Source organism: Paraburkholderia sp. GAS448 (assembly GCF_050435685.1).
GTDB lineage: Bacteria > Pseudomonadota > Gammaproteobacteria > Burkholderiales > Burkholderiaceae > Paraburkholderia.
On sequence record NZ_JBNDKT010000009.1, the window covers coordinates 169,929 to 272,326 of the forward strand.

General features: G+C 63.3%; 95 protein-coding genes, 1 tRNA gene, 2 pseudogenes and 1 riboswitch (1 of these 99 only partly in view). Of the genes and pseudogenes, 44 read left to right on the forward strand and 54 right to left on the reverse strand.

The window, feature by feature from the left end:
• Positions 1-199: the 5' end (the start) of a paraquat-inducible protein A gene (locus P3T23_RS18840; RefSeq protein WP_429317663.1), read on the reverse strand. 455 nt of this gene lie to the left of the window's left edge; the window shows 199 of its 654 coding nt (coding positions 1-199); the start codon lies at positions 197-199; its stop codon lies beyond the left edge, outside the window.
• A 7-nt stretch (positions 200-206) separates the two neighbouring features.
• Positions 207-887 carry a paraquat-inducible protein A gene (locus P3T23_RS18845; protein ID WP_429317664.1) on the reverse strand — a complete coding sequence of 227 codons (681 nt, stop codon included), beginning with the start codon at positions 885-887 and terminating at the stop codon, positions 207-209.
• Between the two features lie 422 nt (positions 888-1,309).
• Here P3T23_RS18845 and P3T23_RS18850 point away from each other — a divergent pair, with 422 nt between their 5' ends.
• The 4 genes from P3T23_RS18850 to P3T23_RS18865 all read left to right on the forward strand — a co-directional run bounded on the left by P3T23_RS18850 (position 1,310) and on the right by P3T23_RS18865 (position 4,624).
• On the forward strand, positions 1,310-1,870 hold the full coding sequence (locus P3T23_RS18850) for a cytochrome b (protein WP_429317665.1): 561 nt from the start codon (positions 1,310-1,312) through the stop codon (positions 1,868-1,870).
• A gap of 8 nt (positions 1,871-1,878) precedes the next feature.
• Complete coding sequence (locus P3T23_RS18855) at positions 1,879-2,442, forward strand: YceI family protein (RefSeq protein WP_429317666.1); 564 nt, start codon at positions 1,879-1,881, stop codon at positions 2,440-2,442.
• A 61-nt stretch (positions 2,443-2,503) separates the two neighbouring features.
• Positions 2,504-3,070 (forward strand): YceI family protein, encoded by a 567-nt coding sequence (locus P3T23_RS18860; protein WP_429317750.1) that lies wholly within the window; start codon positions 2,504-2,506, stop codon positions 3,068-3,070.
• Between the two features lie 276 nt (positions 3,071-3,346).
• A complete protein-coding gene (locus P3T23_RS18865) occupies positions 3,347-4,624 on the forward strand; it encodes an MFS transporter (RefSeq protein WP_429317667.1) in 1,278 nt (425 codons plus the stop codon).
• Positions 4,625-4,765: 141 nt separating this feature from the next.
• Here the strand turns inward: P3T23_RS18865 and secF are convergent, their stop codons facing one another.
• From secF to queA, 5 genes are all read right to left on the reverse strand, one after another.
• A complete protein-coding gene (gene secF / locus P3T23_RS18870; RefSeq protein WP_429317668.1) occupies positions 4,766-5,716 on the reverse strand; it encodes a protein translocase subunit SecF in 951 nt (316 codons plus the stop codon).
• 18 nt (positions 5,717-5,734) lie between these two features.
• Positions 5,735-7,777 carry a protein translocase subunit SecD gene (gene secD / locus P3T23_RS18875; protein ID WP_429317669.1) on the reverse strand — a complete coding sequence of 681 codons (2,043 nt, stop codon included), beginning with the start codon at positions 7,775-7,777 and terminating at the stop codon, positions 5,735-5,737.
• A gap of 139 nt (positions 7,778-7,916) precedes the next feature.
• On the reverse strand, positions 7,917-8,240 hold the full coding sequence (gene yajC / locus P3T23_RS18880; protein ID WP_133660919.1) for a preprotein translocase subunit YajC: 324 nt from the start codon (positions 8,238-8,240) through the stop codon (positions 7,917-7,919).
• Between the two features lie 244 nt (positions 8,241-8,484).
• Positions 8,485-9,702, reverse strand: a complete 1,218-nt coding sequence (tgt, locus tag P3T23_RS18885) for a tRNA guanosine(34) transglycosylase Tgt (RefSeq protein ID WP_429317670.1) — start codon at positions 9,700-9,702, stop codon at positions 8,485-8,487.
• 99 nt (positions 9,703-9,801) lie between these two features.
• Complete coding sequence (gene queA / locus P3T23_RS18890; RefSeq protein WP_429317671.1) at positions 9,802-10,851, reverse strand: tRNA preQ1(34) S-adenosylmethionine ribosyltransferase-isomerase QueA; 1,050 nt, start codon at positions 10,849-10,851, stop codon at positions 9,802-9,804.
• 177 nt (positions 10,852-11,028) lie between these two features.
• Here queA and recG point away from each other — a divergent pair, with 177 nt between their 5' ends.
• The 7 genes from recG to ubiA all read left to right on the forward strand — a co-directional run bounded on the left by recG (position 11,029) and on the right by ubiA (position 18,157).
• Positions 11,029-13,260, forward strand: a complete 2,232-nt coding sequence (gene recG / locus P3T23_RS18895; protein WP_429317672.1) for an ATP-dependent DNA helicase RecG — start codon at positions 11,029-11,031, stop codon at positions 13,258-13,260.
• A gap of 147 nt (positions 13,261-13,407) precedes the next feature.
• Positions 13,408-14,367: a hydrogen peroxide-inducible genes activator gene (locus P3T23_RS18900; RefSeq protein WP_429317673.1), complete on the forward strand. Its 960-nt coding sequence runs from the start codon at positions 13,408-13,410 to the stop codon at positions 14,365-14,367.
• 171 nt (positions 14,368-14,538) lie between these two features.
• Positions 14,539-14,667 (forward strand): hypothetical protein, encoded by a 129-nt coding sequence (locus P3T23_RS18905; protein WP_429317674.1) that lies wholly within the window; start codon positions 14,539-14,541, stop codon positions 14,665-14,667.
• Between the two features lie 86 nt (positions 14,668-14,753).
• Entirely contained in the window at positions 14,754-16,211 is a 1,458-nt protein-coding gene (locus P3T23_RS18910; RefSeq protein WP_429317675.1) for a catalase, read from the forward strand.
• A 62-nt stretch (positions 16,212-16,273) separates the two neighbouring features.
• Positions 16,274-16,435, forward strand: coding sequence for a hypothetical protein (locus tag P3T23_RS18915; RefSeq protein WP_429317676.1), 162 nt, complete (start codon positions 16,274-16,276; stop codon positions 16,433-16,435).
• Between the two features lie 137 nt (positions 16,436-16,572).
• Positions 16,573-17,061: a Dps family protein gene (locus P3T23_RS18920; protein ID WP_429317677.1), complete on the forward strand. Its 489-nt coding sequence runs from the start codon at positions 16,573-16,575 to the stop codon at positions 17,059-17,061.
• A gap of 232 nt (positions 17,062-17,293) precedes the next feature.
• Positions 17,294-18,157 carry a 4-hydroxybenzoate octaprenyltransferase gene (gene ubiA, locus P3T23_RS18925; RefSeq protein WP_429317678.1) on the forward strand — a complete coding sequence of 288 codons (864 nt, stop codon included), beginning with the start codon at positions 17,294-17,296 and terminating at the stop codon, positions 18,155-18,157.
• Positions 18,158-18,247: 90 nt separating this feature from the next.
• On the opposite strand, the gene proC is transcribed toward ubiA, so the two are convergent.
• The 6 genes from proC to P3T23_RS18955 form a co-directional block, all read right to left on the reverse strand.
• Positions 18,248-19,063: a pyrroline-5-carboxylate reductase gene (proC, locus tag P3T23_RS18930; RefSeq protein WP_429317679.1), complete on the reverse strand. Its 816-nt coding sequence runs from the start codon at positions 19,061-19,063 to the stop codon at positions 18,248-18,250.
• Between the two features lie 17 nt (positions 19,064-19,080).
• Positions 19,081-19,779 carry a YggS family pyridoxal phosphate-dependent enzyme gene (locus P3T23_RS18935; protein WP_429317751.1) on the reverse strand — a complete coding sequence of 233 codons (699 nt, stop codon included), beginning with the start codon at positions 19,777-19,779 and terminating at the stop codon, positions 19,081-19,083.
• 92 nt (positions 19,780-19,871) lie between these two features.
• Positions 19,872-21,098: a glycolate oxidase subunit GlcF gene (gene glcF / locus P3T23_RS18940; RefSeq protein WP_429317680.1), complete on the reverse strand. Its 1,227-nt coding sequence runs from the start codon at positions 21,096-21,098 to the stop codon at positions 19,872-19,874.
• A gap of 8 nt (positions 21,099-21,106) precedes the next feature.
• Positions 21,107-22,195 (reverse strand): glycolate oxidase subunit GlcE, encoded by a 1,089-nt coding sequence (gene glcE / locus P3T23_RS18945; protein ID WP_429317681.1) that lies wholly within the window; start codon positions 22,193-22,195, stop codon positions 21,107-21,109.
• A gap of 254 nt (positions 22,196-22,449) precedes the next feature.
• A complete protein-coding gene (locus tag P3T23_RS18950) occupies positions 22,450-23,943 on the reverse strand; it encodes an FAD-linked oxidase C-terminal domain-containing protein (protein ID WP_429317682.1) in 1,494 nt (497 codons plus the stop codon).
• A gap of 52 nt (positions 23,944-23,995) precedes the next feature.
• On the reverse strand, positions 23,996-25,411 hold the full coding sequence (locus P3T23_RS18955; RefSeq protein ID WP_429317683.1) for an FAD-linked oxidase C-terminal domain-containing protein: 1,416 nt from the start codon (positions 25,409-25,411) through the stop codon (positions 23,996-23,998).
• A 166-nt stretch (positions 25,412-25,577) separates the two neighbouring features.
• Here P3T23_RS18955 and P3T23_RS18960 point away from each other — a divergent pair, with 166 nt between their 5' ends.
• A complete protein-coding gene (locus tag P3T23_RS18960) occupies positions 25,578-26,132 on the forward strand; it encodes a cob(I)yrinic acid a,c-diamide adenosyltransferase (RefSeq protein WP_429317684.1) in 555 nt (184 codons plus the stop codon).
• A gap of 100 nt (positions 26,133-26,232) precedes the next feature.
• Here the strand turns inward: P3T23_RS18960 and P3T23_RS18965 are convergent, their stop codons facing one another.
• The 6 genes from P3T23_RS18965 to P3T23_RS18990 form a co-directional block, all read right to left on the reverse strand.
• The gene (locus P3T23_RS18965) at positions 26,233-26,565 is read right to left on the reverse strand and encodes a helix-turn-helix domain-containing protein (RefSeq protein WP_429317685.1); all 333 of its coding nucleotides are present in this window, start codon (positions 26,563-26,565) and stop codon (positions 26,233-26,235) included.
• Positions 26,562-26,906, reverse strand: coding sequence for a type II toxin-antitoxin system RelE/ParE family toxin (locus P3T23_RS18970; protein ID WP_429317686.1), 345 nt, complete (start codon positions 26,904-26,906; stop codon positions 26,562-26,564). The genes P3T23_RS18965 and P3T23_RS18970 overlap by 4 nt, the downstream gene beginning before the upstream one ends.
• Positions 26,907-27,085: 179 nt before the next feature.
• The gene (gene aroG, locus P3T23_RS18975; protein WP_429317687.1) at positions 27,086-28,159 is read right to left on the reverse strand and encodes a 3-deoxy-7-phosphoheptulonate synthase AroG; all 1,074 of its coding nucleotides are present in this window, start codon (positions 28,157-28,159) and stop codon (positions 27,086-27,088) included.
• A gap of 431 nt (positions 28,160-28,590) precedes the next feature.
• Positions 28,591-30,057 carry a metalloprotease TldD gene (gene tldD, locus P3T23_RS18980; protein WP_429317688.1) on the reverse strand — a complete coding sequence of 489 codons (1,467 nt, stop codon included), beginning with the start codon at positions 30,055-30,057 and terminating at the stop codon, positions 28,591-28,593.
• 143 nt (positions 30,058-30,200) lie between these two features.
• The gene (locus P3T23_RS18985; protein ID WP_429317689.1) at positions 30,201-31,028 is read right to left on the reverse strand and encodes a carbon-nitrogen hydrolase family protein; all 828 of its coding nucleotides are present in this window, start codon (positions 31,026-31,028) and stop codon (positions 30,201-30,203) included.
• 125 nt (positions 31,029-31,153) lie between these two features.
• On the reverse strand, positions 31,154-35,332 hold the full coding sequence (locus tag P3T23_RS18990) for a YhdP family protein (protein WP_429317690.1): 4,179 nt from the start codon (positions 35,330-35,332) through the stop codon (positions 31,154-31,156).
• A 206-nt stretch (positions 35,333-35,538) separates the two neighbouring features.
• Between P3T23_RS18990 and glnE the strand changes: the two genes are divergently transcribed.
• Positions 35,539-38,331 carry a bifunctional [glutamate--ammonia ligase]-adenylyl-L-tyrosine phosphorylase/[glutamate--ammonia-ligase] adenylyltransferase gene (glnE, locus tag P3T23_RS18995; RefSeq protein WP_429317691.1) on the forward strand — a complete coding sequence of 931 codons (2,793 nt, stop codon included), beginning with the start codon at positions 35,539-35,541 and terminating at the stop codon, positions 38,329-38,331.
• 26 nt (positions 38,332-38,357) lie between these two features.
• On the opposite strand, the gene recN is transcribed toward glnE, so the two are convergent.
• Positions 38,358-40,025 (reverse strand): DNA repair protein RecN, encoded by a 1,668-nt coding sequence (gene recN / locus P3T23_RS19000; RefSeq protein ID WP_429317692.1) that lies wholly within the window; start codon positions 40,023-40,025, stop codon positions 38,358-38,360.
• 131 nt (positions 40,026-40,156) lie between these two features.
• Complete coding sequence (locus P3T23_RS19005) at positions 40,157-41,059, reverse strand: NAD kinase (RefSeq protein ID WP_429317693.1); 903 nt, start codon at positions 41,057-41,059, stop codon at positions 40,157-40,159.
• 230 nt (positions 41,060-41,289) lie between these two features.
• On the opposite strand from P3T23_RS19005, the gene hrcA reads away from it, so the two are divergent.
• The 8 genes from hrcA (at position 41,290) to pabB (ending at position 51,190) form a co-directional block, all read left to right on the forward strand.
• Positions 41,290-42,372 carry a heat-inducible transcriptional repressor HrcA gene (hrcA, locus tag P3T23_RS19010; RefSeq protein WP_429317694.1) on the forward strand — a complete coding sequence of 361 codons (1,083 nt, stop codon included), beginning with the start codon at positions 41,290-41,292 and terminating at the stop codon, positions 42,370-42,372.
• A 156-nt stretch (positions 42,373-42,528) separates the two neighbouring features.
• Positions 42,529-43,602 (forward strand): ferrochelatase, encoded by a 1,074-nt coding sequence (gene hemH, locus P3T23_RS19015; protein WP_429317695.1) that lies wholly within the window; start codon positions 42,529-42,531, stop codon positions 43,600-43,602.
• A gap of 55 nt (positions 43,603-43,657) precedes the next feature.
• Positions 43,658-44,065 (forward strand): RNA-binding S4 domain-containing protein, encoded by a 408-nt coding sequence (locus P3T23_RS19020; RefSeq protein ID WP_429317696.1) that lies wholly within the window; start codon positions 43,658-43,660, stop codon positions 44,063-44,065.
• Positions 44,066-44,548: 483 nt separating this feature from the next.
• On the forward strand, positions 44,549-45,124 hold the full coding sequence (grpE, locus tag P3T23_RS19025; protein WP_429317697.1) for a nucleotide exchange factor GrpE: 576 nt from the start codon (positions 44,549-44,551) through the stop codon (positions 45,122-45,124).
• Positions 45,125-45,173: 49 nt separating this feature from the next.
• Positions 45,174-45,719, forward strand: a complete 546-nt coding sequence (locus tag P3T23_RS19030; RefSeq protein ID WP_429317698.1) for a thioredoxin family protein — start codon at positions 45,174-45,176, stop codon at positions 45,717-45,719.
• 156 nt (positions 45,720-45,875) lie between these two features.
• On the forward strand, positions 45,876-47,831 hold the full coding sequence (gene dnaK, locus P3T23_RS19035) for a molecular chaperone DnaK (protein ID WP_429317699.1): 1,956 nt from the start codon (positions 45,876-45,878) through the stop codon (positions 47,829-47,831).
• Positions 47,832-48,087: 256 nt separating this feature from the next.
• On the forward strand, positions 48,088-49,224 hold the full coding sequence (gene dnaJ / locus P3T23_RS19040) for a molecular chaperone DnaJ (protein ID WP_429317700.1): 1,137 nt from the start codon (positions 48,088-48,090) through the stop codon (positions 49,222-49,224).
• 25 nt (positions 49,225-49,249) lie between these two features.
• Positions 49,250-51,190: an aminodeoxychorismate synthase component I gene (gene pabB, locus P3T23_RS19045; protein WP_429317701.1), complete on the forward strand. Its 1,941-nt coding sequence runs from the start codon at positions 49,250-49,252 to the stop codon at positions 51,188-51,190.
• A gap of 44 nt (positions 51,191-51,234) precedes the next feature.
• Here the strand turns inward: pabB and P3T23_RS19050 are convergent, their stop codons facing one another.
• The 8 genes from P3T23_RS19050 to P3T23_RS19085 all read right to left on the reverse strand — a co-directional run bounded on the left by P3T23_RS19050 (position 51,235) and on the right by P3T23_RS19085 (position 57,812).
• Positions 51,235-51,372 (reverse strand): hypothetical protein, encoded by a 138-nt coding sequence (locus tag P3T23_RS19050; RefSeq protein ID WP_429317702.1) that lies wholly within the window; start codon positions 51,370-51,372, stop codon positions 51,235-51,237.
• Between the two features lie 190 nt (positions 51,373-51,562).
• Positions 51,563-52,378, reverse strand: coding sequence for a 3-methyl-2-oxobutanoate hydroxymethyltransferase (gene panB / locus P3T23_RS19055; protein ID WP_429317703.1), 816 nt, complete (start codon positions 52,376-52,378; stop codon positions 51,563-51,565).
• Positions 52,379-52,410: 32 nt separating this feature from the next.
• Entirely contained in the window at positions 52,411-53,091 is a 681-nt protein-coding gene (locus tag P3T23_RS19060) for a deoxynucleoside kinase (protein WP_429317704.1), read from the reverse strand.
• The gene (gene folK / locus P3T23_RS19065) at positions 53,088-53,636 is read right to left on the reverse strand and encodes a 2-amino-4-hydroxy-6-hydroxymethyldihydropteridine diphosphokinase (protein WP_429317705.1); all 549 of its coding nucleotides are present in this window, start codon (positions 53,634-53,636) and stop codon (positions 53,088-53,090) included. Before folK ends, P3T23_RS19060 begins: the two co-directional genes overlap by 4 nt.
• A 48-nt stretch (positions 53,637-53,684) precedes the next feature.
• Positions 53,685-55,292 (reverse strand): polynucleotide adenylyltransferase PcnB, encoded by a 1,608-nt coding sequence (gene pcnB, locus P3T23_RS19070; protein ID WP_429317706.1) that lies wholly within the window; start codon positions 55,290-55,292, stop codon positions 53,685-53,687.
• Positions 55,289-55,975, reverse strand: coding sequence for an HAD family hydrolase (locus tag P3T23_RS19075; protein WP_429317707.1), 687 nt, complete (start codon positions 55,973-55,975; stop codon positions 55,289-55,291). Before P3T23_RS19075 ends, pcnB begins: the two co-directional genes overlap by 4 nt.
• Positions 55,968-56,720 (reverse strand): DnaA regulatory inactivator Hda, encoded by a 753-nt coding sequence (hda, locus tag P3T23_RS19080; RefSeq protein ID WP_429317708.1) that lies wholly within the window; start codon positions 56,718-56,720, stop codon positions 55,968-55,970. Before hda ends, P3T23_RS19075 begins: the two co-directional genes overlap by 8 nt.
• 18 nt (positions 56,721-56,738) lie before the next feature.
• Positions 56,739-57,812, reverse strand: a complete 1,074-nt coding sequence (locus P3T23_RS19085) for an AI-2E family transporter (RefSeq protein WP_429317709.1) — start codon at positions 57,810-57,812, stop codon at positions 56,739-56,741.
• A gap of 93 nt (positions 57,813-57,905) precedes the next feature.
• On the opposite strand from P3T23_RS19085, the gene purM reads away from it, so the two are divergent.
• Positions 57,906-58,961, forward strand: a complete 1,056-nt coding sequence (gene purM / locus P3T23_RS19090; protein ID WP_429317710.1) for a phosphoribosylformylglycinamidine cyclo-ligase — start codon at positions 57,906-57,908, stop codon at positions 58,959-58,961.
• A 104-nt stretch (positions 58,962-59,065) separates the two neighbouring features.
• Here purM and miaA read toward each other — a convergent pair whose 3' ends face one another.
• Together miaA and mutL are read right to left on the reverse strand one after the other, a co-directional pair.
• Positions 59,066-60,025: a tRNA (adenosine(37)-N6)-dimethylallyltransferase MiaA gene (gene miaA / locus P3T23_RS19095; RefSeq protein WP_429317711.1), complete on the reverse strand. Its 960-nt coding sequence runs from the start codon at positions 60,023-60,025 to the stop codon at positions 59,066-59,068.
• A gap of 46 nt (positions 60,026-60,071) precedes the next feature.
• Positions 60,072-62,096 carry a DNA mismatch repair endonuclease MutL gene (gene mutL, locus P3T23_RS19100; RefSeq protein ID WP_429317712.1) on the reverse strand — a complete coding sequence of 675 codons (2,025 nt, stop codon included), beginning with the start codon at positions 62,094-62,096 and terminating at the stop codon, positions 60,072-60,074.
• 190 nt (positions 62,097-62,286) lie between these two features.
• Here mutL and P3T23_RS19105 point away from each other — a divergent pair, with 190 nt between their 5' ends.
• Positions 62,287-62,973 carry a VTT domain-containing protein gene (locus tag P3T23_RS19105; protein WP_429317713.1) on the forward strand — a complete coding sequence of 229 codons (687 nt, stop codon included), beginning with the start codon at positions 62,287-62,289 and terminating at the stop codon, positions 62,971-62,973.
• A gap of 121 nt (positions 62,974-63,094) precedes the next feature.
• Here P3T23_RS19105 and P3T23_RS19110 read toward each other — a convergent pair whose 3' ends face one another.
• Together P3T23_RS19110 and P3T23_RS19115 are read right to left on the reverse strand one after the other, a co-directional pair.
• Complete coding sequence (locus P3T23_RS19110) at positions 63,095-63,907, reverse strand: mechanosensitive ion channel family protein (protein ID WP_429317714.1); 813 nt, start codon at positions 63,905-63,907, stop codon at positions 63,095-63,097.
• Positions 63,908-64,253: 346 nt separating this feature from the next.
• On the reverse strand, positions 64,254-66,320 hold the full coding sequence (locus P3T23_RS19115; RefSeq protein WP_429317715.1) for a putative bifunctional diguanylate cyclase/phosphodiesterase: 2,067 nt from the start codon (positions 66,318-66,320) through the stop codon (positions 64,254-64,256).
• Positions 66,321-66,461: 141 nt separating this feature from the next.
• Here P3T23_RS19115 and P3T23_RS19120 point away from each other — a divergent pair, with 141 nt between their 5' ends.
• The 4 genes from P3T23_RS19120 to P3T23_RS19135 all read left to right on the forward strand — a co-directional run bounded on the left by P3T23_RS19120 (position 66,462) and on the right by P3T23_RS19135 (position 69,739).
• Positions 66,462-66,638, forward strand: a complete 177-nt coding sequence (locus tag P3T23_RS19120) for a hypothetical protein (RefSeq protein ID WP_429317716.1) — start codon at positions 66,462-66,464, stop codon at positions 66,636-66,638.
• 240 nt (positions 66,639-66,878) lie between these two features.
• Entirely contained in the window at positions 66,879-67,631 is a 753-nt protein-coding gene (locus P3T23_RS19125) for a GntR family transcriptional regulator (RefSeq protein ID WP_429317752.1), read from the forward strand.
• A gap of 84 nt (positions 67,632-67,715) precedes the next feature.
• Entirely contained in the window at positions 67,716-68,768 is a 1,053-nt protein-coding gene (locus P3T23_RS19130) for a Rieske 2Fe-2S domain-containing protein (protein WP_429317717.1), read from the forward strand.
• Positions 68,765-69,739 (forward strand): PDR/VanB family oxidoreductase, encoded by a 975-nt coding sequence (locus P3T23_RS19135; RefSeq protein WP_429317718.1) that lies wholly within the window; start codon positions 68,765-68,767, stop codon positions 69,737-69,739. Before P3T23_RS19130 ends, P3T23_RS19135 begins: the two co-directional genes overlap by 4 nt.
• A gap of 80 nt (positions 69,740-69,819) precedes the next feature.
• On the opposite strand, the gene P3T23_RS19140 is transcribed toward P3T23_RS19135, so the two are convergent.
• The 3 genes from P3T23_RS19140 to P3T23_RS19150 form a co-directional block, all read right to left on the reverse strand.
• Positions 69,820-70,203 carry a BON domain-containing protein gene (locus tag P3T23_RS19140; RefSeq protein WP_429317719.1) on the reverse strand — a complete coding sequence of 128 codons (384 nt, stop codon included), beginning with the start codon at positions 70,201-70,203 and terminating at the stop codon, positions 69,820-69,822.
• A gap of 217 nt (positions 70,204-70,420) precedes the next feature.
• The gene (locus tag P3T23_RS19145) at positions 70,421-71,725 is read right to left on the reverse strand and encodes an MFS transporter (RefSeq protein WP_429317720.1); all 1,305 of its coding nucleotides are present in this window, start codon (positions 71,723-71,725) and stop codon (positions 70,421-70,423) included.
• Positions 71,726-71,799: 74 nt separating this feature from the next.
• Positions 71,800-71,988: a hypothetical protein gene (locus P3T23_RS19150; RefSeq protein ID WP_429317721.1), complete on the reverse strand. Its 189-nt coding sequence runs from the start codon at positions 71,986-71,988 to the stop codon at positions 71,800-71,802.
• Positions 71,989-72,040: 52 nt separating this feature from the next.
• Here P3T23_RS19150 and P3T23_RS19155 point away from each other — a divergent pair, with 52 nt between their 5' ends.
• A complete protein-coding gene (locus P3T23_RS19155) occupies positions 72,041-72,937 on the forward strand; it encodes a LysR substrate-binding domain-containing protein (RefSeq protein ID WP_429317722.1) in 897 nt (298 codons plus the stop codon).
• A 90-nt stretch (positions 72,938-73,027) separates the two neighbouring features.
• The gene (locus P3T23_RS19160; protein WP_429317723.1) at positions 73,028-73,720 is read left to right on the forward strand and encodes an aspartate/glutamate racemase family protein; all 693 of its coding nucleotides are present in this window, start codon (positions 73,028-73,030) and stop codon (positions 73,718-73,720) included.
• 345 nt (positions 73,721-74,065) lie between these two features.
• Here the strand turns inward: P3T23_RS19160 and P3T23_RS19165 are convergent.
• The 9 genes from P3T23_RS19165 to ydfG form a co-directional block, all read right to left on the reverse strand.
• A tRNA-Lys gene (locus P3T23_RS19165) sits at positions 74,066-74,141 on the reverse strand.
• 173 nt (positions 74,142-74,314) lie between these two features.
• Positions 74,315-75,064, reverse strand: a complete 750-nt coding sequence (gene ybgF, locus P3T23_RS19170; RefSeq protein WP_429317753.1) for a tol-pal system protein YbgF — start codon at positions 75,062-75,064, stop codon at positions 74,315-74,317.
• 15 nt (positions 75,065-75,079) lie between these two features.
• Positions 75,080-75,586: a peptidoglycan-associated lipoprotein Pal gene (gene pal / locus P3T23_RS19175; RefSeq protein ID WP_429317724.1), complete on the reverse strand. Its 507-nt coding sequence runs from the start codon at positions 75,584-75,586 to the stop codon at positions 75,080-75,082.
• A gap of 33 nt (positions 75,587-75,619) precedes the next feature.
• On the reverse strand, positions 75,620-76,912 hold the full coding sequence (tolB, locus tag P3T23_RS19180; protein WP_429317725.1) for a Tol-Pal system beta propeller repeat protein TolB: 1,293 nt from the start codon (positions 76,910-76,912) through the stop codon (positions 75,620-75,622).
• Between the two features lie 114 nt (positions 76,913-77,026).
• On the reverse strand, positions 77,027-78,031 hold the full coding sequence (tolA, locus tag P3T23_RS19185; RefSeq protein ID WP_429317726.1) for a cell envelope integrity protein TolA: 1,005 nt from the start codon (positions 78,029-78,031) through the stop codon (positions 77,027-77,029).
• Entirely contained in the window at positions 78,028-78,474 is a 447-nt protein-coding gene (gene tolR / locus P3T23_RS19190) for a protein TolR (RefSeq protein ID WP_429317727.1), read from the reverse strand. Before tolR ends, tolA begins: the two co-directional genes overlap by 4 nt.
• A 10-nt stretch (positions 78,475-78,484) precedes the next feature.
• Positions 78,485-79,162 (reverse strand): protein TolQ, encoded by a 678-nt coding sequence (tolQ, locus tag P3T23_RS19195; RefSeq protein WP_007584943.1) that lies wholly within the window; start codon positions 79,160-79,162, stop codon positions 78,485-78,487.
• A gap of 153 nt (positions 79,163-79,315) precedes the next feature.
• A complete protein-coding gene (ybgC, locus tag P3T23_RS19200; RefSeq protein WP_429317754.1) occupies positions 79,316-79,795 on the reverse strand; it encodes a tol-pal system-associated acyl-CoA thioesterase in 480 nt (159 codons plus the stop codon).
• A 30-nt stretch (positions 79,796-79,825) separates the two neighbouring features.
• On the reverse strand, positions 79,826-80,599 hold the full coding sequence (gene ydfG, locus P3T23_RS19205; protein WP_429317728.1) for a bifunctional NADP-dependent 3-hydroxy acid dehydrogenase/3-hydroxypropionate dehydrogenase YdfG: 774 nt from the start codon (positions 80,597-80,599) through the stop codon (positions 79,826-79,828).
• Between the two features lie 188 nt (positions 80,600-80,787).
• Positions 80,788-80,888: riboswitch (ZMP/ZTP riboswitch) on the forward strand.
• Positions 80,889-81,064: 176 nt separating this feature from the next.
• On the opposite strand from ydfG, the gene glyA reads away from it, so the two are divergent.
• The 7 genes from glyA to P3T23_RS19240 all read left to right on the forward strand — a co-directional run bounded on the left by glyA (position 81,065) and on the right by P3T23_RS19240 (position 85,730).
• Complete coding sequence (gene glyA, locus P3T23_RS19210; RefSeq protein WP_429317729.1) at positions 81,065-82,312, forward strand: serine hydroxymethyltransferase; 1,248 nt, start codon at positions 81,065-81,067, stop codon at positions 82,310-82,312.
• Positions 82,313-82,318: 6 nt separating this feature from the next.
• Complete coding sequence (gene nrdR, locus P3T23_RS19215) at positions 82,319-82,813, forward strand: transcriptional regulator NrdR (RefSeq protein ID WP_133660823.1); 495 nt, start codon at positions 82,319-82,321, stop codon at positions 82,811-82,813.
• A 157-nt stretch (positions 82,814-82,970) separates the two neighbouring features.
• Positions 82,971-83,534, forward strand: coding sequence for a GspH/FimT family protein (locus tag P3T23_RS19220; RefSeq protein WP_429317730.1), 564 nt, complete (start codon positions 82,971-82,973; stop codon positions 83,532-83,534).
• Positions 83,531-83,956, forward strand: coding sequence for a type IV pilus modification PilV family protein (locus tag P3T23_RS19225; protein WP_429317731.1), 426 nt, complete (start codon positions 83,531-83,533; stop codon positions 83,954-83,956). Before P3T23_RS19220 ends, P3T23_RS19225 begins: the two co-directional genes overlap by 4 nt.
• Complete coding sequence (locus P3T23_RS19230; RefSeq protein ID WP_429317732.1) at positions 83,953-84,762, forward strand: PilW family protein; 810 nt, start codon at positions 83,953-83,955, stop codon at positions 84,760-84,762. The genes P3T23_RS19225 and P3T23_RS19230 overlap by 4 nt, the downstream gene beginning before the upstream one ends.
• Entirely contained in the window at positions 84,759-85,289 is a 531-nt protein-coding gene (locus P3T23_RS19235) for a pilus assembly PilX family protein (RefSeq protein ID WP_429317733.1), read from the forward strand. The genes P3T23_RS19230 and P3T23_RS19235 overlap by 4 nt, the downstream gene beginning before the upstream one ends.
• 12 nt (positions 85,290-85,301) lie before the next feature.
• A complete protein-coding gene (locus tag P3T23_RS19240) occupies positions 85,302-85,730 on the forward strand; it encodes a type IV pilin protein (protein WP_429317734.1) in 429 nt (142 codons plus the stop codon).
• A 109-nt stretch (positions 85,731-85,839) separates the two neighbouring features.
• Here the strand turns inward: P3T23_RS19240 and P3T23_RS19245 are convergent, their stop codons facing one another.
• From P3T23_RS19245 to P3T23_RS19255, 3 genes are all read right to left on the reverse strand, one after another.
• Positions 85,840-86,316, reverse strand: a complete 477-nt coding sequence (locus tag P3T23_RS19245) for a DUF3318 domain-containing protein (protein ID WP_429317735.1) — start codon at positions 86,314-86,316, stop codon at positions 85,840-85,842.
• A gap of 64 nt (positions 86,317-86,380) precedes the next feature.
• Positions 86,381-86,767 carry a phage holin family protein gene (locus P3T23_RS19250; RefSeq protein ID WP_429317736.1) on the reverse strand — a complete coding sequence of 129 codons (387 nt, stop codon included), beginning with the start codon at positions 86,765-86,767 and terminating at the stop codon, positions 86,381-86,383.
• Between the two features lie 130 nt (positions 86,768-86,897).
• Entirely contained in the window at positions 86,898-87,200 is a 303-nt protein-coding gene (locus P3T23_RS19255; RefSeq protein ID WP_008919742.1) for a DUF883 family protein, read from the reverse strand.
• A gap of 343 nt (positions 87,201-87,543) precedes the next feature.
• On the opposite strand from P3T23_RS19255, the gene P3T23_RS19260 reads away from it, so the two are divergent.
• Positions 87,544-88,182 carry a peroxiredoxin gene (locus P3T23_RS19260; RefSeq protein WP_429317737.1) on the forward strand — a complete coding sequence of 213 codons (639 nt, stop codon included), beginning with the start codon at positions 87,544-87,546 and terminating at the stop codon, positions 88,180-88,182.
• Between the two features lie 118 nt (positions 88,183-88,300).
• Here the strand turns inward: P3T23_RS19260 and P3T23_RS19265 are convergent, their stop codons facing one another.
• A complete protein-coding gene (locus P3T23_RS19265) occupies positions 88,301-89,491 on the reverse strand; it encodes an acyl-CoA dehydrogenase (RefSeq protein ID WP_429317738.1) in 1,191 nt (396 codons plus the stop codon).
• A 93-nt stretch (positions 89,492-89,584) separates the two neighbouring features.
• On the opposite strand from P3T23_RS19265, the gene P3T23_RS19270 reads away from it, so the two are divergent.
• Positions 89,585-90,370, forward strand: coding sequence for an IclR family transcriptional regulator (locus P3T23_RS19270; protein ID WP_429317755.1), 786 nt, complete (start codon positions 89,585-89,587; stop codon positions 90,368-90,370).
• 128 nt (positions 90,371-90,498) lie between these two features.
• Here P3T23_RS19270 and P3T23_RS19275 read toward each other — a convergent pair whose 3' ends face one another.
• Entirely contained in the window at positions 90,499-91,317 is an 819-nt protein-coding gene (locus P3T23_RS19275) for an EAL domain-containing protein (protein ID WP_429317739.1), read from the reverse strand.
• Between the two features lie 266 nt (positions 91,318-91,583).
• Between P3T23_RS19275 and P3T23_RS19280 the strand changes: the two genes are divergently transcribed.
• The 3 genes from P3T23_RS19280 to fahA are packed head-to-tail and all read left to right on the forward strand — an operon-like array spanning position 91,584 to position 95,583.
• Positions 91,584-92,960, forward strand: coding sequence for an MFS transporter (locus P3T23_RS19280; protein ID WP_429317740.1), 1,377 nt, complete (start codon positions 91,584-91,586; stop codon positions 92,958-92,960).
• Positions 92,957-94,282 (forward strand): homogentisate 1,2-dioxygenase, encoded by a 1,326-nt coding sequence (gene hmgA, locus P3T23_RS19285; RefSeq protein WP_429317741.1) that lies wholly within the window; start codon positions 92,957-92,959, stop codon positions 94,280-94,282. Before P3T23_RS19280 ends, hmgA begins: the two co-directional genes overlap by 4 nt.
• Positions 94,279-95,583 carry a fumarylacetoacetase gene (gene fahA / locus P3T23_RS19290; protein ID WP_429317742.1) on the forward strand — a complete coding sequence of 435 codons (1,305 nt, stop codon included), beginning with the start codon at positions 94,279-94,281 and terminating at the stop codon, positions 95,581-95,583. Before hmgA ends, fahA begins: the two co-directional genes overlap by 4 nt.
• A gap of 76 nt (positions 95,584-95,659) precedes the next feature.
• Here the strand turns inward: fahA and P3T23_RS19295 are convergent, their stop codons facing one another.
• Positions 95,660-96,841, reverse strand: a complete 1,182-nt coding sequence (locus tag P3T23_RS19295; RefSeq protein WP_429317743.1) for an MFS transporter — start codon at positions 96,839-96,841, stop codon at positions 95,660-95,662.
• Between the two features lie 249 nt (positions 96,842-97,090).
• The gene (locus P3T23_RS19300) at positions 97,091-97,885 is read right to left on the reverse strand and encodes a crotonase/enoyl-CoA hydratase family protein (protein ID WP_429317744.1); all 795 of its coding nucleotides are present in this window, start codon (positions 97,883-97,885) and stop codon (positions 97,091-97,093) included.
• A gap of 169 nt (positions 97,886-98,054) precedes the next feature.
• On the opposite strand from P3T23_RS19300, the gene P3T23_RS19305 reads away from it, so the two are divergent.
• Positions 98,055-98,594 carry a plasmid fertility inhibition factor family protein gene (locus P3T23_RS19305; RefSeq protein WP_429317745.1) on the forward strand — a complete coding sequence of 180 codons (540 nt, stop codon included), beginning with the start codon at positions 98,055-98,057 and terminating at the stop codon, positions 98,592-98,594.
• On the opposite strand, the gene P3T23_RS19310 is transcribed toward P3T23_RS19305, so the two are convergent.
• Positions 98,579-99,418: a 2-hydroxyacid dehydrogenase gene (locus P3T23_RS19310; RefSeq protein WP_429317756.1), complete on the reverse strand. Its 840-nt coding sequence runs from the start codon at positions 99,416-99,418 to the stop codon at positions 98,579-98,581. The two genes, P3T23_RS19305 and P3T23_RS19310, sit on opposite strands and share 16 nt — an antisense overlap.
• Before the next feature lie 125 nt (positions 99,419-99,543).
• Entirely contained in the window at positions 99,544-100,518 is a 975-nt protein-coding gene (locus P3T23_RS19315) for a LysR family transcriptional regulator (protein WP_429317746.1), read from the reverse strand.
• 553 nt (positions 100,519-101,071) lie between these two features.
• Between P3T23_RS19315 and P3T23_RS19320 the strand changes: the two are divergent.
• Positions 101,072-101,527, forward strand: a pseudogene (locus P3T23_RS19320) (aspartate-alanine antiporter); the annotation flags it as partial.
• A pseudogene (locus tag P3T23_RS19325) lies at positions 101,522-101,911 on the forward strand (bifunctional aspartate transaminase/aspartate 4-decarboxylase); the annotation flags it as partial. The pseudogenes P3T23_RS19320 and P3T23_RS19325, both read left to right, overlap by 6 nt.
• Between the last annotated feature and the right edge of the window lie 487 nt (positions 101,912-102,398).

Sequence of the window (102,398 nt, forward strand, 5' to 3'; positions counted from 1 at the left end):
GCAGGTTCGCCGGAATATACAGCAATGCCGCCGCGATCAGCAGCGCCCAGGTGCGCATGAGGCTGTCCGGGTTGCGCCGGTGCAGCACGGCGCCACAACGCTTGCAGTGCTGAGGTTGCGCGGACCCGAGCCAACGCTCGACCCGTCCGCACGCGTGACAGGCGACCAGCCCTGCGCGTTTTGCCGTGATGTATTTCATCGGGCGGTCATCCCTGGCGCGGCTCGGTCGCGCGGGCCGCCGCACGCGCAGCCGAGATCTTCCGGATGCGCCGCAGGCGCTCGCGCGGCAGCGCATCGGCGACGTCCCACAGCGTGCGCGGATCGAAGGTGACGACTACCGCGATCATCAGCGTGAGCGCGCCGAACGCGAATAGCGAGGCTTCGGGAATCACACGCGCGAGGCTCGTCATCTTGACGATCGTGATCAGCGTGCCGAGCATGAATACTTCGATCATGCCCCACGGCCGCACGAACTGGATCGCACGCAGGACGAGATTGAAAGCGGGCGGCACGTAACCGGCGCGCACGGGCACGAGCACATAGAGAAGCGCAAGAAGCTCGACCAGCGGGAACAGGGTGGTGGAGCAGAAGACCATGACCGCGACGATCTCCATCTGCTCGTTCCACAGTGCTACGATCGCGCCGAACAGCGTGGTTTGCGACGTGATGCCGCCCGTTTCGAGCTCGACGATCGGGAATGCCTGCGCGATCAGGAACGTGATCAGCGCGCCGAGCGTCATCGCGACGATGGCGTCGAGTTGCGTCGAAGCGCTCCGGTAGAGCGTCGCCTTGCAGCGCGGGCAGCGCGCGATGGTGCGACGTTCGAGGCGCGGCTTGCGGAATAGCGCATCGCACTCGTGGCACGCAATCAGGTTGTCATGTTCCATGTAGTAGCAAAGGCAAAACAACGTGGACAGGAACGCGCCATGCCGGCTGGCCCGGCGGTCGCACGGGCTGCGGCAGCGCGCCCGAAAGCGGGCGGAGCCTGCGCGGCCGGTGCATGCCCCTCTTGGCGGGGTTCCGCGCAATGTTACCAAACGCGTCATACATTGCGTTTCTGATGTTGTCTACGCCGCCGTGCGACGCCGGCCGGCAAAGGAATCGGACACTTTCCGGCCCCAATTCGTTCCATTCCCGCGACAGTGCGTTGCGAAGGTGTGCCGAGCCAGCCTTTGATGCTTGCGGTAGCATGGCGGCCTTGGCGTATGTCGTGCATTCCGGCGAGCATCTCGCGCGCCAGAATGCCTCGTTTACGCGACCGGAATAACTGCCCCGGCCGCTCCGTTAACCCTGTTTGCGCTGATCCGTCATGGCAACTCGTCCTTCGCTAGCCGGCCCTGATTCGTACTCGCGGACCGCAATCGCGTTTCACTGGCTGATCGCCTTGCTGATCGTCTGCGGGTTTGCGCTTGGCTGGGTGATGACCGACATTCCGGGCTTCACGCCCACCAAGCTGCGTTATTTTTCCTGGCACAAGTGGATTGGCGTTACCGTGTTCGGGCTGGCCGTGCTGCGCATCCTCTGGCGCGCGACCCATGCGGCGCCGCCGCTGCCGCGCGACATGAGCGCCTGGCAACGGGTGGCGGCACAGCTCGTCCACGTGCTGCTCTACGCGCTGATGATCGCGATTCCAGCCTCAGGCTATCTGTACAGTTCGGCGTCCAACATTCCGGTGGTCTATCTTGGACTCGTGCGCCTGCCGATGCTGATCTCGCCCGATCCGCACCTGAAGGCCGTGCTCAAGGTCGTCCACGTGACGCTGAACTATGGGCTTCTCGCGCTGGTCGTGCTGCATGTCGCGGCGGCCATCAAGCATCAATGGGTGGATCGCGACGGCCTGCTGTCGCGCATGATCCCTTTCATCAAATAAGGATAAACATGAAGGTTTCGTTTCACCGCACCGTGCTCGCCGCCTTCACGGCCGTGACGCTGAGCGCCGCAGGCAGCGCGTTCGCCCAGGTGGATCTCGCGAAGAGCACCATCACGGCGACGTCGAAGCAGATGAACGTGCCGGTCGAGGGCAAGTTCAACAAGTTCACCGCGCAGGTCGCGTTCGATCCGGCCAAACCGGCCGAAGGCAATGCGCAGTTCTCGGTCGACGTCGGCAGCTATGACCTCGGCGACGAAAGCTACAACAGCGAAGTGCGCGGCAAGGACTGGTTCGACGCGAAGACGTATCCGAACGCCACGTTCGCATCGAGCGCAATCGCGCCGGCCGGCGGCAACCAGTTCAAGGTGACCGGCAAGCTGACGATCAAGGGCAAGGCGCAGACGGTCGTCGTGCCGGTGACGGTCACGCAGCAGGGCGCCACACAGAGCTTCGACGGCGCACTGCCGATCAAACGCCTGCAGTTCGATATCGGGCTGGGCGAATGGAAAGACACCTCGACCGTCGCCGACGAGGTGGTTATCAAGTTTCACATCGTTGCTGCTCACAAGTAGTCTTTGCGCTCGCGCGCGCAATGTAACCGGATATCCGAAGGAGAATGACTTGAAGAAACATCTGCTCTTCGCCGCAGGCGTACTGGCCTCGACGCTCTCGTTCGGCGCGTTTGCCGCCGATACTTATCAACTCGACCCGAACCACACGTTCCCGAGCTTCGAGGCCGATCACCTCGGCGGCCTGTCGGTGTGGCGCGGCAAGTTCACGAAGACCTCGGGCACGGTCACGCTCGATCGCGCCGCGAAGACGGGCACCGTCGACGTCACGATCGATCCGGCATCGATCCAGACCGGCAACACGAAGCTCGACGATCACCTGAGGTCGGACGCGTTTTTCGACGTCACCAAATTCCCGACGGCGACCTATAAGGGCACCGACATCAAGTTCGACGGCGACAAGCCTGTCGAAGTGGTCGGCACCCTGACGATTCACGGTGTGACGAAACCGGTGAACCTGAAGATCGAATCGTTCAAGTGCATGCAGCATCCGGTATTGAAGCGCGAAGTGTGCGGTGTGGAGGCAAGCACGTCATTCGACCGTTCAGCCTTTGGCATGGAGTTCGGCAAGTCGTACGGCTTCAGCATGGACACGAAGCTTCATATCCAGTCGGAAGGCATCAAGCAGTAAGCTTCCTGACGGTCGCTGTCCCGGGCCTTTCCACGGGCCCTGGAAGCCGCGCCGGCGGGGTGTGCGGGTACTGCCGGGAAAAAAGCCGCTTCGTTCGCTTTGCGACGAAGCGGCTTTTTATTGCGCGCGCGGTGGATCGCGGCGGCGGGCGCGTAATCCTGCCGCTCGCAAATTTATTATTTTTCAGGTACGTAGTGGCGCTATAACCCGACTGGTTGTGCGCGCATCCAGTCGGGCCGCGTGACCATAACTATCCAGCGCGCACCGGAGATCTGAATGAATGCAACGACAGCTGCAAGCGTCGCAGCGGCGCGCCACAGACCGTGGCGTGTCGTGGTCGCCGCGTCGATCGGTAACGCGCTGGAGTGGTTCGATCTTGTGGTCTACGGGTTCTTCGCGGTGTTCATCTCCAGGCTGTTCTTCCCCGCAGGGAACGATACAGTTTCGCTACTGCTCACACTGGGCACGTTTGGCCTGACATTCTTCATGCGCCCGCTCGGGGCAGTCGTGCTCGGCGCTTACGCCGATCGCGCAGGGCGCAAGGCCGCGCTGACGCTCTCGATTCTCCTGATGATGGCCGGCACGCTGATCATCGCGACGTTGCCCACGTACGAGACCATCGGCGTTGCGGCGCCGCTGATCCTCGTCGCGGCACGGCTGATGCAGGGCTTTTCGGCAGGTGGGGAGTTCGGCAGCGCGACGGCGTTCCTCGCCGAGCACGTGCCGGGGCGGCGCGGCTTCTTCGCCAGCTGGCAGATCGCCAGTCAGGGCCTCACCACGCTGCTCGCCGCGCTCTTTGGCTTCGTGTTGACGGGCAAGCTGTCGCCGGAGCAGATGGTCTCGTGGGGCTGGCGCGTGCCGTTCCTGTTTGGTCTGCTGATCGGGCCGGTAGCCTGGTACATCCGCACGAAGCTCGACGAGACGCCCGAATTCCTCGCCGCCGAAACCACCCCGACGCCGGTACGCGATACGTTCGCAAGCCAGAAGGCGCGGCTTCTCATCGCGATGGGCATCGTGGTGCTGGGCACGGTGTCGACCTATCTGGTGCTTTTCATGCCGACCTATGGCGTGAAGCAGTTAGGGTTGCCGCAATCGGTGTCGTTCGCGGCGATCCTGCTGGTGGGCGTGATCCAGCTGGTGTTTGCGCCGGTGGTCGGTCATCTGTCGGACCGGCACGGGCGAACCGGAATCATGCTGGTGTCGGCGGTGCTTCTGCTCGTGCTCATCTATCCGGCCTTCGCCTGGCTCGCCGCTCATCCGACATTTGTTACCTTGATTGTCATGCAGATCGTGTTCGGTTTCCTGATGACCGGATACTTTGGCGCGCTACCCGGCCTTCTGTCCGAGATCTTTCCCGTGCAGACGCGTACGACCGGCATGTCGCTTGCGTATAACATCGCGGTGACGATCTTCGGCGGCTTCGGACCGTTCATCATTACGTGGCTCATTAGCGCAACCGGTACGAAAACGGCTCCGAGCTTCTATGTGATCTTCGCCGCTGTGATCAGTCTGAGCGCATTGATTGCGGCGCGGCGCAAGCTGGGCTTTAAATGATCCGTAGTGAGCGCTAACGTGGGTTGCCGTTGCGGGCGGCAACAGCCATGTTGAGCATGACAGGCGCGGTAAACGACAAAGGCCGGTTCGAAAGAACCGGCCTTTGTCTTTGGTGCTTCTACGTTCAGCGCTCAGTGGATATCAAACCTGTGCGCCTGCGTTCGGGTCACCTGGATCGTGGCGTTCCTTCTTGTCCTTGATCAGGTCTTCGCGCTTCACGCCCAGCCACATCGCGAGCGCCGCCGCAACGAACACCGACGAATAGATGCCGAACAGGATACCGACCGTCAGGGCCAGCGCGAAGTAGTGCAGCGTCGGGCCGCCGAACAGGAACATCGACAGCACCATCATTTGCGTACAGCCGTGCGTGATGATGGTCCGCGACATCGTGCTCGTGATTGCATGGTTGATGACTTCGATCACCGTCATCTTGCGCTCGCGACGGAAGGTTTCGCGAATCCGGTCGAAGATAACGACCGATTCGTTCACGGAATAACCGAGCACTGCGAGCACGGCAGCCAGCACCGACAGCGAGAACTCCCACTGGAAGAACGCGAAGAAGCCGAGAATGATCACCACGTCGTGCAGGTTGGCGATCACGCCCGCGACGGCATATTTCCATTCGAAGCGGAACGACAGGTAGATCACGATGCCGACGACCACGCAGGCGAGCGCGAGCAGACCGTCGGTGGCGAGTTCCTTGCCGACCTGCGGGCCGACGAACTCGACGCGCTGCAACTGCGCCTGCGCGTTTTCGGCTTTCAGCGCGCTCATCACCTGGTCGCTCTGCTGCGCGGACGTAAGCCCGTGCTTGAGCGGCAGGCGGATCAGCACGTCGCGCGAGGTGCCGAAGTTCTGCACCTGAGCGTCGGCGTAACCGAGCTTGCCGAGCGTGTCACGCACCGGTTCGAGCGGTACGGCCGTCGGATACTGCACTTCGATGACCGTGCCGCCCGTGAATTCCACCGACAGATGCAGCCCGCGGTGCACGAGGAAAAACACGGCAGCGATAAACGTCAGGAGCGAGATCGCGTTGAACAGCAACGCGCGCTGCATGAACGGAATGTCTTTGCGGATACGGAAAAATTCCATGATCTTCTTCTCCGGGACTCAGCGGGATGAACCCGGTTTCCTGGGCGCAGTGCCAGGATCGTTGCGGCGGCGTACCACCGGCTTGCCGCTGCGCGCCGGCGCTTTGGCAGCATTGGCCTTCGCTGCGGCGGCGTTGTTGGCGGCGATGGCCCGTGCGGTGTCGGTTGCCGCGTCGTCGTCGGTGAGCGCGGCGGCCGCACCAGCCGGCGTCGGCTTCCACACCTGACCGATGGCCAGCGATTTCAGCTTCTTCTTGCCGCCGTACCACATGTTCACGAGACCGCGCGAGAAGAACACCGCGGAGAACATCGACGTCATGATGCCGATACAGTGCACGACCGCGAAGCCGCGCACCGGGCCCGAGCCGAATGCGAGCAGCGCGAGACCAGCGATCAGCGTCGTCACGTTCGAGTCGAGAATCGTTGCCCAGGCGTGCGCATAGCCGTTCTGGATCGCGAGCTGCGGCGGTGCGCCGTTGCGCAGTTCTTCACGCACACGCTCGTTGATCAGCACGTTCGCGTCGATCGCCATACCGAGCGCGAGTGCGATAGCGGCGATACCCGGCAACGTCAGCGTGGCCTGCAGCATCGACAGGATCGCGATCAGCAGCAACAGGTTGACCGACAGCCCGATCATCGAGATCACACCGAACAGCATGTAGTACGCGATCATGAACACGGCGATCGCCGCAAAGCCCCACACGACCGAATGGAAGCCCTTCTTGATGTTGTCGGCGCCAAGGCTCGGGCCGATCGTGCGTTCCTCGATGATCTCCATCGGCGCTGCGAGCGAACCGGCGCGCAGCAGCAGCGCGAGATCGGCGGCGGCTTGCGGCGTCGGCTGGCCGGTGATCTGGAAGCGGTCACCCAGTTCCGACTGGATCGTCGCGACCGTCAGCACTTCGCCCTTGCCCTTTTCGAACAGCACCATCGCCATCGGCTTGCCGATGTTGTCGCGCGACACGCTGCGCACCGCGCGGCCACCCGCCGAGTCGAGGCGGATGTTGACCGACGGACGCTGGTGTTCGTCGAAGCCGGCGGAGGCGTCGATGATGCGGTCGCCGGTGAAGATCACCTGCTTGCGCAGCAGCACCGGCGTCTGGTTGCCCTGGGTGAAGAGCTCGTCGCCCGGCGGCACCGGATCGTTCGGGTTCGGATGGGTATTCACCGGATCAGCGAGGCGCGCTTCGAGCGTCGCCGTGCGGCCGATGATGTCCTTCGCCTTCGCCGTGTCCTGCACGCCCGGCAGTTCGACCACGATGCGGTCGGAGCCTTGCTGCTGGATCACCGGTTCGGCCACGCCGAGTTCGTTCACGCGGTTATGCAGCGTCGTGATGTTCTGCTTGATCGCGGCTTCCTGAACGGCTTTCTGCACCGCCGGCGTGAACGTGCCGACGACCTGGACACCGCCTTCCGGATTCGGCTGTGTAGCCCACTGGAGTTCGGTGATGCCCGTATTCAGGAGCTTGAGCGCCGCATTGGCCGTGTCCGTATCGGCGAAATTCACTACCACCGACTGGTTGACGCGGTTCACGCCGCCATCGCGGATGTTCTTGTCACGCAGCAAAGTGCGGACGTCAGACGCATCGGAGTCGAGCTTCTTGTTCAGCGCGCCTGCCATGTCCACCTGCAGCAGGAAGTGCACCCCGCCGCGCAGGTCGAGACCGAGGTACATCGGCAATGCGCGAAGCGCGGTGAGCCAGCTGGGCGACGCGCTTTGCAGGTTCAGCGCCACGATGAACTGCGGATCCGTCGGATCGGCGTTCAGCGACTTCTGCAGCAGGTCTTTCACGCGCAGTTGCGTGTCGGTGTCCACCAGACGCACGCGGATGTTCGCGTTGGTCTGGGAATTATCGAACGTGATGGCGGCGGGCTTGATCTGGGCCGACGCCAGCGCGGTTTCGACCTGCGATAGCGTGGTCGAGTCGAGCTTGACCGTGGCCTTGCCGCTCGACACCTGGACCGCCGGCGCTTCACCGAAGAAGTTGGGCAACGTGTACACGAGGCCGATGACGAGCGCCACCAGCATCACGACATATTTCCAGAGGGGGTAACGATTCATGGGATGGGCCCAACGGGAAGGTTGGCTTGGAAGCGATGCGTCCGGCGATGAGCGCGGGAACCGTGGGTATCAGGTCAGTGAAGACTCAGGAAGCCGTTCAGGTTCCAGCGAGGCCGCGCCGGACGCGAGAGAGCAGGCCTTACAGCGACTTGATCGTGCCCTTCGGGAGAATCTGCGTAACCGATGCCTTCTGCACGGTGATTTCCGTGCCTTCGGCGATTTCGACGCCGACATAGGCATCGCTCACCTTGGTCACCTTGCCGACGATGCCGCCGTTGGTGACCACTTCGTCGCCCTTCGCCATGGCGGAGAGCATGTTGCGATGTTCCTTCTGGCGCTTCATTTGCGGGCGGATCATGATGAAGTACAGAACACCGAACATCAGGATCAGCGGCAGGAAGCTCATCAGGCTCGATTCTGCGCCACCGGTGCCTTGCGCGAAGGCGTTGGAAATGAACGACACGTTGGTCTCTCCGTTATAACGATCAAAAAATGCAGCCGGTTATTCTACCACCGGCCCTGGCCGCGACGGCACAGCAAAATGCGCTTTGCGATCAAGCTGTTATTGCGACAGAAATGCGACGAAAAAGGCTTGATCAGGATCACGCGAAAGATAATTGTAATGTTTTGCTGGCCGGAGCAGCGGGATTCCTCAGGATAATCCGCTGGCGCCCGCCATGGGCGGGCTTCGGCGTAATTTTTGGACGTTACGCAGGCGCTTCGACGCCGCGTGCGCGGTTCTCATGGAACTGCTTGCGGAACGTGTCGAACAGGCGTGCTTCGATGGCGTCGCGCATTTCCTGCATCAGTTCGAGGTAGTAGTGCAGGTTGTGGATCGTGTTGAGTTGCGCGCCCAGAATCTCGCCGACCCGGTGCAGGTGGTGCAGATAACCGCGCGTGAAGTTGCGGCAGGTATAGCAACCGCATTGCTCGTCGAGCGGGCGCAGCGAGTTCCTGTGCGTCGCGTTGCGGATCTTGATGTCGCCGAAGCGGGTGAAGAGCCAGCCGTTGCGCGCATTGCGGGTCGGCATCACACAGTCGAACATGTCGATGCCCGCCGCCACGCCCGCCACCAGGTCTTCAGGCGTGCCGACGCCCATCAGGTAGTGCGGCTTGTTCGCCGGCAGCTTTGGGCCGATGTGGTTCAGCACGCGCATCATGTCTTCCTTCGGCTCACCGACCGACAGCCCGCCGATCGCGAAACCGTGGAAGTCGATCTCCGACAGGCCCGCGAGCGATTCGTCGCGCAGGTCTTCGAACATGCCGCCCTGGACGATGCCGAACAGCGCATTCGGATTGCCGAGCCGGTTGAATTCGTCGATGGAGCGTTTCGCCCAGCGCATCGACATGCGCATCGATCCGGCCGCTTCCTCGTACGATGTCGGGACATTGTTCGTCGCGTACGGCGTGCATTCGTCGAACTGCATCACGATGTCCGAGTTCAGCACCTTCTGGATCTGCATCGACACCTCCGGCGACAGGAACAGCTTGTCGCCGTTGATCGGTGATGCGAACGTGACGCCATCCTCGGTGATCTTGCGTAGATCGCCGAGCGAAAAGACCTGAAAGCCGCCCGAATCGGTGAGGATGGGCTTCTTCCACCCCATGAAGCGATGCAGGCCGCCGTGTGCGGCGATGGTGTCGAGTCCCGGACGCAGCCACAGATGGAACGTGTTGCCGAGGATGATCTGCGCGTGGATTTCGTCGAGTTCGCGAGGCTGGATCGCCTTCACGGTGCCGTAGGTGCCCACCGGCATGAAGATCGGCGTTTCGACAACGCCGTGATTGAGCGTCAGACGCCCGCGGCGTGCCTGGCCGTCGGTGGTGAGCAGGTCGAATCTAAGGCCGTTCTCGGGGCCCACGCCCACCTGATTATCGTGGGCGGTGTGCGAATCGTACTGGTTGTGGGTATGACCGTCGGTCATGGATGGCTCCTGTGCCACCGGAAAACAGTCCGGCGCAAATGATGAGCGCCGTCGCGCGAGGCGCGGCGGCGGAGGCGATAGCTTAAAGCGTAAAGCGGGTCACGCGTCGCGGCGCGTCAGCAGCATGGCGTCGCCGTAGCTGAAGAAGCGGTAACGCTCGTCGATCGCGTGCTGGTAAGCGGCGCGGATCGTGTCGATGCCGGCGAACGCGGAGACCAGCATCAGCAGCGTCGACTTCGGCAAATGGAAGTTCGTCACCAGCCGGTCGACGACGCGGAACCGGTAGCCCGGCGTGATGAAAATATCCGTCTCGGCGCTTGTTGCAGCGAGCGGACGGCCGGCGGTTTCGGCGTCGCGCGCGGCGGCTTCGAGCGCGCGCATTGACGTCGTGCCCACCGCGATCACGCGGTTGCCGCGCGAGCGCGTTGCCGCGATCCGGTCGATCAGCGTCTGCGGCAACTGATACCACTCGCTGTGCATCTTGTGCTCGGCGAGGTTGTCGACGCGCACCGGCTGGAACGTGCCTGCACCCACGTGCAGCGTCAGCGTCGCGCGTTCGACACCTCTGGCGTCGAGCTTCGCCAGCAGCGAATCGTCGAAGTGCAGACCGGCAGTCGGTGCGGCCACGGCGCCGGGATTCTGCGCGAACACCGTTTGATAGCGGGTTTCGTCGGTCGCATCCGGATCGTGCTCGATGTAGGGCGGCAGCGGCAGACGGCCGTACTGTTCGATCAGCGTCAGGCAGTCGGCCGGGAAATGCAGCGTGTAGAACGGCTCGACGCGCTCGCCGACGGTGACGTCGAACGCATCGGCGAGGCGCAGCTTCGTACCGGGACCGGGGCTCTTGCTGGCGCGGATCTGTGCGAGCGCCGTGCGCTCGCCCGTCAGCCGTTCGACCAGCACTTCGATTTTGCCGCCACTGGCCTTCTGGCCGAGGAAGCGTGCCTTCAGCACTTTGGTATCGTTGAACACCAGCAGATCGCCGGGCGCGATGCACTCCGGCAGTTCGGCGAAGCGGCGGTCGATGAAGCGCGCGGGCTGCGCCTCGCTGTCCACTTCGAGCAGACGGCTGGCGCTGCGTTCGGGCAACGCGGTTTGCGCGATCAGCTCGGGTGGCAGCGCGAAATCGAAATCGGAAAGCGTGAACATGCGGACTGGCTGTAACAACTCTGGAAACGATGCTGAATTGAACCGGCGCCTGGCGGCGAGCGGCTATGATTGCGGAACGTTGCTGTGCGGACCGCCGACGTTGAACACCCTGTTCCGGCGGCGCGCGGCATCGTTGCGATACCTCTGAAAGCCGATATTGTACTTGCGAAGCGACTCATGCCCCTGTCCGACCGCCGCCTCCTGGCCCATGCCGACGATGCCGACGATCCCGCCGATGCAAGCGCGGAAGTAAGCGCAGAGCCGAAGCGCCGCGCCGCGCGGGGCAAGGCGGCGGCGACTTCGTCACCGGGCGGAGCCGGCGACGCGAAAAAGGCCGCCCCGGCGCTGACCAGAACTGCCGACAGGCTCGCCAAGCTCGGCCTCACCCGCGACATCGATCTCGTGCTGCATCTGCCGATGCGCTACGAAGACGAAACCATGCTGACGCCGGTCGGCGAACTGCTGCCGGGCGGCATGGCGCAGACCGAAGGCGTCGTGTTCGACAACGAGATCGCCTACCGGCCGCGCCGCCAGTTGCTGGTCAAGCTACGGGACGACGCCGGCGACGAACTCGTGCTGCGCTTTCTCAACTTCTACGGCTCGCAGGTCAGGCAGATGGCCGTCGGCCAGCGTCTGCGCGTGCGCGGCGATGTGCGCGGCGGCTTCTTCGGGATGGAAATGGTGCATCCGGCGGTGCGCGTGGTCGTTGAGGACACGCCGCTGCCGCAGGCGCTCACGCCGGTTTATCCCGCCACCGCGGGCGTCACGCAGGCGTATCTGCGCAAGTCGATCGACAACGCGTTGTCGCGCACCGCGCTGCCCGAACTGTTGCCAGAGCCGGTCGCACAGGCTTTTCTTCAGCCGCTCGGACTTCCGCCGCTCGCCGAGGCGGTGCGCACGCTGCATCATCCGGGCGTCGATTCGGACGAGACCGCGCTGGTCGATGGTACGCATCCGGCCTGGCTGCGCATCAAGTTCGAGGAACTGCTCGCGCAGCAGATGTCGCTCAAACGTGCACACGAAGAGCGGCGCATGCGCACAGCGCCTGAAATGCCGCGTCGTGCGCCGACGGATTCCGGCTCGCTCGTCGCGCGCCTGCTCGCCGCGCTGCCGTTTGCGCTGACTGGCGCGCAGCAGCGCGTCTGCGCCGAAATCTCGCAGGATCTGACCCAGCCGCATCCGATGCAGCGTCTGTTGCAAGGCGACGTCGGCAGCGGCAAGACGGTCGTCGCGGCGCTCGCCGCCGCGCAGGCCATCGACTCGGGCTACCAGGCCGCCCTGATGGCGCCCACCGAAATTCTCGCCGAGCAGCACGCGCGCAAGCTGCGTGGCTGGCTCGAACCGCTTGGCGTGAGCGTCGCGTGGCTTGCCGGCAGTCTGAAAACGAAGGAGAAGCGCGCCGCGCTGGAAGCAGCGGCGCTTGGCACCGCCCACCTCGTGATCGGCACGCACGCGATCATCCAGGACGCGGTCGAGTTCGCGCGGCTCGGGCTCGTGATCGTCGACGAACAGCATCGCTTCGGCGTCGAACAGCGGCTCGCGCTGCGTGCGAAGGCACAGAACGCCGCCGATGGCGCGCGCGATTTTCAGCCTCACCAGCTGATGATGTCGGCGACGCCGATTCCGCGCACGCTCGCCATGACCTATTACGCCGATCTCGACGTCTCGACCATCGACGAACTGCCGCCCGGACGCACGCCGATCCTGACGAAACTCGTATCCGACGCGCGCCGTGAAGAGGTCATCGGCCGCGTGCGCGAGGCGGCGCTGACGGGACGTCAGGTGTACTGGGTATGTCCGTTGATCGAGGAAAGCGAAACGCTGCAACTGCAGACTGCCGTCGAAACCTGGGAAACGCTGGTGGCTACGCTCCCTGAACTGAACGTCGGACTGGTGCATGGCCGGCTGGCGCCTGCGGAGAAAGCGGCGGTGATGGAGGCGTTTACGCGCAACGAAGTGCAGTTGCTCGTGGCGACCACGGTGATCGAAGTGGGCGTCGACGTGCCGAACGCATCGCTGATGGTGATCGAGCACGCCGAACGCTTTGGTCTGGCGCAATTGCACCAGTTGCGCGGGCGCGTCGGGCGAGGCAGCGCCGCGTCGGTGTGCGTGCTGCTGTACACCGGACCGTTGTCGCAGACGGCCCGTGCGCGCCTCCAGACGATGCGCGAAACCACCGATGGTTTTGAGATCGCGCGCCGCGACCTCGAAATCCGTGGACCGGGCGAATTCCTCGGGGCGCGGCAGTCGGGCGCCGCCATGCTGCGTTTTGCCGATCTCCAGCAGGACGGCTGGCTGATCGAGCCGGCACGTGAAGCCGCCGCCCAGCTGCTGGCGGAGTATCCGCACGTGGTCACACAACATCTGGCGCGCTGGCTTGGCGCGCGCGAACAGTACCTGAAGGCTTAGGGCCGAGGGGATGGGCCTGGGGGCGTTCGGAGGGCGAGAGCGCGCCACGGCGCTCCGCCCCTCATTCGAGGGCAAACCTGGTTGGCGAATTGGCCCCATAGGTGTATAACAGAAACCTATCGAATCCATCGCGCTGATTGGTCCCCAATGACGCTCACTGAATTGAAATACATCGTCGCGGTTGCCCGCGAGCGGCACTTCGGCCGGGCGGCCGAAGCGTGTTTCGTCAGCCAGCCGACGCTGTCGGTGGCGATCAAGAAGCTCGAGGACGAGCTCAACGTGCAGATTTTCGAGCGCGGTACGAGCGAAGTCAGCGTCACGCCAATCGGCGAGCAGATCGTCACGCAGGCGCAACGCGTGCTGGAACAGACGCTCGCCATCAAGGAAATCGCCAAGCAGGGCAAGGATCCGCTCGTCGGACCGCTGCGCCTCGGCGTGATCTACACGATCGGGCCCTACCTGCTGCCGACGCTCGTCAAGCAGATGATCCGGCGTGTCCCGCAGATGCCCCTGATGCTGCAGGAAAATTACACGCTGAAGCTGATCGAACTGCTGAAGCAGGGCGAAATCGACGTGGCGATCATGGCGCTGCCATTCCCGGAGACGGGACTGATGCTGCGTCCGCTGTACGACGAGCCTTTCGTTGTCGCGCTGCCGTCCGGCCATGCCTGGGAAACGCGTCCCAAGATCGATCCGGACGATCTGAAGCAGGAAACCATGCTGCTGCTGGGCAGCGGGCACTGCTTCCGCGATCACGTGCTCGCCGTGTGCCCTGAGCTGATGCGTTTCTCCCAGAACGCGGACGGCATCCAGAAGACTTTCGAAGGCTCGTCGCTCGAAACGATCCGCCATATGGTGGCGAGCGGCGTGGGCATTACCGTGCTGCCGCGTATGTCGGTGCAGGAAGTCAGGCCGCACGCGGGCGGGGTCGACTCTGGCCTGCTGAGTTATGTGGCTTTCGACGAGCCCGTGCCGGATCGCCGTGTCGTGCTCGCGTGGCGCAAGAGTTTTACCCGGATGCCGGCAATCGACGCCATCTCCGACGCAATCGCCGCCTGCGATCTTTCCGGCGTGAAAAAGCTCGATCTGCCGGTTGCCGTGAACTGATCGCGCCCGGTAGTACTGGCCGCGACGCATCCGCGGCCGGCTTCGCCCCGGCCCTTGCATGACACGGGTGAGTGCTATCAAATAGATTTATTTAATTGAATTATATAAATCGATAGCTATTGCTATAGTTTCCTCCATGGATCGCCCGATCCGACCACGCCGGAGGAAGTCATGAAGCAAGCCGAACCACAGCAATTCCACCAGTCCATTTCGCCACCCGCACAGTCTGCTGCGCGCATCGTCGCGTCGGTGCGCACGGTCGCGTTCGCATTGCTCGTCGACCGCGCGCTCGCGGCCTGATTCCCTGCTCCCGTCGATTTCTGCCGCGACCTCGTCAGCGGCGTTCACCCGATTCTTTTTCAAACATAAAACCGAGGAGTTCAAAGATGTCCGAACGCAAACTCACCACGGCAGCCGGCGCGCCCGTCGCCGACAACCAGAACTCGATGACGGCCGGGGCACGCGGCCCGGTCGCCTTGCAGGACGTGTGGCTGATCGAGAAGCTGGCGCACTTCGACCGCGAGGTGATTCCGGAGCGGCGCGTGCATGCGAAGGGCTCCGGCGCGTTCGGCACCCTCAAGGTTACGCACGACATCACGCGCTATACGAAAGCGAAGGTCTTCGCGGAAGTCGGCAAGGAAACGCCGCTTTTCATGCGCTTTTCGACGGTAGCGGGCGAGCGCGGCGCGGCCGACGCGGAACGCGACGTGCGTGGCTTCTCGATCAAGTTCTACACCGAAGAGGGCAACTGGGACGTGGTCGGCAACAACACGCCGGTGTTCTTTATCCGCGACCCGCTCAAGTTTCCGGACTTCATTCACACGCAGAAGCGCGATCCGTACACGAACATGCGCAGCAATATCGCGGCGTGGGATTTCTGGTCGCGGCATCCGGAGTCGCTGCATCAGGTGACCATCCTGATGAGCGATCGCGGCATCCCGAAGAACTACCGGCAGATGCACGGGTTCGGTTCGCACACGTTCTCGTTCATCAACGCGAACAACGAGCGCTTCTGGGTGAAGTTCCACTTCAAGTCGATGCAGGGCATCGAAAACTACACGGATGCCGAAGCGGCGCAGGTGATCGCGAACGACCGTGAAAGTGCGCAGCGTGATCTCGTCGGCAGTATCGACAGCGGCAACTTTCCGAAATGGCGCTTCTGCATCCAGGTGATGCCGGAGGCGGACGCGGCCACCTACCGCTACAACCCGTTCGACATCACCAAGGTCTGGCCGTACAGCGATTATCCGTTGATCGACGTCGGCGTCATCGAGTTGAACCGCAATGCGCAGAACTACTTTGCGGAGGTCGAGCAGGCTGCGTTCACGCCGGCAAACGTGGTGCCGGGGATTGGCTTCTCGCCCGACCGTCTGTTGCAGGGGCGTCTGTTCTCCTACGGCGACACACAGCGTTACCGCCTTGGCATCAACCATCACCAGATTCCGGTGAATGCGTCGCGCGTGCAGGTCCGGCATTCGTTCCATCGCGACGGCGCGATGCGCACGGACGGGAACCTGGGCGGCACGGTGAACTTTGAGCCGAACCGTTTCGGTGACTTTGCGCAGGACCGCAATGCGGCGGAGCCGCCGCTTGCCGCCGGCGCAGTCGATCGCTACGACCACCGCGAAGACGAGGACTACTACAGCCAGCCGGCCGCGCTGTTTCGCCTCTTCGATGCTGCGCAGCGCGAGCGGTTCTTCGGCAACATCGCGCGGCATATCCATGGTGTGCCGGATCAGATCGTCGCGCGTCAGATCGAGCATTTCCGCAGGATCGATCCGGCGTATGCGGACGGAGTAGTGGCTGCGCTCGTGAAGCTCGATGAAGCGGCGGCAGCGAAGTAATGTACCGGGGCGGGGTGCATCGGCGCCCCGCCGGACGAGGATGGATTCAACGGGGAGCGATCATGATCCAGATGATGTTGAGTATCGGTGGCGAAGGCTTTGCACGGCACACGGGCCACGCACGCACGAGTACGCTCGTCAGGAAAATGTTCGGACTCGCGATCGTCGGCAGCGGTTTTGCCGTGCTTGCCGCGCAAGGCCTGCAGCACCTGTCTGGCGGCTAGCTCGACAGGCACGCGACGGTTTGCCGGTGCCCGCGTCTCACCCGTCTACGCTACACTGACGGGCGTTCCAGCGTTCGCGGATGCATACGCGATCCCGAACCTGCCGACGGTTCGTATCACTCTTAAAAGGAGTCGTCATGGCCAAGAAAGAAGCCGTACAGCATGTCAATATCGGTATCAGCGACAAGGATCGCAAGAAGATCGCGGAAGGGCTGTCGCGCTTGCTCGCTGATACGTACACGCTCTACCTCAAGACCCACAACTTCCACTGGAATGTGACGGGCCCGATGTTCAACACGCTGCACCTGATGTTCGAGACGCAGTACACGGAACTCTCGCTGGCCGTCGACCTGATCGCCGAACGCATCCGCGCGCTGGGTGTGCATGCCCCGGGCAGCTACAAGGAATTCGCGAAGCTGTCGTCGATTCCCGAAGCGGACGGCGTGCCGGCCGCGGAAGAAATGATCCGCCAGCTGGTGGAAGGCCAGGAAGCCGTGGTGCGTACCGCACGCGGGATTTTCCCGTCGACGGAAGCCGCTAACGACGAGCCGACCGCCGATCTGTTGACGCAACGTATGCAGACGCATGAAAAAACTGCGTGGATGCTGCGCTCGATGCTGGCTTGAGTTTGAGGTTTCGCGTTCGCGGCCGGTGGTTGCATTGCCGGTCGCTGCGCTGGGGCATAGCGCCGAATCAAAGCCCTGAGGCGCGAAACAGAACGGCCCGACGGGTTGATTGATGCCCGTCGGGCCGTTTTCATTTCCAGACTGGCGCGAAAGGCGGCGATGCCTGCCGCGCTGCGAGCCGCCGTCATCCGCACTGCTCTAGAATGTCGGCATTGCCTACACCTGCATGCCCATGTTCGCTCGACTTCCGCTCTATCTCCGCCTTGTCCGCATGGACAAGCCGATCGGCAGCCTGTTGCTGCTCTGGCCGACGCTCAATGCGCTGTGGATCGCGTCGGATGGTCGTCCGTCGCTGTCGCTGCTGGTCATTTTCATTGTCGGCACCGTGCTGATGCGTTCGGCCGGCTGCGCGATCAATGATTACGCGGATCGCGATTTCGATCGCTACGTAAAGCGCACCGAAAACCGCCCGATCACGTCGGGCAAGATCAAGGCGTGGGAAGCGGTCGCGCTGGCGGCAGGACTGTCGCTGCTCGCGTTTTTGTTGATCTTGCCGCTCAACGCGCTCACCAGGGAGCTTTCGGTGGCGGCGCTGTTCGTCGCGGGCACGTATCCGTTCACGAAGCGTTTCTTTGCGATTCCACAGGCGTATCTCGGCATCGCATTTGGTTTTGGCATTCCAATGGCGTTTGCCGCGATACAGAACCACGTGCCGATGCTCGCGTGGGTGATGCTGCTCGCCAACGTGTTCTGGTCGGTTGCGTACGACACCGAATACGCAATGGTCGACCGCGACGACGATATCAAGATCGGTATCCGCACATCCGCGCTGACCTTCGGCCGCCTCGACGTGCTCGCCGTGATGCTCTGCTATGCGGCCACGCTCGCTATCTACGTCGGCATCGGCATCGTGCTTGGCTTCGGCGTGCTGTACTGGCTAGGCTGGGCGGCTGCACTGGGATGTGCGATCTACCACTACACGCTGATCCGCAATCGCGAGCGGATGCCGTGTTTCGCCGCTTTCCGCCATAACAACTGGCTTGGCGGCGTGCTCTTCGCGGGCATTGCCGCGCACTACGCGGCCGCCGCTTTCTGACGCCTCGTTGTTGCCTTGTGGCGCGTTCCAGAACCTGAAGAGTGGGCCGGCCTGATCGACGTTGACTCGATCAGGCGGGCCGATTACGGCCTACTGGCGGCCGAACTCGTCGCCCATTTCCCTGGCCCGCGCGTCGGCAGCCAGTGCGCCATGCACGATGGCATCTTTTACGCCCGACGCATCGAATGATGAGAGCGCGGCGGCTGTCGTCCCGCCCTTCGAAGTTACCCGCTCACGCAACACCGCCGGCGGCTCGTCCGACTGCGCGGCGAGTTGCGCAGCGCCGGTGAACGTTGCGACAGCGAGCGCACGGCCTTGCGCCTCGTCCATGCCAAGCTGGCGCGCGGCCTCTTCCAGCGCCTCGATGAAATAGAACACATACGCCGGGCCGCTGCCGGAAATGGCAGTGACGGCGTCGATCTTCGCTTCATCTTCGAACCACACGGTTTCGCTCACTGCGCCGAGCACCTGCGACGCCAGCGCACGGCCCGCTTCATCCACGCCTGCGGTAGCGAACAGACCCGTTGCGCCCATGCCGATCAGCGCGGGCGTATTGGGCATCGTGCGCACGATGCGCGCGTGCCCGTTCAACCAGCGAGACATGTCCTCGACGCGGATGCCCGCAACGATGCTGATGACGAGCTGCGTTGTCGAAAGATACGGTGCGATGCTGTCTGCGACGCTCTTCAGGTTTTGGGGTTTCACGGCCAGCAGGATGGCGTCGAACGACCCCAGTGCGGCGTCTGCCGAAGCGCCGGTGCGAATGCCGAACTGCTGTTCATTGCGCCTGCGTACGTCTTCGTTCGGGTCGATCGCATACAGGTCCGCCGGCGCGACGCCGCGCTTGACCAGTCCCCCGATGAGCGCAGCGGCCATATTGCCGCCGCCGATAAAGGCGATTTTCATGGTGTTCCGTGATGAGTTCAGTTTGAGTAGTCGCGTGCGCCGAAGATCGCTGTGCCGACCCGCACGATAGTGGCGCCTTCGAGTACGGCGGCTTCGAGGTCGCCCGACATGCCCATCGACAACGTGTCGAGTGCAAGTCCGTCCGTGCGCAGCTGGTCGAACAGTTCGCGCAGCCTGCGATGGGGTGCGCGCTGCTCCTCGATGCCGCCGGCCGGTTCCGGAATCGACATCAGCCCGCGCAGGCGCAGCCCTGGCAGCGCAGCAATGGCGCGGGCAAGTGCCGGGGCCTCAGCGGGCGCGACGCCGCTTTTCGATGCTTCGCCGCTGACATTGATCTGCAGGCACACGTTGAGCGGCGGCAGGTCGTGCGGACGCTGTTCCGAAAGACGCTCGGCGATTTTCAGCCGGTCGACCGAATGAACCCAGTCGAAATGCTGTGCAACGGGCTTTGTCTTGTTCGATTGCAGAGGACCGATGAAATGCCATTCGAGCGCGGCGCGCAGGTCGGCAAGCGCTTCGATCTTGGTGATCGACTCCTGTACATAGTTTTCGCCGAATGCGCGCTGACCGGCGGCGTGCGCAGCGCGTACGTCTTCGGCGGGAAACGTCTTCGAGACGGCGAGCAGGGCCACGGAGCGCGGGTCACGGCTGGCGACCCGGGCGGCGAGGGCGATGCGCTGATGCACCGCGTCGAGATTGTGTACGAGATCGGGCATAAAGCAGAAGAACAGACGGCGAGAGCGATGTACCGGATTATACGGACGCCGCTCCGCCATGCCGACCTGGCCGGATGGCCAGGTGGAAAGCGTCACGCGGACAGCATATGCTCGACGAGTTCGATCCAGTGCGTGACAGGTATCGACGTGCCGCTTTGCAGATGCGCGATGCAGCCCACATTCGCCGACACGATTATCTGCGGCTCCACTGCATGCAGCCGTTCGAGCTTCTGGTTGCGTAGCCGGTAGGAGAGCGCCGGCTGCGTCAGCGAGTAGGTGCCCGCCGAGCCGCAGCACAGGTGGCTGTCGGCGGGCAGGCGCACTTCGATGCCTAGTGCGCCCAGCACTTGCTCGACGTTGCCGCGAATCTGCTGGCCGTGTTGCAGCGTGCATGGCGGATGGAACGCAACGGTGTGGATCGCGCGGCGGCGCGTGAGCGCAGTGAGCGATTCCTCGAAGTCGGGCAGGATTTCGCAGATGTCGCGCGTCAGCTCGACGATGCGGCGCGACTTGTCGGCGTACGCGGGGTCGTCGCGCAACAGGTGAGCATACTCCTTCACCGTTGCGCCGCAACCGGACGCGTTCATCACGATCGCTTCCACGCCCTGCTCGACGTAGGGCCACCACGCGTCAATGTTGGCGCGAATGTCGTCGAGGGCTTCGTCGTTGTAGCCGAGGTGCAGCCGGATCGCGCCGCAGCAGCCGGCGTCGGGCGCGACGACCGTCTCGATACCCAGCGCATCGAGCACGCGCGCAGTCGCGGTGTTGACGTTCGGCATCATCGAGGGTTGCACGCAGCCGGCCAGCATCAGCATCTTGCGCGGATGCTTTGCGCTCGGCCATTCGAGCAGACGCTGCCGCGCGGGCACCTTGTCGCGCAGCTTCTTTGGCAGCAGCGGACGGATGCGCTGGCCGAGCCGCATCACTGGCGTGAAGACCGCGCTGTTCGGCACGAAGCTCGCCAGCACACGGCGCAGCAGCCGCTGACCGGGCGGTCGCGTCACCTGCTCTTCGACGACCTTGCGGCCGATCTCGACAAGACGGCCGTATTGCACGCCCGACGGGCAGGTCGATTCGCAGCTGCGGCACGTCAGGCAGCGGTCGAGGTGAGTTTGCGTGCTGCGTGTCACCGGCGCGCCTTCCACCATCTGCTTGATCAGATAGATGCGTCCGCGCGGGCCGTCGAGTTCATCGCCCAACAGTTGATAGGTGGGGCAGGTTGCCGTGCAGAAACCGCAATGCACGCACTTGCGCAGGATGGCGTCGGCTTCGACGCCGTCGGGTGTGTTGCGAATGAAGTCCGCGAGGTTGGTTTGCATCGCGTCGCTCAGAAGTCGGGGTAGAGCCGGCCGCGATTGAAGATGCGGGCGGGGTCGAAGGCGGTCTTCAGGCCGCGGTGGATTTTCATCAGCGGAGCAGGCAGCGGGGTAAATACGCCCGCGCTGCGATCGAAGCCGTGGCCGGCGCGGAAGATCGTCGCGTGGCCGCCTGCCTGTTTGGCGCTGATGCGCACTGTCTGCGCATCAGCGTCGGTGATCCACCAGCGTTGTGAGCCGCCCCATTCCATCAGTTGTGCGCCGGGCAACTGCAACGGCTCGGTGATGGAGGGCAGTGCGAGCCGCCATAACGCGGCTTTCGGCGCGATCGCCGCGAAAAACGGATCGGTCTGTTCGCGCAGGCCGGCCCAGAAGCGCTCCGCCTCGACCGCGTCGACCACTTCACCGCCGAGCGCCGACCGTGCCGACTTGACCGCCGCTTCGGCGCCGCCCAGCCGCAGCGCCAGGGTACCGTGGCGCCAGGCGCTTGCGGTGATGGGTAACGGATGCCCGCCCCATTCGTTGAGCTTGCGGACGGCGTCCGTGCCGTTCATGTCGAACTTGAGCGTAGCTTCGGCAACCGGGCGAGGCAACACCTTCACCGACAGTTCAAGGATCAGACCAAGCGTGCCGAGCGAGCCGGCCATCAGCCGCGCGACGTCGTAGCCCGCGACGTTCTTCACGACCTGCCCGCCGAAGCGCAGCACCTGGCCCTGACCATTCATGATGACCGCGCCAAGCACGAAGTCGCGCGCGGCGCCCGCAGTCGGCCGGCGCGGCCCCGCGATGCCTGCCGCGATGCAGCCGCCAAGCGTGGCCTGTGGGCCGAAGTGCGGCGGTTCGAACGCGAGCATCTGATGATGCTCGGCGAGCGCGGCTTCGATCTCGAGGAGCGGCGTGCCCGCGCGCGCGGTTATGACCAGTTCGGCCGGATCGTACGCAATGATGCCGCGATGCGCGCGCGTGTCGAGGATATCGCCTTCCAGGGTCTGCCCGTACCAGTCTTTGGTGCCCCCGCCGCGAATGCGCAGCGCGCGTCCTTCGTCGCTGGCCGAACGGATCCGTTCGGACCAGACGGCGACGATGTCGTCCTCTTCCATGGCGTCCTGCTTCGTTGTGTTTCGTTCGATTGTACCGGGCGGGGCCGGTCTGGCAAGCCGGAGCGGACCCGCATCGGGTAATCAGGCGACGGAACGGCAGAGGTGACGCGTGTGGGGCTGCCGGCACGACGGCGCAGGCCGCGTCGGTCGGGCCGGTTGTATGGCGCGGAACCGGCGCGTATGGGTTGGCGCGAGCCCACGAAAGGACTCGCGGAAACCCTCACCACAGCGTTTCCTGCAAACCGCCGCGGGCGCTAGAAGCGCTCCAGTTCCGGGTGGGGCAGCAAGCCGCCGCGCACGTGCATCTTGCCGTACTCGGCACAGCGGGCGCGCGTCGGGATGCCCTTGTCCGGGTTCAGGAGGCCGGGTGGATCGAACGCGCGCTTCACCGCGTGGAACGTGTCGCGCTCCTCCGGTGAGAACTGCACGCACATCGAATTGATCTTCTCGATGCCGACGCCGTGTTCGCCCGTGATCGTGCCGCCCAGCTCGACACAGGTCTCGAGAATGTCCGAGCCGAACGCCTCCGCGCGGTGCCATTCGTCCAGATCGTTGCCGTTGAAGAGGATCAGCGGGTGCATGTTGCCGTCGCCGGCGTGGAAGACGTTGATGCAGCGCAGCCCGTACTTGCGCTCCATCTCTTCTATCCGTGCGAGAAGCGGGCCGATTGAGCGGCGCGGCACAGTGCCGTCCATGCAGTAATAGTCCGGTGAGATGCGCCCGGCAGCTGGAAATGCGTTTTTGCGACCCGACCAGAACTTGAGCCGCTCGTTTTCCGTGCGGGAAATCTGGATTCGCGTTGCGCCGCATTCACGCAGGACCGCAGTCATGCGGACGATTTCTTCAGCGACTTCCTCAGGCGTGCCATCCGATTCGCATAGCAGGATCGCCGCCGCATCGAGGTCGTAGCCCGCGTTGACGAATTCCTCGACGGCGCGCGTCGCAGGCTTGTCCATCATTTCGAGGCCGGCGGGAATGATGCCTGCCGCGATGATGCCGGCGACTGCATCGCCGCCTTTCACGACGTCGTCGAAACTGGCCATGATGACCTGCGCGGTTTGCGGCTTCGGGATCAGCTTGACCGTGACTTCGGTGACGATCGCGAACATGCCCTCGCTGCCGATCAGCACAGCCAGCAGATCCAGCCCCGGCGCATCGGGCCCGAGCGAGCCGAATTCGACGATTTCGCCTTCCATCGTGACGGCGCGCACGCGCATTACGTTGTGTACCGTGAGGCCGTACTTCAGGCAGTGCACGCCGCCCGAATTTTCCGAGACATTGCCGCCGATCGTGCAGGCGATCTGCGACGACGGGTCGGGCGCGTAGTACAGCCCGTAGGGCGCGGCCGCTTCCGAGATGGCGAGATTGCGCACGCCGGGCTGGACCGTCGCGGTGCGGGCGTATGGATCGACATTGATGATCTTGCGAAAACGCGCGAGCGATACCACGACCCCGTGCCGGATCGGCAGCGCGCCGCCCGACAGGCCGGTGCCCGCACCGCGTGGCACGATGGGGACGTCGAGCCGGTGGCAGATCTGCACGATCCGCTGCACCTGCGACTCGGTTTCCGGCAGCACGACCGCGAGCGGCAGCCTCCGGTATGCGGCGAGGCCGTCGCAATCGTAGGCGACAGTGTCTTCTTCGCGGTACAGCAGGCAATGTGTCGGCAGCACGGCCATCAGCGCCTGCACGACGTCGCGCTGGCGTTGCGCGAGCACTTCGGGTGAGAGTTCGCCGGGTGCGTTCATGTCTCCTCCTTCAATGGGCGCACGGTCGTGTGAAGCCGGTTCGCCCGTCGGGTCATGCCGCCCAGGAAAAAATCTTGCCCGGGTTCATCAGGTTGTGTGGATCGAGCGCGTGCTTGATGGCGCGCATCGTATCGACCGTATCTTCTCCGTGTTCTTCGATCAGGAAACCCATCTTGTGCAGCCCGACGCCATGCTCGCCCGTGCAGGTGCCGTCCATCCGCAACGCCCGTTCAACAATCCGGTGATTGAGCCTTTCCGCCTCGACGAGCTCCTCGGGCTTGTTCGGGTCGATCAGGATCGCTACGTGGAAATTGCCGTCGCCGACGTGGCCGACGATCGGGCAGGGCAGAGGCGAAGCCTTCAGGTCGCGCTCGGTCTCGACGACGCATTCCGCGAGGCGTGAGATCGGAACGCAGACGTCGGTCGTGACCGCGCGGCAGCCAGGCTTGAGTTGCAGCATCGCGAAGTAGGCACTGTGACGCGCATTCCACAGGCGGCTGCGGTCTTCGAGGCGCGTGGCCCATTCGAAGCCTTCGCCGGCGTTCTGCGCGGCGATTTCCTGTACGAGTTCGGCCTGTTCTTTTACGCCGGCTTCGGTGCCGTGAAACTCGAAGAAGAGCGTGGGCGCCTCGCGCAGCGTCAGATTCGAATGCCGGTTGATCGAGCGGATCGCAAGCGAATCGACGAACTCGACGCGTGCAATCGGCACGCCGATCTGGATTGTTTCAATGACGGCGCGCACCGCGTCGCCCATCGACGGGAACGTGCACACCGCCGCCGATACGGCCTCGGGCTGCGGATAGAGCCGCACGGTGATTTCGGTGATGATGCCAAGCGTGCCTTCGGAGCCGACAAAAAGGCGTGTCAGGTCATAGCCCGCCGAGGATTTGCGGGCACGCGTGCCGGTCTTGATGACGCGGCCGTCCGCAAGCACGACCGTCAGCCCCAGGACATTCTCGCGCATCGTGCCGTAGCGCACGGCATTGGTGCCCGACGCTCGCGTCGCCGACATGCCGCCGATGCTCGCATCCGCCCCGGGATCGATCGGAAAGAAGAGGCCCGTATCGCGTAACGCTTCATTGAGTTGCTTGCGCGAGATGCCGGGTTCGACGGTGACAGTCAGATCTTCCGCATTGATCGACAGCACCTGATTCATCCCGGACAGGTCGACCGACACGCCACCCTGCACCGCCAGCAGATGCCCTTCGAGCGAAGACCCGTTGCCGTAGGGGATGACCGGCACGTTGTACCGGGCGCACAGTTTCACGATGGTCTGCACTTCGTCCGTCGTGTGTGCGAAGACGACAGCGTCGGGCAACTGCGGATCGAATGGGGATTCGTCGCGGCCATGATGGGCACGCACGGCGTCGGAAATCGAAGCGCGCTCGGCGAACGCAGCCTTGAGCGAATCAAGCAGTTCAGCGGGGAACGGACGGCGCAGCGATGCCGGCGGCACGGGATGATTCACGCATGTCTCCTGAAGGCGGGCAGCTATGGTGCTGGTTGGTTCATTTTACGCCGATACCCTTGCGGCGGGCGCGGCCGCTGGCCGGGAACCTATAATGGCTGCGACGGTACGATGCGTATGCGCAATGCATCGACTGCAGACAGGCAGCGCATCGACAGGAGGCATCATGGGCAACCGCTTGAGCAAGATCGCCACTCGCACCGGCGACGACGGCACCACGGGTCTTGGCGACGGTCGCCGCGTACGCAAGAACGACGCGCGGATTGCCGCCATCGGCGACGTTGACGAGCTGAACTCGAACCTCGGCGTGTTGCTGTGCGAAAAGCTGCCGGGCGATGTGCGAGACGCATTGATCGCCATCCAGCATGACCTGTTCGACCTGGGTGGCGAACTTTGCATACCCGGTCATACGATGATCGCCGACACACACCTGGCCCAGCTCGACACCTGGCTCGCCGACTACAACGCAACTTTGCCCCCACTAAAGGAATTCATCCTGCCCGGCGGGTCGCGCAGCGCTGCACTCGCGCACGTCTGCCGGACCGTGTGCCGTCGTGCTGAACGATCGATTGTCGCGCTTGGCCAGGTCGAGAGGGTCAACGCGGCGCCGCGTCAGTATGTGAATCGTCTGTCAGATCTGCTGTTCGTGCTGGCTCGCGTGCTGAACCGCGTGGATGGTGGCACCGATGTGCTTTGGCAGCACGACCGTGGGGCGACATAGGCAGGCGTGCGGCAACTGCATGGCAAGCGCGCGGTAGTGGCGAGCCAGCAGCGAGCAAAGTACTAGCCCAGTCCAGATCGGCCTCGCCGCAGCGCGCGAATCAACCGACCGCGAGCGTGACCGGCTTGCCGATGCGGCTCATCATTTCCACGAGGGTGTCAATGGTGAATTTTGCGGTCTTCCTGTTGACCACATCGGAGACACGTGGCCGCGAGACCATGAGGATCTCTGCGGCTTCTGCCTGCTTCAGGTGATGCTGTTCGATCCAGCTCGACAGCTCGGTCATCAACTGTTCTTTCAGCAGCCGGGTGTCGTTGATCTGCTTCTGCGATGCGGCGTGGAGACGCTCTGCCTCGTCGGGCGGGAAGCCGAGTTCCAGGAACAGATTTGCACCTGGCTTCGTGACGTGGCGGACCTTGGTGTCGATCGTCATTGCTGTACCTCTCTAACGTTGGCCACGGCGCGATAGCGCGCCGCGGCAATATCCCTGTCCTGTTTGCTGGTTGCCTGCGTGGTTTTCCTGAAGCAATGCAGGACGTACACCGCTTTCACGAATTTCGCTACGTACATCACGCGATAAATGCCGTCACTTTCCCGAATGCGTATTTCGCGGGTGCCTGCACCTACCGCATCGAACGGCTTCCAGTCGTCTGGATCCAGACCCGCCTGCACCTTACCTAACTGGAAACCGGCCTGCCGCCGTGGTTCATCGGGGAATGCCAGCAGGTCGGCATAAGCGGAGCCCACCCAGCGAATCTCTTTTTCCTGCTCCATGGACACCCTCTATGTATAAAAGTTTATACGCGACTCCGGATACGGTCAAGAGACATCCGATCCGACCATTGGCAGTCACGATAAAGGGGCGATGCATGGGCAACAATTCGGCCGTCCGGCCAACAAAAAGCCCGGCGAGGAGCCGGGCCTGTCACTGCCAGATGAGGCGCTGACCGCGCTCAGTTTCCGCTTCCGCGTGCGACACGGCGCTGTCTTACCGCCTCGGCGAGTCCTTCCAGTACGCCGACGCTTTCGTCCCAGCCGATGCAGGCGTCCGTGATGCTCTGACCGTATGTCAGCGCGCAGCCTTCCTGCAGATCCTGGCGCCCCGCGACGAGATGGGATTCCACCATCACGCCGACAATTCGTTCGTCGCCCGCGCTGATCTGCCGGCCGATATCCGCGCATACCGGAATCTGGTTCTCGTGCTTCTTCGAGCTGTTCGCGTGGCTTGCGTCGATCATCAGACGCGCGGCGAGCCCCGCCTTGCCGATGTCGGCGCACGCGGCATTGACGCTGTCTGCGTCGTAGTTCGGCGTCTTGCCGCCGCGCAGGATGATGTGGCAGTCCTCGTTGCCGGCCGTCGAGACGATCGCCGAATGGCCGCCCTTCGTCACCGACAGGAAATGGTGCGGTTGCGACGCGGCCTTGATCGCGTCGACGGCGATCTTCACGTTGCCGTCGGTGCCGTTCTTGAAGCCGACCGGGCAGGAAAGTCCAGAAGCGAGTTCGCGATGCACCTGCGACTCGGTCGTGCGCGCGCCGATTGCGCCCCACGAGATCAGGTCGGCGATGTATTGCGGGCTGATCATGTCGAGGTATTCGGTGCCGGCCGGCAGGCCGAGTTCGTTGATACGCAGCAGCAGTTCGCGTGCGGTGCGCAGGCCGTCGTTGATCTTGAAGCTGTTGTCCATGTACGGGTCGTTGATGAGACCCTTCCAGCCCACCGTCGTGCGCGGCTTTTCGAAGTACACGCGCATCACGATTTCCATCTCGCCCGCGAAGCGTTTGCGTTGCTCGACGAGACGGCCCGCGTATTCGAGCGCAGCCTTCGTATCGTGAATCGAGCACGGCCCGACGATCACGATCAGCCGGTCGTCCATGCCGTGCAGGATCCGGTGCATCGCCTGACGTGCGTTGTAGATCAGGTTCGACACGTTTTCGTCGAGCGCGAATTCGCGGATCAGATGCGCGGGCGGCGTCAGTTCTTTCAATTCGCGAATGCGGACATCGTCAGTATTGTGCGGGGGCATGGTTGTTCTCCTGGATCTGGTTTGTAGCGTGTTCGCGCGGACAAAAGCAGGACGGCCGCAGCGGACTCAATTCAAAATTCGGTTCAAAAATGCAAAAAAGGGTCCGACAGCAAAAGCGGAAACTGGCCAAAAATCAGCTAACAGCGGTTGTGAACGACGAAAAAAAACCGCCAGACTCGCTGGCGGTTTTTCGGGAATTCTCGGTGTCTTACGTGCACTAACACCCCTCTCGATCCGCCAGCGGTCTGAGATGCCAGAAAAAATAAAAGTAAAACCTGGTGGCGGACATGGCGAGAAGAAGGTCGCTCATCGAAAAAGGTTGACTGGCTTTATAACCCGCTCAGGCTCGGGTGACAAGCTGGGACATCCAAAAATGCGGATAATCCGCACATTTCTGGCGAAAATTGCACGAAATGTGCGTGATCATTCGATCAGACCGTTCCGCCGACCGTCATCCGGTCGATGCGCAGCGTCGGCTGGCCGACGCCGACCGGCACGCTCTGGCCTTCCTTGCCGCAGACGCCGACGCCGGTATCCAGCGCCATGTCGTTGCCGATCATGCTGACGAACTTGAGCGACTCCGGCCCGCTGCCAATCAGCGTCGCGCCCTTGACCGGATAGCTGATCTTGCCGTTCTCGATCATGTAAGCCTCAGAGGCCGAAAACACGAACTTGCCGTTCGTGATGTCGACCTGGCCGCCGCCAAAATTCACCGCATACAGGCCGTTCTTCACCGACGCGATGATTTCCTGCGGATCCTTGTCGCCGTTGAGCATATAGGTGTTGGTCATGCGCGGCATCGGCAGCGCGGCGTACGACTCGCGGCGCGCGTTGCCGGTCACAGGCATCTTCATCAGGCGTGCGTTCAGCGTGTCCTGGATGTAGCCCTTCAGGATGCCGTCCTCGATGAGCGTCGTGCACTGGGTCGGGTTGCCTTCGTCGTCGATGTTGAGCGAGCCGCGGCGATTCGGCAGCGTACCGTCGTCGACGACCGTGACGCCCTTCGCTGCAACCCGCTCGCCGATACGGCCGGCAAACGCCGACGATCCCTTGCGGTTGAAGTCGCCCTCGAGGCCGTGGCCAATTGCTTCGTGCAGCAGCACGCCCGGCCAGCCCGGTCCGAGCACGACGGTCATGGCGCCCGCCGGCGCCGGGCGCGCGTCGAGGTTCACCAGCGCCGCGTGCACGGCGTCGTCGACGTAGCGCGACAGCACTTCGTCGGTGAAATAGCCGTAGTCGAAGCGTCCGCCGCCGCCGCCGCTGCCGATTTCGCGGCGGCCGTTCTGTTCGGCGATGACCGTGACCGACACCCGCACGAGCGGGCGAATGTCAGCGGCCAGCGCACCGTCGCTGCGCGCGACCAGCACGACGTCATATTCACCGGCGAGGCCCGCCATCACCTGCTTGATGCGCGGATCGCGGCCACGCGCCATCTGTTCGATGCGTTCGAGCAGCTTGACCTTGGCGGTTGCGTCGAGCGAATGCAGCGGGTCGGACGGCAGGTACAGATCGCGCCCGGCGATGCCGGTCAGCGACGACGCCACCTTCACCTTCTGCTTGCCGCCGCCGGCCTTCGCAATCGCGCGGGTGGCGATCGCAGCCTGGCGGATCGCTTCGGGCGACAGGTCGTCCGAATAGGCGAACGCCGTCCGGTCGCCGGACACGGCGCGCACGCCGACGCCCTGATCGATGCTGAAGCTACCGGATTTGACGATGCCTTCCTCGAGGCTCCACGCTTCGCTGCGCGTCGCCTGGAAATACAGGTCGGCGTAGTCGATGCGATGCGTGAAGATTTCCGCGAGCGTGCGGGTCAAAACGCCTTCGTCGAGGCCATACGGCGTGAGCAGCACGTCCTTGGCGGTCGCGAGGTTACGGATACCGGGTTCGATGATATTCATGCGAGGTCAGTTCTTCTCGATGCGAGGGATTCGGTTGGGAGCATGCCTTAGGTTCACGTCAGGGTCACTTCACAGTCGCTAGATGGATGTTTGGCGCGCCGCTTTCAAGGTCAGCTAAAGGTCCGCTAAAGGTCAGGTGAGGTTCAGGTAAGGACGCGGTGCCGCCAGGCGGGCAGGCTCTGGCGGACCTCGTCGATGCGGGTGCGATCGAGATTGCCGGCGACCACGCCTGCACCCTCGTCACGTACCGCGACAATTTCGCCCCAGGGGTCGATCAACATACTGTGGCCCCATGTACGGCGACCGTTTTCGTGCTTGCCGCCCTGTGCGGCGGCGAGCACATAACACTGGTTTTCGACCGCTCTCGCGCGCAGCAGCGTTTCCCAGTGCGCGCGGCCGGTTGTGTAAGTGAAGGCGGACGGCACCACGATCAGCGCGCAGTCGCCCATGCGCCGGTACAGTTCCGGAAAGCGCAGATCGTAGCAGACGGACAGGCCCACCCGGCCAAACGGAGCGTCGAAGGTGCGTACATCCTCACCGGGACGGATCGTGCGCGCCTCGTCGAACGATTCGTCGCCTTTCTCGAAGCTGAACAGGTGGATCTTGTCGTAGCGCGCGACCTCGTTGCCCTGCGGGTCGAATACGAGTGTCGTGTTCAGCACGCGCGAAGGTTCCGGCGCCGTCAGCGGTAGCGTGCCGCCAATTATCCAGACGCCGTGGCGCCGTGCCGCATCCACCAGAAAACGCTGGATCGGGCCGTCGCCGTATGCTTCGCGGACCGTCAGCTTGTCGGTGTCCTTGAAACCCATGAAGCAGAAATATTCGGGCAGCAGCACAAGTTGCGCGCCATCCGCGGCGGCTTCCGCGATAAGCCGTTCGGCCTCGGCAAGGTTCCGGTCGCGCTCGGGCGTGCTGACCATCTGCAGCGCAGCGACGCGACAGGTCGATGTTGGGGCGTATTGGTCGCTCATGAGCGTTTTGAAAGACTCCCGGCAAGGCGACGCGAACTGCGCGCCGCGGACTGCAAACCATGGCTATGTTGTGACCGGGCCCGTCCACCGCGAGAAGCCCCGTGCAGCAGGGGCCCGATCAGCGCTCAGTGGACGGCCGTCGGAGCCGGAGCGTTCATATTACCGCGATCGTGGTTGACCCGCTCAACGTGCGGATGCGCCCAGGAGCCGGTGATCGCATACTCCATGGTGAACGCCCTGCTGACCGAGTGATACAGCGCCACGTCCGCGATCAGTGCGCCGAGTCCGAACAGCGGGTTGATGATCGCTGCCGCGACGACGCCGGCGCCGAGGTCTACCGTCGGGACGATGTGGACGTGCAGATCCTGCGTCTCCTGTGCAAGGTCGATGACGCCTGTCATCTGGGTGCGGGCAGGCGCCGTGATCATCTGGAAGTTGTCCGTGCGACCGATACCGTTTTCGATGCCTACGGTCCCCGTCACCGTCGAGAATGGCAGGCCCTCACCGATCGCATCGCCGAAATTGAGCGTCGCGAAGCGCACGAGGCTTTGCAGGCTCAGCACGCCGAGCAGCCTCGCGAGACCCGGGTCGACTTTCAGGATCTGTCCGTGACGCAGGTCGACCGCGAGGTTGCCGTCCAGCGTCGGGAAATCGATCACGTTCGGGCTGCCGCGCCAGTCGAGCTTGCCCGACAGCACGCCGGAACCGCCCTTGAGCACGCGCGGGCGGCCGGCGCGCTCGAGCAACGCGCCAGCGTCGTTGACGTGAAGGACGAAATCGAGTTCGGTGTGGTGCGGCGGGACCTCGTCGGTATTGGCGCCGAGGCTGCGCTCGGTGCGCCAGTTCGCCGTGGCGATCAGCGACGCGTCCGGATTGGTGATGTCGAGCTTGTCCAGTTGCCAGACGGGTACGCCGTCTTCCTCGAAATTGTGCGCATCGACTTCAAGCCGGCCGAAGTTGTGATCGCGGACGATAAACTCGTTCACGATCAGGTCGATCGACGGCAGGTTTCTCGCGGGCGCGGACATCGCCCGGCCGAGCAGGTCGTTCTGGGGCACCGAGGGAATCACGAGGCGCGCGAGGCGTGCATGCAGCGTGCCCGGCGAGTCCGGCGTGGCCCCCGGCAGCCACGATACATGGCCTGAAACCTGATTCGATGCGATGTTTGCCTGCCACTTGTGATCTTCGGTCGATGCCCCGACGATCAAATTTTCCCAGTGGCGCTTGAGCAGCGTCAGTGTGCCGATGTGGACCGCGAAGCGCGTCGGCATGAACTGCGCGGCCACTTTGTTGGGGATGCCGGGCTGTACCGCGTCCTTGCTGCCGCTGCGCATCTGGGCAAAAAGCGCGCGCCACGCGTCGGCGTCGAACTCGTCGAGGTCGACCGCTGCGGTGACGCCTTCGGACGGCAGATCAGCCGGTTTGTTCACGCCGATTGCGCCCCGCACGACGGTCAGCGGCTGGTTCGGTTCATGGCGCAGCAGGTACGCGGCCTTGACCTGTCCGAAAGTCAGGTCGGCGCGCTGAAGCCCTGCGTCGACAGAGCTGGTGGGCGGATGGAACACGAAGTGCAGGGGTATCTTCTTGCCGAGCGGCTTGTTAAAGGGGGCGGGAAAATTGAGCGCAAGGCCGGTCAGGTCGGAATTCGCGGTCACGTCGGGCAGGCGGCCTCTGGCACCGCGCATACTCACCTGATAAGGCGCGCTGCCGCTCATGTGCGTGAGCGCCTGCTCGGCCGGGCCGTGCAGGTCGAGGCCGCGCGCCGCCTCGACGGCAATCTGGCCGTCGATATCGAATGCATAGGTGCCGTCCTGTCGCAAGCCACCGTTCGCGTGCACCGGGCCGCCGAGAAAGCGGGCCGACAGCCGGTCGGTCGCTGCGGTGTGCTCCGTAAACCGGACCCGGCCGTTGAGCTGCGATAGGGGCGGTACGTTATTCATCGTCAGCCGGTTGTTCTGGAAGCCGACTGCGCCTTCGACAGCGATATGCGGCTTCGGCGTGCGCGGCACAGTGAGCTTGAGGGCCAGCGTTGCACCGCCTTCGGCACGGACCTTTTCGGCGGCGTGTTTCGAGAGGCCGCCGATCGCGCTGTTGTTCGCGTAGTCCAGCATGTCGGCGAGCGGACCGCGGCCGTTGCCCGTGATCACAAGGCTCGACGCTTTCGTTCCTAGATCGTCGATCTTCCCCGTCACCCTCCCTAGCGCGACACGTTTGTAGCGAGCGCGGTCGACGTCGAATCGCAGCACGTTCTCCTTCAGTTCGAACGTGCCGTTGATGTTGTCGAGCGCCGGCCAGACGTTCGGCGTGCCGTTCCTGAGTGTCCTGGGCGGATACGGCGACGGGTCGAACCTTGCGTTGCTGAAAGGCGCGACGATGCGGAAGATGCCGGCGGTCGGATCGCGCGAATAGGGGAATTTCTCGAGATTGCCATGCACCTCGATCGTCCCGCCACGCGACGTGCCGGCCTGCAGCCCGTGTCCCAGATAGATGCGTAGTTTTTCGCTGATGCTGGTCGGCAGGTAGCGGACGATGCGCGGCACGGCCGCGCGCTCGAAATCGGCCTTCAGTTCGAGCGCACCGCGCCCGTGGCCGGGGTTCGTGTAGTACGCGGTAAGCTTCGCGGCAGCGTCGGCGTTGGAGACACGGAAGTCGGGCACGGTTATCGCAACGGATTTGTGCTGCTCGCCCGGTGCGGTCGGCTTGATATCCCATCTGACGTGTCCGCTCATACGGTCGAACGTGAGGCGCGGATCGTCGAATACACCCGGCATCGTCACGGCCACATGGGCCGTGTTGATCGCCAGCGCGCCATGGTTTTCATCGGCGTCGACCTTGCCCCACAAATTTTCGACACCTGGAACGCCCGCCCGCGGGTGGTTGAGCTTCGTCAGGCCGGGCGGCGGTTCCTGGGCCGCGATGCTGATACCCTGCAGATCGCCCTTGAACCGGTAACGCAAGATCGGTTCGGCACCCTGCGCACGCTGCTCGGCAGCGGCCTCGCCGGATTCGGGCTTTTCGCGCTCGACGTCGATCACATAGTTCGCTACCAGCCCGCGCGGATTGAAACGCACGAGTTCGCTTAACAGTTTGCCCGGCAGCGGTAGCGCGCGGCTGAATTCCGCGAGCACACCAAGATCGACACGATCGCCCTTGATGCTGATCAGCTGGCCATACTGCACGCTCGGGATGCGATAGCGGGCGGTTAGCGTCGACAGCGCCAGATTGCGCGTGACCGGCGTGCCGTCATCGAGTGGCGGCTGGCCGAGTTCGGCGTTGAAGTCGCTGAGCTGGAGGTTAAAGTCGCGCTCCTCCAGATTCACCTTCCAGGTGAAATGCGCGACTGGCACGTCGAGTTTCGGTTGCGTAGCGCGAACGCGCAAGGCAATGTCGCTGCCCGCAAGCTGCCCGTCCGCGGAAGTCATGCGACCTTCCGCGAATTCAATCCAGATCGAATTGTCGATGCGGCCCGCGAAGACTTCGAACGGGAAATCCATGTAGCGCGCCAGCGTGGGCAGATCGACGGGGCCGGTGGACAGATACGCCTCACCTTTCCAGTTGACCGGCTTGCCGACGGAAGTCAGCCGCGCTTGACGGAAGTGCGCCCGGAAGTCGAGCGGGCCGTGCAGCACCGTACCCTCGGCGGGGGCCTGGAGTGCGAAGCGGTGTTCGTAACCGTCGTTGAGGATCGCAAGCCGGATGTCCTGCAGCGCAAGGTCTGGGGCTTTGTGCCGCGCGTCGCGCCAGCGGAGCGTGCCGCCGCGCAGAATGATCGCCTGCTGCTGGAGCAACCAGGTGGTGAACGTGGCGTTGCCCGTGCGCCGGGTCGGAAGCTGGACGCCGGCTACCGACAGCGCGCCGTCGTTCGATCGTGCAACCAGCAGGTCCGGCTTGTCGACGACGAGGCTCGATAGCACTGGCGCGAGTTGCGCGAGCGATCGCCACGAGAGCGTGGCTGTGGCGTGCGGGATCGTCAGCGCGGTATTGCCGTCGCGGTCGCGGATGGTGAGATTGGTGATGTCGAGGCCAGGCTGGAAGCCTGTCCAGTGCGGTGCGAGCCTGCCGATTCTCAGTTCCGCGTGCAGCTTGTCCGAGACGATGGCTTCGATGCGCGGGCGGAACGCGTCGGCGCGTGGCAGTACGACATAGCGCAAGCCGAGGAAAAGCCCCGCCACGATGAAGTAGAGAACGAGTGCGAGGGCCAGCACCACTCGCAACGTGTGCCGCAGCACCGCATGGTCGCTCCCGCTACTGGGCCTGGCGCGTCCGGCTTTTGACGGGTCGGCGGAATCGTTTCGCTCGGACATGCTGCGACGGGTGGGCGTATGGTAGTTTTGCTGTCTGACGACGAAATGTAACACACGGGCCAGCGCCTACGGGCATCCTTTGAATCCTTTGAAAGGTCCGGCCAGCGTGGCTCGCGACGTTCGGCACTCATGTCCGCACGACTCGCGCTTCGCCTGCGCCTCGCGTGTGTCACAACCAATGAAGCAACGAGCGAGCCTGACCTTTGATGACTGACTTCACCCTGACGAGTTCCACCTGGTCGCAATACGCTGCGCGCGTGCTCGCCGGCCGTCCCGAACTCGCGTCGCACGTGGCGGCGCTGGCGGCGGCACCTGTTACGCGCGAGCGGATCGACGCGCGGCTCGATGAACTCTGTAACGCGTTGCGCGCCGCGTCCGATGCCCCGCTTACCGAGGAGGCACTTAAAAAAGCCCTGCGCCGGCTGCGCACGGAGGTCTTTTGTGCCGTGATGGAGCGCGATCTGGCACGCGAGGCCGATGTCGCCGAAGTGACCGGTACGATGACCGATCTGGCCGAAGCCACGATCCAGCGTGCGCTCGCGGTGCTGTCCGCCGATCTCGAAGTGCTCTACGGCGAGCCGCGCGGCCCTGAGAGAGAGCGGCTTGCGCTCGGCGTGGTGGGGATGGGCAAGCTGGGCGGGCGCGAACTCAACGTCTCGTCGGACATCGACCTGATCTTCGTCTACGAAGACGACGGCGAGACGGCCGGCGGCCAGCGCCCGCCGATTGCGACGCAGGATTTTTTCACGCGTCTCGGCAAGCGGCTGATCGCTGCGCTCGCGGAAGTGACCGCGGATGGCTACGTGTTTCGCGTCGACATGCGTCTGCGTCCGAACGGCGATTCCGGGCCGCTGGTGGGCAGCCTCGGCATGCTCGAAGAGTATTTCTATGTGCAGGGCCGCGAGTGGGAGCGTTACGCCTGGATCAAGGGGCGGCTCGTTTCCGAGGGCGACAGCGAGGCCGCACAGCGTCTGTCGAAACAGCTCGACACCATCGTCACGCCATTCATTTACCGGCGGTATCTGGATTTCGGCGTGATCGCCGCGATCCGGGCACTGCACCTGCAGATTCGCCAGGAAGCTCAACGCCGCGCATCGATGCGGCCGGACAAGGCTGATGACATCAAGCTCGGCCGCGGCGGCATCCGCGAGATCGAGTTCAGCGCGCAGGTGTTCCAGCTGATTCGCGGCGGCCAGGATGCCGGCTTTCGCGTGCGCCCGACGCTCCCCGTGCTGAGGCACGCAGCCGCGCAGGGGCTGATCACGCCTTCCGTCTGCGCTGACCTCTCGCAGGCCTATCGTTTCCTGCGCGAACTCGAACATCGCCTGCAATACCGCAACGACGCGCAGACGCACGCGATGCCCGTCGACGCCGGGGAGCGCGATCAGCTCGCGCATACGATGGGCTTTGACGGTTACGCCGCGCTGATGGCGGTGCTGAACGGCCATCGCGAACGCGTCGAGCTGCAGTTCGACCAGATTTTCGCCGACAAGGTGAACGGCCGCGACGGCTGCGGTGCGCCGGAAGACGGCGCGGCAGTGTGGGTGTGGAGCAGCGCGCTCGACGACGAGAGTGCGGACGAGGCGTTGCGCTCGCGTCTCGTCGAACTCGGTATCGCGGAGCCCGCGGAACTGCTGGACCGGCTGCGCGCGGTCTGGCGCTCATCGCGCTACACGGGGCTCGGTGAGCGGAGCCGGCAGCGCTTCGACATCGTTGCGCAGCGGGCGCTGGAAGCGGCGCGCACGCTGGAGCCGACCGAGAGGCGCGCGGATACGATCGCGCGTTTCTTCGACCTGCTCGAAGCCGTGAGCCGGCGGGGCGTGTATCTCGCGCTGCTGACCGAATATCCGGTCGCGCTGCATCGTGTACTGTCGGTGCTGGGCGGCTCGCGCTGGGCGGCGGGCTACCTGATCCGGCATCCGCAACTGCTCGACGAACTGCTCGACGACGAAGCGATTGCGAGCCCGTTCGACTGGCCCGAATTCAAACGCACGCTTGGCGCGCGTATCGCGGCGGCGGACGGCGTCGAACAGCAGATGGACCTGCTGCGCCACGCGCATCAGGCGGAGGTGTTCCGGATCCTGCTGATCGATCTGGCGGGACGCCTCTCTGTCGAACAGGTGAGCGACCGGCTCTCGGAACTTGCCGATGCGGTCCTCGACGTGACGCTCGAAGCGGTCTGGAAGCAGCTGGCCAAACGGCATCGCGAGGTGCCGCGCTTTGCCGTGATCGCCTACGGCAAGCTGGGCGGCAAGGAACTGGGCTACGCGTCGGATCTCGACCTCATCTTCCTGTACGACGACCCCGACGACGCGGCGGCCGACGTCTACGCCACGTTTACCCGGCGCCTGATCACCTGGCTCACGATGGCGACCGGTGCCGGCACCCTGTTCGATGTCGATCTGCGGTTGCGGCCAAACGGCGAATCCGGGCTGCTCGTCACCGATCTCGACGCGTTCCGGCGCTATCAGCTGCGTGAAGGCGACGCAGCGAACACGGCATGGGTGTGGGAACACCAGGCATTGTCGCGGGCACGTTACTGCGCGGGAGACGCGGAAATCGGCGCGCAGTTCGAGGCGATCCGCACCCAGGTCCTGACGACTCCACGCGAGGCCGCGCCGCTTGCGAAGGAAATTGTCGAGATGCGCGAGCGCGTCGAGGCGGGGCATCCGAACCGCACCGAGCTGTTCGATCTGAAACACGATCGTGGCGGGATGGTCGATATCGAATTCACGGTGCAGTACTGGGTACTGCTGCACGCGGCTCGCGATCCGGAACTGATCCGCAATACCGGCAACATTGCGCTCCTGCGCGAAGTGTCGCGCTTCGGGCTGATGAGTGAGGAAGAGGCTGAAACGGTGGGTGCGGCTTACCGGACGTATCGCAGGCTGCAGCACAAGCTGCGCCTCGACGGCATGGAGAAGGCGCGGGTGGAGCCTGAGCGTGTGACGGCCGAGCGTGCAGCGGTGCTGCGCCTCTGGAAGCGGGTGTTTGACTGAGGACAGGGCCCTCGGCCGCCACGCGCTCAGGCGGTGAGCATTTCTTTTGCGTGCTTGCGGGTGGTCGCCGTGATTTCGATGCCGCCCAGCATCCGCGCCACTTCCTCGATACGGCTGGATCTGTCGAGCGAGGTGACGCTGCTCGTCGTGCCGCCCTTGCCGTTGCCGCTCTTTGCGACCTGAAAGTGATGATCGCCGCGCGCGGCGACCTGCGGCAGGTGCGTGACGCAGAGCACCTGCCTGTCGCGGCCGAGCTGATGCAGCAAGCGCCCGACCACTTCCGCGACGCCGCCGCCAATACCCGTATCCACTTCGTCGAATATCAGCGTCGGCGTGGGGCTCGCGGTGCTTGCGATGACGGCCAGTGCGAGGCTGATCCGCGCCAGTTCGCCCCCGGACGCGACTTTCGCCAACGGCCGCAGCGGCACGCCCGCGTGACCCGCGACGCGAAACTCGATCTGCTCCATGCCATGCGCGCCGCCTTCCGGCAGCGGCACGAGCGCGACCTCGAAGCTGCCGCCCGCCATCGACAGTTCCTGCATGCCTGTCGTCACGGCCGATCCTAGCGCCTTCGCGGCTTTTGCCCGTGCCTTCGACAGCTGTTTTGCGTCGGCGACATAGGCTTCTTTCGCCCTGGCCTCGACGGCACGCAGGCTGTCGAGGTCGGCGGCGGCGTCGAGCGCGGCAAGCTGCGCCCGGCGGGCCTCGTGTTCTTCGGGCAGTGTTTCTGGCTGCAGGCGGAATTTGCGCGCCATCGAGTGCAACGCGTCGAGACGGCGGTCGACCTGGGCGAGCCGGTCGGGATCGAGTTCGAGCCGCTGCGCGTAGTGCGACAGCGAATACGCGGCTTCCTGCAACTGGATCTCGGCGGGTTCCAGTGCGGCGAGCGCATCGTTCAAGGCGGGATCGATTTCGGCAAGGTCACGCAGCTTCGAAATGATCGAGCCGAGATGCGTGATCATCGCCTCATCCGATTCGGACAGCGCCGCGAGCGCGCCCTGAACGCCGTCGATCAGGTTCGCCGAGTGCGACAGCTTGCGATGCTCTGCGTTGATCTCTTCCCATTCGCCGGGTTGCGGCGCGAGTTTGTCGAGTTCGGTCAACTGCCATGCGAGACGCTCGCGTTCGAGTTGCAGTTCGCGGTCCCGCGTCTGCGCGGTTTCGACGGCCTGTGCAGCCTCGCGCCAGCTACGCCAGGCGCGCGTCACCGAAGCGGCCGTCTCGAGCAGGCCAGCGTGGGTGTCGAACAGTTCGCGCTGCGCGTCGGGCCGCATCAGCAACTGGTGCGCGTGCTGACCGTGAATGTCGACGAGCATTTCACCCACTTCGCGCAGTTGCGCCAGTGTGGCCGGCGTACCGTTGATGAACGCGCGCGAGCGGCCGGTCGCATCGATCACCCGGCGCAGCATGACCGTGCTGCCGTGCGGGTCGTCGACGTCGGTGCCGAGCGCCTGCTCGTCGAGCCAGCGCTCGACCTCGGCGTGCGTCGCGAATTCCGCGGTAATGTCGGCGCGGCTCTCGCCGGTGCGCACGACGTTTGCGTCGGCGCGGGCGCCGAGCGCAAGGGCGAGTGCGTCGATCAGGATCGACTTGCCGGCGCCCGTTTCACCGGAAAAGACCGTAAAGCCGCTTTCGAATTCAAGATCGAGCGCGGCGACAATGACGAAGTCGCGTATCGAGAGATGGCGAAGCATGGAGTTTGGTCTGGTTGGCTGTTTTGCTGGCGAATTCGAAACGGTCGCGTCGGTCGAGTCAGTCGCGCTTGTCTGGGTAGTCAGGGCAATGAGCAGGGCAATGAGCAGGGCAATGAAGGCATTCCGGTCACTCAGGCTGGCGGGTCGTCTTCGAGCGAGGGATGTTCGTTCCAGTGCAGCTTCTTGCGAAGCGTCGCGTAGTAACTGTAGCCGACCGGATGCAGGAAGTGCACCGTATGACGCGAGCGGCGCACATCGATGGTGTCGTTCAGCTCAAGCGCGGTGAACGACTGCATGTCGAAATTCACGTTCACATCCCGCCCGGAGATGATCTGGATGCTGACCTTGCAGTCGTCAGGCAACACGATCGGCCGGTTCGACAGCGCATGCGGCGCGATGGGCACCAGCACGATGCCCTGCAACTGCGGATGCAGAATCGGCCCCGACGACGACAACGCGTAGGCCGTCGAGCCGGTTGGCGTGGCGACGATGAGGCCGTCCGAGCGCTGGTTGTACATGAAGCGTCCGTCGACATACACACGCAGTTCCGCCATCCCCGAAAAGCCGCTACGGTTGACGACGACGTCGTTGAACGCAAGCGCGTGGTAAATCGGTTCGCCGTTGCGCATGATGCGCGCCTCGAGCAGCGTCCGTTCTTCCCGTTCGAAGCTGCCCGTGAGCATCTGCGGGACGATCTCTTGCATATCGGAAATCGGAATATCGGTAATGAAGCCGAGGCGCCCGTGGTTGATGCCGATGACCGGCGTACGGTATGGCGCGAGTTGCCGCCCCATGCCCAGCATGGTGCCGTCACCGCCGAGCACGACAGCCACGTCGGCGCGCGCGCCGATTTCGGCCGGAGTTAGCGCCGGATAGTCGGTCACGCCGATTTCCTGGGCGGTGTCCGCTTCGAACACGACGTCGAACCCGCGCTTTGCTATGCACGAGGCGAGCGCCGTCAGCGGCTCGCTGATGCCGGGAGTGTTGCTGCGCCCGACGAGCGCAACGGTCCTGAACTGGCTGGTAACTTGCATGCCGGCATTACACCATAGGTATGCGTCGAAAAGAACTTTTCACATTGCACCGGGGGCGCGGTGAGCCGTGCCACGCCGCGCCCTGCATCGGACGCTGGCTGGACGGAGTGCGCTTGCCCGGCCCGGGCAGGTTTGTCGTTAGAATGATAGAAAGCTGATGACAGGTTGATGGTCGGGGCGCTGCCTGGACTTCGTGCCGTAGCCTGCGCAACGCGCCGCGCGGCCGCACGATGGTCCTGAAGCTTCCCGTTATTGCTCGCTGTCGCGCAGGCATTGCGCTAAAATTTTCCTTCATGCTAGATCCTCGCGCACAAACCCTCCTCAAAACGCTGATCGAGCGCTATATCGCTGAAGGTCAGCCGGTCGGCTCGCGCACGCTGTCGCGGTACTCGGGCCTTGAACTGAGCCCGGCGACGATCCGCAACGTGATGTCTGACCTCGAGGACCTGGGGCTCGTGATCAGCCCGCATACGTCGGCGGGAAGAATTCCGACGCCGCGCGGGTATCGCCTGTTTGTCGATACCATGCTGACCGTCGAGTCCGCCGCCGACGAGGAAGCCGTCATGCGCACCGTCAAAACGACGTTGCAGGTCGGCGAGCCGCAGAAAATTGTCGCAGCTGCGGCGAGCGTGCTGTCCAATCTGTCCCAGTTTGCGGGCGTGGTACTGACGCCGCGGCGCAGCCACGTGTTCAAGCAGATCGAGTTCATGCGCCTGTCCGACAAACGCATTCTGCTGATCATCGTGACGCCCGAAGGCGATGTGCAGAACCGCATGATGGCGACGCAGCGCGACTTCTCGCCATCGCAGCTCACCGAAGCCTCCAACTACATCAATGCGCACTTCGCCGGCTTGTCGTTCGACGAGGTGCGGCGCCGCCTGCGCGAAGAAATCGACGAACTGCGCGGCGACATGACCACGCTGATGCACGCCGCCGTCACCGCGAGCACCGATGAGGCCGACACGGGCGAGACGGTGCTGATCTCCGGGGAGCGCAATCTGCTCGAAGTGGCCGATCTTTCGTCGGACATGGCGCGCCTGCGCAAACTGTTCGATGTGTTTGATCAAAAGACCAGCCTCCTTCAGTTGCTCGACGTGTCGAGTCACGCGCAGGGCGTGCAGATATTTATCGGCGGCGAGTCGAATCTCGTGCCGATCGAGGAAATGAGCGTCGTGACCGCACCGTATGAGGTGAACGGCAAGATAGTCGGCACGCTTGGCGTGATCGGGCCGACCCGAATGGCCTATAACCGCGTGATTCCGATCGTCGATATCACTGCGCGGCTTCTGTCCATGACCCTCAGCCAGCAGTAACTGCCCGACGCGCCGCTCGTCCCTGCATGTCTATGATGCGCGGCATCGCACGCCGCGCCAATAGCCCGGAAGGCCAGGTATCGGCAGGAAATCGCGCCGCTATAATGGGTCCCATCTGAACCGTTTCAATCAGTACGCCACCAGAATCCATTGATCATGCGTTTCGACCTCGAGCGGCCTTCGCAGTCCGCCACGTCACATCGTGTCGCGGTGCTGCTGATCAATCTCGGTACGCCCGATGCGCCGACGCCACGTGCCGTACGGCGCTACCTCGCGCAGTTCCTGTCCGATCCACGCGTGGTCGAGATCCCGGCCGTGATCTGGCAGGTGATCCTGCGCCTGTTGATCCTGCCGTTTCGCGGTCGCGCGTCGGCGAAGAAATACGCCGCTGTCTGGATGCCGGAAGGTTCGCCGTTGCGCGTACATACGGAGAAGCAGGTGGAAGCGTTGCGGCACCTGTTGCAGCTGAACGACTACCAGGTGATCGTCGATTACGCGATGCGCTACGGCACGCCGGGCATTCCGGCAATGCTGAACCAGTTGAAGCTGGCGGGCGCCGAGCGCGTGCTGCTGATGCCGATGTATCCGCAGTACTCGTCGTCGACCACAGCCACTGCGTTCGACGATGCATTTGTCGCGTTGGGTCGCATGCGCAACCAGCCGGAAATCCGGACTGTGCGTCACTACTGCGATCATCCGGCCTACATCGCCGCACTGGCAGCGCAGGTTCACCACTATTGGCAAACGCACGGCCATCCGGATTTCGCAGCGGGCGACAAGCTGGTTCTCAGTTTCCATGGCGTGCCGAAGCGCACGCTCGATCTGGGGGACCCGTACCACGAGCAGTGCCAGCAGACAGCGGCCTTGCTGATGAATGCGCTGCGCGTGACGCCGGTGGAGTGTCGCGTTACGTTTCAGTCGCGTTTTGGCCGCGCTGAATGGCTGCAGCCTTACACCGCGCCGACCCTGAAGGAACTGGGTTCCGCAGGCGTGCGCCGTGCGGATGTCTTTTGCCCCGGATTTACCGCCGACTGCCTCGAAACCATCGAGGAAATCGGCATCGAAGTTCGCGACGAGTTCCTGCATGCCGGTGGCCGCGAGTTTCACCGGATTCCATGCGTGAATGCTTCGCAGGCGTGGATCGCCGCGCTCGGCGAGATCGTCGCGCAGCACCTGCAGGGCTGGCCGGTGGTGCAGCCGGTCGCAGCGCACGGGGCGGCGGTCGCATGAGTGTCGATTGCACGGTGGCGCGCCGCCCGGCGTCTTTTACTTTGGACGTGCTCCAGTGAATTACAAAATTTCGACCGAACCGGGTGCGCGCCTGCGCATCGACAAATGGCTTTGGGCCGCGCGCTTCTTCAAGACGCGCTCGCTGGCGACGGATGCCGTCGAAAAAGGACGGGTGCGGATTGACGGCGCGCAGGTGAAGCCGTCGAAGGATGTGCGGGTCGGCGACGCGGTCGAAATCGAGATTGAACGGATCGTGTGGCAGGTGGAAGTACTAGGAATCTGCGACGTGCGCGGGCCAGCGAGCATCGCGCAGACGCTTTACGCGGAAACGGCGGCGGGTAGGGAAAAGCGCCTGCTTGAACTGGAGCGGCGCAAGACGTATCGCGAACCGGCGGCCGCCATGCACGGGCGGCCGACCAAGCGCGACCGGCGCATTATCGACAAACTTTCAGGTGGGGATTGAACAGTTGTTCCATCGTGGCGTGCACGCCACCATACTCGGTCGTGCTTTCGTTCACGGCGCCGGACAGGCATATTGTCGTGGTGCCCGCGATGAGCACGAGGGCGACCACCGATATTGCAAACATCAGTTTCACGGTGTTCCCCGAAGTCTGCCGGTAGGAAAAAAGCGATCTGTCAGAGTGGTGAGGCAGATTACGCTTCGTTAGGGTAAACGTGCCTTTTCGGACGCTTAAGAGAAGTTTAGGTCACTGGTTGATGCCGCTCAATCTCAATCTGATGGCAGCTGCGTAATCGTTGTTACGGCCCGTTTCGGCGCACGGTTGCGGTGCGAAAACACCGGTGGACCGGCTTGAAATCCTCGATCTGGACCCCATCTGCACCGTCGGTAAGCGCGGCTTCGTTGCTTTTTCGCAACGTCTGTTTCAGCGCTGCGTTAGCAGGAAGACGCTGCTGCAGTTTTTATTTTTTTATGACTTTCAGCGACATGGAAAACACGCAAGAGAACCCGACTGGCCAGAACGCCACGCCTGCTGACGAAAACGGCCGCACGGCCGCTGAAGCTGGCACGGTCGATCAACAGGACATTGCGCCTGAAGCGGCGCCGGCTGGCGCAGAGGTCGCTCTGGCCGAAGCGCAGGCAAAGATCGGCGAACTGCAGGAAAGCTACCTGCGCGCAAAGGCCGAAACGGAAAACGTGCGCCGCCGGGCGCACGAAGACGTAAAGAAAGCGCACAAGTTCGCGATCGAAAGCTTCGCCGAACATCTGCTGCCGGTGCTCGACAGCCTCGAGGCTGCGCTTGCCGACAACTCCGGCGATCTGGCGAAAGTCCGCGAAGGCGTCGAGTTGACGCTGCGCCAGTTGACCGGCGCGCTCGAGAAGGGCCGCGTCGTCGCATTGAACCCGGTCGGCGAGAAGTTCGATCCGCATCGTCACCAGGCCATTTCGATGGTGCCGGCCGAACAGGAGCCGAACACGGTCGTCGCCGTGCTGCAAAAGGGCTACGTGATCGCCGATCGCGTGCTGCGGCCGGCGCTGGTGACGGTCGCGGCGCCGAAGTAAGCGGCCTCGTCAATCGCCGTTCAGCGCCGCTTCGAGAAACGTCACGACCATGGGCAATATTCCCGTCGACTCCACGGCATTCGCCGTCTTCGACATGCAGGAATTGAGCGCCGCATTGTTCGACGCAGGCCTCGCATCGGCCGGGGACGACCTCGCGGTCGTCTTCTTCTGGGGTCTCGACTGCTTCAACTGTGAGATTGCCAAGAAAGCGATGCTCGCCCAGCCGGATGCGATCCGGGCGCTTGGCCTGAAATGGTTTCACAGCAACGTCTACGAGCACCGCGAGTTGGGCCGCCGGTTCGTGCTCCATGGCGTGCCCACGTGGTACTTCTTCCACCGCGGCAAGCGGCTTGGTCGGGCGACGGGCTGGCATGGCCTCGCGCAGTTCGAGGCAGCCGTGGCAGCAGCGCGTGAGAAAATTCGTGGGGCGGCCATCGGTGGGGCGGCCGCTGGTGGGGCGACCGTTAGCGGTCCGGTCGACCGCTCAGCCAACGGCAGCGGGCAGGCGGACGCCGCTGCAACCGTCAGCGTGACAGATCGCGCCCCGGAAGGCACCGTTTCGCCGGAAACCACGGCCACCGGCTCAGGCGATTGAAAATATTTAATGACCGCATAGCGTTCAGGGTCTTGAAAACGATGCGGTTGCACTTATTTTGAGTGCAGGTATGAATTGAAGGCGGGATGCGCCGCACAGTCCAGCGGACAAAAGCGCGCGTCCTGCAGCGATCAAAGTTCAGGAGATCAGGAAAAAATGGGCAAAATCATCGGCATCGACCTCGGCACCACCAATTCGTGCGTGGCGTTGATGGAAGGTAATACCGTCAAGGTGATCGAAAACTCGGAAGGCGCCCGTACGACGCCGTCGATCATCGCTTACATGGACGACAACGAGATTCTCGTTGGCGCTCCCGCCAAGCGTCAGTCGGTCACGAACCCGAGGAACACGCTGTTCGCGGTCAAGCGTCTGATCGGTCGTCGCTTCGAAGAAAAGGAAGTGCAGAAAGACATCGGCCTGATGCCGTACAAGATCATGAAAGCCGACAACGGCGACGCATGGGTCGAAGTACGCGAGCAGAAGCTGGCGCCGCCGCAAATCTCGGCGGAAGTGCTGCGCAAGATGAAGAAGACCGCTGAAGACTACCTCGGCGAGCCGGTCACGGAAGCAGTGATCACGGTTCCCGCGTACTTCAACGACAGCCAGCGCCAGGCCACCAAGGACGCAGGCCGCATCGCCGGTCTGGAAGTGAAGCGGATCATCAACGAGCCGACCGCTGCCGCACTCGCGTTTGGTCTCGACAAGGCCGAAAAGGGCGACCGAAAGATCGCCGTGTTTGACCTCGGGGGCGGTACGTTCGACATTTCCATCATCGAAATCGCAGACGTTGACGGTGAAATGCAGTTCGAGGTGCTCTCGACAAACGGTGATACGTTCCTCGGCGGTGAAGACTTCGACCAGCGCATCATCGATTACATCATTGGCGAATTCAAGAAGGAGCAGGGTGTCGACCTGTCGAAGGACGTGCTCGCGCTGCAACGCCTGAAGGAATCGGCCGAAAAGGCCAAGATCGAACTGTCGTCGAGCCAGCAGACTGAAATCAATCTGCCGTACATCACAGCCGATGCGTCGGGTCCGAAGCACTTGAACCTGAAAATTACGCGTGCGAAGCTCGAAGCGCTGGTCGAAGAACTGATCGAGCGCACGATCGAACCGTGCCGCATCGCTATCAAGGACGCGGGCGTGAAGGTCAGCGAGATCGACGACGTGATTCTGGTCGGCGGCATGACGCGCATGCCGAAGGTGCAGGAGAAGGTGAAGGAATTCTTCGGCAAGGAGCCGCGTCGTGACGTGAACCCGGACGAAGCCGTGGCCGTGGGCGCCGCGATTCAGGGTCAGGTTCTGTCGGGCGACCGCAAGGACGTGCTGCTGCTCGACGTGACTCCGCTGTCGCTTGGCATCGAAACGCTCGGCGGCGTGATGACGAAGATGATCAACAAGAACACGACGATCCCGACGAAGCACGCGCAGGTGTATTCGACGGCGGACGACAACCAGGGCGCCGTGACGATCAAGGTGTTCCAGGGTGAGCGCGAAATGGCAGCGGGTAACAAGCTGCTCGGCGAGTTCAACCTCGAGGGCATTCCGCCTGCACCGCGCGGCGTGCCGCAGATCGAAGTGAGCTTCGACATCGACGCGAACGGCATTTTGCACGTCGGCGCGAAGGACAAGGCGACCGGCAAGGAAAACCGCATCACGATCAAGGCGAACTCGGGTCTGTCGGAAGCTGAAATCGAGAAGATGGTGAAGGACGCGGAGGCGAACGCGGAAGAAGATCACAAGCTGCGTGAACTGGCTGATGCCCGCAACCAGGGCGATGCACTCGTCCACAGCACGAAGAAGGCGCTGACGGAATACGGCGACAAGATCGAAGCGGCCGAGAAGGAAAAGATCGAAGCTGCGCTGAAGGAGCTCGAAGAAACGCTGAAGAGCGGCTCGAGCGATAAGGCGACGATCGAGGCGAAGATCGAAGCGGTGGCCACGTCGTCGCAGAAGCTCGGCGAAAAGATGTACGCCGACATGCAGGCCGCTCAAGGTGCTGCGGGCGCCGCTGGTGCGGCAGGTGCAGCGGGCGGTGCGTCCTCGGGTGGTGCGAGCCAGCCGGAAGACGACGTCGTCGACGCCGAGTTCAAGGAAGTGAAGAAGGACTAAGCCGGGTTGAACTTTAACCAGACGGCTGCGCGTCGGAAGCGATGCGCAGCCCGGCTGCAAGACGGTCTGGGCCCGGTTGGGCACACGAACGGTTAACGCGCCTGGCGAGCCTTTGGGCTCTCCGGGCACATTTGTTTTATGGAGGGCGCGACTTTTGTCCCGCTATCTGGGTAAAAGTCACGGCCGGACGAGTCGCGAGACTCCAGCATTCACAAGGAGCCGCCGCGCCGGATTGCGCGGCTGGCGTTGAACCGATATGGCGAAACGGGATTATTACGAGGTTCTGGGCGTCGCAAAGAACGCGAGCGACGACGAAATCAAGAAGGCTTATCGCAAGCTGGCGATGAAGCATCACCCCGACCGCAATCCGGGCAACAAGGATGCGGAAGAGCATTTCAAAGAGGTGAAGGAAGCCTATGAAATGCTGTCGGACTCGCAAAAACGCGCGGCGTACGACCAGTACGGCCATGCTGGCGTGGATCCGAACATGGGCGCGGCCGGGGCGCAAGGCTTCGGCGGCTTTGCCGATGCGTTCGGCGATATTTTCGGCGACATCTTTGGTCAGGCTGCCGGCGGTGCCGCACGTGGTGGTCGCGCGGGTCCGCAGGTGTATCGCGGCGCCGATCTGCGCTACAGCATGGAAATTACGCTCGAACAGGCCGCTCACGGTTATGACACGCAGATTCGCGTGCCGAGCTGGGTTTCGTGCGAGATCTGCCACGGCTCCGGTGCGAAGCCGGGCACCAAGCCGGAAACCTGTCCGACCTGTAACGGCTCGGGCGCGGTGCGGATGTCGCAGGGTTTCTTCAGCATCCAGCAAACCTGTCCGAAGTGCCATGGCACCGGCACCTACATTCCTGAACCCTGCACCCATTGTCACGGCGCGGGCAAGACCAAGGAAACCAAGACGCTGGAAGTGAAGATTCCGGCCGGCATCGATGACGGCATGCGTATCCGTTCGGCGGGTAACGGTGAGCCGGGTGTCAATGGCGGTCCGTCGGGCGATCTGTACGTCGAGATTCACATCAAGCAGCACACGGTGTTTGAGCGCGACGGCGATGACCTGCATTGCCAGATGCCGATTCCATTTACGACGGCAGCGCTCGGCGGCGAGATCGAGGTGCCGACACTTGCAGGTCGCGCAAGCTTCACGGTGCCGGAAGGTACGCAGTCGGGCAAGACGTTCCGTTTGCGCAGCAAGGGTATCAAGGGGCTGCGCTCGAGCATCGCGGGCGATCTCTATGTGCACGTCCAGGTCGAGACGCCGGTCAAGCTCACGGAGGCGCAGCGCGAAATCTTGCAACAATTCGAGAAGTCGCTCATCGAGGGTGGTGCGAGACATAGCCCGCAAAGCAAGAGCTGGTTCGACCGGGTGAAGAGCTTCTTCGATTAATGGCAGTCTGAAGTTGGCGGTATTCATGGTGAGGGACGAACGCGACTCCGTGTTCGCATTGCTCGACGACTGCGACTCGACCACGGCTCATCGGTCGAGCCGGCTTTACACGGGCTTCGTGCATGAGCGGGTGTGTATGAACCCGGCCGAACTCGATCAGGTGTGCAAGGCTGTGGCGGCTGACACGCGTAACGGCTTGCACGCCGTTGTGCTCGGCAATTACGAGTTCGGCCGTGATCTGGTCCAGGGCAATGCCCTTCGGTCGCCCCACGGGGACTTCCTCCGGTCGTCCCACAGGGACTTCCTCCGGTCGCATCTAACGCAGCGTGGTGACGCCACGCTGCGTTTTTTATTGTTCACTCGCTGCGAGAAGCTCTCTTGCGACGAGGTCGACGCGTGGCTTGCTAAACACGACAGCGGAGCGGACGAACCGTCGGTCGCGGGTACGGCTGGCGTGCAGGAGAGCGTCGACTATGCAGAGTTCGAACAGGCCATCGCAGGGGTTCACGAAGCGTTGCGCGCTGGCGATTCGTATCAGGTCAACTACACATATCGCCTCGGGTTCGATGTGTTCGGCACGCCCCTTGCGCTGTACCGCCGGCTGCGGGCAATGCAGCCAGTGCGCTATGGGGCGCTGATCGCGCTGCCCGACGATCGGTGGGTGCTGTCGTGCTCACCGGAACTGTTTGTCGAAAAGGCGGGCAGCACGCTGCGCGCGCGTCCGATGAAAGGCACCGCGCCTCGTTCGGCGGATACCGTCGCTGACAGGGGCGCGGCCGAATTCCTTGCGACCGATCCCAAGAACCGCGCCGAGAACGTGATGATCGTCGATCTGCTGCGCAACGATCTGTCGCGGGTTGCGGAGATCGGATCGGTCGCGGTGCCGGCGCTTTTTTCCGTCGAGCCGTACGCTTCGGTGTGGCAGATGACGTCGACGATCGAAGCACGCCTGCGTGCCGGGACGTCGTTCGCGGACATGATTCGCGCGCTGTTTCCGTGCGGTTCGATTACCGGCGCGCCGAAGCATCGCACGATGCAACTGATCGACGCGCTGGAAAGCACGCCACGCGGTCTTTATACCGGTGCGATTGGCTGGCTCGATGCTACATCCGCCGCCGACACTGCCGACATCCTGAACGATACGTGCGGCGATTTCTGCCTGTCGGTGGCGATCAGGACATTGACACTGGATGCACCAGCCAACACCAGCCAGCGACGTGGAACGATGGGCATCGGCGCAGGCATTGTGCTCGACAGCGTCGCCGCCGATGAATACGCGGAGTGTCGATTGAAGGCCCGCTTCCTGACCGAAGCCGATCCTGGCTTCCAGCTTTTCGAAACGATGTACGCGACACGCGAGAGCGGCGCGCGGCATCTGGAGCGCCATCTTGCACGGATGGGTTCAAGTGCCGCGTGGTTTGGTTTCAGCTTCGACGAGGCGGCGCTGCGTGACCGGATTGCCGCGCAGTGCGCGCAGCTAGCGGCATGGACGCCCCATCGGTTGCGCCTTGCACTCAATAAAAAGGGTGCCGTGGAATTGATTGCCGCACCGCTCGCACCGTTGCAGAACGACGTGGTGGACGTGCTGCTCGCGCCCGACCACGGTTACGCGCCGACGCAGGCACAAGACGCGTTGCTGCTTCACAAGACCACGCACCGCGCGGAATATGATCGTGCGTGGCACGAAGCGGAGTCGAAGGGCGCCTTCGATATGCTGTTCTTCAACGAACGCGGAGAGTTGACCGAGGGCGGCCGGACGACCGTCTTCGTTAAACTCGACGGGCGGTGGTGGACGCCGCCGTTGTCGTCGGGGGTGTTGCCCGGGGTGATGCGCAGCGTGCTGCTCGCGGACGCCAGCATGGAGGCGCGCGAACGGGTCCTGTTACGGCCGGACGTGTTGCGTGCTGAGGCGCTCATGCTATGTAACGCGCTACGCGGCGCGGTTCCGGCAAGGCTCGTCGCCTGATCGGTGCGCTCAGGCGTGGCTGGCCTACTCGAAACGTCGCGTGTTCAGGTGTGACCCACATGGAGCACCCGTAGCAGCCACGCAGTCAGACGCCGCGCGTAGTGCCTGCTGTCGGGCACGTCGTGCGGCAGCGTGGAATGATCGCGGATGCCCGCGACGTCGATCAGGCAGAAGGGGCTCATGGTTGTCTCCCGTTTTTCGTCGGTACGCGGCAGCGCCACCCGCGCTACGCTAACGACAAGACGAAGACACACGCCCCGGTTTGCATGCAAGGTCAATCCGGCCCGAACGATTCCCGCTGTCGACGACGGGTTTTAGCCGATTCTGGCGAGGCCGAACGTCGACGCAGGACCGTCGCGGCCCCGGAGGACATCAAAACGTATGTTCCGGTCCCGGGAACGACCCATCCTTCACCGCGCGCACATACGCCTCCACGGCGGCGGGAATCCCCGTCTGCCCCTGCATGAAATCCTTCACGAAGCGCGGACGCTTGCCGGGAAAAATGCCGAGCATGTCATGCAGGACCAGCACCTGACCCGAACAGTCGGCGCCTGCACCGATGCCGATGGTCGGGATCGTCAGCTGCTTGGTGACCTCTGCCGCGAGTAGCGTCGGAATCGCTTCTATCACGATCAACTGCGCGCCGGCATCCTGCATCGCGCGCGAATCGCGCAGCAGCTGGCTGGCGCCAGCCTCTGTCTTGCCCTGCACCTTGAAGCCGCCGAACGCATGCACTGACTGCGGCGTGAGCCCGACGTGCGCGCACACCGGAATCGACCGCTCCACCAGAAAGCGCACCGTGTCGGTGAGCCACTCGCCGCCTTCGAGCTTCACCATCTGCGCGCCGGCGCGCATCAGCTTCACTGAACTCTCGAAAGCATCCGCCGGCGTGCCGTAAGTGCCGAACGGCAGATCGGCGACGATCAGCGCCGATGGCCGCGCGCGGGCAACGCAGGCGGTGTGATAAGCGATATCGTCGAGGGAGACCGGTAGCGTGGTGGTATGTCCCTGCAGCACATTGCCGAGCGAATCGCCGATCAGCAGCACATCGACGCCAGCGCGATCCAGCAGCGCCGCGAAGCTTGCGTCATAGCAGGTGAGCATCGCGATTTTTTCGCCGGCTTCGCGCATCGCCTGCAGCTTCGGCACGGTAATGGCGTTCCGGCTCGTTTCCTGCAAATAGGTCATGACAGTCCGTAGGGGAAGAGAAGCACTGCCGCTTACAGCGACGTGCCTTTGACAAAGAACTCCTTGCGACCGCGCATCGACTCCATGCGTTCGATCAGCAGTGCAAGGTCCGCGTCCGATTCGAGCGGGTTCAGGTGTTCGGCGTTGACCGTCAGCACAGGCGCGCGGTCATAGTGATAGAAGAACTCGTTGTACGCGTCGCAGAGCGCACGCAGGTATGCATCGGAGATCTGCAGTTCCATCGGCACCGCGCGCTTCTGGATGCGCGAGAACAGCACCTCCGGACTCGCCTGCAGATAGACCACGAGATCCGGGTTCGGCCCCTGCGCATCGATGCGCGCAGACAGCGCACGATAGAGCAGCCATTCGTCTTCAGGCAGCGTGAGACGCGCGAAGACATCGTTCTTCTGCGTCATGAAGTCGGCGATGAGCGGCGTGCCGGCAGAATGGATCGTTGCGATTTCCTGCACCTGCTGCGCGCGTTGCAACGCGAAGTGCAGTTGCGTCGGCAAAGCGAAGCGCGTTGTATCGCGATAGAAGCGTTCGAGAAACGGGTTGTCCTGCGGCCGCTCGTAGACGCCATGCATCGACCAGCGCTCGGCGAGCCGCTGCACAAGCGACGACTTGCCGACGCCAATCGGACCTTCGATCGCAATATAGCGGACGGGCGGCCGCAGGTGCGGCGCGGTAACGGTGAGCGGCGGCGCATTCATCGGCAGCCGCCCCCGGACGATTCAGCATTCTTGCCGGCGAGGGCGCCCAATATCGGACACTGACACGGCGACTTCAACTTTTCGATGCGCTGCGAAGCGACGGATGCAAGCAGCGCATCGGCGCGTCCATGTTGCGGGATGACGATCGCTGCGTCGATTTCGACAAGCGGCACGAGCGCGAAAGCGCGCTCGGTCAGACGGGGGTGCGGCACAATCAGGTCCGGTTCGTCGATGCAGTGATCGCCGTATAGCAGGATGTCGAGATCGAGAGTACGCGGTGCGTTACGAAAGGGGCGCTCCCGGCCGAACTGATGTTCGATCCTGTGACAAAGCGCGAGGAGGTGGCGCACAGGAAGCGTCGTTTCGAGCTTCACGACGCAATTGAAGTAGTCGTCTCCGCCCGCATCGATCGGGGCAGTGCGATAAAAGCTCGACTTCGCGAGCACGGCGATGGTGTGCTGTTGTGCGAGGCACACCACTGCGTCTTTCAGGGTCTGGCGCGCATCCCCGAGATTCGCGCCGAGGCCGAGATAAGCAACCGTCATGGCATAGCTTCCTGCGACTTTCGTTCGACGGCGAATGCCGGAACCGCGTCAGTCCTCGTGTGAGCCGTTATGACTCGCATCGCTGGCCGCGCTGTTACCTGCTGTCGTGCCGCCCTCCATTCCGTCGCCCGGTTTGCGGCTCCTGGCGCCACTGCTGCGCCGCCGTCGTTTTCTGGGCGTTCGGTCCTTCCCGCCTTGCTCGAGCAATGCTTCGCGCGCGGCGGCGTCTCCGTCGATGAACTCCGTCCACCACGCACCGACCGACTCATCGAGTTCGCCCGATTCGCAGCGTAACAGGAGGAAATCATACCCTGCTCTAAATCTTTGGTGTTCCAGCAGCTTCAGGGCACTGCGGCCCGAGCGTTTTTCGAGGCGCAACTGCAGGCCCCAGATCTCGCGCATGTCGGACGAGAAGCGCTTGTGGATCGCCAGTTTCTCGGTCTGCATGTCGAGCACGTCGTCCATCGCGCGATGCAGCGCGGGAACCGGATATTCGCCATTTGCCTCGTATTGCTGCCAGCGCTGCTGCATGTCGTGCCACAGCAGCGTCGCAAACAGGAAGCCCGGGGACACCGGCTTGCCTGCACGCACGCGTTCGTCGGTATTGTTGAGCGCGAGCGTGATGAATTTCTCACCCTGCGGCTGTTCGAGCACCACGTCGAGGAGCGGCAACAGGCCGTGATGCAGGCCTTCCTTGCGCAGCCGCGTCAGGCACGCGAGCGCATGGCCCGACAGCAGCAGCTTCAGCATTTCGTCGAAAAGACGGGCGGCCGGCACGTTGTTGATCAGATCGGCGAGTTCCTTGATCGGCGCACGCGTGGTGTCCTCGATCTCGAAGCCGAGCTTCGCGGCAAAACGCACGACGCGCAGCATCCGTACCGGATCTTCGCGGTAACGCGTGACCGGGTCGCCGATCATCCGCAACAGGCGCGAGCGCATGTCGGCCATGCCGTTGTGGTAATCGAGCACGGTCTGCGTGGCCGGGTCGTAGTACATCGCGTTGATCGTGAAATCGCGTCGCGTGGCGTCCTCGTGCTGTTCGCCCCAGACGTTGTCGCGCAGCACGCGCCCGCTTGCATCGACAGCGTGGGTGCGGCGGTCGAGCTCGTCGCGCTTCAGCCGGCGCGGCGGCGCGGCGTCGGCGGCCGGCGGATCGACGAGCGCGCGGAACGTCGAAGTTTCGATGATCTCCTGGCCAAACTGCACATGCACGATCTGGAAGCGCCGGCCGATGATGCGTGCGCGGCGGAACAGCTTCTGTACCTGATCAGGCGTGGCGTCGGTCGCGACGTCGAAGTCTTTTGGCGCAATGCCCAGCAGCAGATCCCGCACGGCGCCGCCGACGATGAACGCCCGGTATCCCGCCTGCTGCAGACCTTCGGTGACGCGGATCGCGTTCTTCGAGATCAGCGACGGGTCGATGCCGTGGATATCGGACGAGATGATGACGGGCACATCCGGCTCATGTGCGCCGCCTGCGCCTTTGGGAGACGTGGGGCGGGCCGGCTTGCGGCGCGTCTTTGCAGGAGTGTCGGCGCGGCCGGACGGCGCGCGGGTGGCTTCGTTGGCGTCGGACGGCGCGGTGTCGGCTGCCGCGTCGTCGTCAGCGGGTGCCGGATCCTGTCCAAACAGCTTGCGGATGAGTTTTTTGATCACGTGGGTTGAAAGAGTTCGAGGATGCGCCAGCCTTTGGCCTGCGCGTGCGCGCGCAAGGTGTCGTCGGGATTGGTCGCGATCGGGTCGGTGACTTTTTCGAGCAGCGGAATATCGTTGTGCGAATCGCTGTAGAAATAGCTGCGCTCAAAATCCGACCATGTCTTGCCGAGCGAAGCGAGCCAGGCTTCGGTACGGACAATCTTGCCTTCCTTGTAGCTCGGCGTGCCAGTCGGCCGGCCGGTGTAGTCCGAATGCGGAAGGCCGTCGACGGTTTCCGCTTCGCAGGCGATCAGCTTGTCGACGCCGAAGACTTCGGCGATCGGCGCGGTGATGAATTCGTTCGTCGCCGTAACCATGCAGCAGAGGTCGCCCGCGTCCCGATGCTGGCGCACGAGTTCGAGTGCGGCCGGCACGATTGCGGGCTTGATGACTTCGTGCATGTACTGCTGGTGAAACGCGGCCAGCTGCGCGCGCGAATACCTGGCGAGCGGCGTGAGCATCGCGACGAGGTAGGCGTGGATATCGAGCCGGCCAGCCTTGTAGTCGGCGAAGAAACGGTCGTTTTCACGCGCGAAGTTTTCGGCGTCGACCATCCCGTGCTTCACCATGAAGCGCCCCCATTCGTGGTCGCTGTCAGTGGGAATGAGCGTGTGATCGAGGTCGAAGAGTGCGAGATTAGCCATGGGGGCCCATTTTACTTGAAGCGGGTGAAGGTGTAGCCGTTCGGGCATCTGCCGTGCTGGCGGGCGACGCCAGCATCGTGCGCAGGAGCGGCAGCGTCACGGCGCGCTTCTGTTCGAGCGAAAAACGGTCGAGCGCGTCGAGCAGCGCCATCAGGCTCGGCATGTCGCGGCGAAAGTGCGTGAGCAGGTAAGCCGGGACGTCGTCTGCGAGCGCGATGCCGCGTTCGCGCGCCGCGTGCTTGAGCACGGCCGCCTTGCCTTCGTCCGGCAGCGGGGCGAGGTGAAACACGAGGCCCCAGCCGAGTCGTGTGCGCAGGTCTTCGCGCACCGCGAGCCCGATCGGCGCCGCATTGCCGGTGGCGACGAGTGCGCTGGTGGGGTGTGCACGCACTTCGTTGAAGAGGTTGAAGAGGGCGATCTGCTGCGCGCCGGAGAGACCATCGCAGTCGTCGATCGCGTAGATCGCGACTTTCGGGTCGAACGCGAACGCAGCGAGGCCGCTTTGCGGGCTCGCGAAACGGGCCTGGCCGGGCGGCGCGTCGTGCACCAGCGCCTGCAGCAGATGGCTGCGGCCGCTGCCCGTTTCGCCCCAGATATAGAACGTGCGATCGGCGAGCGGACCGGCCGACAGCGCGCCGTCCAGCTCACGCAGACGCGTGACCAGTTCGGCATTGCTGCCGGCGAAGAAGTTGTCGAATGTCGATGGCGGCGGGGTGCCGAGATCGAGCGTCAGTTGACGAAGCACAATAGAAGCCGGAATCAGTTACTTGTAAAGCGCGCTGGCCAGATAGCCGGCGCGCATTTCGCGCAGCGCGACCGAAAGGATGGCGCTGACGGGCAGCGCAAGCAGCACGCCGAAAAAGCCGAACAGCTGGCCGAACGCGAGCAGCGCGAAGATCACCGCGAGCGGATGCATGCCGATGCGCTCGCCGACGAGCCGCGGCGTCAGGAAGAACCCTTCGAGAATCTGCCCGACGCCATACACCACCGCGACCGCGCCGAAGCCGTACCAGTCGCCGAATTGCAGCGCAGCGGCGAGGAGCGCAAGGACAAGCCCTGTTGCGTAGCCGATGTACGGAATGAACACCGCGAGGCCCGTGAAGATGCCCACCGGCAGCGCAATCTCGAAGCCCGCAACGAAGAGCGCGGCCGCGTAGTAGACGGCGAGCACCGCCATCACCAGCAACTGGCCGCGCAGGTACTGCGACAGCATGCGGTCCATGTCGACGGCGAGCTGCGTGGTCTTGTCGAGCAGACGGCGCGGCACGAAGAGTTGCAGGCGCGCGAGCATCGCGTTCCAGTCGTACAGCAGATAGAACAGCACGAGCGGCACCATCACGACGTTGCCGACGATCGTGATCATCACGTTGCCGCTGGTGCGGATCGAGGTCCATGCATAGAGCGCGACGGTTTGCGCGCTGCCTTCGATGCGCGCCATCACCATGTCGCGCAGGCTCGCGAAATCGAGCGCATCGGTAACGCCGAACGCGGCGAGTTTCGGCTGCAGCAGGTCGTGCATGTGCGCGAAGAACGCGGGCACCTGTTGCTTAAACTGCGGACCTTCCTTCTGCACGACGATCAGCACGAGCAGCACGAAGATCGTGAGCAGCAGCGCGAACATCAGCATCATCAGCAGCGCGGCCAGCCCGCGCGGCACCCGGTGGCGCACAAGCCACACGACGCCCGGCTGCAGGATGTACGCGAGAATCGCGCCGAGCAGGAACGGCGTGAGGACCGGGCTCAGCAGCCACAACAGGATGCCCAGACCGAGCGCGATGGCGACCCAGATGAAGGCCTGACGCTGGTAGGGCGTGAGAATGGGCGAATTCTGCTGCAAAGTGTGTTTCCCAGGTGGTCGAGGCTGGCGAATTCCAGCCAACGGGCCGGCATCGGGTAAAATCGCATTTTACCGACCTTCTCGCTCTTCCCCATGAATCAACCGAAATCCGCCCCTGACGCCCAAGGCCTGTCGTATCGCGACGCCGGCGTGGACATCGACGCGGGCGACGCCCTCGTCGACGCGATCAAGCCCTTTGCCAAAAAGACCTTGCGCGACGGCGTGCTGGGCGGCATCGGTGGTTTCGGCGCGCTCTTCGAAGTGCCGAAAAAGTACCGCGAGCCGGTGCTGGTGTCGGGCACCGACGGCGTCGGCACGAAGCTGAAGCTGGCCTTCCAGCTGAACAGGCACGACACGGTCGGCCAGGATCTGGTCGCGATGAGCGTCAACGACATCCTCGTGCAGGGCGCCGAGCCGCTGTTCTTCCTCGATTACTTCGCTTGCGGCAAGCTGGACGTGGGCACGGCGGCGACCGTGGTGAAGGGCATCGCGCAGGGCTGCGAACTGGCCGGCTGCGCGCTGATCGGCGGCGAAACCGCGGAAATGCCGGGCATGTATCCGGATGGCGAGTACGACCTGGCCGGGTTTGCGGTCGGCGCGGTCGAAAAGAGCAAGATCATCGACGGCAGCACGATCGCTCCGGGCGACGTGGTGCTGGGTCTCGCGTCGAGCGGGATTCATTCGAACGGTTTTTCGCTCGTGCGCAAGATTATCGAGCGTGCACAGCCGGACCTGTCGGCGGATTTCGACGGCCGCTCGCTCGCCGATGCGCTGATGGCGCCGACGCATATCTACGTGAAGCCTCTGCTTTCGCTGATGCAGACGATTGCCGTGAAGGGCATGGCGCATATCACCGGCGGCGGCCTGGTCGAGAACATTCCGCGCGTGCTGAAGGAAGGCCTGACAGCTGAACTGGATCACAGCGCCTGGCCGTTGCCGCCGCTCTTCTCCTGGCTGCAGAAGCATGGCGGCGTGGCCGATGACGAGATGCACCGCGTGTTCAACTGCGGGATCGGCATGGCAGTGATCGTGTCCGCGGCTGATGCCGATCAGGCGATCGGGCTGTTGTCCGCAGCCGGCGAGCAGGTCTGGAAGATCGGCACCGTGCGCCAAAGCAGGGAAGGCGAAGCGCAGACTGTGGTGGTCTGATCGCTGCGTTCCCGGTTTTTGCCGGCAAGGTTGTTAAAAGGCCGTCTGATTTGCGTCAGACGGCCTTTTTATTGCGCGTTCGTCGTGCTGCCGGAACGAGAGTGTCATGCAGACCCGCCGACCACGTTTTCGATGGCCTGGAGTGCCTGTTCCGTCGCATTGTCCGCGCAGCAATCGACCACGATCCGCTCCGGCATCGCCCGCAGCCATGTCAGCTGGCGTTTGCATAACTGGCGCGTGGCGAACACACCTTTGTCGCGCATCGTGGCGTAGTCGATGGCGCCGTCGAGGTATTCCCAGGCCTGCCTGTAGCCGACGCATCGCATCGAAGGCAGTCCGGGATGCAGATCGCCGCGCGCGCGTAGCCGCTTTACTTCATCGACAAAGCCATTCCCGAGCATCGCGTCGAAGCGCTTTGCGATCCGTTCGTGCAACACGCTACGATCGGACGGCTCCAGCGCGACTGGCGTGAACCGCCACGGCTCGCTCGCTGCATCGATGCGGGCCGGCGCTGCCAGCAACGCCGACATCGGTTGCCCGGTCAGCATGAACACTTCGAGCGCGCGCTGGATGCGCTGCGAATCGTTGGGCGCGAGCCGGGCCGCTGTCACTGGATCGGCCGCGGCAAGCCGTGCATGCAGTGCGGGCCAGCCGTCGCGAACCGCATCGGCGTCGAGCGTCGCGCGGACCTCCGGATCGGCCGCCGGCAGATCGTTCAAACCTTGCGTGAGCGCCTTGTAGTAGAGCATCGTGCCGCCGACCAGCAACGGCACGCGTCCACGAGCCACGATCTCGCCGACCAGCCTCAACGCATCGGCACGAAAATCGGCCGCAGAATAGGCATCGAGCGGGTCGACGATGTCGATCAGGTGATGAGGCGCAAGCGCACGCTCTTCGCCAGTCGGTTTGGCCGTGCCGATGTCCATCTCGCGATAGACCAGCGCCGAATCGACGCTGATGATCTCGACCGGCCGCCGCGCGGCGAACGCGAGCGCAGCGGCGGTCTTGCCGGAGGCAGTCGGGCCGAGCAGGCAGGCGACCGGAGTGACGTGCGACGCTGTCATGAGAGTCGAACCGACGCGGGCGAGGTGCACACGCTAAACCGCGCGTTCATTGGCCGCGCATGAAAAGGCGATCGAGATCGGGTAGCGTGAGCTGATACCAGGTCGGACGTCCGTGATTGCACTGGTCGGCGCGCTCGGTTGCTTCCATCTGGCGCAGCAGGGCGTTCATTTCGTCGAGCGTCAGGCGCCGGTTTGCGCGCACTGCGTGGTGACACGCCAGCGTGCCGAGCAGTTCGTGCTGACGTTCGGTCAGCACGCGCGAGCCGCCGAACGCATGCAGGTCGGCGAGCACGGCGCGGGCGAGCGCCTGCAGGTCGGCATCTTTAAGAAGCGCAGGCACCGCGCGGATCGCGAGCGTGTTCGGCGACAGCACCGCGAGGTCGAAGCCGAGCGCGTCGAGCGTGTCCCGCTCCTCTTCGACCGTGCCGATCTCGATCGGGTCCGCGTGCATCGACACTGGAATCAGCAGCGGCTGTACGGCGATCGTCCGGTCGGCCAGCGCGTTCTTGAACTGCTCGTAAAGGATGCGTTCGTGCGCGGCGTGCATATCGACGATCACAAGACCGTGCGCATTCTGCGCAAGCACGTAGATCCCGTGAATCTGGCCTAGCGCGAAGCCGAGCGGCTGTTCGTCGGCGGCATCGAACGAGGGTGAAGCCGCAGGTGTAAAGCTCCCGGGGAACGCAGACGGCGATGCGGTGAAGGGCGACATGCCCTCGCTTTCCGCGGCGCTGTCGCGTGCTTCGAGCATCGTTGTGGCGCCCTGCCGCGCGCCCGCACCCGTGTCCTTGCGGCCGAACAGCGCGTCGTAGAGCGCAAGCGGCTGCGCGACCGGCAGTGTGCCCTGGGTCATGCGCGCCTGGCGCAGCCATGTATTGCCCGCCTGGGCCTGAATGCCGCCGCCGAGCGGCGTCGGGCCGAACGAAGCAGGTGTCGTCGCCGGTTCGATATGCGCGGCATGACCGCCCGCCGTTGTTTCGGGCGAGGCGCCCGCGTGTCGCGCCAGCGCGCGCTGCACCGCGTGAAACACGAACTGGTGGATCGAACGCGAATCGCGGAACCGCACTTCGATTTTCGACGGATGCACGTTGACGTCGACGCCTTCGGGAGGCAGGTCGAGGAACAGCACGTAGGACGGGTAGCGGTCGCCGTGCAGCACGTCTTCATATGCGGCGCGCACCGCGTGCGTGAGCAGCTTGTCGCGCACGAAGCGGCCATTGACGAAGAAATACTGCTGGTCCGCGCGACCCCGGCTCGCCGTCGGCAGACCCGCGCAGCCGTAGACCGCCAGCGGCCCGGCGGATTCGTCGAGCGGCAGATGGGCAGTCGCAAAGGTTTCGCCGAGGATCTTCGCGACGCGCGCCGCCGGATCGGTCGCGTTCCAGTGCTCGACCGCGCGACCGTTATGCAGCACCGAAATCGCCACGTCGGGCCGCGCGAGCGCTGAACGGCGGATCATCTCGAGGCAATGTCCGAGTTCGGTCTGCTCGCTCTTCAGGAATTTGCGCCGCGCGGGCGTGTTGAAGTACAGCTCGCGCACTTCAATCGTCGTGCCCTGCGTGCCGGCCGCGGGGGAGAGCACGCCGGTCTGCGCATCGATGCGCACCGCGTGCGCCGCGCTCGCCGTGCGGCTCGTGATGTACATCTCCGCTACCGATGCAATCGATGCCAGCGCTTCGCCGCGAAACCCGAGCGTCGCGACCGCCTCGAGTTCGGCGAGCGAGCGGATCTTGCTGGTCGCGTGGCGCAGCAGCGCGAGCGGGAGTTCGTTTTCCGGGATGCCGCAGCCGTCGTCCGTGATCGAGATGCGTTTGACGCCGCCTTCGTCGAGCACGATACGCAGTGTCGTCGCACCGGCGTCGAGCGCGTTCTCCAGCAGTTCTTTCACCACCGATGCCGGCCGCTCGACCACTTCGCCGGCGGCGATCTGGCTGATCAACTGGTCGGGCAGGGGCTGGATCGCACGCAGCGGACGCGCGCCAGCGGCGGCCGGAGCCTCGGACCCGGAGCCGTTTGCAGGGCTCGCGGGGGGCACGGCCGCGTCGGCAGGCTTTTCGGAAAATTCGGACATAGCGAAATTATAGCGATTCGCAGCACTCTGCCTGGCTCGGCCAGATTCGGCTGGGTTGACTACGCGTGTGGCCGCTTACACCGAACGTTATTATCTTGAAGGGGCACTTTCGGTATCATGGCGCGGTCAATTTCCAGCTTAACGAGGCCGAAAGCCGGCCAGATACCCAATACGCTTATAAGGGACGCACTTGGATACGCTGCTGCAGTTTGCCAATCTTGTCTTGCACATAGACACGTTTCTCGGAGTCTTCATCCATCAGTACGGCGCGTGGGTGTACGCGGTGCTGTTCCTGATCGTATTCGCCGAGACCGGGCTCGTCATCCTGCCGTTTCTGCCGGGCGACTCGCTGCTCTTTATCGGCGGCGCGTTCTGTGCGACCGGCGAAATGAGCCTGCCACTCCTGATCGTCCTGCTGTTCCTCGCGGCGGTCACGGGCAACACGGTCAACTACATGATCGGCAGGATGATCGGACCGAAAGTGTTTAACACGCACATACCCGTGCTGGAACGGTTTCTCGACCGCACGGCGCTGCAGAAGACCCATAACTTCTACGAGAGGCACGGCGGCAAAACCATCGTGCTCGCGCGTTTCATTCCGGTCGTGCGGACGTTCGCGCCTTTCGTTGCAGGGGCGTCGCAGATGACCCTGAAGCGCTTCCAGTTCTTCAACGTCTTCGGTGCGCTGTTCTGGGTGCTGCTGCTCGTGCTGCTCGGCTACTTCTTCGGCAACATTCCGTTCATCCGTCAATACCTGAATGTGATCGTGCTGGTCGGCATCGGCGCGGCAATCGTTCCGGTGGTATTTGGCGCCTTGTGGAAAATGATGCGCAAGGGGACGCCTGAGGAGGCGGCGCGTAAGCCGAACAACCAGTAACGCACATACTCGCTGGCCAGAGTTTGATGCCAAAAGAAAACGGCGTCGCGACTATCTCGCGGCGCCGTTTTTTGTTCTGGATGTTCAGCGTGAATTGGATCCGAACGCAGCCTGAGTCCGTCTAGCCGGCCGCGCGGCGCACGATCGGCATCTCTGGTGTCGGATAGCCGGCTTCCCTGAAGGTTTCGATAATCGCGCGATTCGTGTCGAAGTAGACCTGCCAGTAGTGCGCGTTATTCGCATATGGGCGCACGCAGAGCAGCGGCCCTTCCGGCGTGAACGACAGCACCTCGATATCCGGCGCCGGAGTTTCCGCGACATTCGGAATCTTTGTGACAGCCGCTTTCAGCCGGTTCGCCGCATCGATCGGGTCGACGCCGTTGGCGATCTTCGCCGTCAGCTCGACGCGGCGCACCGGCAACGCGCTGTAGTTCGAAATCGTATCGGAGAAGATTTTGTTGTTGCCGACGATGGTCGTCACGTTGTCCGGTGTCACGATCGTCGTGCCGAACAGGCCGAGTTCCTCCACCGTACCCGTCACGCCGCCGGCAGTCACGAAGTCGCCGACCTTGAATGGCCGCAGGACCTGCATGAAGATGCCTGCCGCGAAGTGGGCGAGCAGCCCGCCCCATGCGGTGCCGATTGCAAGGCCGAGGCCGGCGAGCAGTGCGGCGAACGACGTGGTCTGTACGCCGAACACCTCCAGAATCGCGAGGACGAGCAGCAGGTTCAGCAAGCCGCCGAGAATCGAGCCGAGGTAGTGGGCGAGTGTCGGATCGACGCGCCCGCCGCGGGCCAGGACCTTGCGCAGGAGGCCTGTGATGAGGCCGATGATCCAGCGCCCGACAATCCACAGGACGATGGCGCCGAGCACCTTGGTGCCGATGTCGACGCCCCGGGTCATGATGAATGTGCGTGCGGTTTCGAGATCCACGGTTTCCTCGCTTGAGTCGGTTGCGTTGAACGGCCTGATTCGATTCGACCACTCGACCGATGCGCGGCGTGGATGCAGTACTGCGTGACCGGTGAGCGGGTCGGGCGCCGCATACCATCGAGTCTGTTTCTACGGCGTTTTGTTGACGACAGCAAAATGCCCGACGAGAGGACCGCGGGCCGGACCACGGAGACAATATCTTCGGAAGTTATAGGCGACAGCACGCGGCTGCGCAAGGATCATTCCTGAAGCGGGCGAGCGTGCGTTCGCCGTTGTCAGTCATCCGCCGGCCGGTCGGCTTCCAGCGTATGCGCCAAAGGGCCGGCCGGCCAGCGCCGCGATCCGCTCAAGCCGCCTTCCGCTGCTGCAGGAACGCGCCGAACGCGTCGGCTGTCAGCGGCTTCCCAAGCAGGTAGCCCTGCATCTCATCGCACATGAGTGCCTTGAGCTTGTCGAGTTGCGTTGCGGTTTCGACGCCTTCGGCAACGACGTCCATATCCAGCGAATGCGCGAGCGCGATGATCGCGGAAACGATAGCGCTGCCTTCATGACCGTGTTCATCGAGGCCATTCGTGAAGAAGCGGTCGATCTTCAGTTGCTTGACGCGAAACCGTTGCAGATAGGCGAGGCTTGAATAGCCGGTGCCGAAGTCGTCGATCGAGATTTCGAAACCGTTTTCGTGGAAGGCCTTGATCATCTCGATCGTTTTGGGCGCGTCCTGCATCGCCACCGTTTCGGTGATCTCGAACATCAGTTGTTCGCACCCAACCTGCTCTTCCTTGAGGATCTCCAGCATCGACGTGACGAGATCCGGTTGCGACAGTTGCCGCGGCGACAGGTTGATCGCCACCTTCATCAAGGGCAGGCCGTCGTGCTTCCAGCGCTGGATCTGCCGGCATGTTTCGCGCACGACCCAGTAGCCGATCTGGACGATCTGGCCGGAGCGCTCGGCGATCGGAATGAAGTCCATCGGGGCAAGCGTGCCGAGCTCAGGATGGCTCAACCTGATGAGCGCTTCGGCGCCTGCCAGCTCGCCACTGTTGCCACGAAACTTCGGCTGGAAGAGCAGCGAGAAATAGCCGGCGACCAGCGCTTCATGCAGCACGTGCTGGATCTGTAAGGTGCGGCTCGCGGCGGCGTTCATTTCCGGTTCGAAGAAGCGATACGTGCTGCGTCCGCCGCGTTTGGCTTCGTACATGGCGGCATCGGCGTTCTTCAGCAGCGCATCGACGGTTTCTCCATCCTGCGGGAAAACCGAAATGCCGATGCTCGGCATCACCTGGAGTGGCTGGTTATCACGCCACACACCTTTGCGCATCCGGTCGAGGACGCTTTCGGCCATCTGCCCGGCCTCTTCCGCCGATGTCAGGTTTTCGGCCAGCACCACGAACTCGTCGCCGCCGAGCCGCGCGACCGTGTCGCCGCCGCGCACGCATTGCTGCAGTCTTCGCGCGAACGCCTTGAGAACCTCGTCGCCGACCGGGTGTCCGAGCGAATCATTGATCGTCTTGAAGCCGTCCAGATCCATGAACAGGATGGCGAACATGTTTCCGGTCTGCCGGGCCACGTGGATCGCACGTTCCATCTTCTCGGTCAAGGTGAGGCGGTTGGGCAGGTCGGTCAGCGTGTCGAAAGTCGCGAGGCGGATGATCTGGCCGTTCAGGTTCGCCACCGAGCCCGCCAGAAAAGTCGTTCGTGCGTCGAAGCGTGACAGCATCAGCGTGCCGATCAGGATCGCCAACGTAAGCAGGACGACGGTCGTCGCGAGCCACTGGACGCTGATGCCTTTCGCCGCGCCGCAGACCGAGCCGGGCAGGAATCCGGCCGCGTCCATGCCTGTGTAGTGCATGCCGGTGATGGCGATGCCCATCACCGCGGCGGCCCCGATCCGCTTGGTGATCAGGCGGCGCTGCGTGATATCGCGCAACGTGTGGGTGATCCATAGCGCCGCGATCGACGCGACGACCGCAATCCCGATCGACGCGACGAACAGGACCGGGTCGTACTGGATGCCCGGCTCCATCCGCATCGCGGCCATGCCGGTGTAATGCATGCCAGCGATCCCGAAGCCCATCAGGATGCCGCCGCTCACGAGGCGCACGGGTGTCAGTACCGCGCGTGCCGTGATGTGCAGCGCGAAGTACGAGACGACGATCGCGATAGCGAGCGAGTAGGCGGTAATGCCAGCGTCATAGCCGAGCGGAATCGGCAGGGAGAACGCCAGCATGCCGATAAAGTGCATCGCCCAGATGCCGACGCCCATGGCTGTCGCGCCGCCTGCAAGCCAGGCGTGCCGCAGGCGCGAGCCGGTCAGAAGCGAAATGCGGCCGGCAAGATCGAGCGCCGTATAGGACGCCAGCGTGGCGACTGCAAGCGACACGAGGACCAGCCAGAAATTGTATGTGCTCGGCATGATGGATTCACATCGCGAAGAAGGACTGAGCCAGAACGGGTTAACGGTGGCGTTCTGACAATCTTTAGGAGTGTTTTGATGTCGTTTTGAAGAAGCCTGCGATGCGTTTTGCGTCAGGGACGGGGCGCAGGCTTGATGACCATGTCGCGGGTCGTCGGCATGACGTTTGGTGGGGCGCTGGCTGCCGTAGTGTTCGACATTTGCGGGCCGCATGGCGCATCGGTTGCCCTCTACTTCGGCGCGATTTCGTCGGCATTGGGCGTGGTCGCGGGCGCCGTGCGTATGACCAGGGTACGTGAGTGGAACTCGGGTACATAGGTTGTATACATCGATGCTGGAATATAGGACGTAATCCTAGGGATTACCCGCAAATAAGGTGATTTTCAATTGCAGATGTGGTCGTGATGTATACAATCAAGTTAAGCACATTGCACAGACCACATCATGAGCCACAGCCGTTTGCCCGCGGGCGCGACGCCCAATCTTGAAGCGCCCCACGCCGTCGACGAATCGTCGCCGGCTGATCTCGCCAGCCGCGAAGGGTCTGAAGCATCGGATATGCATCGCGCCAAAGTCCCGGGAAGCGCGTCGCAAACGGAACGGGCGCTTCTCGGTCTGCGCGAATTGATCGTGGAAGGCCATCTGCAGGCAGGTGCGCGAATTTCCGAACTATGGGTGGTCGAGCGTCTCGGCGTCTCGCGCACGCCGGTGCGCGCCGCGCTGATTCGCTTGCAGGATGAAGGCCTGCTCGAGCCGATTGCATCGGGCGGTTTTGCGGTGCGTTCGTTTACCGTCACCGAGATCGGCGACTCGATCGAACTGCGCGGCACGCTCGAGGGTCTCGCAGCCCGACTGGCGGCCGAGCGCGGCGTCGATCCTGCACACCTGAAGAAGTTGCACCAATGCGTCGACGAGATCGACACGATCCTCGCCGGCGAACTGACGGACGACACTTTTTCAGCCTACGTCGATGCGAACCGGCGTCTACACGCGCTGCTTGCAGCCGCGTGCGACAGCGGCGTCATCGAGCGTCAGATCGACAAGGCGATGACCATGCCATTCGCTTCGCCGAGCGCATTCGTGATGGTGCAGTCGATCGATGCGAGCGCGCGTGAAATGCTGTTGATTGCACAGGCGCAGCACCGCGCAGTCGTCGAGGCAATCGGCAACCGCGAAGGCGCACGCGCCGAGGCGTTGATGCGCGAACATGCGCGCATTGCCCACCGGAACCTGCGAGCCGCGCTGGAGAATCAGAAAGCGATGAAACGGGTTCCCGGCGGAAAGCTGATTCGCCTGCCTGTCAGCCGTTAAGGCGCATGCCTTTGGCGGGCCGGTGCACCGGCCCGTGTTGTCGCAATATCAAGTTCATACAGTTAGTCATCCCAGGAGACGCCGATGTACCTGAAAAACACGTGGTATGTAGCCTGTACGCCCGAGGAGATTGACGGCAAGCCGCTCGGCCGCACAATCTGCGGCGAAAAAATGGTGTTCTTCCGCGGGCCCGAAGGCAAGGTCGCCGCGGTCGAGGACTTCTGTCCGCATCGTGGCGCGGCGCTCTCGCTTGGCTTTGTGCGCGACGGCCAGCTGGTCTGCGGCTATCACGGTCTCGTGATGGGCGCGAACGGCAAATGCGCGGCCATGACCGGACAGCGGGTCGGCGGCATCCCGGCGATCCGCCGCTACCCGGCCGTCGAACGCTACGGCTTCATCTGGGTGTGGCCCGGCGAGGAAGCGCTTGCCGACCCGTCGAAGATCCACCATCTCGAGTGGGCCGAGAACGCCGAATGGGCCTATGGCGGTGGCCTCTACCACATCAATTGCGATTACCGGCTGATGATCGACAACCTGATGGACCTGACGCACGAGACCTACGTCCATGCAAGCAGCATCGGGCAACCCGAGATCGAGGAAGCGCCGCCGGCGACACACATCGACAGCGACACTGTGATCACGAGCCGTCATATGCAGAACATCATGCCGCCCCCGTTCTGGGCCACTGCGCTACGCGGCAACGGACTGGCCGACGACGTCCCGTGCGATCGCTGGCAGATCTGCCGCTTCACGCCGCCCAGCCACGTACTGATCGAAGTCGGTGTGGCTCACGCCGGGCACGGCGGATACGACGCGCCGAACGAGCACAAGGCGGGCAGCATCGTCGTCGATTTCATCACGCCTGAGACAGACACGTCGATCTGGTACTTCTGGGGCATGGCACGCAACTTCGCGCCGCATGACCGCGAGCTGACCGCGAAGATCCGTGAAGGCCAGGGCAAGATTTTCTCCGAAGACCTCGCGGTCCTTGAAGCGCAACAGCGCAACCTGCTCCTGCATCCGTCGCGCCGGATCATGAGCCTGAATATCGATGCAGGTGGTGTGCAGTCGCGCAAGGTGATCGAGCGGCTTCTCAAACAGGAGCGCGAGACCGCGGCGGAGGTGGCAGGCTCATGAAAGTCAGAATCACGCGCAAATTCGAAGTGGCGCGCAACATCAGTGCATTCGAACTGGCCGACCCCGTTGGCGCGTCGTTGCCGGCGTTTTCCGCAGGGGCGCATATCGACGTGCACCTCGGTCATGGGCTGATTCGCCAGTATTCGCTATGCAACAGTCCGGGCGAGCAGCACCGGTATCTGATCGGGGTGCTCCTCGAGCCAGCGTCGCGCGGCGGCTCGACCGCGATGCACGGGTTGCCCGAGGGCACGCTCATCGAGATCGGCGAGCCGAAAAATCACTTTCCGCTGTCACACGACGCAACGCATTCGATACTTCTTGCCGGGGGTATCGGCGTGACGCCGATTCTCTGCATGGCAGAACGCCTCGCGCATACGGGCGCTTCGTTCGAACTGCATTACTGCACGCGCGAGCCGGAACGCGCCGCGTTTCGCGAGCGTTTCGACGAGCCGCATCTCAAGGGGCACACGCGTCTCTATTTTGACAACGCCCCGCTTGCCGAGCGTATCGACCTGTCGAAGGTGTTGAGCGACCCGGAGCCGGGCAAGCATCTGTACGTCTGCGGTCCGGGCGGCTTCATCGAAGCCGTGCTCGACCACGCGCGGCAACGCGGCTGGAACAGCGCGAACGTTCACCGCGAATATTTCACAGCCGCGCCGGCGAGCGGCAACGCGGATGCGGACGGTCCGTTCCAGGTCAAGCTGGCGAAGAGCGGCCGGATCGTCGATGTCGGAGCGGGGCAGACGGTGGTCAAGGCGCTCGACGAAGCAGGCGTGATGGTCGCTACCTCGTGTGAGGAGGGCGTATGTGGCACCTGTCTCACGCGCGTTCTGTCGGGCGAGCCCGATCACCGCGATGTCTATCTGACCGAAGACGAACGACGTGCCAACGACCAGTTTCTGCCATGCTGTTCGCGCTCGAAGTCGCCGATGCTGGTACTCGATCTCCAGGAGCCGGGTATCCGGGTCTAACCGCCCGAGGATTTTGAGGTCACCGCTCTCTCCGGACCCTCGGGCGCGTCGGTTTAGCAACGCGACGAATCTCAGTGGGACTACTGCCCGTCGAACCCGCTCATTTCCCTGCGAACGACGAGACGACTATTCACTGACTCCACGCCGGGCACGCTCTTCGCAACGTTCTTCGCGAGTTCGATCTGGTCTGCGTCGGGCACGCTGCCGGTCAACGACACAGCACCGTTATTCGCGCTAACGCTGATGTTGCTATAGCGGAGCCCCTGATTCTTTGCCTTCCTGAGCGCGAGGCGGACGTCCCTGGCCAGTTGCCTGTTCGCCGCCTTGACGTCGTTTGCGCTTCGCGCAGGGCTCGAAGCGACTTGCGCCGCCGAGCTTGCGCTGCCCGGTTGCGCCTGCACGTTGAAACAGGCGACTGCGACCACTGTGCCGCTAATCAGCTTGATTAACTGAACTGCCTTCATTCGTTTTCTCCTTTGATCGGGCTCCAGATGAACTTGCCGTTCAGGTGGAAGCTAGCGTGACCGAATGGTCCTGAAACGGTTGAGACAACTGCCTTCCTGGCTGCGCATTGCTACGCATTCGTTTTGCCGGCGCGTCGACATCGGTCGCCGCAACCGGCGGTCAAGCTGAACGTGTGATCGCCGTGAGTAGGGTTCCTGAGCAACCACGACACGGTGTTCAATCCTTGACACGTTCGTCAAACATCGGCAGCGCAACGAGGCTGACCAGCCCACACACGACCATGTACCACACAGGCGCGTAAGGGCTCTTCGTCACGCTGATCAGCCAGGTCACGACGAATGGAGCGAGGCCGCCGAACAGGCTCACGCCAAGGCTGTAAATGATGCCCAGTGAGCGTCCACGAATTTCGCGTGGAAAGCCCTCTAGCAGAAGCAGAAAGCCTGCAGGATTAGCCAGCACCCGAAGGCCGATGATGACCGCCACGCCAGGCAGAATCGTGAGCATGACAGGCGCGCGAAGCATGAGCGCGAACACCGGATAAAGCACCAGCACGCCTGCTATGCCGGTGACATAGAGGATGGGCTTGCGCCGTCCCAGCCGGTCCGTCAGCTTGCCGCAGAGCGGCGAGCCCAGGGTCAGAATCAGGCCGGCGACGCCGCCCGGAAGGAAGGCTGCCGCGCCGGACAGATGCGCTACGTTCGTCAGCCAGGATGGCAAATAGAAAACGACGACGTACATCGAGGACGTGCTGCCGATCATCAGCAGCGTGCCGAGGACAATACGGCGCACGTCATAAGGCGTGCCACTGGACGAGAGACCCGATGTGCGAGGTGTCGCGTGATGCGTCTCGTTGAGGTTGCTGCGGATATACATGCCGACCGGACCGATGAGCAGGCCGAGCAGAAACGGTACGCGCCAACCCCAGCTTTCGAGCGCAGCCGGCGACAACGTATGCGACAGGAGCACACCACATAGCGCGCCGGCGAGCGCCGAAGCGCCCTGGCTCGCGAGCTGCCAGCTCACCAGATAGCCGCGCGTGCCCACAGCGGCTGATTCCATCAGGAAGGTCGTCGATGCCCCGACCTCGCCGCCTGCCGAGAACCCCTGAATCAGCCGGCCAGCCACGATCAAAAGCGGCGCGGCGAGACCGATCTGCGCATACGTCGGGCTCAGACCGATAAGGGCCGTGCCAAGCGCCATCAGCAGGATGGTGAGCGTCATCGCGGCCTTGCGGCCCCGGCGGTCCGCATAGGCGCCGATCACTACGCCGCCAATCGGCCGGATGACGAAGCCGGCGCCAAACGTCGCAAACGACAGCAGGAGCGGACCTTGTACTCCCTCCACCGGGAAAAAGAGCTTGCCGATGAGCGCGGCAAAAAAACTGTAGACCGTGAAGTCGAAGAATTCGAGGGCGTTCCCAAGCGACGTGGCGAGGATGACGCGCCGATGCGTGGCGACATCGGCAGCAACATCGGGTAGCCGGTCGCGCGGCAGCACGACGGGAGAGCAGGTTGTCTTCATGGGGCTCTTCAAGTGCGGAGAAGCGGTGCGAGCATGGCCGGCCAGCAGCGTGCGCCGGCCTGCTGTTCCCTGGCTCAGAACAGGTGATAGATGCCGACCGATGCAGTCAGCGGCGTCATGCCGAGTTCAGGCGCCGTCGAGCCCGGCTGCATAGGCAAAGGGTTGCTGTTCAGGATGACAGTCGAGATTCCGTAGTTCCGGATAAAGCCGGCGCGTGCATACAGTGAGGTGCGTTTCGACAGCGAGTAGTCGTAGCCGACCATCCCCCCAAGTGCCGAAACCCCAGGCCTTCAGTTTTTCTGCAACGGCGTAATAATGACCATCAAGCTTCATCAACTTCGGGCGCTGGTGGCGGTCGCCGATCACGGCAGCGTCATCGGCGCGTCGCGTGCGCTGTTCGTCAGTCAACCGGCCGTCACCAAGGCAATTCGAGAGCTGGAGTCCGATATCGGCATCACGCTACTCGGCCGAAGCGTGAACGGGGTGACGCTCACGCGCACCGGCGAGTCGCTTCTGCAGCACGCCCGGTTGATCGTCGGCGAACTGGGGCGCGCCGAGCAGCAGATGGCGATGGAAAGGGGAGTGCTGGAAGGCCGCGTGACTGTGGGTGTGACGCCGCTTGTCGCACTGACGCTGCTGCCGGACGCGTATGCGCGGTTCCGGCAGGGTATGCCTCAAGTCACGGTGGAATTCCTCGAGCAGAGTGCGACGAAAATGCTGGATAGCCTGCGTCAGGGTTCGCTCGACTTTGCTCTGGCGGCATCAACCGAGGCGATGTCAGACTCTGCCGTGGAATGTTCTGAACTCGTGACGTTTCCGATGGCGTTCGCAGTACGAAAAAGCGGGCTGCTGGCTAATGCGACGTCGCTTGAAGATCTGTGCGATGCCGAATGGGTGCATTCCGACACGACCGATGCGTATCCGCAGTTCGTTGCCGAACTGTTCAATCAGCGCGGCTTGCCTGCGCCACGTCGTATCACGCGCTGCACGTCGCAACCGCTTCTTTACAGCCTCGCGCTGAGTCTTGATGTCGTCATGGCGTGGGCCTCGCACACGCTCGAGCTTGCCAACACGACCGGACATTTTCACAAGCTCGATTTCATCGAGACGTCACGCTATGCCAAACTGCTGTTGATGCAGCGCGAAGGCGCGATCCTCACGCGACCCGCTGACTATTTCATCCGTTGCATCAGGAACGCGGCCATGATGTGATGTGCGGGCGTTACTCGCGAGATCGGGCCGTTTGCGGGAGAGATTCATCAGCGATTCGACGGCGCTGACGTGCGTCGGGAGGAGTTCAGAATGAAGACAATCGGATTGATTGGCGGCATGAGCTGGGAATCGTCGGCCGAGTACTATCGCCTCATCAACCAGCAGATGAAGCAGCGGCTGGGCGGGCACCACAACGCGCGTAGTGTGATGGTCACGGTGAGCTTCGACGAGATCAAGGCGCTGCAACATGCGCAACGTTGGGAGGAACTCGGCGAGCGCATGAAGCAGGCCGCCCTGCAGGTGCAGGCCGCGGGGGCGGATTTTGTGCTGCTCTGTACCAATACGATGCATAGAGTGGCGCCTGCCCTGGAATCGACGCTCGACGTTCCGTTCCTTCACATCGTGGACCCAACCGCAGAGGCGCTGCGCGGTGCCCACGTTGGACGCGTGGGCCTGCTCGGCACTGCCTTCACCATGGAGCAGGACTTCTACCGTGGCCGCATGCAGGATCGGCACGGCATCGAGGTGGTCGTGCCAGAGGCAGCGGAGCGCGCGCTCGTCCACGAGATCATCTACGAGGAGTTGTGCCACGGAATCGTGCGCGACGCATCGCGCGTTGCATATCAGCGGATCATCGATGGCCTGCAGGCTCGGGGCGTTGGCGGCGTCATCCTCGGCTGCACGGAGATCGCGCTATTGATCGGGCAGGACGATGTGACGCTGCCTGTATTCGATACGACCGCGCTGCATGCTCAGGCCGCGGTTAGCTGGGCGCTCGCCTGAACGGCCTTTCGCCGTGGGCATGGGTCGTTTCAGGTGGAGGTGTATATCGTCGCCGACATACCCGCAGTTCCGCGTGAACAGTTCAGTCCGATGCTGAGCGGTTGCTCGGGCAAGGAGGGGGCAACACACGCGAAGTCTTTTGCGCGACGAACACGATTCAGGTATCAATCAGCGCGTGCAACATGTCCCGCGTGTACTTCTGTTCCAGCAGGCACGACAAAGCTGATCTGGAACGTGACACGCAGCTCGTTCGGGATGAACACTTGCGCGTGCGGTTGTTTGACTGCGGTTACACAGAAACGGAAATGAAAAAGGGCCTAGCCGAAGCTAAGCCCTTGAATCTTTTGGTAGGCCGTACGGGATTCGAACCTGTGACCAACGGATTAAAAGTCCGCTGCTCTACCAGCTGAGCTAACGACCCAAAAGAGATCAAAATTATAGCGAGGTGATCGCAAGGCTGTCAACAGGCCGTGCGGGGCGCCGAAAAGAAGGAAAGCCCGGAGCAATCAATGCTCCGGGCTTTCCGGCGAGAGGCGCGCGGTGCGGTGAACAGGCCGGGGCCAGTGCTACGCGCTGTACTGTGAAAAAGCTGCCTTACTTGATCTGCGACAGCTTGCTTTGTGCCGACTGTGCGACGTCAGAACTGCCGTATTGCGCGACGATCTGCTCGAGGGTCTTCCGGGCGGCTGCCTTCTGTCCCTGTTCGAGCTGATTGTTCGCAATCGCAAGCAACGCTTCCGGTGCTCGCGGATGCTGCGGATAGTTCTTCACCACGCCTTGCCATGTCGCCGTCGAGCCCTTGTAATCGCGCAACGCATACAGCGCGTTGCCGAGCCAGTACTGCGCGGTCGGCTGATAAGGGCTCTGCGGAAACTTCGAGATGAAAGCGCGGAACGACGCTGCTGCGTTTTTGAAATCACCGTTGCGGAACTGCTGCGAAGCGGTGTTGAACGCTTCCGTCTCACCCGGCTGCACTTCGCCCTGTACACCGTCGACCGTCTGCTGCTGTGGCTCGAACTTCTTCAACCGGCCGTCAAGGTCGGTGTAGTAGTCCTTCTGCTGCTTTTGCAGGGTGGAGAGCTGGTTAGCCATGTCCTCGTTCTGTCCGCGCAGCGTCGCGACCTGCTGATTCAGCTGGTCGAGACGATTGGACTGATCGAGGATAGTGCGTTGCGCGGCGGACAGCTGACTCGACAGGCTGTCGGTCTTGGCGCGCAGATCAAGGATCGCCTGGCGAGCCTGATCGTCATCGAACATGCCAGCATGCGCAGGTGCGGCCATCAAGGCCGAGCCCGCCACGCAGGCCACTGCGGCAACCCGCAGCCAGGAGAAACGGTGCGTCATTCGGCTCATGATCCGTTACTGTTGATAGACGAGATCGGCGCGGCGGTTCTGTGCCCACGACGCTTCGTCATGACCCGTTGCCAGCGGCTTTTCCTTGCCGAGGCTCACGGCTTCCATCTGCGAATCGGGCACGCCCAGCAGGGACAGCGAACGACGCACAGCTTCAGCACGCTTCTGGCCCAGTGCCAGGTTGTACTCGCTCGTGCCGCGTTCGTCGGTGTTGCCCTGGATCAGGACGTGGCGTTCCGGATGACTCTTCAGGTATTGCGCGTGTTGCTGCAGCAGCGGCTGGTAGTCGTCGCGTACCGAGTAGCTGTCGAAGTCAAAAAAGACGCTGCGCTTGGCGAGCGGGCTGTTCGGATCGTTCAGCGGATCGACGTTCACCTGCGCAACCGCGTTCGGGTTCGGTTGCGTGCCGACTGCGCCGCCCTTGGCGTTTTCGTCCATCTTGACACCCGAATGACATGCGGCCAGCGCACTGACCATCAATACGGCAAATGCGATACGAAGTTTGGACATCATTTGTAACTCTCCTTGTGTGTTATTGCGTAGATGTTATTGCATAAACGGGCCCCAGGACGGCTCGCGAACGCTGCCGCCCTGAACGGACAGGACCTGCCGGGTACGACCGTCGGTCGACACCGCAGCCAACACGCCACGGCCGTTTACCTCAGTGGCGTAAAGAATGTACTGACCGTTCGCCGCGAAGCTGGGCGATTCGTCATGTGTTGTATCGGTAAGACCCGTTGCCGCGCCGGACTGCAGGTCCTGAACGAACAACTTGAAGCCGCCGCCCGTGCGCGAGATGTACGCGAGTTGCTTGCCGTCCGGGCTCACGCGCGGGCTCGTGTTGTAGTTGCCGGTGAATGTGACGCGTTGCGCCGGGCCGGCGCTTTCGCCCTGGGCCGACATCTTGTAGATCTGCGGTGCGCCGCCACGGTCGCTCGTGAAGTAGATCGACTGTCCGTCGGGAGAGTAGGCGGGTTCGGTATCGATCGAGCTGCCTTGCGTCAGGCGACGCAGGCCGCTGCCGTCGGCGTTGACGGCGAAAATCTGCGTGTTGCCGGTGCGCGAGAGCGCGACGGCGAGCGTGCGGCCATCAGGCGACCACGCTGGCGCACTGTTGTTGCCCTTCTGGTCCGACACGATGATGCGGCGGCCCGTCGGCAGATCGTGGATGTAGACGATCGGCTTCTTCTTCTCGAACGAGACGTACGCGACCTTCGTGCCATCCGGCGACCATGCCGGAGAGATGATCGGCTCCGGGCTCGACAGTGCGATGTGCGCGTCCTGACCGTCCGAATCGGAGACCTGCAGCTGGTACCGGCCGCCCGTCTTGATGACATACGAGAGGCGCGTAGCGAACGCGCCGCGCGTGCCCATCAGCTTTGCATAGATGTAGTCCGCGACCTTGTGCGCGCTCATCCGCAGGCCACTTTCCGGGCTCACGAGCACGAGGCCGCCGAGGCTCTGCTGCTTGACGGTGTCGTAGAGCTTGAAGCGGACTTCGTACTGGCCGTTCGCGAGGTGGTTCACGCTGCCTGAGACAAATGCATCTGCGCCCTTGGCTTTCCAGCTGCCGAGGTCGACGGAATCGGTTTCCGAAACGGGCGTGCTGCCCGCGTCGATATTGGTGAATTTGCCGCTGCGCTGCAGATCCTGCCGCACGATCGTGCTGACCTGCTGAGGGGAATTCGCTTCATTGGCGAAATTCGCCGTCGCGATCGGAAACTGGGTGGACCCGACGCCCGTAACAAGGACATTGAGCTGCGCATTTGCACTGCTGCCCGCCGCGATCAGGCACGACGCCAGGAGCACCCTCAGGCCTGACTTGGTCATCAAACTCATGCTGTATGGATTCTCCAAAAACAGATTTTCTAACACTTTACGACAGCAGAGAGACCCGAAAACGAACGATTCGTTCCCGAGTGCGCCCCGCCTGGCGGGGCGCCGCGTCTGCCGTCAACCTGCCGGTCGCAACGTAATCGTAAAGCTGGCCGGTGTCTTGCCGTTGACATCGAGTGGCATTGGATCGGAGCGCTGGACGGCGCGCAGCGCCGCGTTGTCCCACTCGATGTTGCCACTGCCGTGCGTGATGGTTGCGCTCAGAAGTGTGCCCGTTGGCGCACAGCGTACTGCAACGACGGTTTCGAGTCCCTGCGTGTCGCCACCCCAGACGATTTTCGGTCTCACCAGACGCTGCACCTTCTCGGCAAAGCCCGGCGACGCCGCCGTGCCGCCCGCGCCGCTGCCGGTGCCGCTCTTCGCTAGACCGTTGCCCGTCGAGCCTTCGCCGCCGGCCATGCCCTGCAGCTGCGCCAGACGGGCGCGGCGTTCGTCGTCGAGCTTCTTCGACTGCGCTTCGGCCTGAGCCTGCGCCTTGGCCTTGGCGGCTTTCTCCGCGTCGGTCTTCTTCTGCGCTTCAGCCTGTGCCTGCTTCTCTTCGTCCTGCTGCTGCTTTAGCTGTTGCTGCTTCTGCTGTTCGGCCAGTTGCTGCTGTTTCAGCTTGTCGGCCTGCTGCTGTTGCTGCTTCTGCTTCGCTGCCGCAGCCTTCTGTGCGGCGAGATCCTCGGCCTGCTGCTGCGCCAGTTGTTGCTGGCGCTTTGCTTCCGCTTCCTGCTGCGCCTGCAGCTTCTGACGCTGTTGTTCGGCCAGCTGGGCCTCGCGCGCGGCTTCCTGCTGCTGGCGCTTCTTTTCCTGCAGTGCGATATCGGCCTGTTCGTTCTGAACTGGCGGGGCAGGTGCGACCGGAGCGGGCGGAGGCGGTACGGGCCGCGGAACCGACGTGTCGGGCACTTCGGTCCACAGCTCGGCTTCGGCGCCGGCGGGCGTGCTGTTCTGCCAGTGAATGCCGTGATACAGGAAGAACCCGAGCAGCACGTGCATCAGCAGCGCGAGCACGAATGCGCGCCACGTCCCGCGTTCTCGCGGTGGCCGGAGCGGATAGGCGGCGTTCTTCCGGGTCATTGCGATTTGACGAGCAATCCAACGCGTTTGACGCCACGAGCCTTCAGGTCGGACATCACGTTCATGACGACTTCATATTTGACCGTCTTGTCGGCGGCGATCACGACCGGCTGATCGGGATGGGTCTGCGCGCGGTCGGTGATGAAGCTGTTCAGATCGGCCTTCGTCATGTCTTCCTGCTGCTGCGTACCGGCGTCGTCCTTGTACTTGACGCTCATCTTGCCGTCGGCGCGGATATTGACGATCACAGGCGGCGTCTGCTGCTGAGGTGCTGCGCCGCCGACTGTCGGCAGATTGACGATCGATGGTGCGACAAGGGGCGCGGTCACCATGAAGATCACGAGCAACACGAGCATCACGTCGATGTACGGCACGACGTTGATATCGGACATGGCGCGGCGTGAGCGGCCGCCATGCATGCTTGAACGGGAGGAACCGGCCATCGTGGACTCCTTAGTGCGCCTGGCGCTGCAGGATGTTCGAGAACTCTTCGATGAAGGTCTCGAAGCGGATCGCGAGGCGGTCGATGTCGTGCGCGTAGCGGTTGTAGGCGACCACCGCAGGAATCGCGGCGAAGAGGCCGATGGCCGTCGCGGTCAGCGCTTCGGCGATACCGGGCGCGACATTGGCGAGCGTTGCCTGCTGAACGTTCGCGAGACCGCGAAACGCATTCATGATCCCCCAAACCGTGCCGAACAGGCCAATGTACGGGCTGACCGAGCCGACCGAGGCGAGGAACGCAAGATTCGCTTCGAGCACGTCCATTTCGCGCTGGAACGCGGCGCGCATTGCGCGGCGTGCGCCGTCGAGAATCGCGCCCGGATCGTTCAGACGCTTCTCCTTGCCCTTCAGGAATTCGCGCATGCCGGACTCGAAGATCCGCTCGAGCGCGCCGATCGTGTGACGGTTGTTGGCAGCGCTTTGATACAGTGCCTGCAGGTCGCCGCCGGACCAGAAGTCGCGCTCGAAACGCTCGGTCTGCGCGCGCGCGCGCCGGATTGCAAACCACTTGCGAAAGATGAAAGTCCACGACATCAGCGACAGCAGCAGCAACAGGGCCATCACTGCCTGCGCCAGCAGGCTCGCATTAAGAACGAGAGAAATGATCGACAGATCTTGTGTAGTGTTCATATAGGTTCGTTGTAACGTCCCGGAAGGGGCGTCCGGCTGAAGGGCTCATCGAAGCTTTCCGTGGGGAAACCGGAAGCCTCGGCGAAGCGCTGGCCGAACCATGCTTTGTGTTGCGTGATCGATACGAGTTCAGTGGCCCCGTAACAACGGTACTCAGGCGCCTGCCGTTGACAAACCGGTTCGAGATTGCCCGGGTCCGCGCCGCAACGCAGCGAGGACCGGCGGAGGAATGGCGGTGGGTTTGATCGCGGTGCGGTCGACGCAACCGACCCGGATGCTCCCTTTAGCAAGTAGCGTACCTTCACACCAGGCTTCCTGCGCGAAATCGACCGACGCTCGGCCAAGACGCTCGATCCGGCTGATGACCGTCACGACGTCGTCGAGGCGGGCTGGAGCGCGAAAATCAAGCGCAGTGCTACGCACAATGAACATCGCGCCCGTTTCATCCGCAAGCCGGGCCTGGTCGACTCCGCACGCGCGCAGCCATTCGGTGCGCGCGCGCTCGAAATACTTCAGGTAATTCGCGTAAAACACGATGCCGCCGGCGTCGGTATCTTCGTAATACACCCGGATCGGCCAGGTGAAGCCGATTTCGGTGCCGGGATGGCTGGTAGACATATCCATACCGCGCATTTTACCGGAACGCACGCCACCCCCGTCATTTCAGGGGCGCGTTCCGCCTGGCGTGACCTGGCCGCGATGGATGCTCAGCCCGGCAAACGACTGCGCGACGGGCATCAGCTCGATCGTGTTGATGTTGACGTGCGCCGGGCGCGTTGCGATCCAGTAGATCGAATCGGCGATGTCCTCGGCGGTCAGCGGCTGAACGTTCTGGTACACGTTAGCCGCTTTTTCGTCGTTGCCGCGAAAGCGCACGTTCGAGAATTCGGTGCCGCCGCACAGGCCCGGTTCGACGTCCGTCACGCGGATGGCCGTGCCGGCCAGGTCGGCGCGCAGATTCAGGCTGAACTGGCGCACGAAGGCCTTGGTCGCGCCGTATACGTTGCCGCCCGGATACGGCCAGCTTCCTGCCACCGAGCCGAGATTGAACACATGCCCGCGATTGCGCTCGACCATGCCCGGCAGCAGGGCACGGGTCACCTGCACAAGGCCGGTGCAATTGGTGTCGATCATGGTGGTCCAGTCGTCGAGCTCCGCGCGCTGCGCGGGCTCGAGGCCGAGCGCGAGCCCGGCGTTGTTGACAAGCACGTCGATGGCGGCGAATTCTGCCGGCAGCGCAGCGGGGGCGGCCTCGACGGCAGCACGATCGCGGACATCGAGTTCGAGCGGCAGAAGCGCGTCGCCGAGTTCGCTGGCGAGCGCGTCGAGGCGATCCTTGCGGCGCGCGGTGGCGACGACCTTGTGGCCGCTCTTGACGAAAACGCGGGCGATGGCCGCGCCGAACCCGGCGGACGCCCCTGTAACGAAGACGATCATTGCTGTTCCCTGGTCGGAGGAGAGAGAAAAAAGGAAGGTGCAAAGCCTACTTCCAATGCGGCGCTGCGGCAAGGAAGACCATGGCCCGAAAAGGCTGTCTCTCCGCCCGGTTTGGCCCCCGAGTGGCCGCCGCAAGCCGTTGCCCGCGGCGGTTGCCTATTCGATGCGCTTCCAATACACTAACGCGCTCATCCCTGCGTGACTGGCGATAGAACCCTCGGGGGTTCAAGGTGGAGCCACCCACCGTGAAGCGCAGGGTGCCGTTTTGCCGTTCGCCTGGGCAGCCAAGATCCGCGCGCCGTCGTTTGCGCTGCCGGTGGCTGTCCTGCCTCGCGTGTGCGGCGCCTCTTCATCCGCAACGTCCAAGGCTGGCCCAGTCGCCAGCAGCGCCGCGTAAACGCTACGCTTTCTACATGAAATTCGGCGCACGATCCGGTCAACCTGAAAACACTTAACGGAAACCGTATGTTTGACAGAGCCCAAAGCACCATCGCCAACGTCGATCCCGAAATCTGGAAGGCGATCGAGCAGGAAAACCGCCGTCAGGAAGATCACATCGAGCTGATCGCGTCGGAAAACTACACGAGCCCGGCTGTGATGGCCGCGCAAGGCTCGCAGCTGACCAACAAGTACGCTGAGGGCTATCCCGGCAAGCGTTACTACGGTGGCTGCGAATACGTGGACATCGTCGAGCAGTTGGCAATCGACCGCGTGAAGCAGATTTTTGGCGCCGAAGCCGCCAACGTGCAGCCGAACTCGGGTTCGCAGGCAAATCAGGGCGTGTTTTTCGCCATGCTGAAGCCGGGCGACACGATCATGGGCATGAGCCTCGCGCACGGTGGCCACCTGACGCACGGCTCGCCCGTCAACATGTCGGGCAAGTGGTTCAACGTGGTCAGCTACGGCCTGAACGAGGCGGAGGATATCGACTATGACGCCGCCGAAAAGCTCGCCCAGGAACACAAGCCGAAGCTGATCGTGGCCGGCGCGTCGGCGTTCTCGCTGCGTATCGACTTCGAGCGCCTGTCGAAAATCGCAAAATCGATCGGCGCATACCTGATGGTCGATATGGCGCACTATGCGGGCCTCATCGCCGCGGGCGTCTACCCGAACCCGGTGCCGCACGCCGATTTCGTCACGACAACTACCCACAAGAGCCTGCGCGGCCCGCGCGGCGGCGTGATCCTGATGAAGGCCGAATTCGAGAAGCAGATCAATTCGGCGATCTTCCCGGGCATCCAGGGCGGTCCGCTGATGCACGTGATTGCCGGCAAGGCCGTTGCGTTCAAGGAAGCGCTGTCGCCGGAATTCAAGGAATACCAGCAAAAGGTTGTCGAGAACGCACGCGTGCTTGCGGAAACGCTGGTGAAGCGCGGTCTGCGCATCGTGTCGGGCCGTACCGAAAGCCACGTGATGCTGGTCGATCTGCGTGCCAAGAAGATTACCGGCAAGGCTGCGGAAGCGGCGCTCGGCGCGGCGCACATTACGGTCAACAAGAACGCGATTCCGAACGACCCCGAAAAGCCGTTCGTTACGAGCGGTGTGCGTCTTGGCTCGCCGGCCATGACGACGCGCGGCTTCGGCCCGAAGGAAGCGGAGCAGGTCGGCAACCTGATCGCCGACGTGCTCGACAACCCGGAAGATGCAGCCACGATCGAACGCGTACGCGCGCAGGTCGCCGAGTTGACGAAGCGCTTCCCGGTTTATCGCTAACAGGCTATGCGCTGCCCCTTCTGCCGGCACGACGACACACAGGTGGTGGATTCCCGCGTGTCGGAAGACGGCGCCGCGATTCGCCGGCGCCGTCGCTGCCCGGCCTGTGACAAACGTTTTACGACGTATGAACGGGTCGAGCTGGCGTTGCCGTCGGTCGTCAAGAAGGACGGCAGCCGCACGGAATTCGATCGCCGCAAGATCGTCGCGAGCATGCAACTGGCGCTGCGCAAGCGCCCGGTTGCCGCGGACGCGATCGATGCGGCCGTCGCCCGCATCGAATACCAGTTGCTGGGCAGCGGCGAGCGTGAAGTGCGTAGTGACCGGCTCGGTGAGCTCGTCATGAACGAGCTGCGCGGGCTCGACACGATTGCCTATGTCCGTTTCGCATCGGTCTACCGGCGCTTCGAGGACGTGTCCGAATTCGAGGACGTGATCGAAGAGTTTCGCCGCATGGCCACACCCGCCGCCGCTCCAGGCAAACCTTCCCGTAAGCGCTGAGTCTTCGCGCATCCGCATTTTTCATCCCGTCCAGTTTCCGTTACGCCTGAATTCTGGCGTGCCTTAGCGCCCGATCGCTACCTGGCCATTCGGCAGATTGTCGTTGCGTTGATGCCTCTGTAGATTGTGTGCATTCTTCGATCGATCAGGAATGCAGATGAAATCGAATGTGGTTACACGATCTGGCGGACGAGGCTTCACGCTCGTCGAATTGATGGTCGTTGTCGTGTTGCTCGCGGTGATCGCCGTCATGGCAACGCCGACGTTCGTTGCATGGCACGTACGCGATCAGGTCGATGCGCGCGCGAAGGCGCTCGTCTCGACATTCGCCTATGCGCGTAACGAGGCGCTCAGGCTCGGCGCGCGGGTGACGGTTTGCCGTATCGATGCAGCACGCCAATGCCTTGCAGTGAGCAAGGCCTGCGCGAATGGATCGCTGGACTGGTCATGCGGATGGGCGGTGATGATCGAGCGGGCGGGAGGGCAGTCGGTGTTGCGCGCGCAACCGGAACTTGCCGCGGTCAGCGTGACGGGAACATTAACCGAGATTGCTTTTACTCCGCCGGCCGGTCAGATCATCGGTAGCTTTCGCAGCCTCGATATTGCGCCACGCACACCATCGCCGGCAACAGGCGGCTCCCGCTGGCGACGTTGTGTGCGCATTGCCGCTGGCGGTCGCGTACGCAGCGAAGAGGGCCCTTGTAGTGGGGCGGCGTCATGACTTGGCGGAACGCGAGATGTTGTTCAGGCGGGACGCTGATCGAAGTGTTGCTCGCCGTGGCGCTAACCGCCGTAACGGCGCTTGGTCTGATCGCAACGCAACTATGGATTGCGCGTCATGCGAACGCGACGGCGGCGCGCGAGCGGGCGGTATTCGTTGCCGACTCGATCGTTGAAGCGATGCGTGCGCCTGGTGCGAGTGGCTTTGACACGACTCAATGGCAGGCGCGTGTCGCGAGCATTCTGCCGAAGGGCGAAGCGTCGGTCAACGCGCAGGCCGCCGGAATGTCGAGTGCACGCGTGACGTGGACCGCGCTGCGGGAGGCGCGCGGGTCGGGCGAGGTGATCGACGTGCCTGATTCGTGCGGCGACATCACGGCTGCGCCAGGCATGTCCTGCATCGCGATAGCGTTTGCGAAATGAAGCGGCGCCGATATCTAACGCGTGGCCACACGCTGCTCGAGTTGATGATCGCGACCGCGCTAGGGCTGATGGTTACGGCAGGTGCCGTGTCGCTTTATCGGTCGCAGCGCGATGCTTTTACGCACGCGAGTGATGCGACGTATATCAACGAAGCCGGCGTCGCGTCGCTGACACTGCTCGGGCAGCAGATCCAGATGGCTGGATTCACGCCGGTCGACGCCAGTCCCGGGAACGCTGCGCCGGCACTATTCGGCTGCTCGGGTGCGCGTCCCACCGGTGGAGACGATAGTCCGAGCTGCGAGGCGCTCGCGAGCCACTCGGACGGGATCGTCATCCGCTATGTCGGCGACAGCATATCCACGTGGCCTTCAGCCACCGGCCAGACAACCGACTGCCTTGGTCAAGCTGTGGAAGGTTCGGTGGCCAGCGAGGGCGCGTCTGGTGTGTTGGTCTCCAACCGCTTTTACGCGAACAGAAGCGGATCAACCGGTGAGACCGAACTCTACTGCGAAGGTAACGGGCGGCCGGGCTACGGACAGCCGCTCGTCGAAGGCGTCGAGCAGTTGCGGATCAGGTACTGGCCTGCGGGCGCGTTGCAACCGCTTGACGCGTCCGCGATCACGTCGAACCAGTGGTCGAAGATCGTGGCGGTTGACCTTTGCGTGCTGGTGCAGGGTGCGCCGCTCGGTCGACGTATGCGCTATGTCGATTGCGACGGCGTCGCCAGTCTCGGCACCGATACGCGTCCAAGGCAGGCGTTCTGGCGTCGCGTCGCAGTGCGCAACAACGAAGAGGTGTCGCAATGAAAGGAGGCTTCACCGGACATATCTCACGCCGTAGCTGTCACTTCGCGCACCTGCGCGGCGTGGCGTTACCGCTAGTGCTACTGATCTCGTCAATGATGCTTACGACGTCGGCCATCTGGTTCGAGACGTCGCTCGTCGCTGCGCGCAATACGACGAACATATACGACTATCTGCAAGCCTTTCACGCTGCAGATTCGGCACTGACGTTATGCGGGCAAACCTTGACAACAAGCATTACACCGGTCGCTCCCGCTGTCGGCGGGGAACCCGTTGCATGGAAGCGCCAGGCGACTTTCGAAGCAAACGCCTTCACACCCGTTGCGCAATGGTCCGGCTCGAGCCGGCCGCCCCAATGTCTCGTTGAACCATGGCAACTGGGAAGCCGCCCGGAAGCGCAGGCTTTTCTGCTGACCGCGCGCGGTTTCGGTGCGACCCCTGACACGCAGGTGTGGCTGCAGCTTGAAATCGCAATCGACGGCGAGAGAACGGAGCGTCGTTGGCGGCGCGTCGCCGCAAGACCGTACTGAACGGAGGTCGGCATGAACTCACGAGTCACTGCCTTTACGCTGCTCGAACTGGTCATTGCGATCGCTATAGGAGCAACGCTCGCGATGTTTGCCGTGCCGTCATATCAAAGTCACGTGGCGCGAAGTCGTCGGGTGGATGCAGCATCGGCGTTGTATCGCGCGGCCCAGTTTGTGGAAGCGGCAGCCAGCAATGATACGGCCGCGTTACCGTCCGGTCTCGATCAGGCTCCGCCGCTCGGCACGGCCGTCTATCGGCTACGCGCGCTCCCGGCAGACGATACCAACGGAGGATATTCACTGGAAGCGCGGCCCGTGGAGACGGGGCCTATGCGTGATGACCCGTGTGGGACCTTCGTTCTCGACGCGACGGGGTTGCGCACAAATCGCGGGGTCGATGACGCAGTTGTGACGAATGACAACGATTGCTGGAATACCCGATGACCTATCAGCTAAACCCGGCGAGAGGCCGACTCGCGTGTCGACGGCTTGCCCTCGCGCCACAACGGGGAACACGCAAGTGCAACTTGCGGCCGTTCGCTCACAACCGGGATCAGCCGCCGTTGCGCGAGCCGCGCGAATCAGGGGCGTCAGGTTGAGTATCGGCTCTGCTTTCCTTGACCTGCTGCCAGATCCGATACGCTTCCCATGCGGCAAGCGCAAGGCTGCCCCATTTCAGCACCGGCTTGGCGCTCGCGGTGACGGTCCTGCGAAGAGGTTTCGCGAGCAGCAGAGATACCAGCGAACTCAGCAGCGGGTACTGCTTGAGCAACCCGCCGATGCCTGCGCCCACCCCTTTCTTCGCCGAGCCCCGACCCATGCCGCCAAAACCGGGCACAAAGAATCTGAGCCAGCTGAAATGGGTCACCGCCCGCCGCAATTCGACGGTTGCCTGCACGAGTTCCATACGCTCGACATCCGCACGGACGAGCAACAGCTCCTTGCGCAGTGCGCGCAGATGGGGGGCGCTCAGATTCTTCGAGGGCCGCGGGCTGCTGCGAAATGCGTGGTCCTGGCGGGTTTGGCTCATGAGTGATTGGCGGCGGTTGTGGATCGAAGAACGGGACGGGCGGACACCTAAGCTCGAGAACGCGTTACCGCTTGCGGAACATCTCACGGTCTTTTTCGAACTCGTGCAGCGTGGCTTCGAAAACGACAGGTGCGTGGTGCAATCCATTGCGCGCTTTCACACCACAGAATACGGCGGCGAGCGCATAAACCGCGGTAATGACGGCCAGCGCCTGCCAGCGGTAGGTGTCCCAGAAGGCAATGGCGACAAGGGCCGTCAGCGCAACGAGCGCCAACATGGCGAGCATCATCGCCGCGACCCCGAGAAAAAGGACGGCGAGCAGACGGTCTTTCTCCTCGGCGAGTTCGATGCCGATGAGTTCGAGCCGCGTCTGCAGGATCGCGAATACAGAGCTGAGGATGCGTCGCACTGGCCCGTGATCCGCGCGCTGCGATTGTGTATCGATCGTCATGGCTTATGCGCGTTGCGTGTGGAAATGCTGGAGATGCGCCAGAAGAAGCGGACCGGCCAGGCGCGCACCGGTCAACCATGTCAGAAGCACGCCGGACCGTGGACCGGCGCTGACGGCCGCAAAGCCTGGATTACTTGCGATTGATCAGCAGGCCGACCAGCACGCCGACGCCAGCCGCAATGCCGATGGACGCCCACGGATGCTCGTGCACGTAGTCATCGGTGGCGCGCGCGGCCTTCTTGCCCTTTTCGACGACGACGACCTGCACGTCGGCCGCCTTTTCCTTCGCCTGCTTCAGGCGTGTGAGCGCCGTTTCACGGAGTTCCGAAGCGCGCTCGCCCGTGGCGCTCGCGGCCTGCTTGAGCAGGTCTTCAGCGTCCGCGAGGACTGTTTTGATATCCGACATCAATCTCTCCTTGTTGACTTCCGACATTGACAGCTCCCTTCGTGTCACGCTACGCGTTTAATCCTAGCTAAAGAAACGGTTGCTGGCGAGCGCAGCGCGTCGTTTGCCAATCTTTTCGCGGGAACCGTTCCCGGAATCTGCACTGCCATCGAATCGCCAGCGCCACAAAGGGGCGGGCGACACAATCGTATTCTGATGGAGTTGATCTGGCACGCAAAGTTTCGCTCAAGCCAGAGAAAATTACAAAAATTCATAAAGTAGTGAAGGGATCTTCGTTAGCTGTGCAAGCCGCATCCCGTATGCTCTAATTTTGCCGGTCCCGCAGGTTTAATCCTGCGTCGGACCAATCGAACACTTCAAGGAGAGGATTATGAGTCTACGTCTTGGCGACGTCGCACCCGATTTCGAGCAGGATTCGAGTATTGGCCGGATCAGGTTTCACGAATGGCTGGGCGACAGCTGGGGCGTGCTGTTTTCGCATCCTGCCGATTTCACGCCGGTTTGCACGACGGAACTCGGTCTGACGGCGAAGCTCGCCAGCGAGTTCGAAAAGCGCAATGTGAAGACGATCGCGCTGTCGGTCGACAGTGCCGAGTCGCACAAGGAGTGGATCAAGGATATCAACGAGACGCAGGCGGCGAGCGTCGGCTTTCCGATTCTGGCCGATGGCGACCGCAAGGTGTCGGAGCTTTACGACATGATCCATCCGAACGCGAGCGAGACGTTCACGGTCCGGTCGCTCTTCGTGATCGACCCGAAGAAGAAGGTGCGTCTCATCATCACCTATCCGGCCAGTACGGGCCGTAACTTCGACGAAGTGCTGCGTGTGATCGATTCACTCCAGCTCACCGACTACCATTCCGTCGCGACGCCGGGCAACTGGAAACAGGGCGACGACGTGGTGATCGTGCCGTCGCTGAAGGACGAAGAGGTGATCAGGCAGAAGTTTCCGAAGGGCTACAAGGCGTTGCGTCCTTATCTGCGCATGACGCCGCAGCCTGACAAATAAGCCGGGCGGTGCCGGCTGACGTGAGAGCCGGCCGGCAAACGCCGGAGGCACAAGCAAAAACCCCACGTTCGGAACCGAACGTGGGGTTTTTAGTTCGCCGCAGACCTCGCGCCAAAGGTCAGAAAAACGCCTGGATCCCCGTCTGCGCACGGCCGAGAATCAGTGCGTGGATATCGTGCGTGCCTTCATACGTGTTGACCACTTCGAGGTTCACGAGATGTCGCGCGATGCCGAATTCGTCGGAAATGCCATTGCCGCCGAGCATGTCGCGAGCGAGACGCGCGATATCCAGCGCCTTGCCGCATGAGTTGCGCTTCATGATCGACGTGATTTCGACGGCGGCTGTGCCTTCATCCTTCATTCGTCCGAGGCGCAGCACGCCTTGCAGGCCGAGCGTGATTTCGGTCTGCATGTCGGCGAGCTTCTTCTGGATCAACTGGTTGGCGGCGAGCGGCCGGCCGAACTGCTTGCGGTCGAGCACGTATTGCCGGGCCGTGTACCAGCACGATTCCGCCGCCCCGAGCGCACCCCAGGCGATGCCGTAGCGCGCCGAGTTCAGGCAGGTGAACGGTCCACGCAGGCCCTTCACGTTCGGCAGCATGTTTTCTTCGGGTACGAACACTTCGTCGAGCACGATCTCGCCGGTGATCGACGCACGCAGGCCGACCTTGCTGTGGATGGTCGGTGCGCTCAAGCCTTTCCAGCCCTTCTCGAGGATGAAGCCGCGAATCTCATCCTTGCCGTCTTCCTCCAGCTTCGCCCAGACGACGAAGACATCGGCGATCGGCGAATTGGTGATCCACATCTTCGAGCCGGACAGCGAATAGCCGCTGTCGACCTTCTTCGCCCGCGTGACCATGCTGCCCGGATCCGAACCGTGGTTCGGCTCGGTGAGGCCGAAGCAGCCGATCCATTCGCCAGTGACGAGTTTCGGCAGGTATTTCGATTTTTGCGCTTCGGAGCCGAATTCGAAGATCGGCACCATCACGAGCGACGACTGCACCGACATCATCGACCGATAGCCCGAATCCACGCGCTCGACCTCCCGCGCGATCAGCCCGTAGCTCACGTAATTGAGGCCGGGGCCGCCGTATTGCTCGGGAATCGTCGGGCCGAGCAGGCCGAGTTCGCCCATCTCGCGGAAGATCTCGATGTCGGTCTTTTCGTGACGGAAGGCTTCGAGCACGCGCGGAGCCAGCTTGTCCTGCGAGTACGCCGCTGCGGCGTCGCGCACCATGCGTTCGTCTTCGGTGAGTTGCTGATCGAGGAGCAGCGGGTCTTCCCAATGAAACTGCGCGGCGTCGGCCATGATGTGTCTCTCCTGATTTCCTGAATCTCTGCTTGACTTAAGTTCCGCACGGCGGAACAATGTTTTGCAAATGAGATTTGAGTGTATCACCCGATGACGCCGATATCTACCCCTTCCGATCCACTCGATGAACGCAAATTCGTCGTTGCCCTCGCTCGCGGGCTTGATCTGCTGCGCGCCTTCCGTCCGGGGGAGTCGATGCTCGGCAATCGCGACTTTGTCGAACGCACGGGTTTGCCAAAGGCGACTGTCAACCGGCTCGCCTATACGTTGACAGTGCTTGGCTATCTGCGCTTCGACGAAGCGCTCGGCAAGTACGCGCTCGATGCCGGCGTGCTGTCGCTGGGTTTCGCGCTGCTGTCCGGCACCGACACGCTCGAACTGGCTCGGCCGCACATGCGGACCTTCGCGCGTGAAGTGGGCGCGGCGGTGTCGCTCGGCTGCCGTGACGGGATGGACATGATCTATCTGGAGACGATCCGCAGTGAAACCGCGCTGACGCTGGGTCTCGCATCCGGTTCGAAGCTGTCGATGCTCACCAGCTCGATGGGCCGCGCATATCTGGCGGTGCAGCCGCCGGACGTGCGTGCGGCCTTGCTGGCCGAGCTGAAGAAGGCGGCGGGCAAGCACGGGGCGGCGCTCGTCGCCGGTGCGGAGCGGGAAATCGAAGCCTTCGCGGCCCAAGGCTGCTGCTATTCGTTTCGCGACTGGCACGACGACGTGAACGCGGTCGCCGTGCCGTTTCGCGAGCCGCGTGAAGGCCGCTGGCTTGTGCTGAGTTGTAGCGGGCCGGCTTCGTCGATGGGCGTGGATGTGTTCCGGGAGAGCGTTGCGCCGCGTCTGAAGACGCTCGCGCGCCGGCTTGGCGACACGGCCTGAACCACGCCATCCGAGGCGCCATTTTTTGAGGCGCGCAAAGCACCCAGCGAAAAGATCAGGGAAAAGACCCGGGAAAAGGCCAACGAACCCGGTCAGTCAAGGCGCCGGCAGAAACCCAGCTGCCCGCCTCAAACCGCCCGATCGCGCGCCGCGAACAGCGCCCCTTGCACGAACCGCACATCGTATTGCTGCAAAAGGTCGAACTGATGCTCGCTCGCGACGTGATCGAAGATCAGCGGAATCTTCAGCCGTCCCGCATAGCCGACGAGCGGTTTCACCGTTGAATCTCTGAGTGCCGTGCTGGCGTCCATCTTGATGAAGTCGAGCCGCGCCATATCCGACACCGCGAGGATCTGCCCGGCGTTCTGCAGGTTTCCCGCCACCTTGAAGCCGTAGCGCTGATAACTCTTGGTCAGATAGCCGAGGAAGGTCCGGTGCGCGACGGCCGCCGACGGCAGTTCGATCACGACACGCGCCGGATTGAGTCCGAACGAGATCAGCACATCCGAAAAGTGCCGCCCGTGATCGTACTTCACGCTCTTCAGAAGCCGCTCGTGAACCTTGAGAAACAGCAGCCCGTGCCGCCGCGCGCCAAAGAAGTTGATCGCGTGCAGCGCGCGTGACATCCGGTCGAGCGCCACCAGTTCCTGATCGTCGGCGACACGTTCGAATGCGTCGAACGGCTCGCCGTCGATGCGCTGCGTGACCGCCTGAAATCCCAGTTCATCGCCGAACCGGTCGACGCTTTCGGGTGCCGACGAAAGCGACTGCGCGAGCGCATGCACGCTGATATCGAAGATCGGCTCGTAGACGCTGCCCAGGACGATGTTGTCGTGATTGGCGACAGCGTAGTCATGTTGATCAGCCGTTCCCATCGCCAGATGCTCGCCGAGAAACGGGTGACTGGCAGCACGGGCGACGAGTTCGGGAATGGTCGGCGGGATCATGGATTCGGATGGGTGGCCGGTGCGGCGCATCGATATCGCGGCACGTTGCCGCATCCCTCGATGGTAGCAGCGAGTGCCCGGGCGACATGAACAAAATCCTTATATCGATAGTGCGGTGGCAGAGCCTGTTCAGGGTTTACGTTAATTTCACTATTCGTAATTAGTTTTACTATACGTAAATCCTAGGGCTGGCTTCCGAACGAGGGGCCTTCCCGAGCGAAACATCCCGGTCGACCAAACGACCAGCGAGAACGAGGAGACACCCCATGACGGCCCATCCGGCGCCTTCCCCTGTCATCGAAGTCGAGCGTGTACTTGGTGAAACGCGTCATCCGGCCTTCCATTTCCTGCTGCTCGCGCTGTGCGGGTTGTGCCTCGTGATCGACGGCTTCGACGCCCAGGCGATGGGGTACGTCGCGCCGAGCGTGATCGGCGAATGGCACGTGTCGAAGGCCGCGCTCGGGCCGGTGTTCAGCGCGAGCCTGTTCGGCATGCTGCTGGGCGCACTGGGGCTGTCGGTGCTGGCCGACCGCATCGGCCGCCGGCCGGTGCTGATCGGCGCCACATTCTTTTTCGCGCTGTCCATGCTGGCGACGCCGTTCGTGACGACCATCCCCGCGCTGATTGCCTTGCGCTTCATTACAGGCCTCGGGCTGGGCTGCATCATGCCGAACGCGATGGCGCTGGTCGGCGAGTTCTCGACGCCCGCACATCGCGTAAAGCGCATGATGCTCGTGTCGTGCGGCTTTACGGTGGGGGCAGCGCTCGGCGGCTTCATCAGCGCGGCGCTGATTCCGTCTTACGGCTGGCGCGCGGTGTTCTGGGTCGGCGGCGCGGTACCGCTGCTGCTCGCTTTCGCGATGCTCGTGGCGTTGCCCGAATCGCTGCAGTTCCTCGTGATCAAGGGGCACACCGGGCGCGCAAGACGCTGGCTCGCGAAGTTCGATCCGGCGCTGCCGATCGACGGGAACACCCGCATCGTCGTGCGCGAAAAGGCAGATGACGGCGCTCCGGTCGCGGAACTGTTTCGCGCCGGGCGCGGCCGGGTGACGCTGATCCTGTGGGCGATCAGCTTCATGAACCTGATCGATCTGTACTTTCTGTCCAACTGGCTGCCGACGGTGATGCGCGACGCAGGCTATTCGCCGTCCACGGCGGTGATCGTCGGCACGGTGCTGCAGACCGGCGGCGTGGTCGGCACGCTGCTGCTTGGCTGGTTCATCGAACGCTTCGGATTTGTGCGCGTGCTGTTTGTCTGCTTTGTCGGCGCCGCGTTGACGGTCGGTGCGATCGGCACGGTTGCCCATGCGCTGCCGTGGCTCCTCGTCATCGTGTTCGCGGGCGGCTTTTGCGTCGTGGGCGGGCAGCCGGCCGTCAACGCGCTTGCCGGGCACTACTACCCAACTTCGCTGCGCTCGACCGGCATCGGCTGGAGCCTCGGCATCGGCCGGATCGGTTCGGTGATCGGGCCGCTCATCGGCGGCCAGCTGATTGTGCTCAACTGGTCGAATGCGTCGCTCTTTCACGCGGCCGCGGTGCCGGTGCTGTGTTCGGCGCTGCTCGTCCTCGCGTTGGCCGGTGTGACGCTGCAGCGTGGCGCCTCGACAGCGCGCGACCTGAGTATCCATGGAGAATCTGCATGAACAGTACGTCTACGCGACATGAAATCGAGCCCGGCTATCAGTCGGGCTTCGGCAACGAATTTGCGACCGAGGCGCTGCCCGGCGCCTTGCCGCAAGGGCGCAACTCACCGCAGCGCGCGGCCTACGGGCTGTATGCGGAGCAGCTCTCGGGCACGGCGTTCACTGCGCCGCGCGGCCACAACCGCCGCTCGTGGCTGTACCGCATCCGCCCCGCGGCCGTGCATCAGCCGTTCACGCCAATACCGTCGCACCAGCTGGTGGCGAACTTCGCCGACGTGCCGCCGACGCCGCCCAACCAGTTGCGCTGGGACCCGTTGCCGATGCCTGCGGAGCCGACCGATTTCATCGACGGCTGGGTGACGATGGCCGGCAACGGCTCGGCAGAAGCGATGAATGGCTGCGCGATTCATCTGTATGCGGCGAACCGGTCGATGAAAGACCGCTTTTTCTACACGGCCGACGGCGAACTGCTGATCGTGCCGCAGGACGGGCGTCTCCATATCGCAACCGAACTCGGCCGCCTCGATATCGAACCCTTCGAGATCGCCGTGATTCCACGCGGCGTGCGTTTTTCGGTTGCGCTGCCGGACGGCACGGCGCGCGGTTATATCTGCGAGAACTTCGGCGCGCAGTTGCGCCTGCCTGATCTCGGGCCGATTGGCTCGAATGGCCTCGCCAATCCGCGCGATTTCCTCACGCCGCATGCTGCCTACGAAGATCGCGAAGGCGCGTTCGAACTGGTGGCGAAAATGAACGGCCACCTGTGGCGCGCGGATATCGGGCATTCGCCGCTCGATGTGGTCGCCTGGCACGGCAACTACGCGCCATACAAATACGACCTGCGCCGCTTCAACACGATTGGCTCGATCAGCTTCGATCATCCGGATCCGTCGATCTTCCTGGTGCTGCAGGCGCAAAGCGACACGCCGGGCGTCGATACGCTCGACTTCGTGATCTTCCCGCCGCGCTGGCTTGCTGCCGAAGACACGTTCCGCCCGCCCTGGTTCCACCGCAACGTCGCGAGCGAGTTCATGGGCCTCGTGCACGGCGTGTACGACGCCAAGGCCGAAGGTTTCGTGCCGGGCGGCGCGAGCCTGCACAACTGCATGTCGGGGCATGGTCCCGACGCGGACACGTTCGAGAAGGCGTCGCACGGCGACACGTCGAAGCCGCACAAGGTCGGCGACACGATGGCCTTCATGTTCGAAACCCGCACCCTGATCAAGCCGACGCGCTTCGCGCTCGAAACCGCGCAACTGCAGGCGCATTACTTCGAGTGCTGGCAGGGTCTCAAGAAACACTTCAATCCGGAGCAACGATGAACGCATTGAGCGATCTTCAGGCGACGCTCGATCCGTCGCGCAAAAGCTGGGTCGAGACGGCAAACCATCCCGCCTGCGACTTTTCGATCCAGAACCTGCCGTTCGGTATCTTCAGCGACAGGAAGAATCCCGCGAAGCGCGTGGGCGTGGCGATCGGCGATTGTGTCGTCGACCTGCCGGTTCTGGAAAACGCTGGCTTGCTGCGCCTGCCGGCGTCGGCCCAGGGCGTGTTCGGGCGTGATTCGCTCAACGATTTCATCGCGCTGGGCCGCGACGCGTGGCGCAGCGTGCGGATCCAGTTGAGCAGCCTGCTGGCGCGCGACACCGCCACGCTGCGCGATGACACCGCATTGCGCGACCGTGCGCTGATGCGTCTCGTCGATGCGGCGCTGCATCTGCCGGTCGAGATTCCCGGGTATACGGATTTCTATTCGTCGAAGGAGCACGCGACGAATGTCGGCTCGATGTTCCGCGACCCGAAGAATGCGCTGCTGCCGAACTGGTCGGAGATGCCGATCGGGTACAACGGAAGGGCGTCGTCGGTGGTGGTGAGCGGCACGCCGGTGCGGCGTCCGAACGGACAGCTGAAGCTACCCGATGCGGAGCGCCCGGTGTTCGGCGCGTGCCGGAAGCTCGACATCGAACTGGAGACGGGCTTCATCATCGGACGCGGCAACGCGCTCGGCGAACCGGTCGCATGCAAGGACGCTGAAGCCCATATTTTCGGCATGGTGCTGCTGAACGACTGGAGCGCACGCGATATCCAGCAGTGGGAATACGTGCCGCTCGGGCCGTTCAATGCGAAAACCTTCGCGACGACGATCTCGCCGTGGATCGTCACGCTCGACGCGCTCGAACCGTTCCGCGTCGCGCAGCCGGCGCAGGAACCGCAGCCGCTCGACTACCTGCATCACGACGGCCATCATGCGTTCGATATCGCGCTCGAGGTGCATCTGCGGCCGCAGTCGGCCCGCGAGGCGACGACCATCGCCCGCACGAATTTCCGCCACATGTACTGGACCATGGCGCAGCAACTCGCGCATCACACGGTGTCGGGGTGCAACACGCGGGTTGGCGATCTGATGGGATCGGGGACGATCAGCGGACCCACGGAAGACTCGTTCGGCAGTCTGCTGGAGCTGACGTGGAACGGCAAGAAGCCGCTCGAGCTGAAGGAAGGCGGCACCCGCACCTTCATTGAGGACGGCGACGAGCTGACGCTCGCCGGATGGTGTCAGGGCGACGGCTACCGGGTGGGTTTTGGCACGTGCGTCGGAGAGATTCTGCCGGCGCATCGGTAAGCGAGGCGAGGGAGACTGGCGGCTGAGGTTTCCCCTGTATTTTCAGGCGCCTGTGAGTTGGCGCGGGCGCACGTGCTCAGGCCGTTCCAGCCGACCCCGGAAGGGCGGTCCGTTGCGCGCGGCGCTCGAGCGACACGGACCAGAGCGTCAACGCGAGTGCGCCGCTCACCATCGTGACGCCGACCCATGGCAGCGAGGTCAAGGGCACGCCCGCGCCGATCGCCATTCCGCCGAGCCACGCGCCCGTCGCATTGCCGAGATTGAAGGCGCCCTGATTGAGCGTCGAGGCCAGATTCGGCGCGGCGCTCGCGCGGTCGACGATCAGGATCTGCAGCGGCGGCACGATTGCAAAGGCGAGCACGCCCCAGACGAAGATCGTGATCATCGCGGGAACTGCGGCGTGCATCGTACCGGCGAACACGGCCAGGACCACGCCGAGCGCAAGCAGGAACGCGAGCAGCGACGGCATCAGCCGCCAGTCCGCCAGCTTGCCGCCGAGCGTGCTGCCGACAGTTAGTCCGAGCCCGAACAGCAGCAGCACCATCGTGACGGCGTGCGGCGTGAAGCCGGTGACGTCTTCGAGAATCGGCGTGATGTAGGTGAACACCGAGAAGAGGCTTGCCGAAGCGAGCACGCTGATGCCCATCACCATCAGCACCTGAGGGTTTTTCAGCACGCTGAATTCATGTATGAGGCTCGCCTTCTGCATCTCGATCTTCGCCGGCAGACAGACAGCGAGCGCTGCCGCGGCCAGCACGCCGATACCCGTCACCGCCCAGAACGTCGCGCGCCAGCCCACCGCCTGGCCGAGCGCGGTGCCGAGCGGCACGCCGAGCACGTTGGCGAGCGTGAGGCCGGTGAACATCAGCGCGATCGCCTGCGCGCGACGGTTGGGCGCCACGAGACCGGCGGCCACCACCGAGCCGATGCCAAAGAACGCGCCGTGACAGAACGCGGTGACGATGCGCGCGGCCATCAGCACGCCATAACCCGGCGCCACCGCGCACAGCAGATTGCCGACGATGAACACGCCGATCAGGCTCATCAGCGCCTTCTTGCGCGGCATGTTCGCCACCGCGATCGCGACGATGGGCGCACCGATCGTCACGCCGAGCGCGTAAGCGGACACCAGCATGCCGGCGGCCGGAATCGACACGGACAGATCACGTGCGACATCGGGCAGGAGGCCCATGATGACGAATTCAGTGGTACCGATTCCAAACGCGGCAACGGCAAGGGCAAGGAGGGGCAAAGGCATGATGGGGAGCTTCGGCGCGGCACGCAGGAGCGGGCGCGCGTTTTCGGGGCGAAGAGCGCAAGCGCCGGCAAGGGTAAATCAGTAGGTGATTGTACCTAAGCCAATACAAAGGCGCTGGGGACCGATCGACCTGTTCTTTTTTCGCGACATACCGCGCTCTCGCGCCTGGCTGGACGAGCAGGGGCGGGGCATTTCGACGGGAATCGGCTGGTCTGTCCGGCGATACGTGTCATGTGCTGGCCGGGGAGCCTATACGACATCGCCGTGTCGCCCGGCACCGCCCGCGAAACGCGCGGCGCCTGCGACGCCTTCATCGAACACAGCCGGGTAGCCTCCCGCACCTTCGCGGCGTAACGCTTCGGCCAGATCGTCGAGCGGGCTGTTGTCGAGCGCGGAGCGCCGGTCGGCGAGCAGGGCGGCCTGAGGGAACGCCGCCAGTTCAGCGGCCAGTTGCTCGGCCGCCTGGCGCGCGGTGCCTTTCGGCACCACGCGGTTCGCGAGGCCCAAAGCGAGCGCTTCATGCGCATCGACCGGCCTGCCGGTCAGGATCAGATCGAGCGCCCGTGACAGACCAATCAGCCGGGGCAGCCGGATCGTCCCGCCGTCGATCAGCGGAATGCCGACGCGCCGGCAGAATACGCCGAGCACGGCATCGACCTCGACGACTCGTAGATCGCACATCGCCGCCAGTTCGAGTCCGCCCGCGACGGCGTATCCTGCAATGGCGGCGATGACCGGTTTCGTGAACGCCATTCGCGTAGGACCCATCGGCCCCGGGCCGCTGCCATCCGGATGCAGTTCGTTGCGGCGGGTGTCGTCGGCGAGCGCGGTCAGGTCCGCGCCCGCGCAGAACGTACCGCCTGCGCCGAACAGCACCGCCGCGCGCCACGCGGCGTTTGCCTCGAAGCGCTGGAACGCGGCGCTCAGCGCCTCGGCGGTCGGACGGTCGACCGCGTTGCGGCGCGCCGGCCGCTCGAGGACGATGGTGGCGACGGCGCCGGCAGGTTCGATCCGGACGTGTTCACCGAAGGCTTCCGTGGTCATGACTGTCTCCGTGCCTCGCGTCAGGCCGCGAAAGAGGCAAGCGCGCGCACCCTGGCGGTGCTCAAGTGTAGTCAGTGGGGTCTGATGTCACATGATTTTCACATTCGAACAGTACTGTGAGCAGCTTTTTAACTGGCCGGGTGCCTGAGCCCGGCGTATAGAGGCCGCCGTGCCCGTGTCCAATACCCTGTCCGGGTCGAATGCAGTGCAGCCGGTTGCCGAACCGTTCTGGATCGTGCCGCTCGGCGCCCATCCGTATTACGACCACGTGCGCCTGAAGCGTGTCTTCGCCGCCGACGGCGCGCGCCATGAAGTCGTGCTGGTGGACGCTCGCCGGTTGCTCGTATGCGCCGATCGCGATGACACCGATTACGTGCTCAGACCGGTCAACGAATGGCATTCCGGCAAGATACGCGGCATCCGTGAGTTTCTCGATCCGGACAACGTGCGCGTGCCCGAGATGCCGTATGTCACCGTCACGACCCGTCGCGCGCGCGGACTGTCCGGATGGCTTCGACTGGGGCGCGAAGGCGTGGTGGGGTTCCGCAATGGCCAGCACCGTGCCCGGTATCTGGAGGCCGCGGGGGCCCGCTGCTTCCCGGTCGAGGTGCATGAGCGCGAAGCGGCGTTGCTGCACCAGATGTGCGGTGCATCCGACGAGGCGCGGGCGGCTGTCGAAGCGGCCACCGCCGCTCAGTTGCGCGCCTGAACGACGTTCACAGGCGCACCGAAAAAGATTCCACCCTCTTCCTCGTACACGTCCAGCCCGAGATTTCCCAACTGGCCGCTCTTGAGCGCGCCGATCAACGCATTGCTTTCGACGAGTCCGCCACGGCCCGTATTGATCAGCATCGAGCCGAATTTCATTTTGGCGAGCGCACCACCATCGATGAGGTGATACGTCGAGGGCAGTAGCGGGCAGTGCAGGCTGACCACATCGGATTCGGCGAGCAGCGTGTCGAGCGGTACGTAGCGCGCGCCGATCGCGAGCAGGTCGGCGGCCGGGGCGCCGGGATCGTGCGCCAGCACCTGCATGCCGAAGCCCGCCATGATGCGGCCGAACACGCGACCAATGATGCCGGTGCCGACGATGCCAACGGTCTTGCCGTGCAGGTCGAAGCCGAGCAGTCCATGCAGCGAAAAGTCGCCCTCGCGCGTGCGCGCGACCGCGCGCGGCAGACGCCGGTTCAGCGCGAGTATCAGGCCGACCGCATGTTCCGCAACCGCGTACGGCGAGTAGGCCGGCACACGCATGACAGGGATGCCCGCTTGCGCCGCCGCCAGATCGACGTGATTGAAGCCCGCCGAGCGCAATGCGATGAGCCGCGTGCCGCCGGCGCGCAGACGTTCGATCACGGCGGCATCGACGTTATCGTTGACGAACGGGCACACGGCTTCGTAGCCATCCGCGAGGATGGCCGTTTCGGCATCGAGATTCGACTCCTGGAAGTGGAGTTCATAGCCGAACGCGGCGTTGGCTTCGTTGAACGTATCGATGTCGTACTGACGGCTGCTGAACAGGATCATGCGTATGAGCTTCTCCCTATACCGCGTGCTCGACTGGCTGGCGACAAGGCCATCGCTGATCGCAGCCGCGACCATGGCGATGACCACCGGAGTGATCACCGCCGTGACGCCCCAGGATGACCATACGGCCGTTATACGCCCGGCATCTCGTGCAGATCCGCGAGGACCGGTTCCGCGGGCGCAGGCGCGGGCGCGGCCGCCGTGGCCTTGCCGAGAGCGAAGTGTTCGAGCGCGTAATCGATGAACGCGCGCGTCCTCGTGGGCAGGTATTGCCGGCTCGGATAGACGATCGACACTTTCGCCTCGGGATCGTCCACCGTGTAGTCCGGCACGACGCGCTTCAGGGCACCCGAGGCCAGATCGTCGGCGACGAGTTGAGACGGCAGGATCGCCACCCCCATGCCGGCTAGCGCCGCAAGGCGCACCATCAACGCGCTGTTGACGGTATAGGACGGTTGCAACGTGATCTGTTCGGCTGGCCCGTTGGCGCTCGCGAAATGCCACGTCGGGCTGCGCTGGTCGGTGGGCAACGCGACGAACGCATGCTGCGCGAGCTGTTGCGGCGTGCGCGGCTCGCCGTGTTCGGCGAGCCAGGCGGGCGACGCGCACGGCACGAGCGCATTGGTGCCGATCGGCCGTTCGACCAGTTCCGTGCCCGTCACCATGAACGCGGTAACGATGCCGACGTCGTAGCCGTCTTCAACCAGATCGACATGACGCTCCGCGATCGTGAGGCGGATCCGGACTTTCGGATAGAGACGGCTAAAGCCGTCGAGCAAAGGCGTGAGCGACAGCAGCGACAACGCGCCCGATGCCACCACGCGCAACGTGCCGCTCGGCTCGCGGTCGGAGTGGGCGACGGTGCTTTCCAGGTGATCGAGTTCCTCGAGCAGTCCGCGGCATCCTTCCAGGTAGCGGTTGCCGGATTCGGTCAGAGCAAGGTTGCGGGTTGTGCGGTTAATGAGCCTGGTTTGCAGATGGGCTTCGAGCATGGCTACGTAGCGCGTGACGAGCGCATTCGATACATCGAGCTGCTGAGCTGCGCGGCGAAAACTCTGGGTCTCGGCGACTCTGACGAATACGCGCATGGCATGAATCTGGTTCATGGGATTTCGCCTCGTATTTGCACGGCAAAGCCGTGCGGAGTTGGCCTTACGGCATTCAGCGGGCCGATTACCAGAACGATCGGCTCGTCTGCAAAAATGCGCCTCCGGTTAAAAATAATATTGACAGTTACGAGGAATTACAATATTTAATTAAAACAGCGGTGAAATTTGACAATTTCACAAGCCAGCATGTTGTTTCGCGGTAATGGACTGCCAGAAAAGTTGTCTGCTTACGGTAATCGAAACGACATATATACGGCATATCAGTACGGATAGCGGTTTTCCCGAGTTGCTGGACAACTTCACGAGGAATCGATGTCTGCCACGCCAGACAAGTGGTTCGCGCCACTGTCGCTTTTACCCTGTATCCCCCGGGCATCTGCTGGTTCCACCATCGCGGCGGAATAAATATTGAATGCAATCAACGTTATTCAATTTCCGTGCCGGAATGATTGCGCTCGTTCGTAAGTTGTAACTGATCCATTTGACATCGTTTTATTACGCATTTTTTATGCTTTTTGCTAAATGACCCGGTGAAAGAGCGAGCCAGCGTATGATCGGTGAATTGCTCAGGTCTCAACCAGAGATTGCGCTGTTCGCAAGCCTTGCGCTCGGATACTTCATCGGCTCCTTCAAGGTCGGACCGATCCAGCTGGGCGGCGTATGCGGCACGCTGATCGTCGCTTTGTTACTGGGGCAGACCGGCGCCCGTATTGCCCCCGATCTAAAAAACATTGCATTCGCGCTATTCATTTTTGCGCTGGGTTTTACCGGCGGTCCGCAGTTCTTTGCCAATATCGGACGAGGCTGGCGTTACGGGCTGTTATCCGTCGTTGAAATCGTTTCCGTGACGGCGCTCATCATGATCGCGGTGGCGCTGCTCGGGCTCGACCGGGGCACGGCTTCCGGACTGCTCGCCGGCGCGGCGACCGAATCCGCCGTAATCGGCACGGCGTCCGAAGCGATCGCGAAGCTCGGACTCAGCGACGCCGAAACCGTGCGGCTGCGGCTGATCCGCAACCGCAAGAAAGCGCTGTTCGAGGAGATCGCCATTTCGTTCCCGGACGACGACGAGAACCAGGTCGATTAGTACACGATTCTGGATCTCGAGTTTCTTGGCAAGCGGGCTTTTGGGCAGGAGTTCGTTGACTGGCTTTTCAAGAATACGGAGCCTTCGGAGTTGCTGTTCCGGCTGGCGCGAGAGGCGCGAGTGGTGTTGCTGCCTGGGCTCGGGTTTGGGACGCAGCATCCATCCGGGCGGGTTTCGCTTGCGAATCTTAACGAGTCCGACTATCGGAAGATCGGGAAGGCGATGAGAAAGCTTATCGAGGAGTATGTCGAGAAGTTTAATGCGGCTACTGGGAAGAAGCTTGATAAGGACAAGGTCAAGTAAGGGTTTGGGGTTGGCGGTTGGCGGTTGGCGGTTTGGGGTTCGGGTGGTTTGCCTGGGGTGTTGCCTTTCCTTGATTTGCTTTTGGTTTATTAGCGTCGCCCCTGTGCGGGGCGGCACCTACTTTTCTTTGTCTTGCCAAAGAAAAGTAGGCAAAAGAAAGGCGCCGAAGACTTGTCTCTTCGGGGGGTGAGACTGACGGGGAACGGCACCCCATGAAGTGTCGCCCCCGCAGGGGACGCGACATAGGTCCGACACCAGACCGTCCCTCGCACAGCAGCGCCAGTGACAAAGGGCTCATTCATCCCACTCCGCACTGCGTGCGTCGCGGAGCGGTTTCGCGACGCTACGGTACTCACGCGCTTACACTCCCGAAGCACCGCCGCGCGCCTTTGCGCTTGAACCAGTCGTCGTTCCGCGCGCGTCAATCCAGACTACTCAGCGTAGATGAACCAGCGGGGCGAATAGCGCTCGGTTGTGCTACCCGAGA

Coding starts and splice junctions, on each gene's coding strand:
- tldD (WP_429317688.1), bottom strand. CDS start 30,057: ATGAATATCATCGAACCCGGTATCCGTAACCTCGCGACCGCCAAGGAC.
- P3T23_RS18900 (WP_429317673.1), top strand. CDS start 13,408: ATGACGCTCACTGAATTGAAATACATCGTCGCGGTTGCCCGCGAGCGG.
- dnaJ (WP_429317700.1), top strand. CDS start 48,088: ATGGCGAAACGGGATTATTACGAGGTTCTGGGCGTCGCAAAGAACGCG.
- P3T23_RS19275 (WP_429317739.1), bottom strand. CDS start 91,317: ATGATCCCGCCGACCATTCCCGAACTCGTCGCCCGTGCTGCCAGTCAC.
- ydfG (WP_429317728.1), bottom strand. CDS start 80,599: ATGATCGTCTTCGTTACAGGGGCGTCCGCCGGGTTCGGCGCGGCCATC.
- P3T23_RS19260 (WP_429317737.1), top strand. CDS start 87,544: ATGAGTCTACGTCTTGGCGACGTCGCACCCGATTTCGAGCAGGATTCG.
- ybgC (WP_429317754.1), bottom strand. CDS start 79,795: ATGCGCGGTATGGATATGTCTACCAGCCATCCCGGCACCGAAATCGGC.
- mutL (WP_429317712.1), bottom strand. CDS start 62,096: ATGTCCGAATTTTCCGAAAAGCCTGCCGACGCGGCCGTGCCCCCCGCG.
- purM (WP_429317710.1), top strand. CDS start 57,906: ATGAATCAACCGAAATCCGCCCCTGACGCCCAAGGCCTGTCGTATCGC.
- P3T23_RS18850 (WP_429317665.1), top strand. CDS start 1,310: ATGGCAACTCGTCCTTCGCTAGCCGGCCCTGATTCGTACTCGCGGACC.
- glnE (WP_429317691.1), top strand. CDS start 35,539: ATGACTGACTTCACCCTGACGAGTTCCACCTGGTCGCAATACGCTGCG.
- P3T23_RS19280 (WP_429317740.1), top strand. CDS start 91,584: ATGACGGCCCATCCGGCGCCTTCCCCTGTCATCGAAGTCGAGCGTGTA.
- P3T23_RS18950 (WP_429317682.1), bottom strand. CDS start 23,943: ATGAACGCACCCGGCGAACTCTCACCCGAAGTGCTCGCGCAACGCCAG.
- P3T23_RS18965 (WP_429317685.1), bottom strand. CDS start 26,565: ATGACGATCGACACCAAGGTCCGCCACGTCACGAAGCCAGGTGCAAAT.
- P3T23_RS19235 (WP_429317733.1), top strand. CDS start 84,759: ATGAAAGGAGGCTTCACCGGACATATCTCACGCCGTAGCTGTCACTTC.
- ybgF (WP_429317753.1), bottom strand. CDS start 75,064: ATGACGCACCGTTTCTCCTGGCTGCGGGTTGCCGCAGTGGCCTGCGTG.
- secD (WP_429317669.1), bottom strand. CDS start 7,777: ATGAATCGTTACCCCCTCTGGAAATATGTCGTGATGCTGGTGGCGCTC.
- P3T23_RS19115 (WP_429317715.1), bottom strand. CDS start 66,320: ATGCCGAGCACATACAATTTCTGGCTGGTCCTCGTGTCGCTTGCAGTC.
- P3T23_RS18985 (WP_429317689.1), bottom strand. CDS start 31,028: ATGAGCGACCAATACGCCCCAACATCGACCTGTCGCGTCGCTGCGCTG.
- P3T23_RS18935 (WP_429317751.1), bottom strand. CDS start 19,779: ATGCCCGATCTCGTACACAATCTCGACGCGGTGCATCAGCGCATCGCC.
- P3T23_RS19125 (WP_429317752.1), top strand. CDS start 66,879: ATGCATCGCGCCAAAGTCCCGGGAAGCGCGTCGCAAACGGAACGGGCG.
- glyA (WP_429317729.1), top strand. CDS start 81,065: ATGTTTGACAGAGCCCAAAGCACCATCGCCAACGTCGATCCCGAAATC.
- tgt (WP_429317670.1), bottom strand. CDS start 9,702: ATGACCGACGGTCATACCCACAACCAGTACGATTCGCACACCGCCCAC.
- proC (WP_429317679.1), bottom strand. CDS start 19,063: ATGAAAATCGCCTTTATCGGCGGCGGCAATATGGCCGCTGCGCTCATC.
- P3T23_RS19135 (WP_429317718.1), top strand. CDS start 68,765: ATGAAAGTCAGAATCACGCGCAAATTCGAAGTGGCGCGCAACATCAGT.
- P3T23_RS19145 (WP_429317720.1), bottom strand. CDS start 71,725: ATGAAGACAACCTGCTCTCCCGTCGTGCTGCCGCGCGACCGGCTACCC.
- P3T23_RS19005 (WP_429317693.1), bottom strand. CDS start 41,059: ATGCAAGTTACCAGCCAGTTCAGGACCGTTGCGCTCGTCGGGCGCAGC.
- miaA (WP_429317711.1), bottom strand. CDS start 60,025: ATGACAGCGTCGCACGTCACTCCGGTCGCCTGCCTGCTCGGCCCGACT.
- nrdR (WP_133660823.1), top strand. CDS start 82,319: ATGCGCTGCCCCTTCTGCCGGCACGACGACACACAGGTGGTGGATTCC.
- P3T23_RS19240 (WP_429317734.1), top strand. CDS start 85,302: ATGAACTCACGAGTCACTGCCTTTACGCTGCTCGAACTGGTCATTGCG.
- glcE (WP_429317681.1), bottom strand. CDS start 22,195: ATGGAAGAGGACGACATCGTCGCCGTCTGGTCCGAACGGATCCGTTCG.
- P3T23_RS19295 (WP_429317743.1), bottom strand. CDS start 96,841: ATGCCTTTGCCCCTCCTTGCCCTTGCCGTTGCCGCGTTTGGAATCGGT.
- P3T23_RS19160 (WP_429317723.1), top strand. CDS start 73,028: ATGAAGACAATCGGATTGATTGGCGGCATGAGCTGGGAATCGTCGGCC.
- P3T23_RS19155 (WP_429317722.1), top strand. CDS start 72,041: ATGACCATCAAGCTTCATCAACTTCGGGCGCTGGTGGCGGTCGCCGAT.
- tolR (WP_429317727.1), bottom strand. CDS start 78,474: ATGGCCGGTTCCTCCCGTTCAAGCATGCATGGCGGCCGCTCACGCCGC.
- P3T23_RS18970 (WP_429317686.1), bottom strand. CDS start 26,906: ATGGAGCAGGAAAAAGAGATTCGCTGGGTGGGCTCCGCTTATGCCGAC.
- P3T23_RS19050 (WP_429317702.1), bottom strand. CDS start 51,372: ATGAGCCCCTTCTGCCTGATCGACGTCGCGGGCATCCGCGATCATTCC.
- P3T23_RS19140 (WP_429317719.1), bottom strand. CDS start 70,203: ATGAAGGCAGTTCAGTTAATCAAGCTGATTAGCGGCACAGTGGTCGCA.
- recN (WP_429317692.1), bottom strand. CDS start 40,025: ATGCTTCGCCATCTCTCGATACGCGACTTCGTCATTGTCGCCGCGCTC.
- panB (WP_429317703.1), bottom strand. CDS start 52,378: ATGACCTATTTGCAGGAAACGAGCCGGAACGCCATTACCGTGCCGAAG.
- queA (WP_429317671.1), bottom strand. CDS start 10,851: ATGTTCACGCTTTCCGATTTCGATTTCGCGCTGCCACCCGAGCTGATC.
- P3T23_RS19265 (WP_429317738.1), bottom strand. CDS start 89,491: ATGGCCGACGCCGCGCAGTTTCATTGGGAAGACCCGCTGCTCCTCGAT.
- P3T23_RS19230 (WP_429317732.1), top strand. CDS start 83,953: ATGAAGCGGCGCCGATATCTAACGCGTGGCCACACGCTGCTCGAGTTG.
- P3T23_RS19120 (WP_429317716.1), top strand. CDS start 66,462: ATGTCGCGGGTCGTCGGCATGACGTTTGGTGGGGCGCTGGCTGCCGTA.
- P3T23_RS19060 (WP_429317704.1), bottom strand. CDS start 53,091: ATGAATGCGCCGCCGCTCACCGTTACCGCGCCGCACCTGCGGCCGCCC.
- hmgA (WP_429317741.1), top strand. CDS start 92,957: ATGAACAGTACGTCTACGCGACATGAAATCGAGCCCGGCTATCAGTCG.
- P3T23_RS18990 (WP_429317690.1), bottom strand. CDS start 35,332: ATGTCCGAGCGAAACGATTCCGCCGACCCGTCAAAAGCCGGACGCGCC.
- P3T23_RS19250 (WP_429317736.1), bottom strand. CDS start 86,767: ATGACGATCGATACACAATCGCAGCGCGCGGATCACGGGCCAGTGCGA.
- P3T23_RS18920 (WP_429317677.1), top strand. CDS start 16,573: ATGGCCAAGAAAGAAGCCGTACAGCATGTCAATATCGGTATCAGCGAC.
- pal (WP_429317724.1), bottom strand. CDS start 75,586: ATGATGTCCAAACTTCGTATCGCATTTGCCGTATTGATGGTCAGTGCG.
- P3T23_RS19225 (WP_429317731.1), top strand. CDS start 83,531: ATGACTTGGCGGAACGCGAGATGTTGTTCAGGCGGGACGCTGATCGAA.
- fahA (WP_429317742.1), top strand. CDS start 94,279: ATGAACGCATTGAGCGATCTTCAGGCGACGCTCGATCCGTCGCGCAAA.
- tolB (WP_429317725.1), bottom strand. CDS start 76,912: ATGAGTTTGATGACCAAGTCAGGCCTGAGGGTGCTCCTGGCGTCGTGC.
- P3T23_RS19315 (WP_429317746.1), bottom strand. CDS start 100,518: ATGAACCAGATTCATGCCATGCGCGTATTCGTCAGAGTCGCCGAGACC.
- aroG (WP_429317687.1), bottom strand. CDS start 28,159: ATGCCCCCGCACAATACTGACGATGTCCGCATTCGCGAATTGAAAGAA.
- glcF (WP_429317680.1), bottom strand. CDS start 21,098: ATGCAAACCAACCTCGCGGACTTCATTCGCAACACACCCGACGGCGTC.
- hrcA (WP_429317694.1), top strand. CDS start 41,290: ATGGTCCTGAAGCTTCCCGTTATTGCTCGCTGTCGCGCAGGCATTGCG.
- P3T23_RS18865 (WP_429317667.1), top strand. CDS start 3,347: ATGAATGCAACGACAGCTGCAAGCGTCGCAGCGGCGCGCCACAGACCG.
- P3T23_RS19300 (WP_429317744.1), bottom strand. CDS start 97,885: ATGACCACGGAAGCCTTCGGTGAACACGTCCGGATCGAACCTGCCGGC.
- tolA (WP_429317726.1), bottom strand. CDS start 78,031: ATGACCCGGAAGAACGCCGCCTATCCGCTCCGGCCACCGCGAGAACGC.
- P3T23_RS19220 (WP_429317730.1), top strand. CDS start 82,971: ATGAAATCGAATGTGGTTACACGATCTGGCGGACGAGGCTTCACGCTC.
- P3T23_RS19245 (WP_429317735.1), bottom strand. CDS start 86,316: ATGAGCCAAACCCGCCAGGACCACGCATTTCGCAGCAGCCCGCGGCCC.
- ubiA (WP_429317678.1), top strand. CDS start 17,294: ATGTTCGCTCGACTTCCGCTCTATCTCCGCCTTGTCCGCATGGACAAG.
- P3T23_RS19255 (WP_008919742.1), bottom strand. CDS start 87,200: ATGTCGGAAGTCAACAAGGAGAGATTGATGTCGGATATCAAAACAGTC.
- P3T23_RS18915 (WP_429317676.1), top strand. CDS start 16,274: ATGATCCAGATGATGTTGAGTATCGGTGGCGAAGGCTTTGCACGGCAC.
- P3T23_RS18960 (WP_429317684.1), top strand. CDS start 25,578: ATGGGCAACCGCTTGAGCAAGATCGCCACTCGCACCGGCGACGACGGC.
- P3T23_RS19030 (WP_429317698.1), top strand. CDS start 45,174: ATGGGCAATATTCCCGTCGACTCCACGGCATTCGCCGTCTTCGACATG.
- P3T23_RS18845 (WP_429317664.1), bottom strand. CDS start 887: ATGGAACATGACAACCTGATTGCGTGCCACGAGTGCGATGCGCTATTC.
- P3T23_RS18855 (WP_429317666.1), top strand. CDS start 1,879: ATGAAGGTTTCGTTTCACCGCACCGTGCTCGCCGCCTTCACGGCCGTG.
- grpE (WP_429317697.1), top strand. CDS start 44,549: ATGGAAAACACGCAAGAGAACCCGACTGGCCAGAACGCCACGCCTGCT.
- P3T23_RS18910 (WP_429317675.1), top strand. CDS start 14,754: ATGTCCGAACGCAAACTCACCACGGCAGCCGGCGCGCCCGTCGCCGAC.
- P3T23_RS19130 (WP_429317717.1), top strand. CDS start 67,716: ATGTACCTGAAAAACACGTGGTATGTAGCCTGTACGCCCGAGGAGATT.
- recG (WP_429317672.1), top strand. CDS start 11,029: ATGCCCCTGTCCGACCGCCGCCTCCTGGCCCATGCCGACGATGCCGAC.
- P3T23_RS18905 (WP_429317674.1), top strand. CDS start 14,539: ATGAAGCAAGCCGAACCACAGCAATTCCACCAGTCCATTTCGCCACCC.
- tolQ (WP_007584943.1), bottom strand. CDS start 79,162: ATGAACACTACACAAGATCTGTCGATCATTTCTCTCGTTCTTAATGCG.
- P3T23_RS19075 (WP_429317707.1), bottom strand. CDS start 55,975: ATGGCTAATCTCGCACTCTTCGACCTCGATCACACGCTCATTCCCACT.
- pabB (WP_429317701.1), top strand. CDS start 49,250: ATGGTGAGGGACGAACGCGACTCCGTGTTCGCATTGCTCGACGACTGC.
- secF (WP_429317668.1), bottom strand. CDS start 5,716: ATGGAATTTTTCCGTATCCGCAAAGACATTCCGTTCATGCAGCGCGCG.
- dnaK (WP_429317699.1), top strand. CDS start 45,876: ATGGGCAAAATCATCGGCATCGACCTCGGCACCACCAATTCGTGCGTG.
- P3T23_RS19150 (WP_429317721.1), bottom strand. CDS start 71,988: ATGGTCGGCTACGACTACTCGCTGTCGAAACGCACCTCACTGTATGCA.
- folK (WP_429317705.1), bottom strand. CDS start 53,636: ATGACGGTTGCTTATCTCGGCCTCGGCGCGAATCTCGGGGATGCGCGC.
- P3T23_RS19270 (WP_429317755.1), top strand. CDS start 89,585: ATGACGCCGATATCTACCCCTTCCGATCCACTCGATGAACGCAAATTC.
- hemH (WP_429317695.1), top strand. CDS start 42,529: ATGCGTTTCGACCTCGAGCGGCCTTCGCAGTCCGCCACGTCACATCGT.